The organism is Butyrivibrio sp. AE3006 (assembly GCF_000424165.1).
In the GTDB taxonomy this organism is placed as follows: Bacteria; Bacillota; Clostridia; order Lachnospirales; family Lachnospiraceae; genus Butyrivibrio.
This window is the reverse complement of sequence record NZ_AUJJ01000001.1, coordinates 57,672-173,014: the sequence shown is the minus strand read 5'-3', so window position 1 is coordinate 173,014 and position 115,343 is coordinate 57,672. Positions and strand designations below refer to the sequence as shown.

The following is a 115,343-nucleotide window of genomic DNA, read 5'->3' as shown; positions in this document are numbered from 1 at the left end:
ATGCAAAGAAAGTGTACTTATTTCTTGCCTCTGATTCACCAGCAAAAGCTGCCTGCAGATTCTTCTCTGTCTGCGTGCCCTTAAGGTCTTCTGCTCTGCATCTCCACTTGTTGTTTTCTGCCATTTCACTTCCTCCGTTTTCTAAAAATTTATCCTGCGACATTCCATCGACCATGCGAATATTTTTTGACAACTGACCGATAAAAATATCTCCTACAACAACTATTCTAGCACGCTAAAAGCCGCGTGTTTATTATATTTTTATTAAAATGGGCTCGTGAAATGTTAAAGGCAGAATGTACATTTAAAAATCGGAGTGCTCCGCCATGGCAGTGCACTCCGATCATGGAATTATTTGTGATTTTTAAGCTTATATGCTCTGTTTCTTGAATAGTTGAAGTTCCTTAAGTGCTGATCTTCTTTTTTATAAGTATCATCACCATCTAAGAGATAATATTCTGAAAGAAGTCTCTCATTATCCACATAGGCAGGAACGGCATCAGGAGAAATCTCATACATAAGATAATACTCAACAGTTCCCGAGTACTCCTTTGTATCAACCGCTTTATTCAGATAGTTCATATCATACTTTGCAATGTGATAATCAGGGTTAGCAAAAGCAAAGACAAGATACATCACAGTCACCGTCACCATGCAGGCATTGTAAATGGGGAACCTGTCCGCATACAGATAAAAGATAAGGTATGCAAGACACACCGCAAGCACTGCCAAAAACCAAAGTACAAACACTCTGAGGAAGGTGAGGTGGTACACCTCGATGTACATGAACATTCTGAAAGCACTTGATGCGATCATTATATAAGTACATGCACCGATGATGGTCAGAATCACCTTAAGCACGGTATTGTCTGAAAACAGTCTCTTACAGGTCATCACGATAGCAAAGTTCATAATGCTAACGGCAAGGAGCTGATAAAAGCCTTCGTGGGCGTATTCAGCGTAGGTATAGTTTTCAGGGAGAGTCATATTTCCCATGAAAAGATAAACGATCTGGATCACGCTAAAGAGCAGGTAAACCGCACTAAGAAGTGATGTGAAGGTAATAGCTACAACCGGGTTAATTCCAATATTTCTCGCTTCATGGGTTCCTGTTTTGCCCTTGGACAAGCTCCTAAATACCGTATAGAAAAGCCATAGTGACCACACAAGCATAATGGTAATTCCAAAGTAGTCCTCGAAGTTGTCCGGAAGCTCAATAAGGTCCACTATGTGCTCAAGCATACTTGAGAAAACCAGATCCGCTGATGCAAGGAGAGCTACTACCACAAAGAGTAGCGGAACCGCTATGCAAAGTCCGGCGATAATGGCAGCGAGATTTTTGTTTTTAGGCTTATCTCCATCCTTGCGCTTACTAAGCCAGCTGTGAGTATCATAGAAAGGATCGGCTATACATGATATGGGTCTCATCAGGGTTGCCATAATTCCGATAGCCCAGGAAAAGATATCCCATCCCTTTGTATCAGCATAAAGATGCAGCACAAAGCTGAATATAAGCACAGTTATTGCAAAGCCGTCAATCCACAAAAGTGTGCTGTTTGCTGTCATGAATTTTGATATAGATAAAAGCATTAACGATATTACGTAAAATAGTCCAAGACGCTTATCACCGTTTTTGTCAGCAATAAGAGAAAATCCATCCCGTTTTCTCGCTATACCCATGAGTATCAAAGTAATGAGCATGCTGATTGGATAAGTCACAGCATCTGTATTTCTGTAAAGACAGTAGGTGTGAACAATTGCGTAAATCACAGCCGGCAGCGCATACTTTTTAAAAGAAACATCATCACCCTTCTCTTCTTCGATCAGAACCACCGGTGCAGGATTTATAGCGGGCTCAGAGCCGGAGAAAACAGGAGTAGAACCGTTAATCAGCACCTTTCCATAGGTTCCGTCCGCCAATACCTCCTGCTGTGTATTAACTTCTTCTTTTAATAAAATTTCATCCTGATTCATGTTGTTTTCCATACTTAGAAACCTCCATTTAGAACTACCGCAATATCTCTTAAAGCAGGGTCTCATCCGGTAGTCTTCTCTTTTCAGTAATTCTTTTAATTCTCATCATCCGGGACATATTCAAGGATGTCTCCGGGCTGGCAGTCCAGAGCCTTGCATATCGCTTCAAGAGTCTGAAAACGGACCGCCTTTGCTTTGTTATTTTTCAATATGGACAGATTGGCCAGGGTGATATCTACCTTGCCTGCAAGCTCAGTAAGACCCACCTTTCGCTTTGCCATCATCACATCCAGGTTAACTACTATTGCCATAATTTCCTTCCCGCTTTTCAGCACTATTTCATTAAATTGTCAGGTCATTCTCCTCTTTGTAGCTCACCGCCCTGTCAAAGACTTTGGAGAGCACTTTACTTAAGATTCCGGCAAAACAAAAAACTGCTGCCGTAATAACCGCTCCGGGAGTGAAATAGACAAAACATCTGATAACCTTAACAAGAGTAATGACAAATGCGAATGTCCCCATTCTGCGAAGGCTGTCCACATTGGCCTGAACAAAGCAGTCATCCTCTATAACTGTTTTCATCATTTTCCGAAGCTCGCGGAGAATGAGAAGTGCAAAGGCACCTGCCAGCATTATTGAAATCACTGCAAAAACATAATGATCCCTGATCCTGGCATATTCTGTGGTCTCACCAAGTGCCAGAACTGTCATATCCACAGCTTTTCCCAGTGTGAGGGGTACGGTCACCTCGATGATCAGTCCTATGTAAAAAAATACATCAAGGCAAATCTTGAAAACTCTGTTTAGCTTTTCGCTCATGTTTCCGCTCCTTAACCGCTTTTACAAGCTTTTTAAAATCGATTTTGTAATTTCGTTATATCACGGGCATTTTTGCAAGTCAATAATTTTTTATTGAATATCGATAAATATTTTCTGACAAGAAATAAAAAGAATAGCGTTCAAAACTTTACGCAAAACTTTACGCTCAAAACTTTTCTCTTGCGAAGTCCTTGCAATCGAAAAAAGGAGCTGCCCTCTACGGACAGCTCCCTGAAACCATGCTATTTACTATTTTTTACTTAAACCTTAAATACATTGATCAGATTCTCAATCTCATCTGAAGAATCAGAAACGGCTGTAGCACTGGTGTCTACGCCCTTGGAGTTCTCAGCCACAAGCTCTGCACTGGATGTAAGATGTGTTGCTGTTGCACTTACTTCCTGAGTACTTGCTGACTGCTCCTCCGAGATAGCTGCCATAGAGGTTGCGATCTCATCAACGCTTCCTACCTTGGCTATCATCTCTCCTACGATATCGCTGGTCTCATCAAGACTCTTGAAGATTTCTTCAAATGTAGTTCCGGCAGTATTAACAGCGTCCATATTGTTGTTGATTTCTTCCATGTTATTCTTGGACTTATTGGAAAGCTCCTCAATCTGAACTGTGATTTCCTTGATGATAGTGGAAATCTGCTGAGTGGAATCAGCACTGTTCTGGGCAAGCTGTCCGATTTCCTGAGCAACAACCGCAAAGCCTTTTCCTGCTTCACCGGCTCTTGCAGCCTCGATTGAAGCATTCAGTGACAACAGGTTAGTCTGGCTGGAAATCGAATTGATCATATCAACAATGGAGTTAATCTTCTGTGCAGATTCTCCAACAACTGATACTACATCGTTCATATCTTCCATGGACTTTGCAATGGCGGTCATGCCGCTTTGAACAACTTCCATATCACGCTGTCCATCTTTTGCCTTTGTGACGAGCGAATCCATGGTATCTCTTGTCTGCTGGCTCTTGTCGGTAAGATTTGAAACCTCCTGAGCAAGGGTTGTTGCCTGGTTTGCCAGCTCTGTTACTGCATCTGCCATATCGTCCATAGCACCCTGGATCTGTTGCATTGCCTTCGACTGCTCATCTGCCTGAATGTTCAGATCACTGGATGCGTTCTTGGAATTAGTCGCTTCTCCGGCCAACTTCTGTGTAACATCCTTCATCTTTATAAGAGTGTCACGCATCTGAGCAACATAGTCAGACATATTGTTGTTCATCAGACCGATTTCGTTTTCTTTATTTCCTGAGCCCTTCTGAATCTCAACAGTGAAGTCACCACTGGATATTCTGTTGATGTTATCAGTAAGCTTCTTTACAGGCTTTGCGATCATTGAGTTAATTGCCTGGAACATAATGACTGCCATAACAAGTACCATTACGCATGCAAGAACTGCGCTGATCATAATGAATTTATAAAGAGGTGCAAGAACATCACCCACCTTTACAAAGGATGCCAGATAAAAATTCGTACCGATAACAGGATCAATGGAAACGTAGTAATCTATTCCATCAGTTCCATGTAATGTGAAAATATCATCCCTTCCACCGGATGTGGTTATAGCTGATATCTGCTGAATAAAATCATCATCAGGGTACTCGGAAACATCTTTTCCTATCTGATCTGCAGCAGGTGATGCCACCATTACTGTTCCATCGAACATCATGGTTGAACCTTTGCCAAGAGGCTTATATGCACTTGCTGTTTCAGAGATTCCTGAAAGAACTATATCGGTTGAAAGTACTGCGGTTCTTCCATCAAGAAGATTTATCTGTCTTGAGCCGCAAACAACCATTTTTCCCGTTGTCATATCAACAGAAGGTGCGCCGATTACTATTGACGACTTACCAAGAGCATTTTTATACCATTGTCTTGTTGTTGGATCATAATCAGCATCAGGAACCCATCCGCCACCATCATAGAAGCTTTCTGTTCCAACAGCCAAATAAACATCTATAACAACATCAGGATAAGCAGCCATTCCGGGTTCAAGAGCTCTAAAGTAGGCAGCATCATCTGCGTAAACACTCTTCTCTAAAACATCACCCAAACTGTTATAGTATGATACCATTCCGGACATTTCGCCCGCTATCTCAGCGGCATTTGCCTTTGCTTCCATTGCAAGTCCGTTTGTGGCTTCTTCCACAATAACGTTTTTTGCGTTAATTCCGATGAAAACAGTTACAATCGCGATAGCCACAATTATCATCGGAATGATAACGACAAGAAGCTGCGCACTAATGTGCCTTGAATTGGGTCTACTAATATTCTTATCTGCCATAGATATCTACCTCCATAATGATACTTATAGATAAATTATACTTTTTTCTCTGAAATGTTAAATTACGATAAAATGAATACTTTATTATATTTTTCTAAACGGAAATTCAAAAATACATTAAGCAATATAGGCCACAATGTTCTATGTTGCATTTGAATTTCAATGTTATAATGAAAAGATACAAAAGACAGAAAAATCAGTTTCACATAAAGGTAAGCATTCTATGGAAAAAGAAATTTTCGAAGCCGAACAGGCTCATTTAACCCAAACCTACAACAAGCTCCTTGCCATGAAGGAGGACCTTGAAAGCAGGATCACTGCCCTGAATGAGCAGGCAACAGATGATAAAAATGATATCCGCGACAACATCAGATTCGACTATGCTGACATTGAGACCACCATGGAAACTCTGGCAGAAATAGAGGTCTGGAATCGTTATATCGATACATATAACGTTGAAAGCAATTCTCTTGATAATCGTCTTGAAACAGTAAATAAGCTGCTTGAATCTCCCTATTTCGCAGAGATCAGACTAAAATATGAAGAGGATGAAGAGCCTGAGAACTACTACATCGGACGCGCTGCTGTATCAGAAAACGGCTACGAGCAGATGGTCATTGACTGGCGCTCTCCCATCGCTGAAGTTTACTACAATCAGGAAATCGGCCACACCAGCTACATGGTAGAGGACAGAGAAATCCCTGTAGACCTTCAAATGCGCAGACAGTTTGATATTACAAGGGACAAGCTGAACGCATACTTCGATACTCAGATAGCAATTGAAGATCCCATGCTGCTTCAGTCACTGTCACAGACTCACTCTGACAAGATGCAGGCTATCACTGCGACAATTCAGAAGGAGCAGAATACCGTCATCCGCTATCCTGACGTTCCTGTGCTTTTAGTAAACGGTATTGCAGGCAGTGGCAAGACTTCAGTTCTTTTGCAGCGTATCGCTTATCTTTTTTATCAAAAGAGGGATACTCTTCGTCCTGACCATGTATGTCTCATGACTCTCAATCCTGTTTTCAGGGATTATATCGACAATGTCCTTCCTGACCTTGGAGAGACCAATCCCCTTACCCTTACCTGGCAGGAATTTCTTGAGATGGTGGATGTTCCTTTTTCCGGCGAAGAATATGATTACTCTGAGGCAGACAGTCTCAAAAAGATTCATGACACTATACAGACTCTGTCTCCGGAGCCCGAGGACTTCCTTGATATCAGACAAAAGGACAAGATCGTTATGTCCAAAAACGAAGTCTTTTCCGTAATAAAGAAATTCAAACAGTTCCCCATGGGAGTGCGCCTTATTCAGACAGCCTCCGATGAGCTTGAACACAGAGCAAAGATTGCCCTGCATAACCTGGATGATAACTCCTACAACGAATCCGGAAGCAGCGCAAAATCTGACTCTGCTGAGGATAACCGCATAGAGAATGATTTTGGCGGCGCTCTTAGCTGCATAAGGCACTGCGGCTTTATAAATGTCATGCATGTGGCACAGCGAATTCTTGGCACTACCAATATCACCGCTGCCGAATGGCTCTATACCAAGATGGAACTTACCGGGGAATGCGACAGAAACATGCGCTACGTCATGATCGATGAAGTCCAGGATTACACCATGGCTCAGATGATGGTGTTCAAAAAATATTTCCCAAATGCCAGATTTATGCTCCTTGGAGACGAGTTTCAGGCAATCCGTGAAGGCACTATAACCTTTGCTGAAATAGAGGAAATGACAAGGGCTGAGAAAAAGAACTTCGTGACTTTGCCTCTTATGACAAGCTACCGAAGCTCGCCTGAGATCACAGATATGTTTGCATCAATACTTCCCGATGAAAAGAAAATGATGGTTTCTTCCGTTAAGCGTCCCGGCGAAGAAGTTTTTGTAAAGGCCTGTTCAACGGATAAGGAATACTATAAGGAACTTTCAAAACTCATCGCAGAATATGAGAAAAAAGACGGACTTACAGCTGTCATCTGCAGAAATCACTTTGCGATTGATAAGATTGCAGAAGCCCTTGGTGACAAGGCTCCCATTACTATTGAAGAGGAAGACTCTCTTCCAAAGAGCGGTGCCTTTTTAATAGAATTAAAGCTGGTTAAGGGACTTGAATTTGATAACGTCATTTTGGCAGATGCAGACTCAGAATCATACCCTGACACCGAGCTTGGTAAGCATTGTCTCTACACTGCAATTTCCCGCGCCACAAGAAGCCTTTCGATTTTGGCAAATGGCAACCTTGCAGCCAAAATAGATAGTTAATCCCGAAGGTGTGAGCCAGGCAATCAGCCTTCGTAATGATATAACAACACAACATTTTTACTTAGTAAGGCAGGAGGATTTTACATTGAAAAAAGAAGATTTACAAAAGTTACTTAACGACATGTCACTTGAAGAAAAGATCATGCAGCTGGTTCAGCTCCCCGGTCAGGCTTTCGAGGATGACGCTGCAATTACAGGTATTGCCGAAGCAGAAGTCTCAGCAAAGGTAAAACAGCTGGCAGGAAGCACCCTTGGACTTCACGGCGCTGATAAGCTTAGAAAAATCCAGGAGGAATATGTGAAAAACCATCCCCACCACATTCCTCTTCTTTTCATGCTGGATGTAATCCATGGTCACGACACGGTTTTCCCCTGTCCTCTTGGTCAGGGTGCAACCTTTAATCCCGAGACCTCCAAAAAGGGTGCTCAGATTCAGGCAAAGGAAGCCGCTGCCGACGGTATTCACGTAACCTTCTCTCCCATGGCTGACCTTGTAAGGGATGCCCGCTGGGGCCGCGTTGTCGAGTCAACAGGCGAAGATCCGTATCTTAACGGAGTGATGACTGCCGCAATGGTAGAGGGTTATCAGGGCGATAACATCGCAGACCATGACCACGTGGCTGCCTGCGTAAAGCACTTTGCAGCTTACGGCGGATCAGAAGCAGGAAGAGATTACAACAATGTAGAATTATCAGAATACGCCCTTAAGGATCAGTATCTTAGAGCTTATAAAAAGACCGTTGATGCCGGAGTCAAAATGGCAATGACCTCTTTTAATACTCTTAATGGAATTCCTTCTTCAGGAAACAAGTGGCTTATGCGCGATGTCCTCAGAAAGGAAATGGGTTTTGATGGTGTTCTCATCTCTGACTGGGGTGCAATCGGTGAGATGGTTCCATGGGGTCTTGCGGCTGACCTCAAAGAAGCTGCTCACCTTGCAATCGAAGCAGGTGTTGACATCGATATGTGCACAGAGAGCTATGGTTTTAACCTTGCTACTCTTATCGAGGAAGGCAAAATCGATGAGAAGCTTGTGGATGAAGCAGTGCTTCGCGTACTTAATCTCAAGAACGAGCTTGGCCTCTTCGAAGATCCTTACCACGGAGCATCCGCAGAAAAATATGAAAAGCTCACATTCTCAGAAGAAAGCCGCGAAGTAGCAAGAGCTGCTGTTCGCGAATCACTTGTTCTTCTTGAGAATAAGGAAAATGCTCTTCCCCTTAACTCAAAAAAGATTTCTCTTATAGGTCCCTATGTGGATGAGAAAAATCTTCAGAGTTCATGGGCTATCACCTGCAATGCAGATACAAACGTAACACTTAGACAGGCCTTCACAGAAGCCTTTGAAGGAACTGATACCGAGCTTAGATTTGCTAATGGCTGCACTCTTCTTGATGAGGATGCTGACCTTGGATTTTTCCATTCTCACCTGGATAATTTTGAAGCAGACAATGAGAAGCTCCTTGCAGAAGCTCTTGAAGCAGCAGATTTTGCTGATATTGTCATCATGTGTCTTGGCGAAAGTGCTTTCCAGACAGGAGAATCAACCAGTAAGGCTGAGATAAAGCTTCCTGAGATTCAGCTTGAGCTCTTTAAGAAAATTAAGGCTACAGGCAAAAAGATCATCACTCTTATCTTCAACGGAAGACCTCTTGATCTTGGCAATTTACCGGAAGAATCCGATGCACTTATGATCTGCTTCAGACCGGGAACAGAAGGCGGACACGGAATCGCAGACGTACTTACAGGAAAGTTTTCACCTCAGGGTAAGCTTCCTATGAGCTTCCCTTACTGCGTAGGTCAGGAGCCTCTTTACTACAACAACTTTAACACAGGAAGACCCAAGCCCACAGACCGTTACTCTGCTTTCACAACAAGATATCTTGACTGCCCCAACGAAGCCAGATATCCCTTCGGATATGGTCTTACATACTCCGATTTTGAGATTTCAGAAGTGACACTTGATAAAGCTGAAATGAAGAAAGCAGAAGGAATCTCCTCTGCTTCAGCCACGCCATCACTTTATGCAGATGGCGACAAGATTGTTGCTACAGCTACAGTGACCAACAAGGGCAAAGTTGAAGCCACTCAGACAGTTCAGCTCTATATAAGAGATCTTGTAGGCAGCAGAGTCCGCCCTGTAAAGGAGCTTAAAGGCTTTAAGAAGGTAACTCTTGCTCCCGGCGAAAGTACCGAGGTAAGCTTTGTTATCACTGAAGATATGCTGGCATTCTTTACTCTGCGTAATGTATTTGAGACTGAAGCCGGAAAATTCAAGGTATTTTTGGGATTTGATTCTGCCACAGAAAACGCAGCAGAATTTGAACTGAAATAAATTGATTTATTCGAGGTTTTTGCTTTGAAGTTGAATAAACTGATTTGATCGAGCGGTTTACTTTAGAACTAAGTTAAATCGTTTTATCAGATGGTTTTCTTTGAAGTTGAATCTAGCGATACTGCTGTAAACATGGCGGTATCAGCGTTTTCAAAAAAACACCATGCGAAAAATGCACCCAAAACATGGTGTTTCCATCGTTATCGAAATACACCATGCCATATAGACCTGTATGGCATGGTGTTTTTTGAATTATACGGATACGCCATGCGAATTTAGCCAGAAATGCATGGTGTTTTCTGATTCTTGAAAATACGCCATGCAATCGGCTTCAGCTTTATTTTTCACTGTCTTCCTCAACAAGAACAAACCTGTCATCAGGCTGTTTGCATCTGGGGCAATAATCTATATCTCTGATGCTCTTGCCCTCTTTTTCCTCATCAAAAATGTAACCGCACGCCATACATTTGTAAACTGCCATAAGTACCCCCTCTACCTAAAAACGATTACTGAGACAACTATATTATATGCATTCTTGAATCAGAGATTCAAGAATGCCGCAAATAGGCCATTAAAAGTCGACTTCGTCGAAGGGCCTATTTGCCTTTCGTATCATGATCTCACGAAATCCGCAGCTAGTGCGGATTTCTGTAATTTCATCTAAGAAATCATACTATTTAAATGCCCTTTTAATCCTCTCATATTCCTCATCAGTAATGCTCATAACAGTCCCGTGCTTGAAGCCATAGGGAAATGAGAATTCCGAATCGCTTCTTACGAATCTTCCGGTAGAAATGTCCTCTGCTACAAAAGGAACATAGCCCTGCTTATCCTTATCGCAGCCGTAATAGTCAAGCATTACACACCATCTGCCATCGCTGAGCTTGAAGCAGGTAGGGGCTTCGAACTGGCCCAGCTCCTCCTTCTCTATCTCTTCATCAAAAGCAGGCATTCTCTCGTATTCTCCGATCAGTGAAGTGCTTCTGTGCAGCATGATATGGTTTGGTTCAAAATCACTTTTTATAAATCTATAGTAGTAGCCATCTGCATACACGATGTTTGAATCGATGATTCCCGTATCCTTCTTGGAGCAAAGGATCTGCGGCTCTGAAAAGGTTTTAAAATCTTTAGTTTTGGAATAGTAGATAGCTGTAAAATCAGGGTCATTGACGTTATTAAAGCTGCTCCAATGAACCATGTAATCGCCATTTTCTTCATCGGCTATTATTTCTGGTGCCCACACGCAGCCAAAGCTGTCGTCTACAAGCTTTATCAGTTCCTGCTCTGACCAGTGAACAAGGTCCTCGGATTCCCACTTTGATAAATAGGGACTTCCGTTGTGGTTTACTTCCTTCCAGTCGGAGTGATATCTGGTTGCAAAATTATTGGCAAGGCTAAGATCAGTTGCAAGGATGATAAAGCCGCCTTCCTTTTTCCTGAAAATAACATGATCTCTAACGCCGCATTCGCCGAGGGTACTGGTTAAAATCGGCTTGCCACCATTTACTTCTTCCCAGTTAAAGCCATCCTTTGAAAGTCCAAAATAAACCTGCTCGCCATCAGGAGTGGTCTTTTCTCTAAAATGTACAAATAAATAAGCTCCCATATTTCTCAAAGATTCTCCTCTCCCCATTTCTTTAACTGAAGAAGAATAGGAACGATGCTCTCAGCCTTCTTAGTTAAAGTATATTCAACCCTTACAGGCATCTCCATGTACTGGATGCGCTCCACAAGGCCGTCCTCTTCCATTTCCTTAAGAGATGTTGCAAGCATGGTGTTGGTGATTCCAAAGACTCTGCGCCTGAGTTCGCCGTATCTGATGGTTCCTTCCTTATCCATAACGCACAGGATCATTATCTTCCACTTTCCACCTATAATATCTATTACCTTTTTCAGACCGCAGCCCTTTCCTGCGATGTCCTCACAGAGGGGTTCATGATCCGGTTTCGAATTTTTCTTAGCTGCCATAATCCGCGTCCTTTCACATTACTCAGTTTTTTCTTACCAGGTACATATAATCTGCGTACTTGATATAATTTTTATACCACATATACTAACATTATCAGAACGATTTAACAATGCTTTTCAAGAAAGGTTAGGTAATAAAATGGAATATCAGTTCACAAAAGACAATTTCAATGAAGAAGTTTTAAACAGCGACATCCCTGTACTTGTAGATTTCTACGCAGACTGGTGCGGCCCCTGCCGTATGATGCTCCCCGTTGTGGAAGAGATGGCAAAAAAATTCGACGGCAAGGTTAAGGTTGGCAAGGTCAACACAGACAGAGAGCCCAGCCTCGCTGCAAAATATGGCGTAATGAGCATCCCCAGCTTCGTATTTATTAAAAACGGTAAGGTTGTTGATACAGAAGTGGGCGGAATGCCTGAATCAGTTCTCTCTTCAAAGCTTGATTCTCTTATTTCAGCATAATAGTCGGGAGAAAAAGATGATCAGAAAAAACGCGGTAGTAGATAAAGACATTTGCGTAAGCTGCGGGGCATGTATGGAAGCATGCCCCGTAGGCGCCATAAAAACCATTAACGGATGCTATGCGGATGTGGATGCAGCTAAATGTGTGGGCTGCGGACTCTGCAGCAGGACCTGCCCCACAGGATGCATCACACTGATAGAAAGATTGGACATGAAAAAATGAAAAAGAAACACTGGTACGACTATTTGTGGATATGGCCCATCATTTATTTTTCATTGGGCTTTTTCAATATTTTGTTCGCATGGCTTGGAATGATCGATTTTATTGTTCCAATCATAGTAGCTTCAGTTGGCGGCGGCAAAGCCTTCTGTAACAGATACTGCGGCAGAGGTAAGCTTTTTGCCATAATCCCGAGAGCTCTTAAAATGAAAAACAGGAAGGTTGCTCCTGCCTGGATGTACAGCAAATATTTCAGATACGGGTTCCTTGCATTTTTCATGACAATGTTCGGTAACATGATCTATCAGACTTACCTTGTTTATGGCGGCGCATCTCTTAAGACAGTGGTGAAGCTGTTCTGGACCTTTAAGGTTCCGTGGCAGTGGGCATATACCGTAACAGGTGTCCCTGCATGGATTACTCAGTTCAGCTATGGATTCTACAGTCTCATGCTGACATCAACCCTCATCGGTCTTATTGTAATGGCTCTTTATCGTCCGCGAACATGGTGCGCTTTTTGTCCCATGGGCACCATGACTCAGGGAATTTGCAAGATAAAAAATCATTAACCCGGCGCTCTGAAAATTGAATATATTTTCAACTTTTTTGTGCAGGCCACACCTCGAATGTGATAAACTATCAAAGGATAAATTAATGACATTCGGAGGAAAAAGCCGTGAGTTTTTATGTATTTGCAGACGGATGTGCAAATCTTCCAAAACAGCTTTTAGATGGTATAACTCTTTTACCATGCAGTTACCTTGTTAATGATGAATTAGTTACTTATACAGGAGACATTGAGGACTTTGATGGTCACGCCTACTATGAAGGTCTGAAAAACGGCGATAAGATCAAAACAAGCCTCCTTAATACTGCTCTGTTTCTAGATCACTTTACTCCCATCGCCAAGGATGGCGGTGAGATAATCTACATAGCCATGAGCTCAGGAATCAGCGGAACCTACAATGCCGCTATCGCAGCAGCCGATGAGCTGATGGAGGAATATCCTGACTGTTTCATCCATATCGTTGATTCTCACGGATGTGGTTTTGGTAATGGAATTCTGGCACTTAAAGCAGCAAAGCTAAGTAAAGATGGTGTGGACTGCAGAGAGGCCGCAAAAATACTTGATGAAGCTGTACCTCACGCCTGCCAGTATTTCACAGTTGATGACCTCAACTTCCTTAAAAACACAGGACGCGTAAGTGGCGTTACCGCACAGATCGGTACCATACTTAATATCAAACCTATTCTGTTTGGTGACAGCACAGGGCATATCATCTCCTGTGATAAAGTACGAGGCCGCAAGAATGCCGTAAAGGCTATCCTCCGTAAATACTCTGAAAAGAGAATGGATACCGATGATCAGACTGTATGCATCTCCCACGGCGATTGCCTTGATGATGCCAATCAGCTTGCTGAAATGGTCAAGGAAGTTAACCCTGCTGCCAACATCACGATTTGTCAGCACGAGCCCTTCTCAGGAGCCCACGTTGGCCCCGGAATGCTGGGTCTGTTCTTCTGGGGAAAAGAGCGATAAAAACTATATGAATTATAAAACCGTCGCCAGATTGTATTTAACAATTGGCGACGGTTTTCATTTAGTTTCTTACTTTACAAATGTGGATCTCTGCGGTGTTCTACCTGTAATCTGTCCTATGGGCCAGATTACTTCTTTTCCAGATTTATATCTGACAATAAGATTTGTAACAGGCATTCCTTCAGGAACGGTTACTATGTAGCTCATGGGATTGTTTTTGGAAAATTCCTGCACTGCACTGTTTACATTGTTACTACCCGCTCCCCCCTGCTCTGCATCTTCAAGGCCCACCTTTGCATAGTCAGAAAGTGGAACTACCGTAAGCTCATCCAAAGCGCCTTCCACATAGGTGTCCGGCTCAGGTATCAGTTCCTTTATAAAATCAGGTGCATTGACTATCACAAATGCTCCATCATCTTCAGCAGCTTCCTTTCTAAACTCTCTCCACAAACTGCTCTTGTCATAGCTAAGAAGGAATCTGAAATAGTCAAACATAGGCTTATCCACAAGCTCGTACTCGAATTCTTCAGTAAACTCTTCTTCCTGCTCACCGTTTATAATCCAGCAGTTAGCTTTGACAACATCTCCTTCTCCAAACTCAAGACCGTAAACTTCGCCTTCCTGAACGCTTCCTACAAAGTTGCCCCAAATATCAAATATCTCGTTGTATCTTGAATAGATAAGTGTGGAAAGGTCGTCATCCTTCCAGGTGAGATTTGCTCCAAGAATATCGAAAACAAACTCCCCTCTGTAAATACTGTAGAATGCATAGCAGCTGTAGTGTGGATTCACATGGCACTCAACCATTATGAAATCGCCCACCTTCTGGCACCCGGTTATAGCCGTGGATGCAGGAACAATATCCTGAATCTTGAAGGATGCTGCGCCGTAGTAAAATGTCGTAGAATCAAAGCTGTACTCATGCTCTAAATTAGCCAGCTCGTACATTCCAAAATAGCTTCTGTCCACCTCTTCTATCTTAGATATTTTTCCCTGAGAATCAGTGGTTACATGATAAACGTAGAGAGGTCTGTTTTCGAATCTCTTCTCGTTAAAAAAGTACTCTGTGCCGGCATCGCCATCTATCTCATAGCTTCTTACACTGAGGTCGTCCACCTCTCCAAAATATGCGCCTCTGAAGGCTCTGTCAGTGTATTCTTCAAAGGTATCAAATTCGTAGGGTTCCATCCTCTGAAGCTCTACCTTTTCACCATCCTGACCTCTACCCCAGGCAAAGGCATAAAAATCCTCACCCTTCTCCGGTTCAAAGTCACCTGCTTTATCATTTTCTCTGTAAAAAAGCCAGTCCGAGGACCAGTTATCAAAATCAGAATAATCGCTGGTGTTAAATACACTTATGGAAATCCAGGTATCTCCGTTTCCCAGCTCTGTGAGATATAAATAATCTTTTCCCTCTGCGATACCTATATGGAAAAGTCCGCTGGTGTCTGCACTGTCATCAATACCCTGATCTGATTCTGGAAGAAAATCTCCTATCTTATCTAAATGAATAGTGTATTTATCAGGGTTCTCACCCTCTGCATCGCTCTTTTCAAAAGCAATGTGACCATCGCAGCTTACACCGTCGGAGAGTCTGGTAAAGCTAAGATCTCCATTTTCTTTGAAGGTCAGAGTAGCAAAATCTTCACCGGTATCATTATTCAGCATTGTCCACTCGCCTGCGACAAATGCGTTAATGTCATTAGATGTCTTAAGGCTTACAGTCTCTGTGCCTGATGAATTTGAAGCTTCATTGTCTGTGCCATCTGAATTTGCACTATCAGTTTCCATGCTCTCATCACCTGCATCATCAGTTGTTGCAGATTCTTCGTTCTCCGCAGAACTGTCGCTGGCTGAGTCCTGATCTGCGATAGCATCTCTGTCTTCTGTCACTACGTCTGACTGCGTCCCTTCATTTTGCTCAGACTGCTGCCCACTGTTTTTTGCAGTATTGGTGCAGCCATTAAGCAGATAAATTGCAACAGCCAGTATTCCTATCCTTATCAGCACTGCCTTTTTCTTATTCATAATATTCCCCTCAAAAACTTCATTAAGTAAAAAGCGCCTCTAATTTACACAGAGCCCGGCACTAAACCTATCTCTGTGATTTAATGCCGGCACTCATCTTTTTTATTTTTTAATCGAATACAAATACTCCGTATTGTAAGTTATAACGTATAGCTGATCCTCCTGCGGAACAAAATAGTAAGGCGCAGACTTAACCTTGATCTGCTTCTGAGTCTTACCGTTTTTCTTGTTAAGGATATAAATGTAGTCAGGCTCATCGGTAAAACCGTAGCCGCAGATAATACTGTCACCTTCAAAAACAAAATTGTGGGATCCGCAAACCTGATCTTCACTTCTCCAAAGTGTTTCGCCGGTGGTGGTGTCTATTGCCACAATGTAGGATTTATGCGGATTCGCTGCAGCATAGGTTCTGTGTCCCAACGCAACGTAAAGAATGCCATCTTTTACTTCAGCATAATCAATTCCGGGCTCAGTGAAGTCCGCAAACAAGCCTGTACCCTGATCCGGCGGAGTTATAAATTCATCAAAATAGAAAATCCCGCACAAAGTCTGGTCCACATGGTTGTATACAGTCAAGGAAAGCTCGCCGCCTTCAGCATTATTGATTGCACTGTAGTTGTAGGTATCATCTGTATAGGGCAAAGTATTTGGAAGTCTTATTCCCTTTTCCGCAGCCCATTTGTCTTCATCTATCCAGTCTGTGGTGTAGGATGAAAGTTCCTTCAGCTCAAAAGAAGGAGTTCCGGGATCAGTATCAATGCCCTCGGCGCACCATGCACTCCATCCCGGATTATGCACTGTTGCATGATACCACCAGTCTTCACCGCCGCTTTCCTCAAACAGTATATCCTCTTCACGCTTAAGAACTTTTTTCTCCGTAGGTGCTATAGTGGAAGCATCAATGATTTCCTTATCCTCTTCCTTAAGCTCTCTTGCAATCTCCGCAATAACAGGAATTTCTACGCCTGCATAGTTATTATAGGTATCTGTGAAAAACTCAGGATAATCAGCAAACTTAAGCTTAACCGACTGGGTTCCTATAGCGTAGCTACCCATTGCATAGTCTTCAAAATTCAGCACGATTCCATCATAATCAATGACCCATGCCAGCATTCTCGCATTATTTTTATATCTATCGGGAATTCCGGAGAGAAGATTCTCCTTATCAGTACTCAGCTCGCCAAAATAATCCTTAAGATCATCATTTTGTTTTATAAGCTCATCTACGATAACCTCAGGAAGGCCGTCGGTCTTTTTCACGACATCTTCAAACTGAATGCTCTCACCTGTTACGGGATCAAAATTGTAGCCTGTAAAGCCTGTGACGCCGTGAGCTCCTGCCATGTATGTGTAATCTGACATTAAAAATGAGACTACTTTGCTGTCGGATCTGACGGGATACATATCATGGTCACTTTCAAAGCCCACGCCCCATCCGTTTTCATAAACGTCATTTATATCAGCTATATTATCAGAGAAAAAGCTGCTTACGTCTGCCTTGAGGGCATCGCTTGTATTATCCAGTGCTTCCTGAAGCTTTGGATATTTGTCTTTTACATTTTTTTCAAGGGTAATTGTATAGTAATTGCCACTGGCTATACCGGTATAATCCCTGGAAAGCTCCATGGGAAAATTCTTGTAGGTATAGTCAATGCTTTCCAATTGTTCTGTGGATGAAGCAGAATCGCTCTCAGAATCAGAAGCAGATGCATCTTCAGCAGAAGCTTCACCGGCACTGGAATCTGATTCGTCTGATGCATCTGTGTTATCAGCGCTGTTCGATGCGCCTGCATCTTCATCACTCTTTTTTGTGGGTGCCCCGGTTCCATCGTCTGTGCCTTCAGCACTCTGCTGAGCCCGGTCATCAGTTCCTGCGCCTGACTGCTTAGACTCATTTTTTCCGCAGCCAAAAGTCAGCACAAGTGAACCTGCCATAGCTAATGCCAGAATTCTTTTAAGAAAAAGATTTCTCCCTTTGTACATTTTCCCTCCTCATAAGACACTGATATCGCAGTGTCGTCTGCAAACGTGAATTACCACGATGTGCCTTTTAATACATAACAGCTCACGGCTTCACTGATATCTCATAGATTCCGCCGTAGTCAGATTCCTGCCAGGTGCCCCCTCCATCACCCCAGGGATCAGCGTATTTTCCTGCCTTCTCATCATAGGTGGCATTTTTATAGGTGACACTTAAGGTGCCATCATCATTATTTACAACCTTTGAGTAGTTCACATTAACAAGGCCGTTTTCTCTCTTATAGATGTTATCAACCTGATAACCCTCTGCCTTTATCTCAGATGCCAGATCGGTTCCCACTATCTCAGCCAGCTCATCCTCAGAAATGCTGACAGCTCCGTACTCCTTGTAGTCCTTGCTGCTCTCATCATAGTGGAAGTAGTAAGGCTTCCAGGTATGACCTGTCCACATGTAGGATGACTCGTCGCCCTCTGTAAAATCACAGAAGTTGTCGTAGGCACTAAGCGTCATATTTATCTCAGTAGGGTCTTCTCCCACATAGAAATCACCAATTCCTGAAATAGCGGACTCCACAGGCTTATTCCCATCAACATAGTAGATATGGGAAACAAGCGCAGTTACATAGGCTTCATTAAAAAGTGCAAATCTTCTGCTTCCGCAGTCCATATATCTGAAAACACTTTCGTTATCGTTGTAGTAAAGTGTTCCCTTGAAAACCTCATCGCATTTGTCACTGCTTGCAAAGTAAACGGTCCCTTCACACCAGTTCATGTCATCGGGCTCAGAGCCTGCAAAAACAAAGCCCTCAAAGGTTCCGTCCCCATCAAAATCATCGATGCAGTTGTATCTGATATCGCCTGATGCTGCCCCGGTAGTGGATGCAACATTATCTAAGATGGCATACAAATCATCATCGGTTATGGTGCTTGATGCAAGCTTATCGCCAGAGGAAACATCGCTGGCTGCATCTGATGTCTCAGAAGTGCCATTAGTTTCTGTTGCGTTCTGATCTTCAGTGCCTGCTGTCTCAGCATTTTTCTCACTATCAGCGTCTGTTTCAGATGCCTCAGAAGTTGCGTTCTCTGATTCACTGCTCGCAGCTTCATCAGCATTTTCCTCACTGATGTCCTGCAATTTCTCCTGAATCAGCCCGGATGAATTTTCGTCTGAATTACCTTTAGCACCACACCCTGACATAGCCATCGCTGCTGCCGTCATAACAACCAGTGCACCTGCATATACTCTTCTTTTCATAATACTTCCCCCTACTATTTGCCTATTTAACGCTTTCCAGTTTTTCTACAAAAGTCTGCGCCATTTCGCTTAAGGTAGTTCCCTTTCTTGTGATATATCCAAAGGTCAGGGTCTCCTCTTCCTTAAGCTTTACAGCTTTTAAATCTGCGGAATTTAGACTGTCTCCAAGCATGGCAGCACCTACTGCGTAGCCGTCAAGTCCAAGCATAAGCTCAACGGATGTGGCTCTCTCGTTGGTACTGATAACCTTCTTGTAATCATAGGTTGCAAGGGCCTCCTCTCTGTAATAGAAGGAGGTATTGTCACCCTGATCAAAAACCATGCAGGGATAATCCTGAAGATCCTCCAAGGACAGCTCATCTCTGTCTGCAAGAGGATGATCTTTTCTTAAATAAACATAGGTATTTCTAGTGAATAACTCGTGGAATTCTAATGATGCGTCTGCAAAAACCTTTTTAAAAGTGCTCTTATTAAAGTCGCTGAGGGCGATTACCCCAACTTCACTTTTCAAGGTCTTGATATCTTCTATAACCTCGCCGGTCTGGGTCTCTCTGATGGAAAACTGATACTCCTCAAGGTCATACTCTCTGACGGTCTCGATAAATGCATTAACAGCGATTGTGTAATGCTGCATTGATACGGAAAATGTAGGCTTGTGTCCCTTGCCGCTAAGGTATTTATTCTCGACCTTCTCAAACTGCTCTACCGCACTTCTTGCGTAGGCAATAAAAGAGGCACCTGCTGCGGTAGTCACGACGCCGTTATGTACTCTTTCAAAAATCTGAATGCCCAGCTCACTCTCAAGATCTCTGACTGCACTGGAAAGTCCCGGCTGCGAAACATAGAGTCTGTCAGCAGCTTTTCGCATGGAGCATTCTTCATCTATTGCAATAACATATTTAAGCTGTAATATGGTCATGTTGAGGCTCCCCCAATGATAGTTCGTTTCAAACATGATACCACATTACAGCTTATTGTAGTAGGAAGGATTATTTAGATTTACTCAGTGGCATACTGAGCTTTGGCAAAAACATCTCTTTGGCAGTATGAGATGTCTGTATGTTATCTTGGTAAGTTTGCTTAGTTTGCAAAAAGCGGTGTAGACAGATATCTGTCTCCTGAGTCGGGAAGGAGAACTACTATGTTCTTTCCCTTGTACTCTTCTCTCTCTGAAAGAATTCTTGCTGCCTTAAGGGCTGCACCGGATGAGATGCCAACAAGAATACCTTCGGAGTGTGCGAATCTTCTGCCTTCTTCGAAAGCATCTTCGTTTTCTATAGCGATTACTTCGTCGTATACCTTGGTGTTAAGAACATCCGGTACGAAGCCTGCGCCGATACCCTGAATCTTATGAGCTCCTGAAGTACCCTGTGAAAGAACGGGGCTTGATGCGGGCTCAACTGCGATAACCTTAACAGTAGGATTCTGCTCCTTAAGGTATTCGCCTACACCTGTGATTGTTCCGCCGGTACCAACGCCTGCGATGAACACATCAACCTTACCGTCTGTCTGCTCCCAGATCTCGGGGCCTGTCGTTGCTTTATGTACAGCAGGGTTTGCGGGATTCACAAACTGTCCAAGGATGATTGATCCTTCAATCTCCTTCTCAAGCTCCTCAGCCTTTGCAATTGCTCCCTTCATTCCCTTAGCGCCTTCTGTAAGTACCAGCTCTGCGCCGTATGCCTTAAGAAGATTTCTTCTCTCAACACTCATGGTATCAGGAAGTGTAAGGATTGCCTTGTAGCCCTTAGCTGCTGCTACTGCTGCAAGTCCGATTCCTGTGTTACCTGATGTGGGCTCTATAATTGTTGCGCCGGGCTTAAGCTTTCCGCTCTTTTCTGCTTCTTCGATCATTGCAAGGGCGATTCTGTCCTTAACTGATCCTGCAGGATTTAAGTACTCAAGCTTTGCTAAGATTGTTGCATTTGTAACTCCTGCATTTTTACTATATCCATTTAATTTAAGAAGTGGTGTCTTACCAATAAGTTCAAGTGCGCTTTCTTTAATCTGTGCCATTTTCTTTCTCCTCCAATACTTTTGTTATTTGTAACTCGGCTTCGTTCTTTGTTGTTGATATTATGGTAGCACATGGCAATGTTTTGTAAAAACAAGTAAAACTAATTGCCAGATATAAGTTTTACTTAGACCTCTATCTGGTCAGAAGTCCTGCATCAAGTACAAACTGGCTTCCCGTCAGATATCTTGCTCTGTCACTTGCTATGTACTTTACAGCTTCTACGATGTCCTCTGTCTCCAGCCATGGTGTCTTTAAAAGGTTGCCGGCAGATCTCTCTGCTATCTCAATTGCAGTTGTTCCCTCAAGCTCAGCAAGACCATCATTCATGGGAGTATTAACTCCTGTAGGATGCAGCGATACTACACGCACTCCGTAAGGTGCAAGCTCAATTGCCTGGGATTTTGTAAGGCCCACAAGACCATGCTTTGATGCTGAGTAATGACTCATGCGATTAAAGCCGCGAAGTCCGCCAACAGATGAGTTGTAAATGATTACTCCGCTCTTTTTCTCGATCATGTGAGGAATAACATATTTTGATGCCAAAAATCCGCCCTTAAGATTAACATCTATAAGTGCATCCCACTGCTCCTCAGTCAGCTCCCAAGAATAGCCATAAGCAGCAATTCCGGCATTACTGAAAAGAATATCGACACCGCCAAATTCCTTGACTCCACGGTCTACCGCTTCCTTAAGATCCTCTGCTTTTCTAACATCGCCTGCGTATATAAGTATCTTTCCGCCGGCAGCCTCCACATCACTCTTAAGCTTTTCCAAATCCTCGTTGGATGATCTGTTGTAAGCGGGATATGGAATTCTCTCCCCCAAATCGAAGGCTATGATATTTGCGCCTTCCTCTGCGAAAGCCAAAGCTACTGCTCTTCCCTGACCCTTTGCAGCACCTGTTATAAAAATCGTTTTATTATCAAACTCCTTAGCCATATACTCCTCCTTTGGCTGTCTGCTTCACTCCTCTTTTTCCATAATAAAAGCAGACAAACCTTTTCTTTATTTTCTCTTTGAATAAGGGATAAGCTCCTCATCCAGCTCTATCTGCAACGTCTTGTTAATGATATTGGTGGCGATCATAATTGTTGCAAATGCAGTGATGGATACTATCTGTTCCTCATTCCACTTTTCATGAAGCCTGTCAAAAATCTCCGGCGGTATGCTGTTTGCATCCTTAACAATTGCTCGTCCGTAATCTATCAGAATCTTCTCTTCCTCCGTGAAATCAAAGGTCTCAAAGTCGATTCCCGCATCATCCAGTATCTTTTTGAAAAACACGCTGCAAAGAAGGCAGTCGTTGGTTGTCGATATTGCATAGCAGAAAAAATTAACAGCTCTCTCTCCCAGGAAGCTCTCAATATCTTCCTCTAACGGGAACCATTCCATAAGTGCATGGAAGGCCGGTAATGAGTGGATAAGTGTCTCCTTCATGTTGGTAAGGGGACCATGCTCCTTCACCCATTCATCAATTACTTTCTTTGTCTTCTCCGGTGCGTTTTCGTATTTAAGTTGTGATATGTATGCCATGGTTATTCCTCCGATTTGTTATTTTTCTCCCCCTCATCCGGCACTTCGTGCCACCTTCTCCCCCTTAAGGAGGAGAAGGCTTTAATCAGGCAAAAGCCTTCTCAAATGCCTGCTCAAGATCTGCGATAAGGTCCTCTGCGTCCTCAAGACCGATTGAAAGTCTGATAAGGTTCTTCGGAATATCTGCAAGCTTGTGGTATTCAGGCTCAAGCTCAGTATGTGTATTTTCCGGAGGATTGGTGATTAGTGATCTCACATCTCCGATGTTTACGTGGTAAGAGAAGTTCTTAAGTGACTTTATGAAAATACCTTCCTGCTCTCTTGTGCCCTTAAAGCCAAAGGAAAGAAGTGCGCCGGGGCCCTTAGGGAAGTCTCTGTCAGCAAGCTCTTTGTACTGGCTGCCCTTTGCGTAAGGATATCTCACCCACTCAACCTCATCTCTGCTTTCAAGAAATTCTACGATTTTCCTTGTAGTCTGAAGCTTCTTATCAAGACGAACAGTAAGCGTTGACAATCCCTGGAGTACCAGATAGGACTCGAAGGAACCGAGGGCTCCACCGAAGAACTCTGTAAAGAAAATCTTAAGAGATGCGATAACCGGAGCGCCGGGAATGAACTCAACTGCGCTTCTCTTGTTATCCTGAAGATCTCTCATCTTCCATTCCTTCTCATAGAACTGCGGATATTTCTTCTCATCGAAGGGGAAGTCACCCTTTTCAACTACAAGACCTGCGATCACATTGCCATGTCCGTTTATTTCTTTAGTCGCTGAGTAAACAACAATGTCTGCACCGTGCTCAAAAGGTCTGTACAGATAAGGAGTTGCAACAGTGTTATCAACTACTACCGGAACTCCGTATTTATGTGCAACCTCAGAGATAGCATCTATGTCGTAAAGCTCTGCATTTGGATTGCTGATGGATTCAAGGTAAATTGCCTTGGTGTTCTCATCGATAAGTTCCTCGTATGCTGCAGGGTTATTTCTGTCCTCTACAAACTTGGTTGTAATTCCGTACTTGGGAAGGAACTTTATGAGGTTCAGCATTGCTGCTCCGTAAAGTGATGAACCAGATACGATGTTACCACCACCCTGTCCGAGAAGCAGAAGTGTATATGTGATTGCTGCCATTCCTGAGGAAAGTGCAACTGCTGCTTTTCCACCCTCAAGCTCTGCAATTCTGGCTTCAAGGATTGCTCCTGTGGGATTACCCACTCTTGAGTAAATTCCTCCGGCCTCAGCTCCTGTCCAAAGACGTCTTGTTCTATCGATATCAATAAGATCGAAGGATGCTGTCTGATATATTGGCGGGTTAACTGAATTGAAGTGATCCTTCGGATCATATCCTGCTCTGATTGCTTTTGCGCTAAAACTGTTTTCTCTTGACATACTTTTTTCCTCCACTAAATTAGTTCTTTTGTTGTCGTTTGTTCTTTCCAAAATTCGATAACCTGTAAGTAAAAAAATAGCCCGGTGCTTTTAACTGAAAAGCTCCGGGCTAATGGTTTACTACTCTAGAGAATTGTCTTTTCTTATCCTCTATCAGTACATCTGATGCATAAGTCGACAAGACCGCACACCAGCCATTTCACATGCCCGGAAGTCCGACATTCGACAACACATCATATTTACTTTTACAGATGATAAGTTAAACATTGCACATTTCTCCTTACTTTTGTTAGTTTATTTCCTGCTGCTTTCTATGTGCTAATGTTAACTCATATTTGCCTACCGTGTCAATAGGTTTAGTAATAAGTAATAGTTTTCGTGAGCGATAAACCTAAGGTTATCACTTAACAGGAATAACTGCGCCATTATACTTATCCTCAATGAACTTCTGGGTATCCTCATCAAGAAGCGCTGCCACCAGTGCCTGTATTGCCGGGTTATCCTTATCCTCAGTTCTTACAGCGATGATGTTAGCATATGGGCTGTCTGCACCTTCACTGAAAAGCCTTGCTGAATCAATACCTGCTTCAAGAGCCTTGTTTGTGTTTGTGATAAAGAAATCGTAGTCATCCTTTGTAGGAATGATCTGAGCTGAATCAAGCTCTACAATCTCAAGCTGAACTGTGTACTCTTCAATATCCGAAACGGAAGCGCTAAGTGAATCCTCTACACCGTCAGCAAGCTTGATGAATCCGTTCTGCTCTAAGATTCTAAGGGCACGGTACTCATTTGTAGCATCATTGGGAATAGCTACTACGTCGCCATCCTTGATCTCATCCTTTGATGTGTACTTGTCTGAATAAGCAGTGATAGGCTCAACGTGGATATCTCCGGCATCCACAAGATCATAACCGTTTGCTTCAATCTCTGACTGAAGATAAGGGTCATGCTGGAAGTAGTTAAAGTCTATCTCCCCTGCGTTTAACTTCTCATTGGTTGTTGAATCTGCTGCTGTTGCAACAAGATCGATCTCGATTCCCTGCTCAGCAAGCTTGGGCTTAACATACTCGATGATTTCTGAGTGAGGTACCAGATCTACGATACCCTTAAGTACAACGGTTTCTCCCTCAGATGCATCTGAAGTTGCTACTGCATCATCAGATACTTCCTCTGTGGCATCTGCCACTTCATCGGCTACTGTTGCTGCAGCCTCTGCCTTATCACCTGCGCTTTTTCCGCAGCCTGCAAGAACTGATAAAGCTGTTACTGTTGTGAGAATGATAGATAGTGTCCTTTTTTTCATGTGTTTTTCCTCCTTAAATGTGCTTAGCGTTTAGTGTCTATTCTTATCGCTTAAAAAGCGGAAGAACCTAAAGTAGATTTCTGGTTTTAAGTATTCTGTTTGATACGAGATTTCCAATCCCCTGTGTCAGCTGAACAAGGATTACAAGAATGTATACGCAGGCGAAAAGCCTGTCATGCTGGAATCTCTGGTATCCAAATCTTACGGCTATGTCGCCGATTCCCCCTGCCCCGAACATTCCGGCCAGGGCTGTCATGGAAATGACGGAAATGACCGCCACCGTGAAGCCTCTTATGAGACCGGGCAATGTTTCGGGGATGATCACCTTGGTGATTATCTGAAAATTCGTGCTTCCTATGGATTTGGCTGCCTCAATTTTTCCCTTTCCTATTTCCAAAAGCGAGCTCTCAACAATTCGTGCATACATAGGAATACAGCTGGCTGATATGGCGATGATACATGCGTTGGTGCCGTAGGATTTTCCAAAGATTAGTCTTGCTACAGGTATCATCAGTATTATCATTACCATCTGTGGTAGTGAACGAAGGACGTTAATGATCCATCCTGCGGTCACATAAGGCGCCGTCAGCGGAAGCAGTCCATCAGGGCTTGTAATAGTAAGAAAAATCCCAAGTAGTATTCCAAAGATCAAAACTATAAGCGACGATATGACCGTCATGTAAATTGTCTCTCCGACAGGTGTTACAAGCTCCTTCCAAATATCAGGATTGAAGGAAGCTTTGATAACATCCCATAAAGATGAATCAAGTAAACTCATATTCCGGCTCCCTCCGACAGGCTGATATTCTGGAACTCATTAAATACCTTGGCGAACAGTTCACCTGTCCTGCTCTTGGGATTATTGAAAATTCCTGCAACGGTTCCCTTCTCGATGATCTTCCCTTCCTCTAAAACGGCCATTCTGTTACAGCTGTATCTGATGGCGTCAAGCTCGTGGGTTATCATCAGGATCGTTATGCCTGCCTTTTTATTTATTTCCTTTAAAAGATCAAGAATCTGAATCGTGGTCTGTGGATCCAGGGCCGATGTGGCTTCATCTGAAAGAAGGAGCTCAGGCTTATTAACAAGTGCCCTTGCTATTCCAACTCTCTGCTTTTGTCCGCCGGATAAGCCTCCCGGATATGCATCCAGCTTGTCGGATAGTCCCACAAGCTCTGCGGTTTCAAGAACTCTTTCCTTAATTTTGTTTTTCGGAAAACCACTGACCTCCAAGGGATAGGCGATATTCCTATACACGGTTCTTGAATCGAAAAGATTGAAATTCTGGAAAACCATTCCTATTTTTCTTCTCTCCTCAAGGAGCTGCTTTTTATCAAGGGAGAGGATGTCCACTCCTCCAACCTTTATGGAACCGCCATTTGGTGTTTCAAGCCTGTTGATGCATCTTGCAAGGGTCGATTTACCTGCTCCGCTAAAACCGATGATGCCATAAATCTCTCCCTGCTCGACCTCTAAATCTATTCCCTTTAGAACCTCTAAGTTTTCTCCCCGAACGTTATATGTTTTTTGTAAATTCTCAATTTCGACATAACTCATATCTGTTTTACATGACCGGATTTTCCGGGCATTTCCCCTTTATGTCTTTTTAAAGTAAACAGCAAATACTTTTTGACGTTTGCTATAGTCTTAACCGTGACTGAAGGTCTCAGCCACCTCCTCTGTTCTACCTTTATAAAGCTCTGTGTGAAGGTCTTTTCCAGAACCGGGAATTCCAAGAGCATCTGCTCTGCAATGCTGGCAGTGTCTGAAAACTTCAATGTATCTTCCTGCTCTCTGTCTTACCTCTTCAAGCTCGTGGCAGGTAGGTGCCGGTATATCAGCCATTCCGTTCTGCGGAATAAGAGGAATGATATTAAGTATTGAAGCTCCAAGTTCTGAGACCTTTTTAGCAACCTCTTCTATGTGTGAGCTGTTTATTCCCGGTACCATAACGCTGTTGATCTTAACAACAATTCCCAGTTCTACAGCACGCTTTATTCCTTCAAGCTGATTCTTTATAAGAAGCTCTGCTCCCTCGATACCCTCATGCTTTACGCCGTTTTCATCGATGACAAACTCGTTGATCTGTGCCTCGATCTCAGGATCGATGGCATTGACGGTAACTGTTATGGTCTCGATTCCAATCTCTGCAATTCTGTCCACCTTTTTGGAAAGGCAGAAGCCATTGGTTGAAAGGCAGCTTATAAGCTCGGGATATTCCTTCTTTACCAAAGCAAAGGTTTCAAGGGCTGAATCTGTTGCCAGCGTATCACCTGGGCCAGCGATTCCAACAACCGAAAGCTCAGGGCATAATTCCTTTGCTCTCTTAATTGTTTCCACTGCCTCCTGGGGCTTTAATACCAGTGAGCTGACGCCGGGTCTTATAAGTGACTTATCAAAACGGCGAGTGCAGAATTTACACTGAATGTTGCAGGAAGGACTGACGGGAAGATGGATTCTGCCTGCTGTCATATTTGCCCCTCCGCTCATGCAGGGATGCTTTTTTTGAAGATGCTGGAAGTTCTGATTTTTCCTGGGCTTTACTATCTCTGTATATCTTGAATCAATGAGCTTAACCCTTCCGTGAAGGATATTATCTAAGATCATAACTACAGGTCTGTCCACATCAATGGCCTGAACCTGCTTTCTCTCAAGCACTGTTCTTGCACCGTTTCCGCTGCATTCAGCAAATACTGCATGGCAATCCTCAATTGTCTCTGTCACGGCATCCATTCGCTCGTCATGATGCTTGTGATCAAGACAGGCTCTCTCTACCTGTCTGATCTCAACTCTTTTGTAGTCGTCTGCTTCAGTATTAATTTCATATATGTCAAATCGCTCTGCGGCTCCGAAATGTCTGTCTACACTTACTCCGTCGCTGGTGGCGAATGCCGTTCTGATAATCATTTAAATCACCAACCTTCTGTACCTTTTTATATCGCGTAGCTATCCTTAAGATTCTCCATAAGACCAAACTCGATAAGGATTTCTTCAAGTCTTTCCTGAGTCATGGGCTTTGGAATTACGAACTGCTCGTTTGCTTCGATTGCTTCTGCAAGATGTCTGTACTCCCTTGCCTGAGGATGAGTAGGATTGTGGTCGATAACAGTCTTTCTGTTGATCTCCGCACGCTGAACCTCGTTATCTCTGGGTACAAAATAGATGAGCTGGCTTCCAAGTTCCCTTGCAAATGCATTAAGAAGATCATGCTCTCTGTCTACATTTCTGCTATTGCAAATGATTCCGCCAAGTCTTACGCCGCCCTTAAGAGCATACTTCTGAATACCCTTGCAGATATTGTTAGCCGCATAAAGAGCCATCATCTCACCTGAAGCTACGATATAGATTTCCTTTGCTTTTCCTTCTCTTATGGGCATTGCGAAGCCGCCGCATACAACGTCTCCAAGAACGTCATAGAAAACATAATCAAGATCCTCTGTGTATGCACCAAGATCCTCAAGCATTCCGATTGATGTGATGATTCCTCGGCCTGCACAGCCTACGCCGGGCTCAGGGCCGCCTGACTCAACGCATCTTATTCCGCCAAAGCCTGTTTTCATGATGAGGTCAAGATCATCCACCTCACCCTCCTCGCGAAGGGTATCAAGAACTGTCTTCTGCGCAAGACCGTTAAGAAGAAGTCTTGTTGAATCAGCCTTGGGATCACATCCTACAACCATGACATTTTTACCAAGCTCTGCAAGGCCTGCTGTAAGGTTCTGGGTTGTTGTTGATTTTCCTATTCCACCTTTTCCGTAGATAGCTATTTGTCTCATTTCATACTCTCCTCTTTGACCCTCATCCGGCACTTCGTGCCACCTTCTCCCTGGAAGGGAGAAGGCTTTGAGTTGGGCATCTTCGTTTATTATTTAATTAGCCTTGTTCTTGTGATTTGTTTCTTTTGTTATTCATTATCTGTAGGTTGCAAGAACTCTGTCGTAGATATCCTCTATTGCGCGAAGTCCTCCTGCATAGCCTGTATATCCGCAGTTCATGATCAGTCTGTGCTGCACAGGAACTGAGATGATAAGAAGGTCAGCCTTAATTTTGTCTGCTAGATTCTTATCCCATGAGCTTCCAAGAATAAGAATTCTCTTATCCTCGTATTTTTTAGCATCCTCTTCAAGTCGTTGCTGGTTCTTGCCGGCATCGGGATCAAAGACCACTTCGATATCTCTCTTCCTCTGAAGCTCTGATAAATTCTCAAACTGCTCTCTTACGTAGTCCTGATATTTTTCAGGGATATCATCAACTATGTACTGAGGTCCCGGGATGATTCCCAGTTCATTAAGCAGAAATTTTGAAAAACCTAGTGAGTAAGAGCTGTCTGCAATTGAATAAACTCTTCTGGGAATTCCATATCTGAACTCCAGCATGAAATCTGCCATCTTTTCAATGTGGGAATAATACTTTGCTTCCTCTGACTTTATGTAGCTTTCAACCTTCTCGTTATCAAGTTCAGCGAAGTTTGCAACTGTTCTGAGGAATCTTGAAGTTTCGATTGCTCCGATAGGCAAGTAAGGGAACTGGATGTAAGGCTGTTTGTATTTAACCTTAAGGTGCTTTGCGATTTTGATTCCCACCCAGGGTCCTACTACGATGTTGAACTCTGCATTAGGAATTGTTTTCCACTCCTCAACGCCGCCGGACTCATTACCAAACAGGATGTTTACCTTAAGTCCGATGTCCTCAAGTACTTTCTTTATTCCCTCAAGATTGCCACTCCAATAGGGATCCTGATATGGAATGGAAGCAAATACATTTACAAGGCGCGGAATTTTTTCATCGCTCTCCTTGAATTTATCAACGTACTGATCAATGATGGCGTTTACAAGTCTTTCATGGCTTGCATAGTTGTTACTCTTAAAGCCGCCTTCCTCAACATATACGATTGGCTTGTCATCAAGTTGGAATTTTCCTGTTACTGCAGCCACATCATCACCGGTGATAGCAGCTGTACAACCTGTAACAACTACATATAAATCTCCGTCGATTACCTTGAAGGAATTTTCTATAACGCTGCGGAGCTTCTTTTCTCCGCCAAATACAACATCCGCTTCCTCTGCATTGGTGCAGGGTGCTGTGGATCCGCCTGCATAGCCCTCGCCCTGACCTATAAGTCTTGTGATCTGGCCGCCGCAGCCGGGACCTGAATGAAGTATCGGTACTCCTTTTTTTATAGCCACCACGCTCTGTATGGATCCCAGACCGCAGGTAAATCTTGGCTGTTCTATTGTTCCTGACATTTTTCATATCCTCCCGAAAAACACATTTTTAAGCCGGTATCAAACTACCTTCGCAGCCGGTCTGCATCCGCCGCTGCCTCCACCCTGGAAGTAACCGGGTTCCTGAGTCAGCCACCACTCTGTATATGGATTGGATGCATGCTTGGAAAAATTCTTTATAAACTCTATGGAATCCAGAGTTTCATCAATTCTTCTTGCGTAGTTCAGAGCTCCCTTGTAGCCTATACCGAACTGTTCATCTCCTATAAGAAGAGTGGGAATTCCAAGCTTTGCTCCCCAAAGTGTCATTCCGCCATGTCTTGCCATGATGAAATCAGGCTTACTTCTGATAAGAGCATTTACCAGCTCGCAGCTCTGCTTGTTGCAGACTCTGTAATCCTTTACATCACCGTAGGTTTTTACTGCATGAGCCAGAACATCCATATTTCTGTCGCCGCTGTCATATACGGGATCATGATGGAAAACGCTGGCTCCCACTACGTCAAATCCAAGCTCTCTAAGGAGATGGATAAGAGCCTGACCGTGGGCCGCTCCTGCTGTAACGTAGGCTCTTTTACCTTTGAAGCGTTCCTTAAGCTTGTCTATTTCCGGTACGTATTTTTCATGACCTTCTTTGATCAGCTCTTCCGCTACATCTTCTTTGCCGAGTACTTTTCCTAACGCTCTGAGCCAACCGTCTGTGCCATCTATTCCGTATGCCGGAGGTGCTGTAATCTCAGGAACTCCGTATAACTGTGAGAGGCCAGCGCCCATATATGTCGAAAGGGAGGGACAAATATGAATTGTGGCTGCTGCCTCACTACAGTGTTCAAGCTCTTCTATAGAAGCAAAAGGCATAATGTACTGTGCTTCATATCCGAACCTTTCAAAGATTTCATCAAATACGTGACTTCCCCAGAAGTTAACCACGTTAATCTTCTTTGTCTTTTTGGTGGGAGGCTTTACAATTCCTCTAAGAACTGTGTGATAAGCCGCATCAAAGCCTGTTGTCCATACCTTTGATCTGAAGCCCTCACAGGAACAGGTAACTACCGGAATGCCCAGCTCCTTTGATGCCTTATCTGCAACGGACTCGATATCCTCACCAATTATTCCTGATGCACAGGAGGTTGTAATGAAAATCGCCCTGGGATGAATTCTTTCATAAGCGGTGTGGATCGTTTCCTCAAGCTTTTTGGTTGCTCCGAAAACTGTATCCTTTTCCTGAATATTGGTAGAAAAATATCTACCTATATTTTCAGGTAAGTCTCTCTTTTCCTGTTCTACTCTGTAGGTAAAATTGAAATCTGAGAATTCCCCTGCGCACCCGATAGGTGCATGATTTATTACTACTACATCTTTTATCATTGCCAGCTGACAGAACGCCTGCTGTGCGTTACATCCAAGACACTGTGAAAACTTTCTTTTAGCATCCTTAAGACTGCCGTCTTCTGATCTTTGTACGATTTCTGAAGCAGGTCCCGTAAATGCATTTATAGTTCCAAGTCTTTTTTCACGTATCTGAACACTTGGCTCCAAAATGTTTATTGTAGACATTTTCCCTCTCCTCCTACCTATCTGGTCACTTCAAAAGCGCCTCTCCTGTGCTGCTTATTTGTGCCGTTTGATATTGAAAGTGATTATATCGACCATTTACCTACCTGTATAATATGTGATTGTTATAGAGAGCTATAGGTATTCCCTATAATCTGCAACCTGTTAAAGGTTTTAGCTTGAAATAAGCAGAGATTATAAACAGCGATAACTTTTCCCTTTTGCAGATTCGTTGACAGTTATAGGGCATAGAATGTATAAACTTATTAACTACTAAACCGATAGGTTAAATATGTAAAACATATTTCGCAAAATATTAGTTAACGGAGGAGAAAAATTATGAGCTACAAAATCGAGTCACTTTTAATTCACGGCGGTATTGATGGGGATGAAACTACAGGAGCTGTTAACGTACCGGTTTATCAGACTTCTACATATAAGCAGGACGGCATTGGAGAAAACAGAGGCTGGGAATACTCAAGAACAGGTAATCCCACAAGAGCAGCCCTTGAAAAGCTTGTAGCAGATCTTGAGCATGGTCAGTACGGTCTTGCATTTGCCTCAGGTCTTGCAGCTATAAATACAGTTCTTTCACTGTTTAAATCCGGTGATAAGCTTATTGTTTCAGACAATATCTATGGCGGAACCTTCCGAATACTTGATAATGTATTCAAAAACTTTGGAATCACCTATGAAATCGTAAATACTTCTGATCTTAGTGAGATTGAAAATGCTATATCTCCCGAGGTAAAGGCTATCTACGTTGAGAGCCCTGCAAATCCTCTTCTTACTATTACAGATATCAAAGCAGTTTCTGAGATCGCTAAAAAGAATGACAAGCTTCTTATAGTGGATAACACTTTCCTTACACCCTATCTTCAAAGGCCCATCGACCTTGGTGCTGACATCGTAATCCACAGCGGAACCAAGTACCTTGGCGGCCACAGCGATACAATTTCAGGCTTTGTAGTAGTAAATGACAAGGCACTTTCCGAAAGGCTCTACTATTTGCAAAATGCCATCGGCGGCGTTCTTGCTCCCTGGGACAGCTTCCTTATGATAAGAGGAATCAAAACCCTTGGGGTACGCATGGACAGACACGTTGCAAATGCACAAAAAATCGCTGAGTGGCTTTCAGAAAGCGGCTATGTAGAAAAAGTCTACTATCCGGGTCTTAAGTCAGATCCCGGTTATGAGATTCAGAAAAAACAGGCAGATGGCCCGGGAGCAATGATCTCCTTTGTACTTAATAAAGGCTATGACTACAGAAAATTCGTAAAGGCCCTTAAGCTTGTAACTCTTGCTGAATCCCTTGGGGGCGTGGAGTCTCTGGTATGCCATCCCGCTTCCATGACTCACGCAGCAATACCCTATGAGATCAGAAAGCAGGTAGGTATCGTTGATGAGCTTATCAGATTGTCAGTAGGAATTGAAAACGTAGACGATATCATTGCTGATCTTAAACAGGCAATTGAAGCATCAAAGTAATCGAAGCAGCGGCTTATAAAGTCAGTCAGACAAATATCAGGAGGAGAAGACAATGGATGTATACATGAATGTTCATGAGCTTATAGGTAACACACCGATCATGAAACTCACTCATTTAGGAGTAAAGGAAGGCGTTAATATTTTTGCAAAGTTAGAGCTCTACAACCCTGCAGGCAGCGTAAAGGACAGAGTTGGACAGTATATGATAAGGGACGCTGAAAAGCGCGGAATACTAAAACCTGGCGGAACAATTGTAGATGCCACAGCAGGTAATACGGGAATTGGTATCGCCATCGCAGCACTAAATAAGGGCTACCGTATCATATTTGCAGTACCTGAAAAATTCTCAGCAGAAAAGTTAAAGGTAATGGAGGCTCTTGGCGCTGAGATTGTACACACACCAAGAGAAGAAGGAATGCTTGGCGCAGATAAAAAGGCAGACGAAATTATAAAAAGTATTCCCGGTGCGATCTCACTTAAGCAGTTCCAAAACCCTGCCAACCCTCTTGCTCATTACGAAACAACAGGTCCGGAGATCTATCGTCAGATGGATGGTCAGATTGATTACTTTGTAGCAGGTGCAGGAAGCGGCGGAACCTTCTCAGGAATTACTAAATATCTTAAGGAACAAAATCTCGATATAAAGGGTGTTCTTGCAGATCCTGTGGGTTCCATCATTGGTGGCGGCGAGCATGCTGACTATGATATCGAAGGTATAGGAAATGATTTTATTGCTAATACCATGGACATCACTCTTGTAGATAAGGTTATAAAAATCACTGATAAAGAGGCCTTTGAGACCTCCAGAAGGCTGGCAAAGCAGGAAGGTATCCTTGCAGGTTCATCCTCAGGTGCTGCTCTCACAGCAGCGCTTAAACTTGCGGAAGAAATAGATGAAGGTAACATTGTTACTGTATTCCCTGACAGAGGTGACAGATATTTCAGCAAGGGATTATTTTGATTTTCCAGGTCGTTTACAGCTTAGAACAATTACTCAAAACATTTTGAAAACGAAAGGCTTACAACATTGACACTCAACCAGTTATATTATGCCATTGCAATTTCAAAGGAAAATTCATTGAACGACGCAGCAAAAAAGCTGTTCATATCACAGCCCAGTCTGACAGGAGCCATGCACTCCTTAGAAAGCGAGCTTGGATTTGATATTTTTATTAGATCAAAGACCGGTGTAACTCTCACTGCAAAAGGTGAAGAGTTCATCGGCTATGCAAAATCCGTTGTTGAACAGTACGATATTCTTAATGCCAAGTTCATCTCAAAACAAGGTGTGAAACGGTCTTTTAGTGTCTCAACCCAGCATTACACCTTCGCTACGAATGCCTTTATTGAGCTTGTAAAAGAATATGGCTGCGATGAATATGAATTTGAAATAAAGGAAACAAAAACCTATGACGTAATAAAGAACGTAAAAAATCAGAACAGTGAACTTGGTATTTTATACCTGAATGATTTTAATGAAAAGGTTCTAAGTAAAGTATTTTCCGAAGCAAATGTGGCCTTCACTCCGCTTTTTGACTGCCACATTTATGCATATCTGAGCAAAGGAAATCCCCTGGCAAAAGAAAAGCTAAAGTCAGGTGAAATGATCGAGCTCAGCGAGCTGGATAAGTACCCTTGCCTTTCTTTCAACCAGGGGGAACATAATTCTGCATATTATTCTGAGGAAGTCCTCAGTACAAGGCACTATCACAGATCGATCAGAGCAAATGACAGGGCAACCATGCTTAACCTGATAAAGGGGCTTAACGGTTACACCCTCTGCTCCGGTATCATCTGCGAAGACCTTAACGGTGATGACTACTGCGCCATCAAACTGAACGTAGATGAAAAGATGACCATAGGCTACATATCCAGAAAAAATGCCATCATAAGTGATATTGGAAAAATGTACATTGAAGAAATATCAAAATACAAAAACAATATCTTAGAGTAAGCAGTCTTCTCCAAATCTGACTTTTGCGTAGGCCTTTATGGCTTCCACGCACTTGGCAAAACCAAGCTTACCACTGTCAAGACACAGATCGTAGTTCAGGGCATCAGTCCAGACTTTTCCCGTATGATACTCGTAATAGTCTGCTCTTGCCTTGTCGATCTGGGCAATGTATTTCTCTAAATCTTTTCCTGTAAGGCTCTGAACCTTGCCGGCTTCTCTCATAAGGAAGTCATGATCTGCATGGACAAAAACTCTCAGCGCATTGTTATAATCCTTTAAAACAAAATCTGCGCATCTGCCCACTATAACACAGGGCTCACCCTTTTCAGCAAGATATTTGATGGCCTTTGCCTGATTACTGAAAATATTCTCATCTGATGTTAGATCAGAGTCACCGGGCTTTTTCAGACTACCGTCATATATTGTGGAAACAAGCTTACTCTTCCAGCTTCTTTTAACCTTCTCATCAGCATCCACAAAATAGCTCTCGTTAATTCCACTAAGCTCCGAGGCAACCTTGGAAAGCTCCTTGTCATAATAATGGATACCAAGCTCATCAGCCAGCATCTTACCGACGGTTCTTCCGCCGCTTCCGTACTGTCTCGCTATAGTAATGACTATATTTCTCATTTGGAAATATCCTCCTATACCCTCATCCGTCAGCTTCGCTGACACCTTCCCCTTTTGAGGTGAAAGGGTTTTAGTATTTTAATTATGAATTCTTATTCTCCAAGATATGCTTTCTTAATGGATTCATCATTCAAAAGGTCGCTTGCCTTACCTTCCTTGACAATGCTTCCTGTCTCAAGAACGTAAGCCCTGTCAGCAATGGTAAGTGCCTTTTTGGCGTTCTGCTCAACCAGCAGGACCGTAACTCCATCCTTGTTCACATCCTCGATGATACTGAAAATCTCATTAACAAAAATAGGTGAAAGTCCCATTGAGGGCTCATCCATTAGTATTATATCAGGATGTGACATAAGTGCTCTACCCATTGCAAGCATTTGCTGCTCACCGCCTGAAAGAGTTCCTGAAAGCTGATCCTTTCTCTCTTCCAGTCTTGGGAATCTCTTGTATACCATCTCAAGTGTCTTCTGGAACTCATCCGCATTATCTCTGGTATATGCACCCATCTTAAGATTCTGCAAAACAGTCATATCCGCAAAAACTCTTCTTCCCTCAGGAACCTGAGCCATACCAAGGGATACGATCTTATGTCCCGGCGTGGTAACAAGATTATTTTCTTTATAGGTAATCTCACCCTCTGAGGGCTTTAAAAGTCCTGAAAGTGTGTGTAGTGTTGTGGTCTTGCCGGCTCCGTTTGCACCGATAAGTGCAACGATTTCACCCTTATCCACATGAAAAGATATTCCTTTAAGCGCCTTGATAACGCCGTAGTTTACGCTTAAGTTTTTAACCTCTAATAATGACATAATTTCTCCTCAATTGTTTTTCATAAGGAAGTTCTGCTCTCGCTTCGCTCGCCAGAACACGTTCGAACCAGGCTCGATAATACCTCGCCAAGTTCGCTCAGCCCCCAAGATATGCAGCTATGACCTCAGGATCACTAAGAACCTCTTTTGTCTCGCCCTGTTTAAGGACACGACCAAAGTTAAGAACTGTCAGTTTCTCACAGATACCTGATACTAGCTTCATATCGTGCTCGATAAGAAGGATCGTCATATCGAACTCCTTGCGGACAAGGGCGATGGTATCCATAAGCTCTGCTGTCTCGTTGGGGTTCATGCCCGCTGCGGGCTCATCGAGAAGAAGGAGCTTTGGTGATGTTGCCATTGCTCTTGCTATCTCAAGCTTTCTCTGTTTACCATAGGGGAGATTACTTGCAAGTACATCTCTCTCAGAGTCAAGGTCAAATACCTTGAGAAGCTTCATGGCTTCCTCATCCATAGCTTTTTCCATGGCCTTATATCTGCCAACGTGAAGCACGCCTTCTATTCCGCTGTACTTAAAGCGCTCTGTCAGTCCCACCTTTACATTGTCGATAACAGACATCTGATGGAAAAGACGGATATTCTGGAAGGTTCTGGCAATGCCCGCATGATTGATCTCTATTGTTTTTTTCCTGGTGATGTCTTCACCATCAAGGCGGATGATACCTTCGTTGGGCTTATAAACGCCTGTTAAAAGGTTGAACACCGTGGTCTTGCCGGCACCGTTTGGTCCGATAAGTCCGTACAGCTCTCCCTTTTCAATTTCCAGACTAAAGTCATCTACGGCACGAAGTCCGCCAAATGCAATACTTAAATTATTAACCTGAAGTAATGTCATATTACGCATTCCTCTTAATAAATTTGTGTTTTACCCTGTTTCTCCAATCAACTGCAGCAGGTGCCCAGTTAAAGAGCATCATTACTATAAGAACAATTGAGTAGATAAGCATTCTGTATGTATTAAGGCCTCTGAGCATCTCAGGAAGCAGATATAAAATTGCTGCTGCGATTACAGAGCCTCTGATATTTCCGATTCCGCCAAGTACCACATACACCAAAATCATGATGGATGCGTTGTAACCAAAGTACTGGGATGTAGCCGTAAGTGAAGTAATGTTATGTGAGAAAAGAACTCCGGCTGCACCTGCAATAGCTGCTGAGATTGTGAAGGCCATCATCTTGTAACGGGTTACGTTAATGCCTGCAGACTCAGCTGCGATGCTGTTATCACGAACAGCCATGATTGCACGGCCATCTCTTGAATTCATCAGATTAAGTACCACGAAAAGCGCAAGTAAAAGCACAACTATAGCTATGGTAAAATTAGCATCTCTTGGAGTACCTGTGATACCCATAGCTCCGTTAATTATTACCTGACCATCGGGTTCCATTCCAAGATCCATAACGTTGTTAAGAGAAATGTGTGCTCCCTTTGAATCAACACCAAAATAAATAGCATTGATAACGTTTTTAATGATCTCACCAAAAGCCAGGGTAACGATTGCAAGATAGTCTCCCTTAAGTCTAAGTACAGGGATACCGATCAAAAATCCAAACAGCGCTGCCACAGCGATTCCCACAACAAATGCCATGAAAAATCTAACGGGTGTGGGAAGTGCGTTCTGTGTAAGCTTTGAAAAAATGGAGCTTGCAAAAGCGCCTATACACATAAAGCCGCAATGACCGATACTGAGCTCTCCAAGAATACCTACGCAAAGATTAAGAGCCACAGCGATGATCGCATAATAGGTCATGGGCACCAATAGTCCCTTTAAATGACTGGACAGATTACCAGTCTTCATAAGAATCTCCATGACCAGATACAAACCGATCACGATTCCGTATGTTATTAAATTACTCTTTATTCGCTTTTTTTCTGCACTCATTATTTCCTCCAATGAAGTTCTGCTCTCGCTACGCTCGCCAGAACAAAAGTAAACTCTGGGTTCGAAAGAACCTCACCAAGAGTTATACTTTTTCTTGAATTTTCTTACCTAATAAGCCTGTAGGTTTTACAAGTAATACAACGATCAAAATACCGAACACAATGGCATCTGAAAGCTGTGATGAGATGTAGGTTCTGCTGAGAATTTCTACTATTCCAAGAACAAGTCCGCCGATCATGGCTCCGGGTATTGATCCGATACCACCAAATACGGCTGCGACGAATGCCTTGATACCGGGCATAGCACCAAGATAAGGTGAAAGTGAAGGATATGCAGAACACAAAAGCGCACCTGCTATAGCTGCAAGAGCTGAACCGATTGCGAAGGTCAGGGAAATAGTCTTGTTTACATTGATTCCCATGAGCATAGCAGCGCCCTTATCCTCAGCAACTGCAAGCATTGCCTGTCCTTCCTTTGTTTTGTGAATAAAAAGCTGAAGAACGATAAGAATTACCACGCTTGTAAGAATGGTAACTATGGTTACACCCTGGATTTTCAGATCGCCACCTGCAAAGGAAAGCCCCTGCCATGCAACCACTGATGAAAATGATTTAATATCTGCTCCGAAAATAAGAAGGGCCAGATTTTCAAGGAAATAACTGACACCGATAGCAGTAATAAGAACAGCCAGAGGAGATGCTGCGCCTCGAAGCGGCTTGTATGCTACTTTCTCTGTGGTGACACCAAGCAGTGTACACAAAATCACGGCTGCGATAATTCCAACAAAAGTATTACCGCTGAGCGTAGAACAGATTGTGAATATAACATAACAGCCCACCATGATGAAATCACCGTGTGCGAAATTCAGCATCTTGGCAATTCCGTATACCATAGTGTAGCCAAGGGCAATAATCGCATATATACTGCCCAGACTCAGGCCATTGATGAGGTAAACTAAAAAACTCATATACTCCTCCAACACTAAAGAAATTTCTTAAAAGAACGAGGAATGCCTTTGACAGCATTCCTCGCAACCTTGCGATATTATATTATACCATGATAATTGTCAAAATGACGATAGTCATGGAGCAATTCGTATATCATGGATTACTCCGCTGTTACGTAAGCACCGTCCTTGATAACAACAGCCTTAGGCTCTTTGTTAGGCTCACCGCTTGCATCCCATGTCATTGTGTCTGATGTAAGACCTGAAGCTGTGATTGTAACGATTGTGCTCTTTAAGCTCTCGCAAAGATCGCTAACGCTCATATCAGGTGTAGCACCTGTCTCTTCAAGACACTGCTTGATTACATATACTGCATCGTAAGCATCTGCACCGAACTGGTTGGGTGTCTCGCCGAATTTATCCTGATAGTTCTTTACGTAGTTAACTGTAAGATCATCTGTTGCATCAGCTGCGAAAGGAGTAAGAAGCATAAGACCCTCTGCAAGTGATGTGTCGAAGTTCTCAACTGTAAGGATACCATCCATACCGTCTACACCGAAGAATATAGGAGCATAACCCATTGTGTTAGCCTGTGTAAGGATAAGTGAAGCCTCTGTGTAGTAGATAGGAAGGAATAAAAGCTCAGCGCCTGCATCCTTAGCCTTCTGAAGCTGTACAGAGAAGTCTGTCTTGGAATCTGCTGTAAACGCCTCAGCTGAAACTACTTCAAAGCCCTGGTTGGGAGCTTCCTGTGCGAATGTCTGGTAGATACCTGATGAGTAAACATCAGAGCTGTCATAGATGATACCTACTTTAGAAGCCAGCTTGTGTGCACCGATGTACTGTGCTGATGCAAGTCCCTGGTTAGGATCTGAGAAGCACACACGGAAAACGTTGTCATAAGCTACGCAATCAGCAGCTGATGCTGAAGGTGTAAGCTGGAACATGTTGTCTTCATGTGTGTTCTCACTTACTGCAAGTGAGCATGCACTTGTTGTTGAACCAACAAGGAACTGCATACCCCAGTCCTTAAGTGTGTTGTAAGCATTAACTGATTTCTCTGCATTAAGTTCGTCGTCCTCGCCTCTGCACTCAACCTGATATCCGTTAATACCGCCATTAGCATTGATCTCTGCAACTGCAAGCTCGATGGAATTTGCTACTGCGTTACCGTAAGCAGCTGCGCCACCTGTAAGAGGTCCGATAGAACCAAACTTAAATGTAGCTCCGCTTGCTGCGCCTTCAGTAGCCTCTGTTGCTGTGCTCTCACCTGCTGTAGTAGCAGTGTCCGCACCTGAGTTGCCACAGCCTGCAAGTGTTCCTGCAAGCATAGCTGCTGCAGCCATCATGCTGATAAAACTCTTCATCTTCTTCATAATGTAATCCTCCTCGTCTAAATCGTATTGAATTATACGACTTTTTCAACACTGTATACATAAAATACATGTATACAATAATTGTTATTTGATACTTTAAAGTAGTACAGTGAAAATGTCAAGAAATTATATGTCATTTAAAAAACTTCCCACACTGGAAGGAACGCCCGTGGCCCTTCCAGTGTGGGAAGTTTTGATTATTTTATCATTGATACGGCTTCCTGGACTGAGGAAACGCCGATGAGTTCTATTCCTTTGAAGGACTTTTTGTATTTATCTGCAACGGCCTTGGGGACTATGCAGGTCTTAAAGCCAAGGCGCTGCGCCTCTGATATGCGGACATCAGGCATATTTACGGAACGGACTTCTCCTGATAAACCAACCTCTCCAAAGGCTATGACATCATCAGGGATCGGTCTGTTTCTGAAGCTTGATACTATTGCCATACACATGGAAAGATCTAGGGCAGGTTCTATAAGCTTCATGCCGCCTGCAAGATTTATGTAGCAGTCGTAGGATGATAGCTCAAGGCCTACGCGCTTTTCCATAACGGCCATGAGAAGATTTACCTTATTATAGTCTGTGCCGTTAGCCTGTCTTCTTGGAAAATTAAAATTAGTATGGCTTACAAGAGCCTGAATTTCTATAAGAATAGGTCTTGTGCCCTCTACGGAGCAGGTCACAACTGAGCCGCTGGCATTCTCAGGTTTTCCTTCAAGCATGAACTCGGATGGATTCTCAACCTCAACAAGGCCCTCACTTCGCATCTCGAAAACACCGATTTCATTGGTGGATCCGAATCTGTTTTTCACTGCTCTGAGTATTCTATAGGAAGCGTGTCTGTCACCCTCAAAATACAGCACAGTGTCAACCATATGCTCTAAAACTCTTGGACCAGCAACAGTTCCTTCCTTAGTTACATGACCTACTATAAAGATGGAAATGCCAAGCTGCTTTCCTATTCTCATAAGGACGCCTGTTGACTCTCTGACCTGTGATACGCTTCCGGGAGCCGATGATACATTCTCATTGAACATGGTCTGAATGGAATCAATGATAACAACTTCCGGTGCATGTCTTCTTATGGTCTCTTCTATGGTACCAAGATCTGTCTCGCACAGAAGCTCCATATTATCGGTAAAGTCACCTATTCTGTTGGCACGGAGTTTTATCTGCTGCAGAGATTCCTCACCTGATATGTACAGAACCTTTCTGTTATCCGCAGATAAAAGCCTTGCTGTCTGCAAAAGCAGTGTGGACTTTCCTATTCCGGGATCGCCGCCAACAAGTGTAAGGGAGCCTTTAACCAGACCGCCACCAAGAACTCTGTTCAGCTCTCCTATATGGGTATCGTATCTGTCTTCCTCATTCAAAGTAATCTCGGAGAGCTTCATGGGTTTATTTATGGAATCCCCTGCTCCGACACCGCGAGCAGCACTTACCTTGGAACTCTTACCTGTTACAGAGGGCTTTATCACTTCCTCAACAAAGGTATTCCACTCCTTACATCCGGGACACTGTCCCATCCATTTAGAGGACTCATAGCCGCAGCTTTGACAGTAAAAAACTGATTTTATTTTTGTAGCCATAATTATTCCTTTATTGCTTTGATATAGGATCAATCGCCTATAGCCTTTATAAGCTTCTTCTTTGTGCTTCCCTTCACACCCTTAACTTTTATTGAAGACTTCTTGTTTATCTTCTTGAAAGCACCTTTTCCGATAGTAAGGGATTTGTTTGCTTTTATGGTTACATTCTCCAGGGACTTGCAGCCTTTAAAAGCATTTTTTCCGATTTTTTTGACGCTTGATCCGATCACTACTGATTTGATTTTTTTATTTCCCTGGCAGGCACCGTCTGAAATTGCAGTAACAGGATAAGCCACTCCATTAACCATTGCGTTATCTATTTTTACCTTGCCTGAAGAAGTAATCTTAGTTACTGTAGCGCTTCCATTCTCATCGATACGATAGGTAATATTGTCCTTTGTAACAGTGTCAGGTATCACACTATTTGCTGAAAAAGCTGCCGGTTCCACAACGGATGAAGTCATATCATCATCGTAGAAAGGATAATTTGCATATCTATGGCGGTAAATATGACTATTACCATCAATGCGAAGTGAGGTGTAATACACACCATCATCTGATCTGCCATCACCATTGTCATCTATTATCCATCTGCCGGGAAGCTTAACTTCCACCCTGACATTTTTAGGCGATTTAAACGCACCGTTAGATGTACTTAACTCATCAAGCATGTGTTCCGTACTTGGATTAGCTGATAAATCAAGGCTGCTGAAATCGTATAGGTCAGGATCATTGCTACTTGTATATATAGTGTCATGGAACTCATAAAACATATAGTCCATGTTTGTGACTTTTGCAGTGTTAAAACCTTTTATATTAAATGAGCATATGCTTTCGCACCTGTAAAACATCTTGGACATATTTGTTACGTTTGAGGTATCAAAGTTACTTAAATTCAGTACTTCCAGATCAACACACTGCATAAACATTTCAGACATATCGGTAACCTTAGAGGTATTGAACTTTTTAAATTTGGTAAAGTCCATGTTTTCCAATGCATTACAGATTTGGAACATTCCTCTCATATTTGTAACATTGGAAGTATCAAATGTTTCAAGATTCAAATATGGTATGTCACAACAATATGCGAACATATAGGACATGTCCCTAACCTTAGAGGTATTAAAGCTGCTAAGATCAAGCCATGTAAGATCGCACCCAAAAAACATATAACGCATGTTAATAACACTGTGCGTGTCCAGCTTATGGTAAAAATGTCTTATATATGCCCTGTAAAACATCTCACTCATGTTGGTTACATTCCCGGTTGAAAAGCAGGATAAATCCAAATAATCCAGCCAAAAACAATCAAGGAACATCCTGGACATGTTTGTACATTTAGAGGTATCAACTTTATCACCGAATTCTATTCTCTCTACTTTCTGAATACGGGCAAACATCCCGGAACTATCCGGATTAAAGTATATTTTCACACTAGTGGAGTTTATGTGTACTTCCCTGTTTTTTGCATCATAATATGCATAAACATTATTGCCCACCTGCGTTTTCTGAAGAGAACCCTTTACAATTTCATTCTTTCCATCAAAAACAATCTTTTTGATAGTTTCATCCTCATAATCATAACCAGCGCCGGGAGTGACAAGCTGTTTTATTGCCTTATTAAACTCAGAGCCCTTATACAGCATTCCCTTTGATAGTGACGAATCTGCTGCCCTGACAGTTATTCCTGAAAATGATGCTGATAAAAACAAAACGCTTACAAATAACAATATATTTTTGGCTATTCTTTTCATACGGCTTCTTCCTCGCATATTAGTTCACTGTGGCATTTGTCTGCTTTTTTATTGCTCTGACTAACTTCTTACTTGTCTTACCCTTGGCAGCCTTTACCTTTATATGGCTTCCCTTTGGCAGCTTCTTAAATGCCCCTTTTCCGACCTTCAAAGACTTATTTGCCTTAATTGTTATTTTCTTAAGCTTCTTGCATCCCTTAAAGGCATTCTTTCCAATTTTAGTGATGTTTGATCCAATAGTTATGGATTTAAGCTTATTATTTTTCCTGCAGGCATTATCAGAAATGCCAACAACAGGATAGGTATGGCCATTTGCTTTCACCTTATTTATGGAGAGCTTCCCTGATGTCTTTATCAGGGTTGCAGTGGCATTCCCCGCTTTGTCAATCACATAGGTTACACCATTAACAGTAACTATGAATTCCCCTTCACCCTCAGAATTTCCGTAATCATTTTGGTGTGTATTTTCAAATGACGACTCGGATTCATCCTCTATGCCATCATCCTTCTTAGGCTTTAACGCCTTATAAAAAACATATCTGTGACTTGATGATGAATATAAAAGTTTAGTATATGTTTCAGAAGAATCGGAAAAACCATCCTTGTTATCATCAATATAGTATTCTCCCGGAAGATCGAAATCCTTTGTTATATTCCTTGGCGAAATAAATACCTTAAGACTATTATCACCATAGAGCACAGCTTTACATTCGGTCTTCTTACCCATCTTAAGACCGCTCATGTCCAGTTTTTCAAGGGAAGTACACATATAAAACATCCACGAAATATTATCCAAAGATGATGTATCTAAATCGCCAAGCTCTACTGATTCCAGCCCCTCGCACCATTCAAACATATACTCCATTTCGGTTACTTTAGCTGTCTTAAAATGAGAAATATCCATATGCTTAAGCTTTGTGCATCTGGCAAACATTTCGAACATATATCTGACATATGAGGTATCAAAACCACTTACATCTATTGATGTCAGCTCTGAACAATCAAAAAACATATATCCCATGTTCTCTACTTTCGATGTATCAAAGCCGCTAATGTTAATGGACTTTAAATGCTGACAGTATTGGAACATTCCATTCATATTTTGAACATTTGAGGTATCAAACGTGCTTAAATCCAGTTTTTTTACTTTACATCCATAAAACATGTTGGACATATTGACAACATTCGATGTATTAAACTGTGAAAAGTCCAAAGATCCTGCATAACACCAACTGAACATACTATGCATATCTTTAACTGCAGATGTATCTATCCTGACCTTGCCAAAATCTATCTCTTCCAGTTCATGAAATGCATAGAACATATGTGAACAATCCTCAGGAAAATAGATAACTGAAGAAGTGCTCTTTATATACATGGTGTGCAGGAAATAATCAAAATAAGCAGTAACATCGGTTCCTACTTTCTTTGATCTCACATCCTTACCTTCCGGCACCTTTTCATTTTTGTCAAGAAACTTGATTTTCTCTATTGTCTGATCTACAGGCAAAGATTTCTGATCCGGCAGGATATTATGTGCAAAGCTTTTAAGAGTTCTGTTGAACTCCTCACCGCTCATAAGCGTTCCTGATTTCGCTGTTGCTGCTTTGGTACTTATGGACGACTGTCCGCACAAAAAAAGACACAGCATGACTGTGATGATTAATGCCACGTTCCCCAACGATTTTTTCATTATGAATTCCCCTTCAACTTTATTCACCCTGCAAAATTGCCGTCCCCTCAGCGCTAACTATTATAGCATATATTCCCATGCAATAGTTTTGAATCCAAAAAGTATATAGACATAAAAAGAGCTGTAAAAAATGTTTTCCATTTTTTACAGCCCTAAATTATTTACTTGTGAATATCAACCTTAACAGGTGCCTGACCCAGTGCAACACTGAAGTTCAGTTTACCGCCAACCCCGGTCTTCATAGGTCCAATGTTTTTCCCATCTACAATTACGTGGTACTCTGCGTTTTCCTCAAGGCCTACGGTGATCTGGGCATCTCCCGGACCATCTACCTCAAAAGTGATTCCTTTCTCACTCTCCTTAAATCCTGTAACTGCGGTTCCGGGAACAGATTCGTAAAGGAACATGTCATTTTGCTCAAGCTTGGTAATGTCCTTATAAGTCTTGACCTTCAAAATATTACCATCAAATTTGAAGTCCTCAAGCTTTTTCTTCTCCGGAAGTTCGTAATTACCAAAGCTGATGGTTCCATCTGATTCTGCCCTAAGTAACTGTTCTACGACAGCCATTTTATACCTCCTGTTTATGTAAAAAAAGTGATGGTTAATCTTCTTCTATTATAAGGCATTAGTACCTATATTTTTATTAAATATTTATGAATCATTTCGACTTTTTGGACACTGATTTTCTTGCAGTAGTTTTCTTTGCAGCAGGCTTACGGGTAGTGGTTTTAGCAGCTGTGGTTTTGACTGTCGCACTCTTCCCTGCCGGTGCCTTTTGGGTAAAAGTGACCTTGTTGTCCTTAAGTCCTATAGTTACGTCATGGTCGCGCTTGATATTTCCTCTAAGAAGCTCTTCCGCCATAGCATCCTCGATAACGGACTGGATGGCTCTCTTAAGAGGTCTTGCACCCATCTTGGGATCTGAATACTTCTTTACAAGGAACTGCTTAACAGCAGGCTGCATGGTCAGATTGATTCCAAGTTGCTCCTTACATCTCTTGCTGAGGTTCTTGCTAAGAAGTGTGACGATCTCCATCATCTCCTTCTCATTAAGAGGATGGAATACCATGATCTCATCGATACGGTTAATGAATTCAGGCTTGAAAAGTTTCTTAACCTCTTCCATAACGCCGCTCTTCATGGTCTCATAGTCCTTCTTCTCATCTGATGCAGAATCAAAGCCAAGCTTCTTGGGCTCTACGATCCTCTGAGCACCTACGTTGGAGGTCATGATGAGAATCGTATTCTTGAAGCTGACCTTTCTGCCCTTGGCATCTGTTATATGACCATCGTCAAGTACCTGCAAAAGTACATTGAAAACATCGGGATGAGCTTTCTCTATCTCATCAAAAAGGATTACGGAATAAGGATGTCTTCTGACCTTCTCGCTGAGCTGACCACCCTCATCATATCCAACATATCCCGGAGGTGATCCGATCATCTTGGATACGGAATGACCTTCCATGTACTCTGACATATCTACTCTGATAAGTGCATTCTCATCGCCAAACATAGCCTCGGCAAGAGCCTTGGACAGCTCAGTCTTACCTACACCTGTAGGTCCAAGGAAAAGGAATGAACCGATAGGTCTGTTTGGATCCTGAAGCCCCACACGTCCTCTTCTGATAGCCTTGGATACAGCAACAACCGCATCCTCCTGACCAATTACTCTCTGATGAAGTATGTTCTCCAGCTTAAGCAGTCTGTCTGATTCCTTCTCTGCAATCTTCTTAACAGGAATCTTGGTCCACATTGCAACTACTTCTGCAATGTCATTCTCATTAACCACAAAGTCTGCGTTTTTCTCTCTCTTGGATTCCTTTGCTTTCTTGCGGTTATATTTCTTGATGAGCTCTTCCTGCTCTCTGTGAACTCTGCCTGCTCCGGCAAAGTCTTCCTGAGCAAGAAGCTCCTCAACCTTGGTATCCATTGCACGGATCTCAGCTTCCATCTCGCGAAGTCCGGAAGGCGAGCCTGTAAGTCTAAGGCGCACTGCTGAGCATGCTTCATCAATAAGGTCAATTGCCTTATCGGGAAGGTTTCTGTCGTTTATATATCTGCTGCTGAGGTCAACAGCTGCCTGAACTGCCTCAGGTGTAACCTTTACATGATGATGCTCTTCATACTTGTGAACGATACCGTTCATGATGGCAAGAGTCTCATCCCTGTCGGGTTCCTCGACGTTAACGGGCTGGAAACGTCTCTCAAGAGCCGCATCCTTCTCAACATATTTGCGGTACTCAGTGATGGTGGTGGCACCGATCATCTGAATCTCTCCTCTTGCAAGGGAGGGCTTTAAAATATTGGAAGCATCAATAGCACCTTCTGCGCCGCCCGCTCCGATAAGTGTATGCATCTCATCTACGAAAAGAATAATGTTGCCATCATCAATAACCTCTCTGATGACCTTCTTGATTCTCTCCTCGAACTCACCTCTGTACTTGGAACCTGCGATCATTCCTGACAGATCCAGTGTAAGAAGTCTCTTATTCTGTACTGTAAAAGGGACATCTCCCCTTACTATTCTCTGGGCAAGGCCCTCTACAACCGCAGTTTTACCTACGCCTGGTTCACCGATAAGACATGGATTATTCTTGGTTCTGCGGCTAAGAATCTGAATCACACGTTGAATCTCATTCTCTCTTCCGATAATGGGATCAAGCTTATCTGCTGCGGCAAGAGCCGTAAGATCTCTGCTGTACTGCTCAAGGGTTGATGCCTTCTTTTTGCCATTCTGTTTTCTTCCAAGGTCCTCTTTTACAAGAGCTGCGTCCTCGCCCATGGCAGCAAGAGTCTCAGCATAAACCTTCTGAATGGATACGTTAAGTGTGCCGATAAGACGCACCGCCACATTCTCGCCTTCCTTAATAAGAGCCAGAAGAATGTGCTCTGTTCCTGTCTTCTCAGCATGAAAACGATCTGCCTGTCTGTGAGCTTCCTCAAGGACACTCTCAGCCCTTGGTGAAAAGCCTTCTTTATCGAGAACGGTAAGATTGCCGCCCTCTACGATCAAATCCTTGATGATATCCATCATCTTGTCTTCGTTTATGCCATTATCAATAAGTATTCTTGAAGCCACGCAGTCCTCAGTGCGGATAAGTCCCAGTAAAAGGTGCTCTGTACCCACATAATTGAGCTTCAGGCTTCTGGCTGTTTTCCTGGCCTGTTTTAAAGCATATTCGGCCTTCTCTGTGTATTCCTTATTCAATCTGAATACCCTCCTGTCAAATATTAAATGTCACCGTAATCTGCATATATCTCGTCAATCAGTTCATGTATCTCCTGTCTTGAAACTCCCTTACACGTAGCTCTGGCAAGAACGACACTGAGCATATCATGTGCCTCCCTCAGGGCCTCAAGCTTGTTCAGAGAAGTTGCAATAATGGCACCTCTTCTCCTGTCAATCTTCACAAAGCCTTCCTGCTGCAAAATCGAGTAAGCCTTGTTAACCGTATGCATATTAATTCCAATGGTATCTGCAAGCTGACGTACGCTGGGAAGCTGATCTCCCTCACGGAACTGAGACGTGGCAATGCCCAAAATAATCTGATTGCAGAGCTGAACATAGATAGCTTCATCACTGTTAAAATCAATCTGTATTATCATGATGCCTCCTTCCGTTGCTGTGATATATCAAGTATAACAGACAAGGCTATAAAGTCAATTAAAATAAAATAGGATTTCGCTTGCGAAATCCTTGCGCGTATGATAAAAAACCGACCGGTTAGTGAAAACCGGTCGGCCTATCATATCATGATTTATTTGTCATCATCATCCAGATCAAGGAACTCGAATTCAAAATCGTCATCCTCTAAAAGGAAGTTACGAGGCTTCCTGCCGTTCTGTGCGGGACGGCTCTTTACAGGCTCATCCTCTACAGGTCTTGCTGCAGGCTGCACGGGCTTCCTGTCAGCGGGACGCTCTCTTCTCTCAGGCTTATCACCAAAGTTAAGTGAATCAGCTGTTCCCATGGGAGCGCTCTTTCTCTCGCGGGAAGGAGTAACAGGAGTAGAAGGTCTTCTGCTGTCTGCTACTGTTCTGCCCTTGCTCTCACGCTCAGGAGATACTCTTGATGCACGAGCCTTGTCTTCCTTCTTGGGAAGATCATCATACTGGCTCTTTCTCTTATTGCCGGCACTCTCAACCTGCTCTTCATCATCGTAATACATATAATCACGAAGTCTGAAGATAAGGAGAAGGATTGCAAGAACCATCAGGGCAATGATTACAGCCATAACTACCAATGCAACCTTCAGGCTGTTAGCCTGCTTCTTAAGAGCACCTGTCTGCTGTCCCTCTGTTGCATAATTCAAAAGGTCATTGAGCTTAACCTGTGTGCCCTCTACATTATCATAGAGATACCAAGCATCTGTACCTGTGCCGTCATCCTTATATGCAAGTGAAAACTCACCGTTACCTACTGTATCAATTGAAATGCCGGAATTGTCAGGCTCTTCAGCGGGCTGCTCTGCTGTTTCGCCCTCTGCACCTTCAGTGCCCTCAGCGCCTTCAACAACTTCACCGCCTTCGCCTTCTGCTACCTCGCCGCCTTCACCCTCTGCTGTTTCTTCAGCAGGAGCAGCTGCGCCGATCTGTAAAAGATCAGATCTTACAAAACCTGTTCTTCCGCTATCGCCAAAGCTTATCTGATACCATTTCTTATTATCAGTGCCGTTTGCTTCACCTGTAATTGTTACTGTATCACCGTTTTTCACAGTGCCTACTGTATCATATCCTGTACCTGCACCGCCTCTTACATTTGCGCTTGCAACTGTAACTGTAGCAGGCTGTGACTCTGTAGCTGTAACCTGCGTCTCGGGAAGAGATGCTGTGCTCTTGTTCTCTGAGCTGCTGACTGAACCGGACTTGGAAACAAGATCACTTCTAACGTATCCGTATTCATTGCCATTTACATAAATTCTGTACCAAACATATCCCTGAGAATCAGTAGTCTCTTCTATAATATCTACCTTATCACCTGAATCAAGGCTTGAAACCTGCTCAGATGCTGTGCTTGCCTCCGCACGAACCTTAACATTTGATGATGTTACCGTTCCTGTAGCTGCAAGAGCACTGATCGGTGACGCTGCAAACAAAGTGCATACTGAAAAAATTATGGCCATGGACCTAGCCATATTTCCCATTTTTCTCTTAATCATACCTTCAACCTCCTGCACTAACTTCATTAATCTACAAGGATTATACCATATCTTGGAGTATAATGCCCTGATTCTTCTAAAATTAGTGGTTTTTTATCTTATGCCTCATCAATGGCCTTACCGATATCATGACGCATATATTTATTTTCAAAGCTCACCCACTCTGTAGCTTCGTAAGCTTTTTTTCTGGCTTCAGCCAAAGTGTCACCCTTAGCTGTGATGCCAAGAACTCTTCCCCCGTTTGTAACGATCTTGTCGCCTTCAAACTTAGAGCCTGCATGGAAACAGTAATATCCATCCTTGCCTTTGAAGTTCTCAAGGCCTGTGATTTCTTTACCTTTTTCATATTTTACAGGATATCCCTCAGATGCAAGAACTACGCAAACCGCAGCCTTATCCTCAAATCTGAGATCAATCTCATCAAGCTTACCATCGATTACAGCTTCGCAGACTTCAATCATATCGGTTTCAAGTCTTGGAAGAACAACCTGAGCTTCGGGATCGCCGAATCTCGCATTATACTCAAGAACCTTGGGGCCATCCTCTGTGAGCATAAGACCGAAGAAAATTACGCCCTTAAACTCTCTTCCCTCTGCACGCATAGCATCAACAGTCTTCTGATAGATATGCTCCTTACAAAAAGCATCAACCTCATCTGTATAGAAAGGACTTGGCGAAAAGTTACCCATTCCGCCTGTATTAAGACCTGTATCTCCGTCTCCTGCGCGCTTATGGTCCTGAGCTGAACTCATGAGCTTTATAGTCTTGCCATCAACGAAGGACAAAACAGAAACCTCACGACCTGTCATGAATTCCTCTACGACCATTTTCTTTCCGGCATCGCCGAATTTCTTATCCTGCATAATCTCGCGAACACCTGCTACAGCATCCTCTAAAGTCTCACAGATAAGAACGCCCTTTCCCAGGGCAAGTCCGTCAGCTTTAAGTACAATAGGGAACTTTGCTGTCTGAAGATAATCAAGAGCATCCTCAGGATTATCAAAAGTCTCGTAAGCAGCTGTGGGGATGCCATACTTTTTCATAAGGTCTTTTGAAAAAGCCTTGCTTCCCTCAAGGATTGCAGCATTCTTACGTGGACCGAATACTCTGAGTCCCTCTGCTTCAAAAGCATCTACGATACCGCCAACAAGGGGATCGTCCATTCCGATTATTGTAAGGTCGATCTGCTTCTCCTTGGCAAAATCAACCAGTTTATCAAATTCCATTGGAGTGATTGGAACACACTCTGCATACTCTGCAATACCGGCATTACCGGGTGCGCAGTAAAGCTTATCAAGGTGCTTACTTCTGGAAACAGCTTCTGCTATGGCGTGTTCACGGCCGCCTCCGCCAACAATCAAAACTTTCATCTTCGCTCCTTACCCCTCATCCGCCCTTTAGGCACCTTCTCCCCTAAAAAAGGACGAAGGCATCCGGATGAGAATTATATCAACCAATCAGTATCATATCCTTCAATAATCACTTTATTGTCTTCAACCCTGACCTTATGGTTTGCTATAAGATCAATGGCTCTTGGAAGTATCTTCCACTCAGCCTGTTCCATAATGCGCTGCTGAAGCGTCTTAGCAGTATCATCCGGTCTGATGTAAACAGCCTTCTGAAGGATAATGGGACCTGTATCTGTGCCCTCATCCACGAAGTGAACCGTGGCACCGGAGACTCTGACACCTCTCTCAAGGACCTTCTCGTGAACCTTAAGGCCATAGAAGCCTGTTCCGCAAAATGAAGGTATGAGCGAAGGATGTATATTGATGATCCTGCCCTGGAAAGCTTTAACTATTTTCTCCGGTATTACCACAAGACAGCCGGCAAGTACAATAAGGTCAGGATTCTCTTTTACAAGAAGCTCATAGAAAGCTTCGTTAAATTCATCCCTGCTGTTAAATTCCTTAGGTACAAGTACCTGCGTCTTAATTCCATGCTTTGCTGCTCTTTCAAGGGCAAAAGCATTTCTGTTATTGCTAAACACCATGGAAATCTCGGTGTTTGTAATCGTTCCATTATCAATGGCGTCTATAATCGCCTGGAGGTTAGTACCACCGCCGGAAACAAGTACAGCTATTCTCAGCATAATGTAACTCCCTTATCTCCTGCCTCTACGCTACCTACGATGAATCCCTTCTCGCCTGAAGCCTCGATTGCTGCAAGTGTAGCCTCTGCATCTGCCGGGTCAACAGCAAGTACCATACCAAGACCCATATTATAGGTGTTGTACATCATGTCCTCATCGAGATCGCCCTTTTTCTGCATGAGCTTGAAAAGTGCAGGAACCTCGTAGCTGTCCTTCTTAACAACAGCTCTTACGCCATCGGGAAGCATTCTCGGAATGTTCTCATAGAAACCGCCGCCTGTGATATGGCTGCAGCCCTTAACGGTAATGCCATCCTTTTTGATCTGCTTAAGCATCTTCACGTAGATTCTGGTGGGAGCAAGAAGTGCTTCTCCAAGAGTAGTTCCGAGCTCATCATAATATGTCTCAAGGCTTTCCTTAGTCATATCGAAAACCTTACGAACAAGAGAAAAACCGTTGCTGTGAACTCCGCTGCTGGCAACACCGATAAGTGTATCGCCTGCCTTAATGGTGCTTCCGTCGATCATATCTGCCTTATCAACAACACCTACAGCAAAGCCTGCAAGGTCATATTCATCCTCGGGCATAAGACCGGGATGCTCAGCGGTCTCACCGCCTACAAGTGCGCATTCAGACTGCTTACAGCCCTCTGCCACACCCTTTACGATCTGAGCTATCTTCTCGGGATAGTTCTTACCGCATGCTATGTAATCAAGGAAAAACAGTGGCTCACCACCTGCACAGATAACGTCGTTTACACACATTGCAACAGCGTCAATTCCGATAGTGTCATGCTTATCCAGCAAAAATGCCAGCTTAATCTTGGTTCCTACGCCATCTGTTCCCGATAAAAGAACGGGATCCTTCATGTTCTTAATATTTGAAAGGGAAAAAGCTCCGGAAAATCCACCAAGACCTCCAAGTACTTCCGGTCTCATGGTCTCCTTTACAAATCCTTTGATCATATCCACTGATTTGTAACCAGCTTCGATATCCACCCCTGCATTTTTGTAGTTCAGCTCTGACATGTTTTCCTCCGATTTGGTTCTTCAATATTTAATTAATAGTTCTTATATCCAACTTCCTGAAGGTGGGCGTCCTTTTTAACGACCTGTTCCTTCAATCCGTTTGAATAATCCTTGAGTTTCGCAAGGAGCTCATCATCAGATGTAGCAAGAATCTTGGCAGCAAGAAGTCCTGCATTGGCTCCTCCGTTAATTGCAACAGTTGCAACCGGAATACCGGTAGGCATCTGTACAATACTGTATAAAGAATCCCTTCCACCCAAAGATGTGGTGTGCATAGGAATTCCGATAACTGGCATGGGAAAAATAGCTGCACACATACCGGGAAGATGAGCCGCCATACCGGCTCCCGCGATGATTACTTTAAAGCCCTTGGATTCTGCGCTTTTTGCATACTCAAAAAACTCATCAGGCTCTCTGTGTGCAGAAATGATGTTCATTTCATAAGAAATACCGAGCTCATCCAGAATCTGCGCTGCCTTAGACATAACAGGCATATCTGAATCAGAGCCCATGACTATCCCAACTTTTGCCATAGCTTCTCCTCCGAAAATATTGTTTTTTACCCTAACTTTTATACCACAATATACAGACGACTTTCAACCTTATTCGTCTTCATACATGAAGATAATTCCAAAGGCGCCCTGGCCATGGATTGCAGCACTGGCAGCCGACTCTTTCTGCACAATAACATCATCAAAAACCATCTCATCCCCAACCCATCTGATAATGTCATCCAGCTCATTTGCAGACAAACCCGTGTGGGTTATGAACAATCTTCTCTTATCAATGCTTCTGCCGGTATCAAACTGCATGCCGATATAGCGCCTCTTGGTCTTGCCTGAAGCACCCATAAACATTCTTAGCAGAGTTCCTCTTCCGTCTCTGAAAAGAATGCCCGGTTTAAGCATAAATATGCGGCTCATACCCTTCATCCTTGGATTGATTCTTCCAAGCTTAACGAGGTAATCAATATTGTTTATAAGGAAACTCGTATGTATTCTCTTCTTTATCTTATCCAGCTGACGTACGCATTCTGCAGGACTTATTCCTGTCTGGACAAGGTTCTGAGCTTCAAGCACCAAAAGTCCCATGCCGCAGGAAAGTGACTCAGAATCCACGATGTGAACCCTGTCGAAGGAAGCTGCTGCCTCCATGGCAACATGATAAGCACCTCCGGCTTTTCCGGACATGCTGATATGAATTACATTATCTGCTTCATCAAGTCTTGAAGCAAAGAATTCCTCATATTCCTGAACAGATGGATTTTCTGCAAAAAGATCCTCATTTCCGTTTTCAGAAATATATTCAAGTACACCTTCAGTCTCTGTCTCGACACCATCTATGAAGGAGCCGTTTTTATTCCTGATAGAAAAAGGAATTATTGGCAGTCTCATCTTCTCAACAATCTCAGCAGGAAGGTCGCAGATACTCTCAGTTGTAATAAGGATAGGAAGCTTATCCTTATGCAGACTTCCCTTTTTGCTTACAGCTGCATCCGGGTCTGTAGGCCTTGTTCTTCTGATAAGGTCGGCAGGAAGAATTCTAAGGAGCGTATTCTCAAGCATCTCACCATTGATAGGCTTCAAAAGATAACCGTCAAAGCCTGCCATACGGAATTTGGCCTGATCATCACCGGAAGTAAAGGCAGTAATTACAACTACGGGAGTTTCCCTGTTCATACCACCCATCTGCTGCTTTATCTGTCTAAGGCACTCTGTACCGTCCATCTCAGGCATTACCTGATCCATGAAAATGCATTCGTACTGGATATTGGCACATTTTTCAAGACATTCCTGACCGCTTCCTGCTTCATCAATCTCCATCTTGGTATCGCGAAGGAGCCTTTTTGTGACTACGCGGTTCATCTGATTATCATCTACTATAAGGATTCTCGCACCCGGAGCTTCAAAGCTCTGCTTATACTCAGTTGCCAGCTTCTTATGTCTCAGATCTTCAAGAGTTACCTCGCCTATAGATTCACTCTTAACAACCTCCTGGGGAATGGTAACAACAAAGTTTGATCCCTTCGTATAGATACTGTTCACCTGAATCTCACCATTCATCTGATCAGTAAGCATCTTCACAATGGTAAGTCCAAGTCCCGTACCCATTACATCCTTGGCGCCGTTTTCATTTACTCTCTTAAACTCATCGAATACATGAGCAATGGCATCCTTTTTGATGCCGATACCTGTATCTTCAACGGAAAAGACAAGCATTATCTCGCCGGAGTTTGCAGTCTTGGTACGAAGCGATAAGGTGATACTTCCTTCATTGGTATATTTAATGGCGTTATTTATCAGATTGATAAGAATCTGCTCTATTCTGATATCATCACCGATAAGAACCTTCGGAGTGAGGGGATCTATGTCCACAAAGAATTGAAGCCGCTTTTCATGAGCCTCCTCGTAGGTCATGTTGATGGTCTCAGCCAGCATGTTTACAACATCATATTCATTAGGCACGATTTCCATTTTGCCTGATTCGAGCTTGGCTACATCAATGACATCATTAACAAGATTGAGAAGCAGTCTTCCGGCACTTTTAATATTCAGTGCGTTCTCAGTAATCTCCTCAGAATCGGAGTCACGAATAATAAGCTCATTGAAGCCTACCATGGTATCAATGGGCGTTCTGATCTCGTGGCTCACAGTGGAGAAGAATTTACTCTTGGACTGTGAGAGCTTTTGAATTTCTTCCTTTTGTCTCTCAATAAGCTTATTCTCTGCAATGTAGACTCTGTTTTCAAAAAGGATCATTACTACAAGCAGAATACTTATAATAAGATTACTTATAAGAGAATCCATATGTGCCGCTAAAATCGTGTGACTTGCAACATATTCAGGATACATGTAAGCAAGATAATAGGATGCCGTCATAGCTACTGCGCCTATGGCCATAAGCACATATTTTCTTCTGCCGGCAACAGTCATTCCGATAAAGGCAAAACCAAAGATGAACCAAAGAGGTGATCCGCCATAGATTCCGCCGCCATAAATAAATGAAAGGGGCAGCAGAAAAACGACAAGAACCAGACCGATTATGGTGGCACCTGTCTGTACACGTCTTTTCTTGATAGAGAAAATTATTACACCTAAAAATCCAAAAAAGCATGCAATCAAAGCCAGAGTGTTCAGTATACTGTCACCCATGATCATTCCGATAAAAATCAGCAGGAATACCGATAACATTCCTATAAAGGTAAGTATGACAAACACTCTCTCCTGGAGGCTTTTGTTATGGTCTTCTACGTTGTTAAAAAGCCTTTGTATAATCATGATGCATTACCTCCATATACTCTGGATATGTCTGCATTGACTTCTTCTATTCTTTTCTCAATTGAATCATGGTTTGCGATAATATATGCATCCCACTTCTCAGCGGCAGCCCTCTCAATCTCCTGGGCTTCTCTTGATAATTCCTCAGCTCCGATTATTCTGGCTGACAGCTTAAGACCATTCAGGATGATTCTGTAATTAGTCCAGTCTTTCTTCTCATAACATGCCTGAAGCTCTGCCATAACCTCCTCAGAATCCTGCATGAACTCTTCAAGAACCTCACCAAAGAAGCCCTCGTTGCCTCTGCAGAGTCTGATACCTTCTGAAGCATCAAGGACTGTGAATCTCTCAGCGATACTTGTATCGATATCCGAGAAGGAATATTCATAGTCTTCACTTTGTTCAATTGCCTTGTACTGCCACATGGTAGAGGGCAGAATTTTCTTAAGAACACGCTCCAGTTCAGAACTTTCAATGGGCTTAGCGATGAATTCATCAAAGCCTTCCTTCATGAACATCTCTCTGACACCGCTTACTGCGTTTGCAGTGAAGGCTATTATCATAGTATGGTCATCAGTTCCGTAATGTTTTCTGATGAGCTTCATTGCTTCAACACCATCAACATCCGGCATCATGTGATCCATGAAAATAACATCAAATCTTGTTTTTTCACACTCATGAAGGGCTTCCATTCCGCCGCGTACAAGGGTTACATCCATGCCATAGCCTGCAAGTATACCCTTTGCAACAATAAGGTTCATCTCTTCATCATCGACTACAAGAGCCTTAACGCCCTCGAAGGTAAGCCTCTTGCCGCTGACCTCAGGATCAAACTCCCAAAGGGCCAGCTTTCTGTTTATGGCACTTACAAGAGAGTGACTAAATACAGGCTTTCTGACAAAGGTTGCATTGCTATCTCTTGGAATTCTAAAGTCAGGGGATACAGAAACAACTATATCTATATCTCTGCCAATAAACTCAATATATTTTTTCTGCTCTGAGTATTCTTCCTCCGCCGTGAAAATATGAGTGATATTGCCGGTATCAACTAAGGACTTAAGAGCATCAAGCTCTGTTACAAAGTTAAAGGGCATACCCAGATCGTTAAATGAGGATCTTAGCATTGCAATATAATATTCACGAATTGCAGGGCTTCTGTATTTGGAAGTTTTCAGATAGCATGCCGCTGTAATCTTGGCAGATCTGTCCACTACTACGCTTGGCTTATCATCAATAACCTTCTGAGGAATACTGATGCTGACTTTGGTTCCCTTTTTCTTTTCACTCTTTATATGGACAAAGCCGCCCATTTCCTTGACAAAACCGTAGACGATGGATAGTCCAAGACCGATACCTTCTACTCTTCTGCTTCTTCCGGAATCAGCCTGATAGGCAGCCGCAGTTACCCGTCGCAGTTCCTCCTCCGACATACCGATACCTGTATCAGTTACTTCGATACACAGATTTACACCATAATTCTTTTTCCTTGTGAAAACCCTGAGGAAGATACAGCCGTTTTCATCAGTGAACTTGGCTGCATTGGTTACGACGTGTCTTATGATTCTCTTAATTTTTAGTGCATCTCCTGCCATTCTCGCAGGAATATTGGCACACATATCTACCACCAGCTCAGGGGCAGTCTGTCCATAAGTCTCCCTGTACTCTGTGACTACGTCGTTGATTATGGAAGAAATATGATATTCATCATCAGAAATAGTGATACTGTCCGTATCTATCTCAGTATAGTCAAGAATATCTTCGATTCGTCCAAATAGTCTTCGACCTGCGTTCTGAATGGCATTAAGGTCTGCTTTTTTTCGGTCAACCTTCTCATCCTTTATCAGAATTGATGACAGACCAATAACAACGTTGATGGGGGTTCTCAACTCATGGGACACATTAGCCATGAAGTCCTCGGACTTCTGCTTCATTTCACCAAGCTGTCTCTCCAGATCATCCGACACACCGCGGGATGCACTTAAGATTTCACACACATAACCTGCAACTCTGTTGGATACCATCACAGCCAGCAAATTTAACAGCGTTATGGATGAAAAGAAATTACCACTGTCTTCCCTTTTCAGAATTATAAGGAGAAGATGATATGCAATTAGCAATAAATATGTCATGAAAAGAATTCGAAGTGATGCCTTATCCTCTGTAAGAGAAAAAAGCAACATAGCCAGAACTATTATCAAAGCAGAATGGTACAATGCATCAGAATGCGTACCATAGAAGAAAGTCGCAAGTGAAATAAAACCTGCGTAGATATAAATACGAAACCTGAACTCAAAATGCCCAGTGGAATAAAGGCTCCAGGAGATGGCCACACCCAAAAACATAACGGGGATAGTCCACATCTCCCAGCCTCTTGTAACTGCAGCAATGGCAAGACCAATCGTATACAGCAGGTAGCATAAAAGCAGTAGCAGCTGTATCGATCTTTGGTTTTCCTCATCCTTTTGGCTTCTGTTCATATTTGCACCTCACATAAATGCAAGAAACAGTAACACGCCCATAAAAAGAAGTGAGATAGAATTAAGTATAATACCTAGATGCGGGAAGAATCTGAAAATATCTCGCTCCATTCTGGACATTATTCCCAGTACAAGCCCCACTATTGCATATATTATGCAGATTAGAACAGCCACCGCAGATTTCGCCTGGGCCTGACCTCCGTTTTTAAATGACAGCACCACCGCATAGATGATCGTCACAAGGGAAATCAGACCAAGGGCCGCGGAAAAGACGCCATTTTCCGGATGCTTTTTATCCGTGAAAACATAGCGATCCCTTCGCCTGACCGGCAACTTGATTCTAAACTTTTTCCTTTTCCTTGACTCCTCCATAAACATCATCAGCCAAACTTAACGTCAGCTGCTCCGTACTCCTTATAATACTCATCGATAGCCTTCTTGATATCCTTGGTAAGGATAACCTCTCCGTCTATCGGCTTGTTGTAGAGACACTCAACCACTTCCTGCATGGTAACGATTGCATTTGCCTCAAATCCATAGCGATCGCGGATCTCAGAAAGAGCGCTATTGTCAGAATCCTGTCCCTTCTCCTGACGGTTAAGTGAAACCATAAGGCCTACGATATCAACGTCGGCCTGCTCGCGGATAATCGGAACTGTCTCTTCGATGGACTTACCGGATGTAGTAACATCCTCGATGATAAGAACTCTGTCGCCATCACGCAGCTTGGTTCCAAGCAGGATTCCCTTATCGCCGTGGTCCTTTATTTCTTTTCTGTTAGAACAGTATCTGATCTCTCTTCCGTATAATTCGCTGATAGCCACACAGGTAACTACTGTCAGCGGTATTCCTTTATAAGCGGGTCCAAAAAGGACGTCAAACTCAAGACCATAGGTGTCATGAATTGCTCTTGCATAGTATTCACCCAGTTTTCTAAGCTGTGAGCCTGTAACATAGGCACCTGCATTCATGAAAAACGGGGATTTACGTCCGCTCTTAAGTGTAAATTCTCCAAACTTAAGAACATTGCTGTCCACCATAAAATTGATAAATTCTTCTTTGTAGCTTTCCATTTTTAACAAAACTCCTTTGAAAAATTTCTATATTATAAGCACACAAAATTATAACATAAATCAGCTGTATAAAATATTCGTACATTATCAGCCAAGTGCGCTGTTTATATCTTCCTTCATATCGAGAACCGCAAGTCTAGCTGCTTCGCCAAGAAGCTCCTTAGAAGGATCGCCGTACTTCTCATTTTTCCATGCTGCGATGATTCCTCTTGAGGAATTAACGATTGCACCAAGTCCGTCCTTATCAAAGAAATGAACAAGGTCTGAACCTTTTCCACCCTGTGCTCCGTAGCCGGGAACAAGGATGAAGGCGTGGGGCATAACATCTCTAAGTACCTTACCCATCTCAGGATATGTAGCACCTACAACAGCGCCTACATTACTGTAATCTCCGTCCATGGATTCCTGACCCCATTTTTCAACCAGAGCGCCTACCGTCTCATAGAGAGGCTTGCCGTCACATATCTTATCCTGGAACTCTCCGCTGCTGGGATTGGAAGTCTTAACAAGTACGAATATACCCTTATCGAACTCGTTACATACATTTATAAAAGGCTTTACACCGTCTGAACCAAGATAGGGATTAACCGTTGCAAAATCAGCATCAAAGCCCTTAACCAGAGTATCGCCAACTTTGGATGCTCCAAGATGTGCCAGGGCGTATGACTCAGATGTGGAACCGATATCGCCTCTTTTTACATCGGCAATTACGAGAAGGCCCTTTTCATGGCAATAATCGATGGTCTTCTGATAAGCCACAAGTCCCGGAAGTCCGTACTGCTCATACATCGCTACCTGGGGCTTCACTGCGGGAACAAGGTCATAGATATGATCCACTATTTCCTTATTGAATTCAAAGAAGCTCTCCGCTACAGCTTCCGCTGTGTTTCCATGCTCTGCCAAAGCCTTATCAAGGATCCTTTTCGGAATAAAATCTGTCTTGGGATCAAGGCCCACCACAATAGGTGCCTGCATCCTTTTAATGCCATCTGCAAGTCTTTTTATCATACGTGTTCTCCTCCAATATATTTAGTTAAAGTAAGCTGTACTCACGCATAGGGTCCGAAGAAAAATTCGTCTATTGCGCGAATAAGCTTTGCCTTAGGCATCGTTTTTAATAGATATTTCTCAGGTCTTAGTGATGCAACGGTTATAACACTTTCCTTATCACTCTTGGATGTAAGGAACATAACCGGAATGTCAGCCGTTTCACTGTTGGCCCTTATCTGCTTAAGGACCTCCGGGCCATCCATCTGTGGCATCATATAATCCAAAAGCACCAGATCCACCTTGTTGTTCTGAAGGAAGGTGAGGGCTATTTTGCCTGAGCTTGCCATATAAACCCTATACTTAACTGAGAGCCAGGTTCTTATCATTCTAAGCATGGTGCCGTCGTCGTCCACAACCAGAATCTTCTTTTTCTGATCCTCACCAAGTCTGCAGTTCTCAACCGCCATATCAAGATCGCCTGCAAGCATCTTGACATCAAGGGGTCTTAGGTAAGTCTCTGTAACCTTTATCTTGGACAATACCTTCTCTGCATAGGCAAGCTCATCGGTGTTACCGACTTCATATAAGAAGAAATGCTCCTTGTCTATGGCATCATCCAAAAATCTCAGTACAGAAAGACCATTCATTTCCGGATCAGAATAATCCAGGTCGCCAAGATATAAAACATAGAGCTGTGGCTTATCCTCTATATTATTGATCGCACCTGCTGAAAACTCGCACTGCACAACTTCATAGTCTTCGTTTTGTAAGCCTCTTGCTATGGCATTAACCATAAAGCTTTTAGGTGATCCAATAAGAAGTACTCTTTTATCCATACTCATATCCATACTCACACCTTCTTTTCTTACAAACATCTTTCTTACAATAGCTTTAACAGACCGTCTCTGTCAACAGCAGAGAGAAGTCTTTTGATCTCTTTGTAAGTATCCTTAAAATCATCAGGCATCCGATAGTCGTCCATCATGGAAACCACATCATCTGCACTGTCAAAATAGTTACCTTCGACGAATTCCCTAAGACTCTTTAATGCACCCTTAAGTTCATCAGGTTCGATGAGAGGCTTTTTGAGCTCTTCCTCATTATTGTCATCTGCTGTGTTAAGGGGCTTTAAGTATTCACTGTATGCCCTGTAATGCTCAAGCAGTTCAGGAGTGCGACTTGTTATCTCGTCGATATCTTTTTTATTTCCACACTGTTCAAGGTATGCAGCCAGGTTAGAAAGCTCCGTTGCTCCTATTACCCTTGCACTGCTCTTTAGTCCGTGAACATAGGTGGTGTAATTCTCATAATCCTCAAACTTCCATGCATCCTCGATGGATTTGGATTTAGATTCAATTGAAAGGACAAAGTCCGTAGCCACTTTCTTAAGAGCTGAAGGGCCACCGCAATTGGTGGATCCTGTTTCAAAATCAATCCCCTCAAGCTTGGTCATGATCTCGATAGCTTCCATATCCTCACTGCTGAATCCCTCCTCAACAATGATGTCTTCAAATCCGCCTTCTCCCGGTCTTATGATCAGCTCTTCAGGAAGATTTTTCATTATGGTATCTTCAAGTCTTGCGGAATCTACAGGTTTTGGCAGGTATCCGGCAAAACCTTCCTTTAGATACATCTCTCTGGCACCGCTTATTACGTTGGCGGTCAGAGCATAAACAGGAACATCCTTATTTATGTTCTCTTCCATTTCATTCATGGCATGAAGAGTTTCGATTCCGTCCATCTTGGGCATTCTGTGATCCATGAAAATAATATTGTACTTATTCGCACAGACCTTTTCCAAAGCCTCGTAGCCACTTTCAGCAAGATCCACCTTTACCTGGGTGGACTTAAGCAGTCCCTGGATAACCGTAAGATTGGCAAGGGTATCATCAACAACAAGTATTCTTGCATCAGGTGCATGGAAGCTCTCGTGGTAAGTAGCCTGCCCCATAAGTGTCTCCTCATAGGTGGCTGCAAAATCACCGATGGGATTCCAGTTAAGAACCTTCTGCTTTACACTGAAGGAAAACTCACTTCCCTGGCCATACTGGCTGCTGACAAGAAGTCTTGAATCCATAAGTGCCAGAAGCTTTTTGACGATATTCATTCCAAGGCCGGTACCCTCGATGGTCCTGTTTTTACTCTCCTCGATTCTCTCAAAGGGAGCAAAGAGTCTTTCCATATCCTCTTTTTTTATACCGATTCCTGTGTCCTTAACCCTGATTCTCAGGGATATTGTTTCATCATCAACCTTCCTGTGATCAACAGAAAAAGTGATGCTGCCTTCATTGGTATACTTTATGGCATTGGTCAGAAGATTCATTGCACACTGCTTTATTCTGATCTCATCACCCATAAGTATCAGCGGGAGCTCCGTTGAAATATTAGTTTTCAGCTCAAGATTTTTACCCTTCATCCTTACCTTGGTGGTATTTATAAGGTCATTTATCATGGAACTGAGGTCATACTCAACAGGAATGATCTCTGTCTTACCCGCTTCTATTCTGGAGAAATCCAAAATATCATTAACAAGCCCCAGCAGATGTTTGCCGGAATTATTAACATTTGACGCATACTTGGTGATCTCAGGATCCTTACTCTCCCTTAGAATCATCTCGTTAAAGCCCAGCATGGCGTTGATAGGCGTCCTTATCTCATGGGACATACTGGATAGGAAATTGGTTTTTGCCTCATTGGCCATCTGCTGCGCTCTCAGCTCGTCAGCCAAAGTCCTTTGTGCCTGGATCATTTTTACATACTGGACCATGGTCTCCGCCGTTTTTACGAAGGTCCGGTACATGTACTCAATCTCATCCCCGGTTGTAATGTTCAGATTTTGCAGTCTGTTTAGATTATCATCAAGCTTCGACGCCCCAAATTCATAAAAGGCTCCGACAGCATCCGCCACCCTCTGTATTGGCTGCGAGATTCTGCTTTGAGCAAACTGATTGGCAATTACACTCATGGGAATAATTACTATCAGAATCAGCATGATGAGCTTCGTATCAAAAATCAGCGTCTGCCCGGTAAAAACAAACACTCCGTAATTCAGGTTTCTGACCTTTTCTATATCACTTACGTGCTGCTCCAATATGATGGCATTGCTGACGCTGTTCCAGTCTATATCCTGAATAATAGCTGTGACCTCAGGACTCTCCGCACCATTGGCGGTTCTCTGCATACCGGGTATAAGAGTGTTGGCATAAACTGCAGCGCAGATACCAAGTACTATTGCCTGTATGGAAATGGTCATACTTACCGCACGGCTCAGCTTAGAGTTGCGAATATCCGCGATTTTTTTACTAAAGGGATCCACATCCGATCTATAGAAAACGCCACAGAAGAACAACCCCTTAACCTTATTAGGCGCAATGCCAAAAGTAATATATATGATAGCTACAGCAACGAAGGCTTCCGGAAACTCATTCAGGAAATAAAAAATACTTCTTGATGGCAGAAATTCCATAAATCCCCTGCCTGCCAATATTCCAAGTACGCCGCCCCATACGCTTCCATAGAGAGCCATATAAACAAACATCATAATGAGAGCCTTGCGCTTTTTGGCAAACATCCCTGCCATAGTGCAATAGTAGGTCACTGCTCCACCCACTATATAGATTGCCGTTGTAAAGGCAAGTTCTTGATTTACCATTGTTTTTGAAACGAAAAGAATCAGACATGAAATAATAGAAGGAATAACACCTTCAGTTGCAGACAGCACAATTATAGGTGAAAACTTGAAGAGATACACAGCAAAATACTGAAATGTCGTCATGTCATCGCCGCTATCAATATGGATATTGTTTTTAATCGTGATTACCGTACAGAGCGTCAGCATTATAAATAAAACAAAATGCCTTTTTATGCTCTCTTTTCTTGCCTCTGACATTCTCTTTATTTCCTCTTTGCTTTAACCCTCATCATACTTTTGTGAAAGACCGTTACCATGGCTCTTGGCATTGCAAAGGGCTGCATCTGCCTTTCTGTAAAGATCATGATATCCTCTTCCATGATCGGGATGAATTACATAACCGCAGGACACAGTAAATGGAATCAGATCGTTGTGGAACCTGACTTCAAAAACATTACCGCTGAATCTGTCTATTCGGTTTTTAAGATCACTCTCCTCCACATCTTCCACGAACACAAGGAACTCGTCCTGATCGATATGGCAGACTATTCCATCTCTTCCAAAAATTTCATCAAGCCTTGCGGCTATTCTCCTTAGGACCTCATCTCCCGCAAGATGTCCAAACCTGTCATTGATATCTCTGAATTCATCTACATCCATCATGATCATCGCTGCCTTACCCTTTTGACGTCTGTAGAGTCTGTTTCTGATAAGCGGAACCGCAGTATGCCTGTTATAGAGACCTGTAAGGGTGTCTCTTTCCGCCATCTGCGTTACCAGTTCCTTGGACTTTTTGTATTCATCTATATCGAAGGACAGGAAGTAAGCAACAAGCTTTCCATCTTCCTCCACTATCTCATAGGTGGTATGAGTCCATCTGGGTGCAACCTTTACATTGGCGATTCTGTGAAATTCAATATCATCGCTTGATATTCCGCTGTGATAAGCAAGAACAAGCCTGTCTCTGTTAAAGAATGTAGAGACATCACCTTTCTCTTCCTGGATAACTGTATCTCTTACAATCTCATCGATCATGTCTTCATAGGAATCTTCAGAACGATAGCGCTTATCGAGAATCTTCCTCTGCTTACTAAGATGCAGGTTTAAAAGCTTATCGTTTGTCAGATCAGCCACTATGAAAAATGAATACTTCTGGAACTGAGAATAGGAATTGTATTCCAAAAGCGCGGCAAAGCCTTTGGCTGCAAGCTTTGTGTACATCTCTGAATTGGACATATACAGTTCCTCTGCCAGACTTGCTTTTTGTTCTTCGAGAGTTTCAGTAGTATCTTCTTCCAGCAAAATCGCATTATCATCATTTAGAAGGTCCTGATATCTTGGTTCCGCAGAACTGTCTCCTAATGCCTTTTCGCCGTACTCATCAAGATAATCAACCACCTCTTCTTTACTCATGGGTCTTCCAAAGAAATACCCCTGCGCCTTTTCACATCCAACGCGCTTTAAAAAGTCCCAGGTTTCGAGGGTCTCAACGCCCTCAGCCAGAGTCTGTATGCCGATCTCTTCCGCCATGTTTATTATATTTTCCCAAATCGCAGTCTCTCTGGGTTTTGATGCGAAATCCTGAAGGAATTTCATATCGAATTTAAGGACATCAAATTCGTAGTCCTTAAGCAGATTGAATGAAGAATATCCGCTGCCAAAATCATCCATCCAGACCTGATATCCGCCTTGTCTGAATTTGTCCATGGTACCCTTAAGAATGCCGGATTCATCTTCAAGAGCGCTTTCCGTAATCTCGATATGAATAAGACTTTTGGGAATATCATTACTTGTAACCGCTTCATTAACTACGCGGTACATATCCCTTTGATGGAAATCCGCACGGGAAAAATTGACAGAAACAGGAAATGCTTTATATCCCTGCCCTGTAAACTCTTTAATATCCTCGCAGACCTGCCTTACCACAAAGGCATCAAGCTTGTAGATAAGATGTGCATCCTCCAGAATAGGAATGAACACACTGGGCATAAGAAATCCATGCTCAGGATCTATCCATCTTGCAAGAGCTTCAAAACCGCATATTTTACCGCTTAATACTCTTACGACGGGCTGATAGTACACCTTTATATAGCCTTTGAGTATCGCTTCATTTACGTTATGCATGATGTAGTTAGCGAGGTTTATTCTGTTGCCTATCTCTTTGTCATAGACGCGAACGATGACATCATAGCTGTTTTTAATGCTGGCACAAGCCATCCTTGCCTTGTCGCATGCCATACTTATATCAGAGTCGTCGTATTCAAGCTCGTAGACTCCGGCCTTCATCTGTACGTCTGCATCGGGATTGTAGCCCTTGACTCTTCTGTAGACATCATTAATTCTGGCCTCTATGGAGTTAGCATAGGCCAGTACAACGAAATGATCATCTGAAAATCTTGCAACCAAAAGCTCCTGAAAAATCTTCTTGATGCTTTTTGACATATTCTGTAAAAAGCGATCTCCTGCCTCAAAACCGAATTTGGCATTGTAGGCTTTAAAATTTTCCACATCAAAATAGATGATAACCAGATCCTTCTTCCTAAGCTCCGGATCGTCTATCATTTTCTGCGCTTTTGCCCTGAATGAATACAGATTTGACAGTCCTGTCAATTGATCTATTTCTTCGTTTCTAAGCATATTCCCCTCAATTTGCAGATACTAACGTAGGTGCATAATAAGTGTTGTGATAATTGATTATCACAGGCGCTTCCCTGAATTTCTCATCTCCCACGTAGCACCTGTCCTTCTCTTCGTCTAAGGCAAAAGTTCTGCCTTCTTTATCGTTTTTATTGATATTATCTATAGCCTCTGACAGCGTTTCATTAACGCCACATAAATAAATATTCATCGAAATTCCCCTTATTATCTGTAATTGTATAATACTATAAAAATCGCAGCGCATATAACCCTTGTGAATGATTTAATTGTTTTTTAAGACTCTTTAACTAATACTTTACAATATTTTCAAAATGCTCTAAATTAGTAAGGTCGCATGCAGAAAACAGGTCATATTTTAGCGTTCTGTTTTTGCAATGAATATAGATATGAAAGAAGGTTCAGTATGGCTTTGTTAGATAGATTCACTAAGGATCCTTTATTTAAAAAGAAACTTGCGGTTATGTCGATTGGAGTTTTTCTCATGGGATTTTTCCTCTCATTCCTTATAAAGGTTGATCTTGGAACTGACCCCTGTACATTCATGAACGTAACCCTTTCAAACAGACTTGGCATCGGTCTTGGAACATGGCAGCTTGGACTTAATCTGGTTCTTTTCATTCTTGTAATCCTGTATGCAAGGAACCTTATAGGTCCCGGAACTGTAGCAAACATGGTTTTCATCGGATATATAGCTCAGTTCTTTGGATGGCTTTGGAAACAGATAATACCTGAGTATATTTTTACCACATGGCCCTACAGAGCAATCGTATTTGCACTTGCTCTTTTGTGTTTTGTAATCGCAGCGTCTTTCTACATGAATGCCGATATGGGAGTTGCACCTTATGATGCTCTTCCTGTTATTATCAGTGAAAGATTGCTAAAAAAAATCCCATTCAAATTTGTTCGAATGGGATTTGATGGATCTGTTACATTGATCGCTATTTTATTCGGTGGCAAGATCAGAATCGCCACTGTCCTGATGGTCTTCCTCCTCGGACCCACCATCACTATCGTCGGCAAGTTCCTCGGGAAGCACGTCTTCAAGTTCGGAACTGTCTGAAGCGGATTCTTCGTTTTGTACATCCTCTGCTTCTGAAGCAGATTCTACATCGGCAGCTGTCTCCTCTGGCACTTCAGTCTCTACTGATTCGTTAGTGGTTTCGGCTGCTTCTTTATTTTCTGCAGTCTCCTCAGCAGGTCCTTCATCTTTCTTAGTCTCATCCTCTGTTTTTTCCATAAGGTCCTCAGATTTGATAAGTCTGATGTCGTCTGCTGTAGGTGACTCGATCTCTGCAATTCTTCTGGCCTGATTGGTTACGATCTCCTCGAAGAGATTTCGCACTTCTCTAGCGTTTGCGAAGTTCTCAGTTCTCTCAAGCTTCCTTGCTGTGATCATCTCGCGGATATGCTTAGCTGTATCCTCTTCCACTTCGTACTCGTACTTTTTGCAGTTCATGTTGAAGATAGCTTCAAGCTCATCGATTGAATAATCCGGGAATTCAATGTACTTATTGAATCTGGACTTTAAGCCGGGATTGCTGTTGATGAACTTCTCCATGGGCTCTGTGTAGCCGGCAACGATTACAACGAGATCATCTCTGTGATCCTCCATTGCTTTAAGGATCGTATCAATTGCTTCCTGACCGAAAGCGTCATTCTCCTGAGAAAGTGAATAAGCTTCGTCTATGAAAAGAACGCCGCCGAGAGCTTCGTTGATTTTTTCCTGAGTCTTAAGAGCTGTCTGTCCAACGTAGCCTGCAACAAGTCCTGATCTGTCAACCTCAACAAGCTGTCCCTTGGAAAGAACGCCTATCTGCTTGTAGATTCTGGAAATGATTCTTGCTACTGTGGTCTTACCTGTTCCGGGATTACCTGTAAATACAAGGTGAAGTGAAACAGGAACAGCCTTCATACCTTCGTCTTTACGAAGCTTTTGAACCTTGGCAAAATCTGTAAGTTCCTTAACATCATGTTTGATAGAGGCAAGACCGATAAGAGCATTTAAATCATCCATGGGATCTGTCTCAGGCTCCTGGGGCTTTGGCTCTACGGGAGCTGAAGTTGCCATCTGCATCTGTGGTGCGCCGGACTGAGGAGTCTGGTCGTTCTGGGGTGTTAAAGCTCCTGTGTCATTCCCTTCAGTAATGTTCTTAGCAAAATGCGTTGAGTTAAACAGTGCTCTTGCTTCTCTTAAGGCTTCATCAGCATCCTGATAATGTTTTTTCTCCCCTGAAAGTATATCCGGATTTTTATCCGGTGCTGACTTACCTTCATCACCAAAGGATAATTCCGGTCCGTTAACACCGGAGCTGTCCTTCTCATTTTTAAAGTCCTTCTCTACGCGCTCTTTAATCTCCTTTTCTTTATTTGGATCATCAAATACGGGAGGCTTACCATCTCCGCCTGACCCCGGTCCAAAAAAGTCGTTATAAATGTTCCCCAACAAATCCTGATTCATGTAATTCCCCTTTAACCTTTAATATAGCCTCAGGCACCGATGTACCTGAGGCTTAGATTTTCATATTAACTTTTTCACATACTGTGCTTTTTATGACTTATCTGCTATGCCCGGTTTTATTAGTCGTACCAGTAGGATACGTCGCAGCACTCACGTCCGCCTGTCTTTACACCATAGCCGGGAGCTGATGATGTGTACTGCCAAAGGAGCTTTCCTCCGCCATATGTACAGGTTGAACCATACTGTGCAACCCATACATTATAAGGAAGGCTGCCCATGTCTACGCGGTTATTAAGCCACCATGTGGAACCGTATACACCTGCCTCAAGGCCTCTTCCCTGGAGCTGTGAGCAAGCACCGCCAACTGCTGCAGTTCTTGCACCCTGTGACAATCCATCACTTCGTCCGTTGTGCTCGCCGTTACAATACTCGGTATCGATAAATACAGGGAAGCAGAGATTCATTCCGCCTACTCTGTTAGCGATCCAATCAGCCTCTTCACGTCCCTCAGCTTCTGAAACAGCTGTGGTAAAGAAGTATACTGCGTAAGGAATTCCGTACTGCTGTGCGTTGTAAACATTGCTTGCGAAGCTGCTATCCTGAACGATGCTGCCTGAGCCGTAGCCTCTGTATCCGATACGGATGATTACAGCATCTGCATTCTCTCTGAGCTTCTCCCAATCTGAAACAACGTTATGACTGGAAATATCTACTACCTTACCTGTGTTGTAGGTAGGTCTTCCGCCTGTTGTTCCGCCTTCGCCATCACCACCAAATCCTCTGCTGGGATTCTTGGGATCAATGACTTTTATCTTACAGTTGGCTGATTTTTTATTGGAACCTGCACTGCATGTAATATACGCAAGTCCATAGCCTACAATTTTAACCTTACCATACTCATCAACCTTGGCCACATTGGTATTAGAAGACTTCCAGCAAACCGGAACATCACCGGTCTTCTTGGAGGTGTACTTGATCGTAGCCTTAAGAGTGAAGGTCTTACCTGTCTTCTTGAAATTCTTCTCTGTCTTATTAAGCTTGATGCTCTTAACCTTTACATGCTTAACAACGTTGAGGTGAAGAATGAACTGTTCTTTATCTGATTTGTTGGTGATTGTGATATCACACTTACCTGTCTTAAGAGTGGTTACCTTACCATTCTTATCAACCTTGGCAATCTTCTTATTAGAAGATTTGTACTTGAAGTTCTTGCTGTTCTTTTTTGTGTTAACAAGCTTGCCATATCTGGTTGTGGAAATGACGAACTGCATTCCATTCATAACCTTAATGGTCTCATTCTGTATCTCCGGCTGCTCTACATCTGTAGAAGCTGCGCCTGTTCCATTAGTAGGATCCGCAAATCCTGTCTGAGCTGATGCACCGCTTGATGCTGCTCCAGATGCGTCAGGTGTAGTCGCCGATGATGAAGCATCCGATGTAGGCAGAACTGCATTCTTCTCAAATGTAATGGTCTTAACATAGAGATCTTTATAAGTCAGCTTGGTCGCTGCGCTCGCACTTACTCCCGGTACTGATGTGAAAATAAGTGATGCAGCCATAATGCCAGCTACTATTCTTTTCTTAAAAATCATGAAATTACCCCCGAATCAATAACAAAACTTTAATGCATTTTATATTGTATCACAAAGCGTGCATAAATGGGCTGCTTTTCGTACTTTCTTTCGAAAGATTTTAGAATTTGTCTTGCTTGGAAGGATAAAAAATCCCACACTCCCGTTGTGGAAAGGGATTCCTCATGATCATTTTGTCTACAGAATAGAATATCTACTAAGATGAAAAACCACAATGAGATTCCTTCCTTGCAGCTAAAAAAATCTCGCCGCGGTGATTTGAGATGTTTTCAAGGCATTTTCGCCGTGCGGATTATCGTAATTTAGTTTTGTTTTAAACGATAAACGAGAACCGCGCGGCGATTTCCACTGCTTTCAGGCCTATTTCACCGCGTTAGCCCTCTGTAAACCATCTTCTCGTATGAGATTTGACCGAGATTCAAGTTATCGAAAGCTGCGCTGCGCCTATTTTCAAGCCATGTCGATGTAAACAATATATCCAATTTCATCGAAACACCCATTTTCGAATCATGTCGATGTAATTTGAACCTTCTCGTCGCCTTACATTACATCGCATAGCCTGTCCTGAAGCTCCTCCGATGTAATCATGTTATTAAATTACATCGTATCATCCATCCAACAGCTCCTCCGATGTAATTCAGCCTTTCAAATTTCTTCAATTACATCGCGTAGCCCATAATCAAGCTACTTCGATGTAATCCAAGATTTCAATTACCGCGATGCATCCAAATAATAGCTTCTGCGATGTAATCCCGCCTTTAGCACTCTTAGCAGCGCACTTATTTAAAGGCCTCCACTGTAATTTCGGAGCGGAACCGTTGTCAAGGAAACCGTGAAATACCACAGCGCCTCCGAGCAGTGATGCGCCGCAGAAGTCCTCAGCATTCCTAGCATTCCATGTTCTATTGAACTACTCGCGCGAGGATATGCCGCGAAAGTTCCTTGGCATAAGGTTCTCGGATTATCCTAACCCCCAGGTCAGCAAGCATGCTTGCTGGCCTGCCTTCCGGCGAGGACGGGTGTGGGCAGAGCCCGCGATATGAGTCAAAGAAATAGTCACTTGCCTGTTCTTATGACAATCCCCAATACCCTAAGATGACTCAACCAAACAGAAAAAACCCTCACTCCACCAGGAGTGAGGGCTCTATAACATCCTTCATTAGGAAGTTCCGCTCTCGCTATCGCTCGACGGAACGGTCTCGCTAACTAGCTTCGAGAAAACCTCAGCAAGTTATTTAACAAGGTAGTTCGGCTCTCGCACTTCATGCTCGCCCGAACGACCACACTCACTAAGCTCGACAGAACCTCGCTAAGTGATTTTCACAAGGAAGTTCAACCTCTCTTCGTTCGGTTGAACGGTCTCGCTAACTAGCTTCGAGAAAACCTCAGCAAGTTATCGAGATCAGAACTTACCAGCCTTTGCAGCTTCTTCGATGGAAACGGCTGTAGAAACAGTCATACCTACCATCGGGTTGTTACCAGCGCCGATAAGACCCATCATCTCAACGTGAGCGGGAACTGATGAAGAACCAGCGAACTGAGCGTCTGAGTGCATACGACCCATAGTATCTGTCATACCGTAGGAAGCAGGACCTGCTGCCATGTTATCGGGATGAAGTGTACGTCCGGTACCACCACCTGAAGCAACTGAGAAGTACTTCTTACCAGCCTCAGTACGCTCCTTCTTGTATGTACCTGCAACGGGATGCTGGAATCTTGTAGGATTAGTTGAGTTACCTGTGATAGATACGTCAACGTTCTCCTTCCACATGATAGCAACACCTTCCTGTACATCGTTAGCGCCGTAGCAGTTAACCTTTGCACGAGGTGAATTTGCATCCTTTGAATAGCACTTTCTGAATACTTCCTCTACCTCACCTGTGAAGTAGTTGTACTTGGTCTCTACATAAGTAAAGCCGTTGATACGGGAAATGATCTGTGCTGCGTCTTTTCCAAGACCGTTAAGGATAACGCGAAGAGGCTTTGTACGAACCTTGTTAGCCTTCTCTGCGATACCGATAGCACCCTCAGCTGCTGCGAATGACTCGTGACCAGCAAGGAATGCGAAGCACTCTGTGTCCTCTTCAAGAAGCATCTTACCAAGGTTACCATGGCCGATACCTACCTTACGGCGGTCAGCAACAGAACCGGGGATGCAGAAAGCCTGAAGGCCGATACCGATAGCTGCAGCAGCCTCGGAAGCCTTGCGGCAACCCTTCTTGATTGCGATAGCAGCGCCTACTGTGTAAGCCCACTTAGCATTTTCAAAGCAGATAGGCTGAATGCCTTCGATGAGGCTGTAAACATCAATGCCTGCTGCCATTGTAATATCTTTACATTCTTCGATGGAAGAGATTCCATACTCCTTAAGGCAAGCCAGGATCTGGGGCTCTCTTCTTTCATATGATTCAAATAAAGCCATTATTTTTTCCTCCTTACCTATATCACTGTTTTCTGGGATCGATGAATCTAGCTGCATCAGCAACACGACCATACTGACCCTTAGCCTTTTCCATAGCTGTGTTAGCATCGTCGCCGGCCTTGATGAAGTCCATCATCTTTCCGAAGTTAACATACTTGTATCCGATGATCTCGTCGTTCTCATCAAGAGCAAGGTCTGTGATGTAACCATCTGTAAGCTCAAGATAACGAGGTCCCTTATCAAGTGTTCCATATGTAGTACCAACCATTGAACGTGATCCCTTACCAAGATCCTCAAGACCGGCACCAATCTGAAGTCCATCCTCTGAGAATGCAGACTGTGTTCTACCATATACAATCTGAAGGAACAGCTCTCTCATAGCTGTGTTGATAGCGTCACATACAAGGTCTGTATTGAGCGCTTCAAGAACTGTAAGACCGGGAAGAATTTCAGCTGCCATAGCTGCTGAGTGAGTCATACCGGAACATCCGATAGTCTCTACAAGTGCCTCCTGGATAACACCTTCCTTAACGTTAAGGGAAAGCTTACAGCCACCCTGCTGAGGAGCACACCAGCCAATACCATGTGTATAACCGGAAATGTCCTTAATCTCTTTGGACTGAACCCACTTAGCCTCTTCAGGAATGGGAGCAGCACCATGATGTACCCCTTGTGTTACGGGACACATATTTTTTACCTCTGTTGAGTAAATCATAAGTACCTCCTTATTGTTAGTGTTTACTATAGAATGATAAATTTTTATCCATTACTACGCACTACACAAGGATTTTACTAAAAATTGCTGATATTATCAAGGATTTTGAGGTTGTAGGTTATAAAATATTGATTAATTTTCCCTTTTTTCGAAAAACATGAAAAACGGCAGCCATTTAAGGCTGCCGTGAATCCCTCAATCGAAACATTATGTATGAATCAAAAGAATACATAAAGCATTCCGATCATTCCTACTACCATTAAAAGCAGTACGAAGTTTTCAAGTCTTTCCATTGTCATAATCACTATCCCCCCAGATCTAATTTGACAATCGTTCTCATAAGAAAATCAATTTCTAAAATTATTATAAATTATATTGTCCATCAGATGTCCAACAAGATACTAATTTTATTAATTTTTTTTTAATTTTTTGCTTCTTTCTGTATTACCAAAGGCCAGCAGATCATTGCAAACAGCAGCATTATAAGCCTTGCGATAAAGTTGCCCCAATGTCCGCCAAAGGCAGCTCCAACGGTGGCAGGTCCAAAATACTCTTTCCAGCCAAAGGTTATGGCAACACCGACACAAACCAGCATTGGAAGGTTCTTGGCTCCAACAGGAATCTCGTAGTGAATATAATGTCTGTCCACGTAGCTTCCTATCAGGAATCCGAGAAAAGCTCCTGCTGCCTTGAAGCAGTCATTCATCATCTTGGACGGATCAACTAGAAGCGCTCCCGCTGCATCATAGTCCATGGGGTAAGGTTTTACCTGAATATATATAAGGGCTGCCACAACAAAAACAACACCAAGCAGTGTGAGAATGTCTAAGGTTTTCTCATCGCCTTCAACTCTCTTAGCCACTCTGTACACAATGAAGATTATAAGTATTGATTCAAGGGCTGCTACAATTACATCCTGAGGTGTATGAACCCCAAGGAAATTCCTTGAAAATCCTGTCAGGACGATAAGTACGGCGCTGGTAATTGCAAGCCATTTGCGCTTATCCTTTTGCCATACAAAGACATCGCCATAAAGAGTTGTTGCGGACTTTGTATGTCCACTCGGGAAAGAATAACCTGTTGCCGCAACCTTGGAATCCCCGGCAGGCTCAATCAGATCAGAGCGGATCCAGGGACGATATGCGCACACTGTAAGTTTGATGACGCCATTTATAAGTTCGCTAAACCAGTGTGTGGTCAGGAAAAAATATCCCCATGCTTTATCTACTCCCCAAAAGACCACAAAGGGCAGAAATGGTAAAACATCCACAGCGAATTTTGATATGGCATTAAAAAACTCATCAAAAATACCGCCTGTGGCATTTCTCAAATTCTGTAACAATAGCAGGTACTGAATATCAAATTCCATTTTTACTCCTCGCTTTCTTTATTATCGGATTCTTCCGAATCCTCTTTTACTTCATCCTTACTTTCAGAAGGTATTTCCTCAACTACCTCGTTCTCTTCCTTGTTTTCAGAAAGTGTTTCCTCAACTACTGCCTTATCTTCTGTCTTTTCTTCTGTCTTTCCCTCCTTATTATCTATCTTCTTAAGAAACTTCTCCTTGTATTCCTCCAGTTCTTTTTTAAGCTCATCATCCTGAGAATCGTCATAGAAAATCTGCTCTTTACTCTCAATCTTCTTGGAGACTTTGGTCTTAACTCCGCCGAGGAACTTGGGAAGTTTACCTTTGTTTCTCCAGATTACAATGATGATCAGTATTATAAGAACCACCAAAGCTATGATAATGCCGCCAAGTATTCTGGTAAACCAGATGGAGACCTTATCTATATTGGCTGCTCCCATGGCAAGAACAAATTCATTACCCTTAACCTCATAAAGAGAATAGCCACCCATCTGGCCTTTTTTCTCAAGAAGCGTGCTCTTATCTCCATCAAGAAGATATAGATCAAATTCCTTCAAAGCATCTACAGGTAATAGATCGGCTACCTGTGCATATTCGTGCAGTGGTTTGAATCTGATCTGATGGACATCGGAGCCATCATAGGGAATTTTCACCTTCAGAGTCTCATAGTAATGCTCTTCCTCGGATGAATCTAAGTTTGGATCGTAGGTAACGGTTCTCTCCACAGATAGCTTCTCGTTATCCTTGAACATGCCATCTACCAAAAGCTCTGACTGATAGAAGCCTTCGGTTTCACTATCCTGGGCAATGGTGGTCCTGTAACGGTTGTACTTAGCGGTTATGGTGATATCATTTACAATTCTCTCTACTCCGTCGATATCCCAGGTTACATAGAAGCCTTCCTTTTCATCCACCTTGGGATACTCAGGGAGCGAAATGGATTCGCCATACTTTTTAACAATCTGACCTACCTTCTTGCTGCCATCTTCAAGGTCCTCATCCTCTACAATGAAATTGACATTAAGAGTCTCAAACTCATAGGGAACATCCTTGATTCCCATGGCAGCTTTGTAGTTTACAGGTTCTGCCTTAAGTGAATAGCTTACTCTGTCAATTCCTGCAAGGTCATCACTTACAAAAAAGTTATCCCTGACTTCACCCTTATCATCCACATGACCTGCGATAGCTCCATACCAATTTTTGGCTTCGCCAACAGTTACTATGCTAAGGCACTGCTGCAGATGCATTGCATTTCCTGCGATTCCGCCCACATAGTTGTCTCCGTCCAGCTCGCCTCTTGCATAGGACTTTACTATGTGTGAAAGAGATGATCCCGCAACTCCGCCTACATATTCTCCTGAAGTTGATGCCACCTTTGAAAAGCTTCCGCAATTATAAATGGTACCCATCTCCTGAAGTCCGCAAACACCGCCTGCATTATTCTTAAGAGATGTAATGTCACCGTAATTCTTATTGCCCCTAAGAACACATCTTGTGATATATGAAGCCAGAATCGAATTGTTCTTAAGACCGGTTATTACGCCCTCCTGATCAAAGTCATAATCTATCGCCATGGTTCCTGCGATTCCGGAAACACTTATATCTCCCTTGCATTCTCCGTAATTCAGGCAGGAATCTATTGTGGCATCAGTTGTATCATTTACTGCTTCGTAGGATGTATCAGTATATACTTCCGTGTAATCTTTATCTAAAACTCCGTCTATGGCATCTGTATAAAGCCCCAGAATATTTGTGAACTGATCATTGATATCCTGGAGGTCGTCCACCAGTACACCGGTTGCGTTATTGACTTCACTGTTCAATAATCCGAAGTTGTCGTTCATCCCCTGCATATTATCTGCAAGGCTTGCGGTTCTGGCTTTATATTCCGGAGAAAACTGAGGGAAGCCTATAGAACCTCTTCCAGCTACCTCAGCAAGAATGTCTTTGGTCTGGTCGCTGGCTGATGCAAAAGCATCCGTAGCTTCATCTAAATCATTCATGGCACTTTGGGCATCACTTCTCACATCATCTGTCATCTCAGGCAGATGTTTTTCATAGATGCCAAGAATCGTCGCTGTTGCAGTTGCTATGTCATCAGCATAATTGCCCTTCTCACCGGTTATGGGATTGACATAGTTATCAGTTGCATATCTGATTCCATCAGCGTCTGCCTTGACCTGTGCCATCTTGTGGAGACTGTTGTCATCCTCATTTTTATCCTGAGGGAATGCTCTTCCATCCGAATGCTCCCAGGAACCATTCATGTCAGAATTAAGTCCTGTTCCGATGTCACTTTCACTCCAGGAACCAAAATCTGTTTCTACCGAATCATTGGCATAGCGATATTGAACATCCGCTGCCGTATCAAAAAGGGCTTTGCTGTTTGCAATAGCAAGGTTATAGAAAACCCTTTGGGATCTTTTCCTTAGCTCAGTGTACTGGGCAGTTGCGGATTCAAGGATTGTTTTTGCCTCTGTGTACTGCCTCAGCTCATCCTCATTCTCGATATACATTTCAATATCTACATCATCGCCTACGTCAGCTATATCCATCGAGGATTCGCCTATTTCTTCCATGCCTTCGCTGACCTTATCAAAGGTTCCGTCCTGTCTTGATGTTTCTTCAAGCACATAGTCAACTCTTGAAAAGGCTTCTGTTGCACCTGCGGATACCCCATTTGCAAAATCAACAACACCTGCAGCAATGTATCTGGTATCCTCCACTGCACCTGCAGTGAATTTCTGTATTACGGCAAGTCTTTCGGATATGGTATTTGACTGTGACTTGGCATCCTGCAAAGTAGTGGTGACACAGTCATGGAGCTTTGATACAGACTCCTGAAGCTGAGCTGCAATATCAGAGCTTAAGTCAACTGTTATGTAGGGCTCAGCCTGACCGACGATTCCGCCTATATCTTTTCTTCCTTTTATAAGTCCGTTGTTGGAGCATTTCAAAAGATAGCCCGACTGTCTTCCTGCAATTCCGCCCACGTTATAACCAACATGATCATAGCCTATCTCTCCGTCATTGATGCAGCGGGAGATGATTCCTATGGATTGTCCTGCTATTCCGCCTGTGTCATAGACAGTGACGCTCTCCTTTGCAACATCTCTCTCATGGCCAAAACCGTCTTTGATCAGGTTGATAAAGCTTGTCAGCTTCTCAAAGGAATCGATTGTGATCTCAGTGTCGGTATTGGTGGTATTTACAAAGGCTTTGTTTGTACAGTTCTCGATGTCTCCTTCATTTAATCCCGCTATTCCGCCTGTAAAATGGACGCCGCTTATATAGCCATCGCTGGTGCAGTGATCGATTTTACCTGTAAGCTCATTGATACCTGCAACGCCGCCTATATAGTCATTTCCTTTAACTACTCCGTTAAAGGAACAATTGCTTATATTTCCGCTATTATCTCCCGCTATTCCTCCAATGATCGTTGTATTTCCTTCCGGGATCACAGAGCCGATAAAATTCAGGTTCCTGATGACACCTGTCTTCTGAACATGGACAAAAAGTCCCGCATAGGACAGGCCACTTGTAATCTGCACACCGGTTATGCTGTGTCCCTGCCCGTCAAAAATACCGCCAAAGGTTGGAATGCCGCTAAACTCTTTGCCGCCAAAACTTATATCATCTGTCAGAATAACCTTCTTATTTACAGACCAGGTATCAAGGGCGCATTTTGAAGCAAAATCAAGTAATTCTTCTGCACTTCCAATGCTGATCTCCTCGATGGTCTCAGGTATCAGCGCCTGTATCTCTTCTCTGATATCCTGATCAACATCCTCAGCATTATTCGCGGCATCCTCCTGAGTGCCTGTGGTGTAGAGGCTTTCTGTATTTTCGCTCTGCTCATCACCGACAGCTTCCGCAAATACAGCTATGGGAGAAGCACTCATAATGGTTATGGCAAGAAGGGCTGCTACGATTCTCTTTTTCATGTCACACGCCCTCCTGTCCTGATACTTCGCTGCCTTTGGCACCAGCTATCTCATTTTCATCAAGCATTGTAACCTCGGCATTATCAACGAAGGCGCTGACATTTCCGCGAACCACTGCGTTTACAACACCTGTTACGTTACCGTCAATTTTGCCCCTTACAAAGCCGTCAATTCGCATAATTCCTGAGAGCTGCCTTGTCTGCAAAGGTTTATTCATAACAAAAGCAGTAAGCTCAATGATCTTATCTCCCACAAGAAGTATCTGAGGAAGAACGAACATAGTTACAAAAATAGAGATTATTGTACCTCTTCCAAGACATTTTCCTATGCCGTAAATAGCACAGTCAGATGTCATGTTACCGATGAGCATACCTGCAACTGCAAGCATTGTTCCGGAGGTAATGATCGTAGGGAAGGACACATTCATTGTCTCAATGATGGCTTCTCTCTTACCTCTTGTACCTCTAAGCTCTGTATATCTGCCTGCAATAACAATTGCATAATCGATATTGGCACCCATCTGAATGGAACTTACGATCAGATAGCCAAGGAAAAACAGGTTATCATGCTGCAAAGCAGGAATCGAGAAATTGATCCAGATACATCCCTGAATAACTGCAATAAGAAGAACCGGCATTCCAGCGGATTTAAAGGTAAAAAGAAGGACCACAAGAACTGCAAGTATCGAAATTACACTGGTAACAGTATTGTCTCTTGCAAAGCATTTTTTAAGGTCAAGCTGACTTACAGATTCTCCGACAACATAGATCTTGTCTTCGTCATAATATTTTTCCGTAATATCATGGAGCTCAGATATAAAAGCAAAGGTATCATCGGACTCCTGGGGAAGACTTGAATAAACAAGTATTCTTGAATATTCTTCACCCTGAAGCTGCTTTTTGCCAAAGTTCATCATTCTGTTCGCATCACTTAGCTTGTCCATAAGCTCATCACTTAAGGTCACATAGCCCTCATTTACCTCCTGATATACATACAGGAACATGTCTATAAGGGGCACTCTGTAGTTAACAAGCCCGTTTACAACCTTGGCATAATCAGAATCATTCAGAGCATAGGCAGCATAAACAAGCTCTGCGATTTCATAATCGATATTTAAAAGCTCAGAAAACTGTCTGGGAGTTAATTTGTCCGTAAGAGTGTAACCGCCAAGGGCTTCGGTATTGGCAAGACCTGTAACGGAGGTTACATTTTTATTATTCTCAAGCTCAGAAATAAGCGCCTTTTCCTTATCGTAATCACCAGCAGGGAAAACCAATGCCATCATGTTATCCGCCGTAAAGGTTTCCTTCTGCATGTTTTCAGCTATCTGCACATCGTTGATAATGGGTGGTGTTATCTGGCTGTAGCCATACACATAGGGAGTACCTGACGATATTTTCTGAGCGAAAATGATCAGCACCAGGAATGCAGGCGCAATAAGATACCTTGTAAGATATGCAAATTTACCTACAAAGGGAATTTCAGGAATAAAGTTTTTGTGCTGGGTTTTCTCCATAAGCCCCGCAAAAAGCATAATGATGCCGGGCATTAAAAGGAATACTGACAAAAGGCTAAGTATGATAGCCTTTATTAGAACCATACCAAGATCCTTACCTATTCCAAACTGCATGAACAGCATGGCAATAAGGCCGCCCATTGTGGTAAGCGAGCTGCCAGTGATCTCGGGAATAGCTTTTGATAAAGCCACGATACAGGCTTCACGATTATCACGCTTTGCCTTTTCTTCTTTATATCTGTTTAGGAAAATGACTGCATAGTCAACTGAAAGTGCCAGCTGAAGCACTATTGTGACTGAATTGGATACGAATGAGATAGTACCAAAAAGGAAATTGGTGCCCATCTGCACAAGGGCTGCAGAGCCAAAGGTAAGGAGCAGCACCGGAACCTCAGCATAGGCCTGGGATGTCAGAACAAGTACTACCACAACTATAATGACTACAAGCACGGATATGACATTCATTTCCTTGTCGATAAGCTCAGCCTGAATATCGCCTAAGGTAGTGGATATATATGAATCATATCCGGAAAAATACTCTTTTACCTGATCCAATAAAACAAGGCACTGTTCTTCTTTTTCATCATAATCAAAGGTGATGCTAAACAGCGCAGAACCGTTATTGTAATGGGCACTTTTATCATCAAAATCGCAGGAAAAGACTCCGTCGATAGCTTCGATATCTTTCTGAATCTTAAGCCCCTGCTCATAAGAGATATTCGCCACCATTACTTTTACACTGCCATAGGTGACAAACTGTTCTTCCATGAGATCGAGGCCCCTTCTGGTCTCACTGTCAGAAGGCAGGTAAAATGCAAGATCATTTTCTACGCCTACCCATCCCCTTGCTATCACGGAAAAAATGCACAAAATCGCATAGATAAGGAAAAAAAGATTCCTCTTGTCTACGATGAATGAGCATATCTTAACGCCCAGTCCACCTCCGCCATTCTTCATTTTAGTTCCCCCTCAAAAAACTTCAAATGATTCTACTGACTATATATATTGTTTAAGAGCCCTTTTCCATGAGAAAGGGGCTCTTAAACAATATTATTATACTACCATTTTATAATTAACCAAAGCTATTACTCCTTCCACATTTTGGACAGATAATTATAATTTCTTCTTCAAAGTAAGGATATTTTGCCCATCCTTATGCTCGTAAATCACATCATCCATGACCTTCTTGGTCATGAAAATACCAAGACCTCCGATCTGTCTGTCCGCAACGGGAACAGTGATATCAGGGTCCTCTTTCTCAAGAGGATTATAAGGAACGCCGCTGTCTCTGAATTGAACAGATAACTCACCGGCTTCCTCATCTATATCCAAAATGATAGTAGCATTGCCCTTCCCCGGACTGTATGCATAGTGGGCGATATTTACAAATATCTCTTCCACCGCAAGATTGACCTGCATAGCAGTCTTAGGGGTTGCGCCTGCCTCATCCAGACTTTCTTCTACGAAAGCCATAACATCATTAAGCTGATTAACATCAGCTTCAATCTCTAATTTTTTCATACGCCCTTTTCCTAAAATCATTCGATAGTAAGGATATCTGAAAAACCGGTTACTGACTTCTTCGCTGACATTCTTCACGATCATCTTGCCCTGCTTGTTCATCTTTTTCTGAGCAGACAAAAGAACACGAAGACCTGCGGAAGAAATGTATTCAAGCTTTGCAAAATCAAATGTGAGCTCCTCGATATTCTCAAGAGAGCTGTTGACCTCTTCTTCGAGACTGGGCGCTGTTGTTGTGTCGAGTCTTCCTTCAAGTGCGATAGTTAATGTTTTTCCCTTTACGTCCTTATTTATTGTCATTTTGTTCTCTCCTCTCAACGAAAAATAATTATATACCTAATTTTACCTCACATTGTTTGGTTTTAAAACGTAATTTAGATAATGTTAATATTTACATTGCAATTTTCTATCTCTTCATTTATACGCTTTTTTAGCTGCGTTGAGACTTCTCTAATTTCTTTGTAGGTCATATCAGGTCGAAATTGCAACGATATATCGACATTTTTGTACTTGCCGTTGACTCTGCTCTTTATATCCCCAAAGAGGTCATAGGAATCGTAAAACTCGTTTAATACCTTAATTATCTTAAGCTGGCTCTCTTCATCCAGAGTCAGATCCACAAGCTCCACCACAGCGCTGTTAAGGTGCTTTGCGACAACCACCGCAAAGGGGATTGCCAGTATGATACATACCATAGGTGAGAAATATCTTATCCACAGAGTATCATGGAATAATATGCCAACGATCAGGGTAAAGATTGTGATAAAGTCAAAAACAAATTCCTTTTTGGCACTAAGATATGCAGTATGCAGAATACGACTGTGTTCTTTTTCTGACAACAGCTTTTCTCTATACAAAATAAAAAAGTCAATCAGAAGGCCAAATGCACTGATAATAAGAGCCAGCTTAAGATTACCTTCCTCCTCAGGGCGGATCAATTTATGCACCGCAAAAAACAATACGCATCCAAGACCTGCAAGATCAAAGATTTCACAGGTCTGGGCAGTTATAGCCTCTATTTTGCCTGTACCATAGTTGAACATAAATTTGAGGTTTTTCATAAGCTTCGCAGAAATTACCAGAAGAAGTAATCCCGGAACAACAATGCTTATGTTCTCAATGAACTCCATCCAAACAACCATGGAATTACTGGCTATAGCTGCGAGAAATGATGTAATAACTCCGGGGATGCGCCACAGAACAAGAAGTACTGCCAACTTATGCTGCCTTAAAAATACGTCTTTACTCATCTTCCCCTCCTAGGTGAATTCACAGTGCAAGATCAAAGTCATCATATTTAGCAGCCAGCTCCTTAATATGTGCTACGGTATGCTCGATTCTGATGGCTGTAAGATCCTCTCTTTTTGCAACGCCGGAAGTCACCATTCCAAGGAATCGTATATATGCGAGTAATTTTACCTTCTCCATTATAACAGAAATGTCATTATCATTTTTGTCTTCAAAATAATATCTTATGGTGTGCTCCCAAATGTGATCTGCCATGTCCTGTGTTATACCAAGGAACCGCTCTGTATTTCCGGGTTCATCCTCTGCATAGGCACGGTAGCTTACAAAAAGTGCCTGGAGATCAAAAATAGGCTGACCTGTAGAAAGGGTATCCATATCTATAAGCATAGGTTCATCATCTGATATCATCACATTTTTCATGTGGTAATCCCCGTGAATAACGTGAAGGTCATCAGGCAGTGCTTCAAGCATACCGCGGCACTTATCAGATGTTTCCTTATCAAGATAGCTTTCTATTTTATCCAAATAATGAAGGAAGGTATTTCTTGCAAGAGGAAGGACTCCGGGTTCCATCTCGGTTCCATGAACCATCTTGGCAAGCTCAGCAAGCTTTTTCTCAATCTCTTCAAGCCTCTCCGGCTGTTCAAGAACAATGTCGTTGAAGCTCTTTGATTTTAAGAGCTCAAAAACAGAGCCGTAGCGGCCATCCTCAGATTTTACGATATCAAAAGAAATGGCTGTGGGAATTCCCTTAACAAAAGCCATCTTTGCCATCTTCTTTTCATTTTCAATCATGGGAATTGCATCAGGAGAATCATACATCTTAACGATTGTATCCTGATCTATACGATAGACAGTGCCATAGAAACCGCTTCCGATTTTCTCGCAGCCGTCCAGTGAAATTACTCTTAGTTTTTTCTTGATGTTGAATAACTCAGTAAAGCCTGTGGTCTCGAAAATGCTGTAGACATCAGGTGAAACCTCAATGATCGTCAGCTCATCATCAATTAACTTGCGAATTTTCATAAGAACGCGAAGTCCCGCACTGGATATGTACTCCAGATCTGATGCATCAAAAACAGTCTTCCTGCCTCCACTGTTTTTAAGGAGTGAGATAAGCTTCTCCTCCCACTCGTGAGCATTACCTGAATCAATTCTGCCTTCCAGCTTCAAAACCATTTTGTCAGTAGCCATAAGCTTTACCTCCATTCCCAGCCTGCCTCTTCAACCTGTTTTTTTATGGCAAGAACATGTCTGTCATAGGTCTCATAGCGCTCATCGCCTCTATGATCAGGAAGCAGTTCTTCGCCGTAAAGTCTTCTGAGGTCCTGTCCAAGGTACTTGGTATACTTTGTACTTCCATAATAATTCAAATGGGAGCTTCCGTCAGAAAAATCTGAGCCGCCCTCGTAGTCAATTCCAAAATCCTCCGGATGCTTGAAGGTGTAGTCGTAATAAACATGGCTTACACCATTTGCCTGGAGTTCAAGTACATATTTCTCAAGCCAGTTATATCTGAGATCTTCCTCATTCTCCATAACTTCATTGCCGTCATTTATGGCATAGGGGACACTTGTAATGTAGAGCTGTATGCCCTTTTCTCCCGTGTATTCGATTATCTTATTAAGGTATTCCACAGACTTATCAGATGGGGCCTTTTCTTCATCAAGTCTTAGAACCGGCGTCTGGAAGGACTGGTTGTGGAACCTTGGACTGTAGCCCTTGAAGGCTTCATAGTCAAACTCAAAGGCTTCCTTCACATCCTCTGCCTTGATATCAGCGTATCTGTCATGATATCCAAAATAGGCAGGGAAATATTTATCAATAAGCTCAAGATTACCATCCAAAGCCACGTTCATCATCTGAAGCTTATTCAGTGAAAACTTCATGCCGTAAAGAGTATCATCCATGAAGTAATACTTATCTTCGTAGTCATCCTGATAAATTGCAGGAGTGAAAAAATCAAGGACAATTACCTTGGGGCTCTGATTTTTGCAAAGCTCTTTTATGTAATGATAAGAGCACCAGAGGGGCTGTTCAGCTGATGAATAGTCATAGGCCGTTATGCCGTAGTCATTAAAAAGGCATGCGGTATTGATTCCGCAGTGAACATGACTTGAACCAATCATGGCAACATCGATTGTATTCTTTGGCTGATGATACAGTGCGCTGCCCTGAATGATTCCCGCCTCCGACCGTTCCTTAAGTATAGTATCGGAAACGGATATGGCAGTTATTATAACTATTATACTAAGAATTGTAGCAATAAATGATCTCATTTTTATCCTTGTTTGCTGGTTTATGTGTGTTTATGTGTTGTGGCGGCCAGAGGTCTGCCCTAAAAAGTGTGTATTGTGGGAGCTTGTAGTTGCCACTCATGATCAGAACTGCATATATACGAAGCTTCTTATCTCTTCGCCGGATCCGTATTTCCCAAAAATAAGTATCACGATGATAAATACAGTAAAGAACACTGCTCTTTTTATAAGGCCAAAGTCAAGGCGAATCACCTCAGGGGGAATAGTATCTTTTCTGTAGGCGATCACATCCATGACGATAAGCGCTGCCATGCATATAGCAAGAAGCCACCACTCAAAGCTTCCCATTCCAAGAAGAAGAGATTCTTCAAATTTAAGACCTTCTGTCAGAGCTGCCGGGTTAACAAAGGGAATCATTCCTTTTACAAAGGCAGTAGCATTTTCCATGCTGCTTGCGCGGAAAAATATCCATGCAAAGGATACAAGAAGGAAATTTATAACTCGTCCGCTCATGCCTTTTACAAGGAATGCCGCAGGTGATTTTCTAAGGTAGCCTGCAAGGACGTTGAATACGCCGTGAAGAAGTCCCCATATTATGAAGGTCACTCCCACGCCGTGCCAGATTCCGCTCACAAAAAATACCATCATGATATTGAAGATTTTTCGGATAGAGCCTTTTCTGTTGCCTCCAAGAGGAATATACACATAGTCCTTAAGGAAGTTACTGAGGGAAATGTGCCAGCATCTCCAGAACTCAACGATATTCTCTGTAAGATAAGGAGTCTTGAAGTTCTGTGTAATATCAATGCCAAACATTACAGAAATACCCATCATTATGTTGGTATATCCTGCAAAGTCAGTGTATATCTGCATGGTATAGAGAATTGATGTAAATATAAGCGTTACTGCGCCGTAGCTTGCAGGATCCTCGAAGACGATATCAACAACGCCGCCGATTCTGTCTGCAAGAACCATTTTCATAAAAAGTCCCCAGGTAAGATATGTAAGAGCTTTAAGTGCTCTTTCCTTATCAAACAGCTTTGCCTTTTGGCAATTATCGATCTGCTCATTAAAGGTAAGTTCTCTTTCTATAGGGCCGCTTATCCACTTGGGAAACCATGTCATGTAAAGAGCAAACTTAAATGGATTCTTCTGAGCTTTTCTCTTACCCATAGTGATGTCTGCGAGATAGCTGATAGCCTGGAAGGTATAAAAAGAGAGACCTATAGGCGCTGCATATTTAAAGATGCCTGAGAGCTTTTCTGAGTGGAATAATTCCCCAAGAAAAGGGAAATATTTCCATCCAAAAAGCACCAGAGCAAGAGCAGCAACTCCCATGCCTCCGATGATCTTAAGTGCTTTATTTTTGTCCGCATCCGAAATAAGAAGCCCCATAATCCAGGTAAATGCCGTCATAGCAAGAAGCACGAACAGGCAAAAGCCATGTCCCTGCCAGTAAATGAACAGAACGCTTCCTGCCAGCAGCACATAGCTGCGGAGCTTTTTCGGACAGATATTAAAAATCACAAATAATATGAAGATAAAAGCCAGTGTCGAAAACTGAAAATGCATTTTTCCTCCGGTAATGTTTTAGTCTGCAAGAGGTGCAACCTTTTTGCCGTACACCTTTTTAAAGAATACAGTAGAAAGTCCAAGGGATGCAATCTCTGCGATGGGGAATGCCCACCATACAGCGTTAACATTGCCTGTAAGTGAAAGAAGCCATGCAACGGGAATAAGCACCACCAACTGACGTCCCACTGAGACGATCAATGAATAAATACTTTCTGAAAAAGCCTGGAATACTGAACCAAGGGCGATACAAATGCCGGCAATAGGGAAGCTAAGGCTTATTATCCTAAGGGCCGGAACACCGATTACATCCATCTCTGCTGAAGCATTGAACAGTGCCAGGAGAACCTTTGGAAAAATTTGGAAGCTAAGTGTACCTACTAACATTATTCCAAGGGCAAGAGTGATTGCAAACCTGAGAGCCTCTTCAATTCTCTTTTTGTAGCCTGCGCCATAGTTATAGGCAAGAACAGGAATAAGCCCGTTGTTCAGACCAAATATCGGCATGAAGAAAAAGCTCTGAAGCTTAAAGTACACGCCAAATACAGCTGCTGCCGTTGTAGAGAATCCAATTAGTATCAGGTTCATGGCATAGGTCATGATAGAACCGATGGACATCATAAGAATTGAAGGAACACCTACAAAATATATCTCCTTAACTATGTCCGCCTTGGGTGAGAAAATGAGCTTTGGCTTGATGCTAATATCAGGATTCTTTTTGAGGTTACAGAAAAGTCCCACAGATGCCGCAACGATCTGTCCCATAACTGTGGCAACTGCCGCACCTGCAACTCCCATTCTGGGGAATCCGCAAAGTCCAAAGATCATAATAGGATCGAATATGATGTTAATTACAGCACCTGTCATCTGAGATGCCATACTGAAAACGGTACGTCCCGTTGACTGAAGCATTCTCTCGAAGGTCATCTGGAAGAATATTCCGGCTGAGCAGAGGCAGATGATTCTAAGATACTGCACTGCATACTCGATTATAAGCGGATCATTTGTCTGTGTACGAATAAAGGGCTCTACGAAAAATACACCTATAATAAAGAACACGAGATAGTTCATTAATGTAAGAAGTATAGTTGTGTTTGCCGCTGCGTCAGATCTGTCGAATTTCTTTTCTCCAAGGGATCTTGAAAGCAGTGCATTCATACCTACGCCTGTACCGGAACCAAGAGCAATCATGAAGTTCTGAAGAGGGAACGCCAGTGTTACAGCAGTCAGAGCCGCCTCATCAATTCTTGCAACAAAGATACTGTCTACAACATTGTAAAGGGCCTGCACCAGCATGGATGCCATCATGGGCAGGGACATAGTGATTATAAGTTTCTTAATGGGAAGGACACCCATCTTGTTTTCTGTAGCTGACATTATTACCTCGTCTTTCATGAAATGTATGTTTATAACGAATGGCTTAGCATAAAATGATTGAGCCGAATTAAGATTTTATATTAAATATTGTACCATGTAAACCTTAATATCTGTATGTATGAAAACATGTCCACGTAAAAACGGGGCCGCGCCTGGCAGCCCCGTTTTAATTAGTTCATAGCTAATATGTAAGTTTATTAAGCCTTTTAGTAATTCTCTCTTGTCTCTTCCCCTAAAATACTGCCCTTCATTTCTTCAAATTTCTTATCAAGCTCCTCTAAAAGAGCATAGTCTTCGTCGGAATATTCTTTGTATTCATCAAGATAAAACATCGAGCGACGCTCATCATCCGGAGATGCTTTCTTAAAACAAATTGCATATTCCCATGGCGAATAATCTGTCACAAAATTGTTGCTGTCCCCTCGTTGTTCCAATGAAACGACATCCTTTTCCCTGATAAATTCATCAAAGGCTATGAGCTTATCAACAAGAACGGCATAGGTGGTAACGGTCATAGGCTCCCCCGCAGCCTCACAGTAAAAACTCTGAATAACCCACCTGTCGTCAATTTCCCTGACAGTGTCGTAAGAGCCCCCGCCGATCATGGTGCTGGTTCCTGCCCTGTGATCATAGTATTCAAGCTCTATGTTCTTAAGTCTTTCGTCATTAACCTTTGCTTCATCTTCAGAAGGCTTTTTCAGACCGCAGCCAAAGAGCGATGTTAGAAATACCATTAGTCCCATAGCTAAAGCTATTCCTTTCACATTTCGTTTCATCACGTTTACCCCCGTAAATACCGGTCAACTCTATAAAAAAATGTCGAACATTATAAATATAAAAACAATTATCAATTTACTAAATCACGCAACAATTATAACAGAAAAAAGAACCCCAAAGTAGCATTTCTTAACTACCTTGGGGTAATCTGATTTATTTAGTTTCCGAAGATCATCAATATATCTGATTCAAATATCAATGAACAATTACCGCGGTTCCAACACTTGCCATATCGTAAAGTGCAACTGCTGCATCATGAGGAAGATTCACACATCCGTGGGACCCGTTTGTCTGATAGATATCTCCACCAAAGCTGCTGCGCCATGTGGCATCATGAAGACCTATGCTTCCATTAAAGGGCATCCATCTGTCTACCCATACATGCCATGTGGGACCTGTGAGATATTTTCCCGGAACCTCTGCTGTAATTGCATAATTACCTGCAGGCGTTCCGCGACCAAGGCTTGTATTACCCGTAACGCAAGGCGTAGAAAGAACCACCTGTCCATTTACGAAATAATTGACCATCTGCGCCGCAAGATCTACGTCAATATATGTACTACCGCTCTGGGGCTGAGACTGTGGCTGCTGCAACGGTGTTCCTTGTGAAAACAGTCCCTGACAGCTTGCTATTTCTTCCTGCTGATTCTGGAATCTTCCTTCCTTAATTCCGAAATTCTGATAATGATTGTAGAGAGCTGCGGGATCGCTGCCCAGTGCCTGTACCACATCCGGATATTTCCTTGCATAATAATCAGCATCAAATCCGTCTGCTTTAACAGATGTAAAATAAAAACAGAATACAAATACAAAACATGGAATAAAGATAAAGAATAGTTTCTTCATATCCGGAATCCCCCTTCGTGTACCCACAATTATATCATCAGCTCGTATATGAAAAGACTATTTTACGATATTTTTACAAATGTTTTATTTTTCCATAATGATTGAAAAATTAATATTCTCTAAAATCGATATGGTCATACCTTGCGAAAACAGTGGATATGATATAATCCCATCTTTGACAGTCTAAATGCGAGGAACCGCAGTAATTATGCGGAAACCTCGCATTATTTTTTGGTAAAAGTGTAGCTATATATTATTACTTTTTCTTGGATTCACGGATAACTTTCTTCATGCTCAGGTCAGTCAGAATCTCATAGTCTGTGCGGAATCCAGCGGTCTCATGAAGCGCATCTGTCAGGTCTGTTCTTGTGTATGATGGGATATATCCACGTTTTTCTCCGGGGCGGTACATGTTCATATCCCTGAGGGTGTGGACTATATCTTCGCAGGTATACTGTTCGCTCAGTTTTTTTTCAAGCAGTCTGTATATGAAGAGTGATATAAAGCAGGTCAGGAAATGCGCTTTTATCCTGTCTTCCCGTTGAAGGTAAACGGGTCTTGCCTTGAACTCGGTTTTCATTATCCGGAAGCATTCTTCTATTTCCCAGCGTTTCTTATTGATGTGTATCACTTCAGCAACATTCATGTCATCAAGATTGGTACAAACTGCGTAGAATCCATCATATTTTTCTTCTTCAGCTATGACGTCTGTCTTGAGATATGGAACTTCTTTTGTACATGCCTCGCCATCTTCAGTCATGATTTCCTTTCCGATAAATCTGTGTGGATCATTCTGATTCTTGGGACGCTGTTTATATTTTCCGCTGTTGATAATAGCTGTTGCCCTGTCTATTTGCCCCTGCCTGATCTTACGCTGATAGATTTTGTATTTGGGAGAGTAGGAGACTATAAGGTGCTGCTCTAGAGGCTTTGCTCCCTGCCTTATTTTTCTTCCTGAAAGATCTTCTTTTATCCATCTGTCTTTGTAGAAAATCTTATCGTAGAACTCAGACTCATCAATCTCTTCGATGTTGTAAATAGTAGCGTCTCCAATGATGTGCCAACCGGAAGGGTCAAGAGCAAACTCTTTGAGGTGTTCCGGAAGCTGCTTGACAGACTGTGTTGTAATAAAGCTTCTCAGGCGCTCACCGTTGATGGATTTGTCATTGAATTTTCGATTGCTTTTGGAGGACAGTCCAGCATCTGTGCAAACAATGATCTGATCAAGTCCATAGTCCTTAAGAATCTTCTTTTCAAGAGGCTTTAGAGTAGGTTGCTCATTCTTATTTCCAGGATATATGTCAAATGCAAGAGGAATTCCATCATAATCCATAAACAGTCCCATTCCGACGATTGGCAGTGGCTGATGCTGCTTGGATTTGCCATATTTCCTTAAATCGTCTGCTTCTTCAAGCTCAAAGAAATAGTTTGTGCAGTCGTAATACAGCACGTCACTTCTGCGTTCTAATACTTTCTGGCTGTTCTTGTAGAGCTCAGCCTGTATAAAGTCGTTCTCCTCGGCGAGGATGGAAAGAGCACGGTAAATATCATGAAGTTCAAATGATGGCTGTTCAATGAATGATGCTGCAAGCTTGTTGGATGACAGCTTTGATGACGGGAAGATCACTCTTGTGTATACAAGTTTGGAAAGTATGTCGTTTAGGTCATACTCAAAAAGGTGACGAGAAGATATCTTACTGCAAATCTTATCAAGGCCCAGGCTGTAGTAGATGTCCTGGAGGAAGAGATATCCGCAGTTGAATGTTTTCTGCTCGTTCTTTTTGATGAGTTTGGAAGGTGCATAGCTGAGGATTATTTCCTTCTGTTCTTCATACTCCCTGCGGTTGAGTTCATTTACGTATTCCTGTGCCCAGGCGTAAGGATCCTGCCCTTTGGCTTTTGCCTTTACTTCATCAAGGTTGCCAAGCTTTTCTACGGTAACAGTTGTGACAGAGCCGTTTGACTTTCGGATAGTTTTCTGAACATAGAATGATGCAGAGTTTTTGGATTTACTTACTGTTAGTTTCATACTGATATCCTCCAACCCTTATTATACCATATATAGCTACATATAGCCACATATAAAGTGATAAAATTTGACAAAAAAATAAGACTGAAATATCAGTCTTTATGCGGGATTGAGGGGTATGATGAACTAAGATTTATGAGGCTAGACTGTCAAACTTCCGAGATAAAGAATAGTTTCTTCATATCCGGAATCCCCCTTCGTGTACCCACAATTATATCATCAGCTCGTATATGAAAAGACTATTTTACGATATTTTTACAAATGTTTTATTTTTCCATAATGATTGAAAAATTAATATTCTCTAAAATCGATATGGTCATACCTTGCGAAAACAGTGGATATGATATAATTATTGTGATTAACTGTGAGGAAGGGTTGGAAGTAGCATGTTTACCTACATCAAACCGGAATTCATGATACATACCTTTACGCAGCAGCGGGACAATGTACTGAATGAACGCAGTCTTTGTGTTGCCCGCTTAGGTGACTATGCCATTCAGATGGCAAAAGTCGACGATTCTACCTTTTCTTTAAGCCTTGAGAATGCTTCCGAAGGCGCAACCTACGCAGGAAAAGTCATAAATATAAATAACACAAACGAAGAGTCCATAGCTCTTATCGTCGATGACCTGTTCAGACGTATGCAGGCCATCAATGAAAAAGAGATTTTTGATATGCGCGAAAATATCTGGAAATGGTATGCCCTCAGCTGGCTTGAAGAGCAGGATATATCACTTGAGGATTATCTGGACAGCAGAATGGGACATTCCTATGAGGAGATGCCTCACTGGAAAAGCTTTGAAGAATATATGGCGGAGGACTATCTGAGCATCGCATCCACCATGAACATTATAAACAAGTATGCTCAGACTCCTGAAGAAAGCGAGAAGTATCGCACCTTTGCAGCCAAAGATATAGTCGAGGTGCGCCAGCGCCATTCTCTGGATATCATCCAGAAGGAATTCGCAGCAAAGGCAGATGGCTATGAGAAAAAGAAGACTTACGGTTTTGGTATAGAAATTGTTGCAGATTCCAGAAATGAAGCAAGGGAAAAGCTTGAGGCATTACTTAAAGATACTCCTGTTGGAGAATTTATCATAAGAGGTTAAAAGTACCCTGTTTTAAGCCGAAAAACATTTATATAAGTTTTTCGCAAGTTAAACTTCAAGGGGGATTTAGATATGAACAGACCTTTAGTCAGCATAAATTCGATGATCAAATATGCCATAGCTGCATTCTTTTTATCCATGATCATTTTTTTATTCCCAATTAGCGCAAAGGCTACAACCTTAGAGCCTGTAGATGGAAATGACAATTCAGTTCAGGTCACGGTAGGTACGGACGCAGACGGTAATACCACTGTTTCTTACAACAATCATGTTTTTACAAGAAAATATAATGGTTGGTATGTTCCCGCAGCATATATTTACGATGGAACAGACCTTGCTGTTTATCTTGATGCCAAGGTTGCTTTTACAAGACGAACAAGCACAAGGCATGACGGCTTTTTATTCGTAAAAATGTCAGGGGGCTGGTACCGTCATGAGCTTCATATAAACGACGGCCGTGCTCTTGCAGATGTATTCAACGAGGCGGCAGGTATCACCAGTACTTATAATCCCTACGGTAATCCTGTTCTCTACGATCTGCCTATTCCCAGTGGTCAGCCAGAAGCCACTCCTTAAGATAATGTTTTGAGACTATATAAAAGGCTCCCCTATTCACTATTGAATAAGGGAGTCTTAATTATTTGTTATAGATTTCCAGCTTCTTAAATTCATCCAAGGCAACAGGCATTGCGTAATAATAGCCTTGATAATCATCCACAGGATAATCAAGGATGCGCTCTGCTGTGTCCTCGTTACCGATACCCGTCGCGCACACACTCATATTCATGTTGACCGCAAAACCGGTGATTGCTTCAGCCATGTGTCTGCTAAGAGGGTTCTTGGTAATATTCTCTGTGATCTCCTGCCCCAACTTAATGATATTAAGAGGCAGAGACGTTGCAAGATCCAATGTCGTAAAGTCGCTTACATCAAGAGCTATTCTGATTCCGCAGGACTTAAGGAAAATGACCTGGCTCTTTAAATAGTCAAAGTTAATATCCCTTGTCACATTTGAAAGCTCAATACACAGAGCTGTTCCGGGGAATCTGTTGCTCCTTAGAAGCTCTACTATGGTAGTTCTGAAATCGCTTCGCTCTAGCTGCATATAGGCCAGATTAATGCTGAGATAAAAATCCGGATGATCCTTTAATATCTCAAGTCCGTCCTTCATGGCTCTGTCGAGAACCCATGTGCCAAGAGCATAGAAGGATTCATCCTGCTCAAGCCATGGGATGAATTCACTTGGAGAAACATCGCCGTAGGGCTGCATGTTCCATCTAAGGAGAACCTCAGCTCCCGTAAGCCTTCCATCCTTTTTGGCAATTATAGGCTGATAGTTCAGATAAAAGCCCTTGCAGTGATCAAGAACCGACTCTCTAACAGCTGCCACAAGTTCAATGGTGCTCTTATTGTTATCAAGCTCGTTATTATGGAAAATAATCAGATTTCCATGTTTTCTTCTCTTGGAATAATCAAGGGCGTACTTGGCACTTGTGTAAACCGCGTGTACATCAACTCCCGGTTCATCAGCCACAATAACGCCGCCTCCAAGCTCTGCAGAAACGCTGCTGGTTCCTACCTTGATGCTCTGCCTTACATACTGGCGCATTCTCTGATAGAGAAGCTTTATCTCTTCAAGAGTCATCTTGGTGGTACATACTCCGAGAATAGTACCGTCTCCTCTGTAAACATGCCCCTTTTCTCCAACCTCGGACTGGAGATATTCAGCCATGGATTTCAGCATTCTGTTTCCGAACATGTAGCCGTAAAGCCTGTTAATATCACCAAAATCAATTACATTTACAACAAGCAGAATGTATTTTTCCTGGAGAGTCTCAAGCCTGTGCATGTAGTTCAGCATCTCGTAGTGATTGGACAATCCGCTGATAGGATCTGTGGTATCAACGATACCTTTATTTATAAGAGAGCAGGCATAGAAAGCTGCTTTACCCGAATAATCCTTGATGACAACACCCTTGCAGGAGCAGGCAACATATTCGCCGTTCTTATTGCGGGCACGATATTCGAAGCTTGGATTAACCCTGTTTCCTGAAAAAGCCACCGCCAGATGTTCTCTGTAGGTCTCCCTGTCCTCGGGATGAACGTGCACTTCCCAGACCTGATCTGCCTTGTACACAAACTCTCCCGGCAATCCGAAATACTTTACGGCATTCTCAGACCACCTGGCCATGTTTTTCTCAATATCATACACATAAGAATATCTGCTCTTAGATGTAACCGCAAAAGTGTCATAGATTTTGCTTATAGTATCATAAGGCCCCTGTTTTTCCGCCATAAAGACGCATCCTCCACAAACGATGATAAACGTAAATAATTATGTTATACTGATAAAAATTATAGTTTTTTCTTCAGACTCTATCAACTGTTTTTGCATTTTGATATCCGCATTGCAGATGATGAGCCGAATTAAAAAAACAAAACGGATTTTGGGAGGTTATAATGGCAAAAATTTCTAACGAAGCACAGAATCAGGCTTCTATTCTCGCAAAAGGAGATCTTCAATACAAAGAATACGGAAGGCTTCTGTTTTTCGGAATTCCGTGGCCCTTCAAGCACTATGAGCTTTACAACAATGAGCTGACTATAGTTTCTGGATTCCTTAGCATCACTGAGGATGACTGCTTCATGTACAGAATAAGTGACGTGGAATTAAAAAGATCTTTCCTTCAGAGATTGTTTGGTCTTTCAACCATAACCTGCTTCACTTCTGATGTTACCGACAAGACCATTGTCATGAAAAATATTAAGCACGGCCGCGAGATCAAGGATTTCATCAATCAGGAATCTGAGCGCGCCCGTCTTCGCAGACGCACCGTTAACATGCAGGATATCGGTTTTGCTGCAGAGGACGGATCACTTGATGCAGATGATCTTAACGACTGATGGAACGACAGAACTTAATGTAGTAGCTTAACCATTTTGGTTCTTTACTAAAACTAAAAATCCCGCAGGTACTATGCAGAACACATTGATTTGTGTTACTTAGTATCTGCGGGATATTTTTAATCTTATTTCGCGAACGAAATCTTTTTAATTTTAGGATGCGTGATGCTTTTTCTTTACTTCGTACATTCTTGAATCACTTTCTGACAGGCACCTTTCCACATCGGATTCCTTGGTAAGAACTGACTGATACCAGCCAATTGATACCTCCAGATCGAACTTTACGGATTCATCCTTACTTTTTTCTTCGATATGCTTCTCCAGTTTAGCTGCCATCTTCTTGGGCTTCATCTCAGAGCATGGATAAACAAGAAGGAATTCATCTCCGCCCATTCTGGAACAATGACCATTCTCCGGACAATATTTCTTGATGACATCTGCGATCATGATAATGGCTTCGTCGCCGGTTTCATGACCATAAGCATCATTTATCTTCTTTAGTCCGTCCAAATCAATAGTCATAAATACCAGCTCCTGGCCGGTCTTTATCCACTCATCGATGTTTTTATTCATCCACACATCAAAGCTTCGTCTGTTGCTCATATCAGTCATGAAGTCAGTCATACTCTTCTGCTGTGTCTGGGCAAGGAGACACCTTAGCTCTGATGCAATATAGAGCTTATTGAATGCAAGTGACAGCTTCAATATCCAGTCAAAATAATACTGATCTACTGTATCACTGAGGCTTTCAAATTCCGATACAACAAAACCAAAGCATCTGGTGCTGTCATGGAGCAGTGAAAAATACAGCGTTCTTGGCTTGTCATCATCGAAGGCTTCAAAGGTTAAGAGGTTATTTTTATTAAATACCTTGGTGTTAAAGTTTATTCTCTTTCCGTCTCTGTAGCCAAAGACAGGCTCAACCTCATCTGTGATATCTTCTTCAAATATGCGTCCATTGTTGGCATTCTTATGTCCTGAGAGGCATATAAAAAGGGATTTATGATCTACCACAAGATTGATGTGCTTTTGTATGGTATCAAGAAGCTCCTCAATAGAGTTGCTGCTATCAAGATCTATCTGCAGCATGGTCTGGTTATGAGGCTGTCCCAAAAGGTGACTTACTCTCTCATAGTATTGATTGAGCTGCTGCTGATGGGTTTCAATTACTTCTTCACCATTGCATCCGCAGCTCTCTCTGTACATGATCTTGGCAGGAACAGAATTAGGTGTCTTAACATAGACCTTTCTGATAAGCTTGTCGGCAAGATCAATGGTACACTCTGCCATTCCTTCAATATCAACGCTGACTGTTGTCAGGGTAGGATGATATTCAATAGCCTCAGAAATATCATCAACACCTGTAACCTTCAGGTCTTCGGGTATGCGAAGGCCATGGTCAATAGCAACTGTACAAAGTGCTCTTGCCATGTAATCGTTAGCACATATTACTGCATCGGGAATGTGTTCGGGATCTGAAAAGAAGTACTGGAACGCTTCTTCGCCCTTGAAACGCCACATATCTGCATGGAAAATAGAATTCTCGTAGATGGGAAGTCCCTTTTCCTTCATTGCAAGCTTATATTTTTCAAGTCTCTCATTACTGTCGTAATGGGCAGGGTAACCCGCCATGAACATGATATTTTTGCAATTATGACAATCAGCAAGATGATTGACCACATTTACTATGGCATCATTTGCATTACTTAAGATGCTGAGAAAATCTTTATATTTTTCTCTGAAGCTGATAACGGGGCAGGTGGCTCTGCTTCGTATCTCATCCTCAAGCATCTGTCTGATCTCCGGTCTGTCGAAGGTATCATACGCTATAATCACCGCATCGAGACTCTCGATGGGCGCGAATTTAATAACCTTCTCATTCATCTTATTGAAATCACTCTCATCATCAATGACCTCAAATGCAATGAAAAAGAGAAGATTATAATCCTTTTTTCTCGCCGTATTGGCAAGAGCACGGCAAAATCTCTTCTGAAATCTTACCTCGGAACAGTTAAAAAATACGCCAATGTTCTTTTTCCCATTTAAAAGAATATTGTCCATGGCATTCACCTCTATGATAAATACTGTTCGTAGATTGCGACCTGATCATAGATACATCTCCAGGAGCTCCAGGCATTAGCTGAAACACAGATATAGTGTCCGCCTGAATTGGAGATTGAATAGCTGGCTGCGCAGCAACCTGACTGGTTAACGAAACCGGTCTTGGCGCAGAGCACTTCTCCGTTGGTCTCCTTATCCTCGATTCTTCTAAGGAACCAGTTGGAAATTGTAATTCCTTCCGGATGCTGCTCTGTAGCTGTGGTGGTATATGTGTGCGCAGAGAGTATCTCTCTTGCAAGATCATTCTCAACTGCTGCCTTAAGGATCATAGCCATATCCGTAAGGGTGCAGTAGTGATTCTCGTCATAGATTCCGACGCAGTTGGTAAAATGCGCTGTATCTGCCAGGCCAAGCTCAGCAAGCTTATCGTTCATCATATCAACGAAGGCTTCATGTGAGCCTGCAACATAGGTTGCCAGTGCAATTCCTGCATCAGCTCCTGAAGGAAGAATTGTTCCATACATAAGATCCCTTACGGTAACAACTTCATCCACATCAAAGCCCACGATACTGCAATCATTTGAAAAAGAATAATCAGTGATATCCCTTGTGATAGTAAAGGTATCATCAAGATCTGTCACATGCTCTGCTGCCACAAGAATGGTCATGATCTTTGTCATTGAAGCAGGCGAAATTGTGGCATCCGCTGCCTTTTTGGCAATGACCTCTCCCTTGTCCACATCAATAAGAATTGCATTCTCACTGACAACCTCTTCACTTACGATATTTGAAACAGAACCGCTGGTCGTAACTTCATAGCCCTTGCAGAAGCTTGCAACCTCCGGAGAAAGCTCCGGCTCCTCTTCAGGTTCTTCTTCCTCTGCAACAGGTTCCTCTACAGGCTCCTCCGGAACCAGGTCCACTTCCGGTATCTCTTCCTTGATGGAAACCACCTCAGGACTTTCACTTGTTTTTTTGCTGATAAGCTTGTAGGCCACAACGCCTACCGTAACCACAAACAGAACTGCCAGTATTCCGAAAAGAACAAATAACCCCTTATTTCTCTTTTTGCGCGGCTTTCTCCTTATATAGTAGCTGCTGTCTAAATTTCTATATCCATTCTTACCCAAAATCAAATTACCTTGTCGAAAGGAATATCTCCTCTCTTATCGCATCCGCATCATCCGGATACGCCTTCCTGTATTTTTCCATTAAAGTTTTTGCCTGTGCAAAATTGCCGGCATACTCATAAGCTGTTATCTCATTGAGCATAAGTGACTGATGATATTCACTGTTCCCCAGTGAAAGTCCTGCCTCAAATGAGCTGACAGCATTATCGTAATCCCCCATTTTCACCTGACATAAACCAAGCTGATTGTATATGTCGGGATGATTGGGATCCTCTGCCAGAAAAGTCTTATAAACGCTGATGGCATAGTTATAGTCGCCCTGCTTTTCCCCTGTTTGACCAAGCAGAACCACAATAGGTGCCTTCTGCGCATCTCTCTCATTCCTAGCAAGCTCCAAATAACTCTGAGCATCCGCATTATTCCCAAGATAATACGAAATCTGTCCCTTTTCATAATTGGTCATGTTGGGATCAACATTATTCAGACATGATTCCAGAATCGCGGCGCCTTCATCCTCGTAACCGTTGGCAGAAAGTGCCTTGTAAATCATGATCCTGAGATCGTAATCCTTGGGTGAAATTGTTATTGCTTTATTAAAATCTATCGTTGCACCATCATGATCCTGGCTGTAAAGCTTAGCAACCCCGCGCATGTAATAGGCGTCTTTTTCCTTCTTACGAAGTCCTAAAATTGCGTCATATACCTGTATAGCCTCGGCATATTTCCCCTGCTTGATATAGGTATCCGCAAGATAGTAGTTCGTATCGAAATCCATATCTCTGGCAATTCCATCTGTTGATGCCAGAGATTTAAGAAACTCGGTGACAGCATTATCGTAATCACCGAGGTTCCTGTACAGGATTCCCTTTGCCCTGCTAAGGAGATGTACATCCTCTTCAGCCTTCTCCGCAGCTTCAAGACTCTCCCTGGCCTCATCATATTCAAGGTTCTGAATATGCAAAAGCGCAGAGTCAACATTACCATGCTTAAGTGCCGGACCGCATCCGCAAAGCATGGCTAAACCTGCGGTGAGCATAATGGTCTTTGCCATTTTCCTGTATAACATTTACTTAGTCCTCGCCAAGATATGCTATTACCTCTACTTCACACAATACGTCCTTGGGAAGCTGCTTAACTGCAACACAGCTTCTTGCAGGCTTGCCTGTGAAATATTTCTCATATACTGCATTGAAAGCACCAAAATCTGCCATCTCAGCAAGGAAGCAGCTTGTCTTTACTACGTGCTCGTAGTCTGTACCTGCTGCCTTTAAAATCTCCCCAATATTCTTGCAAACAAGATCAGCCTGAGCTGTAACATCATCTCCTTCAATCTCACCTGTTGCGGGATTGATTGGAATCTGTCCTGAAGCATAAAGGAAATTATCTGCCTTTATAGCCTGTGAATAGGGTCCGATTGCTGCGGGTGCCTTGTCTGTAACGATTTTCTGCATTTTTCATACCTCCGTTAAAAAATTATGTATTCTCTTTTTGTTTTTCAGAATCGAATGCTGCTGTAACATAGAATCCCCTGGCATTCTCCTCCACATTAAGAACCACGCCCTGTCTCATGGACATTCTCTCCCTGAAGGGGAAATTCCCTGACATTGCAAGGGATGGATCAATGGTGTAATACACGTTACTGGGAAGCTCTCCCTCCGTCACCGTGATCTCATCGCCCTCCTTCAAAAGTCCCGGGCGTTCCATCTTAAAAACCATTTCTCTAACCATTTTACTATCTACTCCATAGCCACATTATCTGCAATTACATAAGCATGGTTTTTCAAATAATCATACCATAATGCGTAAGATTTTGCTTTCAAATGTACGTTATCAAATGAAAGATCCTGAGTCAGTGCCCCGTTCTCATCATCAGTGGCTTCATTCATATCAATATAAAAAATGTGCTGATTGTCCGCTAGCTGCGCAATTACCTGGTTGCGCTCATTTATGCGGTCATTCTTAAATACCTTGTCTTTATTACTCTTCGCAGCGGTTACATGCATTATGCCCTGAATATATATCTGCGCATCGGGTTGCAGCTCTCTTATTCTGTTAACTACGTTCCCGTATGCTTCTCCGAAGGATTCAGGAGTTCCGCCGCCAAGCTCGTTAAGACCGAGCATAATATATATTTTACCAAATTTCTTCTGCTCTAGCGCCTGTGCAATTGTAATTTTTTCAGAATTATCTTCAAGTTTTACAAAGGACTTTTTCTCAAAATCATAAATAGTGAGAGAAATCTTGGCATAGAAGGTGGATCTGTCCATGAGCTCCTGACAATACTCCGAAAGTCCAACTGTTCTGGAATCGCCAATAAAGAGCGCATCGCAGAAATAATCATCATCCACGGATGCAATCTGATATACCGGGGGCTCAGGTTCTGCTTCTTCTACAGGCTGTTCTGCAGGTTCTTCAGTAACTGCATCCTCTGCAGGTGCCTCCTGGCTCTCTGCCGGCTGCTCGCCCTCTGCCTGAGTCTCAGTAGCTTCAGGATTCTCACCCTCTGCGGGATTCTGCTGCTCTCCGATGGCTTCCTCTGAAGGCTGTTCCTCTACAGATTGCTCTTCTGTCAGCTGTTCTGCATTCTCAGTCTGCTGCGCATCTGCTTCAGCTACATCAGTCTGCTCAGAACCATCTGATATCTGCTGATCAGATCCATCAGCGGTCACTACATCCTCATTCTGAGCTTCGCTCTCAGGGTTCTGTGACTGCTGCCCATTGCCAGTACCCATCACATTATTTGCAAGAGCCACAAGATAAGGCTGATTGCCGTCAAAGAGACTACGAAGTGTCAGCGACATTACAGGGGCTGCCTGTGGATCATATTCAATTTCTCCGTACTGAGTATCTTTTCCCAATATTGAATCAGCAGTTGTCAGTATGTAAAACAACAACACCAATATAGTAAGCAGATACTTTGAGAGTTTTTTCAAAATACACTACCTCAAAAATTAAAATACAAGAACGGATTGCCCGCCTTAGTAGATGAAATACATGCACACACAACAAAGAGTACAAATACCAATATTTTTATAACAGGGCTTTTCCTGTTCTCCTTAACAAATTCAAAAAACAGCGGAACAAGAAGTACAAGTCCTGCAATCATAAACATGCCATATCTATCCGTGAACTTAGCAAAGTCTCCGGGATTCACTGCAACTCCGACTCCGAAAAAGGGGAAAAGTCGTCCGAAATAGTTGGCGATATCCGTGAATGAATTAAGCGCAAATACCACCCAGGTAAGGGGTATGAGCACAAGCACGTTGATTCTTCCAATTACTGCCATTAGTCCCTTGCTCTTAGATAAAACAAACTTCTCTGCAAGTATCATCAAAAGAAGGGATCCGCTCCAGATAAAGAAGTTCGGTGTGATGCCGTGCCATATTCCGGTTAACAGCCATACAATAAACAGATTTAAAACTGTACGCTTAGTTCCCTTTTTACTTCCACCAAAGGGGATGTACACATAATCCTTGAACCAGGAGCCCAGGGTCATATGCCATCTTCTATAAAAATCACTGACACTTCCTGCAATGTAAGGGTGATTAAAATTCTGTACAAAAGGAAATCCAAGAGCTACGCCGACACCAGCAGCCATAAGGGAATATCCCCAAAAATCAAAATACAGATTCAGGGAATAGCACACTGCTCCAAGCCATGCCAGTGGTGTGGAAATACTCTCATAGCCTATGGTTCCGATTTCATTCCACATCATAGCCATATAATCGGCTATAAGAATTTTCATTCCAAAGCCAAGAGAAAACCAAAACAATCCGCTCTCTATTCTGCAAAGATACATGGGAAGCCTATCCCTAAAAAGTAGAAACATCTCCTTCTTACCGGATATGGCTTCATTTTTCTCATAGTAGTCATAGCGCATGATGGGACCTGAGATAACCTGGGGGAATAACGAAAAATAAGCCAGTGCTGAAAAGAACGCCGGCCTTTTTTTAATTAATCCCTTATAGCAGTCAACCTGATATGAGATCATTTTGAATGTGAAGAAGCTGATACCAAGCGGAAGTGCGCTAACACGGCCAAGTTGCACAAGCAGCTTAAATGCCATTAGAACTCCCGCATCCAGCAGAACTGACAGATATAAGAACTTCTTATTTTTAGAAAGACATTGCAGAGACAACAAATAATTCACAACTATTGCAGCTGCAAATATCCCTAAACTCCTGATATCTCCAATTGCATAAAACACCAGGGAGCCCACCGACAGGACAATACTCCTGAAGCGGTAAGGCACAGCATAATACACAATCAGAAATATCGGTAAAAATCTAAATATAAATGATAAATCCGAAAAATTGATCATATTCGCGTTAATCTGTAGCATTGTTTATCTCAGCCAACTTCGTTTCTGCTGATGATGCGCTTCTGGTATCCTCAAAGTTATTGATTACCTGGTCGTAAATGACCTTAGCATTGTCTGTATCTCCGCTCTCATAATAAGAGTTGCCGAGATTGTACAGCGCATCAACGTTGGTGTTATCGTACTGGAATGCCTTGATCAGTGCAGGAATCGCAGTTTCATAATCACCGTTCCTGTATGCATCATAGCCCACAGCATAGCTTCGCTGTGAAAGATCAGCTCCCACAAATGTCATAAGACCATTGTAGAGGTCCATGAACTGCGTAGATGCTTCATCACCAAGATTGTCGATATCCACATCCTTAAGCTGCTCTTCAATTCCTTCGATATTGGTCTGATCAGCAAGATACAGTGAAGCTGCCTCCATAAGATTATTACCTACTGAAGCAGGTGTATCTGCGCCCTGATATGAGCTTATCTCGTTTTGAAGCTCATCAATCTGGGCCTGAAGTGTACCTATCTGCTGCTCATACTCACCCATTTTGGCTGATTTTGAATCAGACTCTTCACTTATTTCTGAGATCTGAGTCTTGTAATTGGCATTCATTTTCTGTATTCTTGCGGGCAAAATAAGGAAATTAGCTGCTGCTACTCCAAGAACAACTCCCAAAACTATTCCCCATATTGATCCGCTCTTAGTAAAGACATTCTGTCTAACAGGCTGAATGATGGTCTCATTGTCTCTGGTATATCTGACAATATCATTGCCTGACTTCTTATTCTCTTCCTGGGCCTTAAGATCCTGGGGAAGCATCATGCTCTCAGCTTCCTTGAGATAGCGGGCTGCCATTACGTTGCCTGTATCGAGCTTAAGACTCTTCTCCGCCTCTGTTTTGGCCTTGGCATAACTGCCGTTGTTCAGATAAAGAAGCGCTAAAAGAAGATGGGCCCTGATAAAACCGGGGTTCATCGAAAGTACTTTTTTAAGCTGAATAACTGCCATATCCAGGCTGTCCTGGTGGCAATAGTTCAGTGCTATATTGTATTTTTTTATTGTCTGATTGAAAACTTCGAGTCTTGAAGGATCATTACGGACCATGTCCATGTAGTCATCTGCTGAGTTGTCCTCGCTCTTAAGGTTCTTACTGATAACCCATTCACTAAGGGCAGCAACGACTTCACCGGTCTCATAATAGACCAGTCCTAAAAGGTTTCTGGCCTGAATGTTACTCTTATTGAGTTTTAGACTTTGATGCAGGGATTCGATGGCCCCTGACATATTACGCACTTCTGCTCTCTCTAATCCCTCATTATAATAGCGGTTGGAAAGAGCGATTATGCGCTTATATACCTTTACTCCCGCGCCGCAGTTAGGACAATACTCGCGGCTTGTGAGCTCTGCTCCACATTTATAGCATTTCATAATAAGAAGAAAGCCCCTTTTCTATTAAATCATGAACGACTGCGCATCTGACGATTTGTTTCCTCTGCCTTGGCATCCTTCAGAAGGCTGACAATGACATCTGCCATGTCGTCCAAATCCTGGTTATAGATGATCTCCTCAGCATCCTCTATCTCCAGACTGGGCCTGAACTTCTTAAGTTCATTTTCAAAATTGATCATTTTTCAAAGCTCCCTCATACCTTTTACATCTGATAAAACTAATTAATTGCCGGGCAAAATGCCAAGGGTCTCTCTGACCTGCCCAACAAGATATAAAGATCCGGCAGCAAAAACAACATCGCCGGCTCCCCTGTCCGTAAGAATATCCATAAGTGCATCCTTTACACCATCATAATATGAAAAACGAATATTCTTTGCATCCTCAAATCTGGATGTCTCGGACGCAATCGCAGCACGAAGCTGTGATTCTGAGGCTGTTCTGGCAGTATCAAGAACTGCAATATATACTCTGTCGAACAACCTGCTCTCAAGTATTTTCCTGATCATAAGATGGTACTGCTTGTCTGATACGGCACCGAAAAGTAAATATCTGTACCTGTTGCAGGGTACTTCCTTAGCACTTTCAAGGAAAGCATCCATTCCATCTACATTGTGGGCACCATCAACATATATTCCGGGAAGAATAAGCTCCATTCTTCCACCCCATTTGGCCTTTTTCAAGCCAAAACGAATATCATCTTCGGAAATCTTTATTCCAAGATCCCTCAATGCCCGAGTACACATTATCGATATTGCAGCATTTTCTGTCTGAAATTTCGCAATAGTTTGCAGTCTGAGACCGCAATAATTATCATACTGAGATTCATAGGAAAAATCAATGCAAATATTACCTGATTCATCGGGCGTAGGCACAATATCATAGAGAAACTTTGGCTCAACACGATAAACCTTAGCTCCCATTTCCTGTGCTCTTTTTTCTATTACCTCTGTACTGTTCTCTCTTTTATTAAGGAAAACAAGAGGAACTTTATTTCGTATAATTCCTGCCTTTTCAGCGGCAATCTCCGAAATTGTATTTCCAAGATACTGCATGTGGTCCATGCCTATCTCAGTTATCACATCAAGTATAGGCTCATGTATGCTGTTGGTAGCATCCAGCCTTCCGCCAAGTCCTGTCTCGAGCACCAGAAAATCCACAGAGTGCTCGCTATAAAGCTCCATAGCCATAAAGAACAGGAACTCGAAATATGTAGGGAAGTATTCTCCCGTTTTATACCCTTTTATGCTCGTAAGGAGCTTAGCAAATATATCACAGAAAGTATTATCCTCAATGGGCTTTCCGTTAATGCAAAAGCGCTCCGTAAGCTTTACAAGATGCGGTGAAGTAAACATTCCCACGGAAAAGCCTGCCTGCCTCAGAATCTCTGAGAGATAATTGCAAACAGAACCTTTTCCGTTAGTACCTGCCACATGAATGATCTTCATATTCAGGTCAGGGCTTCCCATGTATTCAAGGAATTCCCTGGTCTCTTCTACAGAATGTTTCTCGGTAAATGCAGGTATCAGTTCGATAAACTGCTCGCACTCATAAAAGCGGGGTTTCTCTCCGGCATCTAAAAGACTCATTATGTCTTCGATGCGGTTTGTAAGCTCGTCTTTCATTACCACACCTGTTATTACTTCTTAAGCTGAGCCAGTCTCTCCTGCACCTGTGCATAAGTCTGCTCGTACTTCTGCTGCTTAGCCTTTTCTTCCTCAATCTTCTCAGCGGGAGCCTTGGAAAGGAACTTCTCGTTAGTGAGCATGTTCTGTGATCTCTTAAGCTCACCTTCAAGCTTCTTCATCTCCTTCTCAAGACGCTCGATCTCAGCTGAAATATCAACAAGATCTGAGAAAGGAATGTAAATAGTAGCATCTGCAAGAACTACTGAAACTGCATCTTCAGGAATACCTGTCTTGTCATTCTGACATACTGACTCGGATGCGCTTCCCAGTGTCTCAAAGAAAAGCTTACCTGTACGGAAGATATCAAGAGCTTCCTCATTATCTGAAACTACAAATACCTGTGCTTTTCTTGAAGGAGCAACATTCATCTGTGTGCGGACATTACGGATACCTCTTACGGCCTCTTTAATGGTCTCAATTGCCTTCTCATCGGAAGCATAGTTCCACTCTTCCTTATACTCAGGCCAGTTGGAGATCATGATTGACTCCTCCTCGTCCTGAAGTGTGCAGAAGATTTCTTCTGTAACGAATGGCATATAAGGATGAAGAAGCTTAAGGCTGTTAATAAGCACTGTCTGAAGTGTCCAGAGTGCTGCCTCGTGTGACTTCTTATCGTCAGAATTGTAGAGACGGGGCTTAACCATCTCGATGTACCAGTCGCAGAACTCTTCCCAGATGAAGTCATAAACCTTCTGTACTGCGATACCAAGCTCGAACTTATCCATGTTCTCTGTTACTTCACGGATAGTGTTGTTAAGTCTTGAAAGGATCCAGTGATCTACAGGCTCAAGACCTTCAGGCATGGGCTGGTGAATTGCGCTCTTAGCATCCTCACCCATGTTCATCATGATAAATCTGGATGCGTTCCAAACCTTATTTGCAAAGTTACGGCTGTTCTCTACTCTTTCATTATAGAAACGCATGTCGTTACCGGGTGCATTACCTGTAACGATTGTAAGTCTGAGAGCATCAGCACCGTAATTCTCAATAACTTCAAGCGGATCAATTCCGTTACCGAGAGACTTACTCATCTTTCTACCCTGAGAGTCTCTGATAAGACCGTGGAAAAGAACTGTCTTGAAAGGATATGTTCCCATCTGCTCGTAGCTTGAGAAGATCATTCTGATTACCCAGAAGAAGATAATGTCATAACCTGTTACAAGTACGTCTGTAGGGAAGAAATATTTAAGTTCTTTGGTGTCATGAGGCCATCCAAGAGTCTCAAAAGGCCAAAGAGCTGATGAAAACCATGTATCAAGTGTATCGGGATCCTGAGTGAAATGCTCATGTCCGCACTTAGGGCAAACCTTGGGTGCTTCCTTGGCAACAACTGTCTCACCGCACTTATCGCAGTAGTATGCGGGGATTCTGTGTCCCCACCAGAGCTGTCTTGAAATACACCAGTCACGGATATTGTCAGTCCAGTTGAAGTATGTCTTCTCCATTCTGGAAGGAATAAGCTTGATTGTGCCATCCTTAACAGCATTGGATGCAGGCTTAATTAGCTCGTCCATCTTAACGAACCACTGTGCCTTGATCATAGGCTCAACTGTTGTATGGCAACGGTCATGTGTACCTACATTATGAGAATAGTCCTCGATCTTAACAAGAAGGCCCATCTCGTCAAGTTCCTTAACGATGGCTTCTCTTGCAGCATAGCGATCCATTCCCTCGAACTTGCCACCGTTTGCATTGATGGTAGCGTCATCATTAAGGATGTTGATCTCCTCAAGGTTATGTCTCTTACCAACCTCAAAGTCGTTAGGGTCATGACCGGGAGTGATCTTAACTACACCGGTACCAAATTCCATATCTACATAATTATCTTCAACGATAGGAAGCTCTCTGTTTACTATAGGAAGAAGAACCTTCTTACCCTTGAAGCTCTTATATCTGTCATCATCAGGATTAACAGCAACAGCTGTATCACCAAGCATGGTCTCGGGACGGGTTGTGGCAAACTCAATGAACTCTGTCTTTGAAACAGTACCATCCTCGTCGATAACAGGATACTTGATGTGCCATAAGTGACCTGCCTGCTCCTCATACTCAACTTCGGCATCAGAAATAGAAGTCTTACATACAGGGCACCAGTTTACGATTCTGCTTCCCTTATATATGTAGCCTTTCTCATGCATCTTACAGAAAACTTCTGTAACAGCCTCATTACAGCCCTCATCCATTGTGAAGCGCTCTCTGTCCCAGTCGCAGGAAGATCCAAGCTTCTTAAGCTGTGAAATGATGGTTCCGCCGTATTCCTTTTTCCACTCCCAGGCACGCTCAAGGAATTTCTCTCTTCCAAGATCTCTCTTATCAATACCTTCTTCCTTAAGAGTGTCGATGATCTTAACCTCTGTAGCAATAGAAGCATGATCAGTTCCGGGCATCCAAAGTGCATTGTAGCCCTGCATTCTCTTATAGCGGATAAGGATATCCTGCAATGTGTTATCAAAGGCATGGCCCATGTGAAGCTTGCCGGTGATATTCGGCGGCGGAATGACTATTGTAAAAGGCTTCTTAGTCTCATCCACCTCAGCGTGGAAGTACTTATTATCCTCCCACTTCTTATATAATCTGTCCTCAATCCCTTTGGGGTCGTACGTCTTTGCGAGTTCTTTTCTCATAATTCGATAACCTCTTTAATATGCGTTTAGATATTCTGTTCAATAATATTAAAATAAGAAATCTTTGTCAATGTAACAGCGATTTCCTTAATAAAAATATGCTCTTTTACGAGAACTATTTCATGTGGTGACACGCGTGTCATAGCACAAGATAGGTTTACATAGTTGTATTGACTAAATTAGTACTATCTCACTTTTATGAACTCAATATTCATAATATCGTAAACCAGAGTATTAAGCCATTTTATGGGGCTCTCGGAATATCAGTTTCCATTTAATCCCCAATTTCCACAGAGTTATCCACATGTACACGAGTGTCATTTTTTATGGTCACATACCACCTGTTGTATTAAAAACCGTAAATTTGGATAAATTATATATACAATTGATACAATTCATTGGTTTACATAATTTATATCTCATATATCATTATGTAAACCAACCTATGTTTTTGAGTGTATAAATGGCTGTTTTTTATGATAGTAAACTAGTTTAGATTGTCATCCAGACCGCTCCAGAGCGCATTTACGGTGTTTTTGACCGTACTGGTCGATACGAGCTTTATATCCTTCCACTCTCTGGGGAAAAAATCGGCGTAAGCTCTCTGAACAAACCTTTCATCAAGAAGTGCCACTATTCCAGTGTCATTCTCTGTCCTTATAACTCTGCCTGCCGCCTGAAGTACCTTGTTCATTCCGGGATACCTGTAGGCATAATCAAAGCCATCCTCGCCATCTGATTCAAAAAACTCTTTTATGATCTCTCGTTCGTTGCAAACCTGTGGAATTCCGGTTCCGACTATTATGACTCCGATAAGGCTGTCTTCCTTAAGATCAATGCCCTCACTGAATATGCCGCCCATAACACAAAAGCCAAGGATACTTTTTGACTCCTCCACTTCAACTTCCATATTTATGATACTTCCAAAATCTATGTCATTACCCGGGGTGAATCTGGACAGGAACTCCTCTCTGTCTTCCTCAGTCATCATCTCATTCTGAACAAGGATCTCCTGAGTGTCTTCATCGAAAAATTCCTTCTCATATATGATTCCCACATCATCCATAAAAATCCTGGAAGGAAAGAATATCAGATAATTACCGTTCTTCTCTGTTGTAATATCGTGTATATATTTAGCGATTTTACGATACTCGTATTCACTTCTTCTGGTATATTTACTGGTGACGTCGGTTGCAATGATGCGTCCGCATTTTTCCGGGTCAAAAACCGAATGAGCGTAAATCTCATAGTCTTCCTTTGTGCCCCCAAGAAGCTTTTTGTAATACTGAATCGGAAGAAGTGTTGCCGAAAAGAGTATTGTGGATTTCGCTCTTGCCATGCAAAGCTTCAGGTTCTCTGAAGGGTCAACACACAAAAGCTTTATTTTAAAGCTCTCATCTTCATATTCTGCGTAAATCACATACTTGTCGTCTAACAGTTCATAAATAGTCTCAAAAGTGAGAATATCAAAATAAAAATCAAGAATATCGTCTCTATATTGTCCTTCTGCGTGATCCTCTAGCCATTTGGAAATGATCTTACTCATATTTCCAATCTTCTGCATTAGTGGAGAGATATCCACAAGCACTTCGCAGTAATCGGTAAGAGCCATGATCTTCTGCATCTCGGTCTCGCAGGATTTGATGAGTCCGGCAATCTTTGGATGTGCCTGCTCAATAAGAAGCCTTGTATTATTAAGTGTTTCGAACCACAACTCTGCGCTGTACATGTCTCTGCCTCTGTCCAGCAGATTGTGTGCCTCATCGATAAGGAAGATATTGTCCCCCTTTATCCCATCTGAGAAAAAGCGCTTCAGATATACAAAGGGGTCAAAAGCGTAATTGTAATCGCAGATCACTGCATCCGCAAAAAGGCTCATATCAAGAGACAGTTCGAAGGGGCAGACATTATATTTTGCCGCATATTCCATGATCACATCTCTGTTAAAATCATCCTCGGAAGTCAGAAGATCGTAGATGCAGTCATTTATTCTGTCAAAATGCCCTTCTGCGCAGTGACAGGCCACCGGATTACAATCGCTCTTATCCAGTACACAAATCTTATCCTTTGCAGTCAATGTCACGGTTTTAAATTCAAGTGACTCTTGATTTCTTAGTACATCAAAGGTATTTTCTGCAACTGTCCTTGTAATAGTCTTGGCAGTAAGATAAAAAATCCTCTCTGCCTTATGCTCACCCACAGCCTTAATTGCAGGGAACACAGTGCTTATGGTCTTACCAGTTCCTGTGGGTGCCTCCAAAAACAGCTTCCTGCCGTGATAAATAGTCCTGTAAACACCTGCTGCCAGATCCTTTTGGCCCTCTCTGTACTCAAAAGGAAACTGCATTCGATGGATGGATTCTATTTTCTTATCCTCCCAGGTAGCCATGAAGTCAGCCCACCTGTGATATGCTTCCAAAAGATCATCAAACCAGGCTGTGATCTCCTCTGCAGTAAAGTCATAGGTAAAGCGCTTTATCTCCTCTGTATCAATATTACAGTAGGTAATCTGGACACTTATCTCTTTAAGATCATTATCTCTTAGGTAAATTGCTGCATAGCACTTAGCCTGTGCGATATGAACCTCGTCGGGAGTCTTTATTTTCTTTAAATCTCTGTAGGTACCCTTAATTTCGTCCACAAGAACAGGGCTGTCGGCCTTCCTTAGTATTCCGTCAGCTCTGCCATCGATTTTTAAAATATAATTTTCTCTTGTTATGGAATAGGTCAGAGGAACCTCTGCCTCATAATCTCCACCCTGACTTTTCTGTATCATCCTGTGGATACGCCCGCCTTCCTGCATGGCGGTATCAGGTGCATGATGAATTCTGTTGTCTATATTACCGGTTCTTAGAAGGAACTCCACAAGTCCCCTGACCGAAATCTTAATCTCTTTCATAAAATTGTATAAAAAAACTCCCTGTAGAATATAATACCACAGGGAGATGTCCTAAATCATAATATGATATACGAATTGCTCCGTTTCTTCGAAACTCTCGCAATTCTATATCATTATATATATTAGCAAGCTACTGAATGCTCAGCAAGGTAGTTCTCAAAATCTTCGTTAAAACCACGATAGCTTACCTTAAGGGGCTGTCTGAAATCCAGTCCGAAAACTCCTAAAATTGATTTTGCATCTACAGTGAATCGATTGTAAGAAATGTCCACATCAAAATCGCACTTAGTAGCTGCGCTTACAAAATCCTTAACCTGATTGGGACTAAGCTTGATTAATTTACTCATTGCCGTATTCTCTCCTAACTGTTACGAAAACGATTTAGCTGATTTGCAACTGTTAGAATTATACGTCATATTTTTGAATTAATCTTTGAGAAATTCTTAGGGTTTTCTTAAGAAATTCTTAAGATTAAATGGCAATGATTATTTTTTTAGCTTCTTCCAAACATAGGGCAAAACGCCGGCATTATACCAGTGAAAGCTTATCTCTTACCTCGTTCTCATTGGCCATAACCTTGATCATGTTCATAGCCTTATGAACTGCAGGAATGCTGATAAGAACCAGTGTCATGATACCTTCAGCGCCAATGTATATACCGTTGTATCCAAGTGAATATACAAAGGGATGCATACCTTCAGGAGCATACTGACCAAAGAAGATCACACCGGAAAGAACGCTGAAGACAAGTCTTCCAAAAATACCTGCGATGTATCCAAGAACCATGCCGTGCTTTTTGTTATTGAAAAATCCTGAAACACCAAGGGCACCAAAAGCAA

General features: G+C 42.6%; 93 protein-coding genes (2 of these 93 cut by a window edge). 13 read left to right on the top strand and 80 right to left on the bottom strand.

Annotated elements, in window-relative coordinates; translation table 11 throughout:
- The 5 genes from rbr to G603_RS21155 all read right to left on the bottom strand — a co-directional run.
- Window positions 1–124: the 5' portion of a rubrerythrin gene (rbr, locus tag G603_RS0100690; protein WP_026495011.1), read on the bottom strand. Its footprint begins 443 nt before the window's first position; only the first 124 of its 567 coding nucleotides appear in the window; it begins with the start codon at window positions 122–124; its stop codon lies off the left edge, out of view.
- A 227-nt stretch (window positions 125–351) separates the two neighbouring features.
- Complete coding sequence (locus tag G603_RS0100685) at window positions 352–1,986, bottom strand: DUF4153 domain-containing protein (protein ID WP_026668995.1); 1,635 nt, start codon at window positions 1,984–1,986, stop codon at window positions 352–354.
- An 83-nt stretch (window positions 1,987–2,069) separates the two neighbouring features.
- Window positions 2,070–2,285 (bottom strand): helix-turn-helix domain-containing protein, encoded by a 216-nt coding sequence (locus tag G603_RS0100680; protein ID WP_026525560.1) that lies wholly within the window; start codon window positions 2,283–2,285, stop codon window positions 2,070–2,072.
- Between the two features lie 31 nt (window positions 2,286–2,316).
- Window positions 2,317–2,793, bottom strand: coding sequence for a DUF2975 domain-containing protein (locus tag G603_RS0100675; protein ID WP_026668994.1), 477 nt, complete (start codon window positions 2,791–2,793; stop codon window positions 2,317–2,319).
- A gap of 260 nt (window positions 2,794–3,053) precedes the next feature.
- Window positions 3,054–5,084: a methyl-accepting chemotaxis protein gene (locus G603_RS21155; RefSeq protein ID WP_026668993.1), complete on the bottom strand. Its 2,031-nt coding sequence runs from the start codon at window positions 5,082–5,084 to the stop codon at window positions 3,054–3,056.
- A gap of 223 nt (window positions 5,085–5,307) precedes the next feature.
- On the opposite strand from G603_RS21155, the gene G603_RS18705 reads away from it, so the two are divergent.
- Together G603_RS18705 and bglX are read left to right on the top strand one after the other, a co-directional pair.
- A complete protein-coding gene (locus tag G603_RS18705; protein ID WP_035791587.1) occupies window positions 5,308–7,356 on the top strand; it encodes a HelD family protein in 2,049 nt (682 codons plus the stop codon).
- An 85-nt stretch (window positions 7,357–7,441) separates the two neighbouring features.
- Window positions 7,442–9,691 (top strand): beta-glucosidase BglX, encoded by a 2,250-nt coding sequence (bglX, locus tag G603_RS0100660; RefSeq protein ID WP_026668992.1) that lies wholly within the window; start codon window positions 7,442–7,444, stop codon window positions 9,689–9,691.
- A gap of 337 nt (window positions 9,692–10,028) precedes the next feature.
- Here bglX and G603_RS22180 read toward each other — a convergent pair whose 3' ends face one another.
- The 3 genes from G603_RS22180 to G603_RS0100645 form a co-directional block, all read right to left on the bottom strand.
- A complete protein-coding gene (locus G603_RS22180) occupies window positions 10,029–10,172 on the bottom strand; it encodes a hypothetical protein (protein ID WP_155831052.1) in 144 nt (47 codons plus the stop codon).
- A 192-nt stretch (window positions 10,173–10,364) separates the two neighbouring features.
- Window positions 10,365–11,297, bottom strand: a complete 933-nt coding sequence (locus G603_RS0100650) for a glycoside hydrolase family 43 protein (protein WP_026668991.1) — start codon at window positions 11,295–11,297, stop codon at window positions 10,365–10,367.
- Between the two features lie 5 nt (window positions 11,298–11,302).
- Complete coding sequence (locus tag G603_RS0100645) at window positions 11,303–11,659, bottom strand: winged helix-turn-helix transcriptional regulator (protein ID WP_026525564.1); 357 nt, start codon at window positions 11,657–11,659, stop codon at window positions 11,303–11,305.
- On the opposite strand from G603_RS0100645, the gene trxA reads away from it, so the two are divergent.
- The 4 genes from trxA to G603_RS18700 all read left to right on the top strand — a co-directional run bounded on the left by trxA (window position 11,658) and on the right by G603_RS18700 (window position 13,882).
- Window positions 11,658–12,122 carry a thioredoxin gene (trxA, locus tag G603_RS0100640; RefSeq protein WP_330367494.1) on the top strand — a complete coding sequence of 155 codons (465 nt, stop codon included), beginning with the start codon at window positions 11,658–11,660 and terminating at the stop codon, window positions 12,120–12,122. The genes G603_RS0100645 and trxA overlap by 2 nt on opposite strands.
- Before the next feature lie 16 nt (window positions 12,123–12,138).
- Window positions 12,139–12,345 carry an ATP-binding protein gene (locus G603_RS0100635; protein WP_026525566.1) on the top strand — a complete coding sequence of 69 codons (207 nt, stop codon included), beginning with the start codon at window positions 12,139–12,141 and terminating at the stop codon, window positions 12,343–12,345.
- Entirely contained in the window at window positions 12,342–12,911 is a 570-nt protein-coding gene (locus G603_RS0100630) for a 4Fe-4S binding protein (RefSeq protein ID WP_026668989.1), read from the top strand. The genes G603_RS0100635 and G603_RS0100630 overlap by 4 nt, the downstream gene beginning before the upstream one ends.
- 107 nt (window positions 12,912–13,018) lie before the next feature.
- A complete protein-coding gene (locus G603_RS18700) occupies window positions 13,019–13,882 on the top strand; it encodes a DegV family protein (protein WP_051207299.1) in 864 nt (287 codons plus the stop codon).
- 69 nt (window positions 13,883–13,951) lie between these two features.
- Here the strand turns inward: G603_RS18700 and G603_RS0100620 are convergent, their stop codons facing one another.
- From G603_RS0100620 to G603_RS0100550, 15 genes are all read right to left on the bottom strand, one after another.
- Complete coding sequence (locus tag G603_RS0100620) at window positions 13,952–15,910, bottom strand: hypothetical protein (protein WP_026668988.1); 1,959 nt, start codon at window positions 15,908–15,910, stop codon at window positions 13,952–13,954.
- Between the two features lie 102 nt (window positions 15,911–16,012).
- Window positions 16,013–17,893 (bottom strand): hypothetical protein, encoded by a 1,881-nt coding sequence (locus G603_RS0100615; protein ID WP_026668987.1) that lies wholly within the window; start codon window positions 17,891–17,893, stop codon window positions 16,013–16,015.
- A gap of 82 nt (window positions 17,894–17,975) precedes the next feature.
- Window positions 17,976–19,145 carry a hypothetical protein gene (locus G603_RS0100610; RefSeq protein WP_026668986.1) on the bottom strand — a complete coding sequence of 390 codons (1,170 nt, stop codon included), beginning with the start codon at window positions 19,143–19,145 and terminating at the stop codon, window positions 17,976–17,978.
- Window positions 19,146–19,167: 22 nt separating this feature from the next.
- Window positions 19,168–20,064, bottom strand: coding sequence for a LysR family transcriptional regulator (locus tag G603_RS0100605; protein ID WP_026668985.1), 897 nt, complete (start codon window positions 20,062–20,064; stop codon window positions 19,168–19,170).
- Between the two features lie 161 nt (window positions 20,065–20,225).
- Entirely contained in the window at window positions 20,226–21,161 is a 936-nt protein-coding gene (gene cysK / locus G603_RS0100600) for a cysteine synthase A (RefSeq protein WP_026668984.1), read from the bottom strand.
- A 133-nt stretch (window positions 21,162–21,294) separates the two neighbouring features.
- On the bottom strand, window positions 21,295–22,101 hold the full coding sequence (locus G603_RS0100595; RefSeq protein WP_026668983.1) for a mycofactocin-coupled SDR family oxidoreductase: 807 nt from the start codon (window positions 22,099–22,101) through the stop codon (window positions 21,295–21,297).
- A gap of 66 nt (window positions 22,102–22,167) precedes the next feature.
- Window positions 22,168–22,695, bottom strand: coding sequence for a carboxymuconolactone decarboxylase family protein (locus tag G603_RS0100590; protein WP_026668982.1), 528 nt, complete (start codon window positions 22,693–22,695; stop codon window positions 22,168–22,170).
- Window positions 22,696–22,780: 85 nt separating this feature from the next.
- Window positions 22,781–24,082 carry an O-acetylhomoserine aminocarboxypropyltransferase/cysteine synthase family protein gene (locus tag G603_RS0100585; protein WP_026668981.1) on the bottom strand — a complete coding sequence of 434 codons (1,302 nt, stop codon included), beginning with the start codon at window positions 24,080–24,082 and terminating at the stop codon, window positions 22,781–22,783.
- Between the two features lie 400 nt (window positions 24,083–24,482).
- On the bottom strand, window positions 24,483–25,385 hold the full coding sequence (locus G603_RS0100580) for a MetQ/NlpA family ABC transporter substrate-binding protein (protein WP_026668980.1): 903 nt from the start codon (window positions 25,383–25,385) through the stop codon (window positions 24,483–24,485).
- Between the two features lie 67 nt (window positions 25,386–25,452).
- Window positions 25,453–26,163 (bottom strand): methionine ABC transporter permease, encoded by a 711-nt coding sequence (locus G603_RS0100575; RefSeq protein WP_026668979.1) that lies wholly within the window; start codon window positions 26,161–26,163, stop codon window positions 25,453–25,455.
- On the bottom strand, window positions 26,160–26,942 hold the full coding sequence (locus G603_RS0100570; protein ID WP_026668978.1) for a methionine ABC transporter ATP-binding protein: 783 nt from the start codon (window positions 26,940–26,942) through the stop codon (window positions 26,160–26,162). The genes G603_RS0100575 and G603_RS0100570 overlap by 4 nt, the downstream gene beginning before the upstream one ends.
- Before the next feature lie 90 nt (window positions 26,943–27,032).
- The gene (locus G603_RS0100565) at window positions 27,033–28,292 is read right to left on the bottom strand and encodes a radical SAM protein (protein WP_081669769.1); all 1,260 of its coding nucleotides are present in this window, start codon (window positions 28,290–28,292) and stop codon (window positions 27,033–27,035) included.
- A gap of 26 nt (window positions 28,293–28,318) precedes the next feature.
- The gene (gene nifH, locus G603_RS0100560; protein WP_026525577.1) at window positions 28,319–29,161 is read right to left on the bottom strand and encodes a nitrogenase iron protein; all 843 of its coding nucleotides are present in this window, start codon (window positions 29,159–29,161) and stop codon (window positions 28,319–28,321) included.
- A 135-nt stretch (window positions 29,162–29,296) separates the two neighbouring features.
- A complete protein-coding gene (locus tag G603_RS0100555) occupies window positions 29,297–30,631 on the bottom strand; it encodes a nitrogenase component 1 (RefSeq protein ID WP_026668976.1) in 1,335 nt (444 codons plus the stop codon).
- 39 nt (window positions 30,632–30,670) lie between these two features.
- Window positions 30,671–32,167 carry a nitrogenase component 1 gene (locus tag G603_RS0100550; RefSeq protein ID WP_026668975.1) on the bottom strand — a complete coding sequence of 499 codons (1,497 nt, stop codon included), beginning with the start codon at window positions 32,165–32,167 and terminating at the stop codon, window positions 30,671–30,673.
- A gap of 336 nt (window positions 32,168–32,503) precedes the next feature.
- Here G603_RS0100550 and G603_RS0100545 point away from each other — a divergent pair, with 336 nt between their 5' ends.
- The 3 genes from G603_RS0100545 (at window position 32,504) to G603_RS0100535 (ending at window position 35,606) form a co-directional block, all read left to right on the top strand.
- On the top strand, window positions 32,504–33,652 hold the full coding sequence (locus tag G603_RS0100545; protein ID WP_026668974.1) for a trans-sulfuration enzyme family protein: 1,149 nt from the start codon (window positions 32,504–32,506) through the stop codon (window positions 33,650–33,652).
- A 52-nt stretch (window positions 33,653–33,704) separates the two neighbouring features.
- Entirely contained in the window at window positions 33,705–34,613 is a 909-nt protein-coding gene (locus tag G603_RS0100540; protein ID WP_026668973.1) for a PLP-dependent cysteine synthase family protein, read from the top strand.
- 66 nt (window positions 34,614–34,679) lie between these two features.
- Complete coding sequence (locus G603_RS0100535) at window positions 34,680–35,606, top strand: LysR family transcriptional regulator (protein ID WP_026668972.1); 927 nt, start codon at window positions 34,680–34,682, stop codon at window positions 35,604–35,606.
- Here G603_RS0100535 and G603_RS0100530 read toward each other — a convergent pair.
- From G603_RS0100530 to G603_RS0100405, 26 genes are all read right to left on the bottom strand, one after another.
- Entirely contained in the window at window positions 35,598–36,236 is a 639-nt protein-coding gene (locus G603_RS0100530) for an AAA family ATPase (protein ID WP_026525583.1), read from the bottom strand. The genes G603_RS0100535 and G603_RS0100530 overlap by 9 nt on opposite strands.
- Before the next feature lie 92 nt (window positions 36,237–36,328).
- Window positions 36,329–37,039, bottom strand: a complete 711-nt coding sequence (locus G603_RS0100525; RefSeq protein WP_026668971.1) for an ABC transporter ATP-binding protein — start codon at window positions 37,037–37,039, stop codon at window positions 36,329–36,331.
- Between the two features lie 97 nt (window positions 37,040–37,136).
- A complete protein-coding gene (locus G603_RS0100520) occupies window positions 37,137–37,895 on the bottom strand; it encodes an ABC transporter ATP-binding protein (protein WP_026668970.1) in 759 nt (252 codons plus the stop codon).
- Between the two features lies 1 nt (window position 37,896).
- A complete protein-coding gene (locus G603_RS0100515) occupies window positions 37,897–38,943 on the bottom strand; it encodes a branched-chain amino acid ABC transporter permease (RefSeq protein WP_026668969.1) in 1,047 nt (348 codons plus the stop codon).
- 82 nt (window positions 38,944–39,025) lie between these two features.
- Entirely contained in the window at window positions 39,026–39,910 is an 885-nt protein-coding gene (locus tag G603_RS0100510; protein WP_026525587.1) for a branched-chain amino acid ABC transporter permease, read from the bottom strand.
- 140 nt (window positions 39,911–40,050) lie between these two features.
- A complete protein-coding gene (locus G603_RS0100505) occupies window positions 40,051–41,265 on the bottom strand; it encodes an ABC transporter substrate-binding protein (protein ID WP_026668968.1) in 1,215 nt (404 codons plus the stop codon).
- Window positions 41,266–41,462: 197 nt separating this feature from the next.
- On the bottom strand, window positions 41,463–42,854 hold the full coding sequence (gene radA, locus G603_RS0100500) for a DNA repair protein RadA (RefSeq protein ID WP_026668967.1): 1,392 nt from the start codon (window positions 42,852–42,854) through the stop codon (window positions 41,463–41,465).
- A 29-nt stretch (window positions 42,855–42,883) separates the two neighbouring features.
- Complete coding sequence (locus tag G603_RS18695) at window positions 42,884–44,608, bottom strand: BspA family leucine-rich repeat surface protein (protein ID WP_035791509.1); 1,725 nt, start codon at window positions 44,606–44,608, stop codon at window positions 42,884–42,886.
- A 19-nt stretch (window positions 44,609–44,627) separates the two neighbouring features.
- Window positions 44,628–46,301, bottom strand: coding sequence for a BspA family leucine-rich repeat surface protein (locus tag G603_RS21150; RefSeq protein WP_026668966.1), 1,674 nt, complete (start codon window positions 46,299–46,301; stop codon window positions 44,628–44,630).
- A 161-nt stretch (window positions 46,302–46,462) separates the two neighbouring features.
- Complete coding sequence (locus tag G603_RS0100485; protein WP_026495072.1) at window positions 46,463–46,870, bottom strand: hypothetical protein; 408 nt, start codon at window positions 46,868–46,870, stop codon at window positions 46,463–46,465.
- A gap of 91 nt (window positions 46,871–46,961) precedes the next feature.
- On the bottom strand, window positions 46,962–49,511 hold the full coding sequence (locus tag G603_RS0100480) for an ATP-dependent Clp protease ATP-binding subunit (RefSeq protein ID WP_026668965.1): 2,550 nt from the start codon (window positions 49,509–49,511) through the stop codon (window positions 46,962–46,964).
- Window positions 49,512–49,534: 23 nt separating this feature from the next.
- Window positions 49,535–49,909, bottom strand: a complete 375-nt coding sequence (locus G603_RS0100475; protein ID WP_026495074.1) for a GntR family transcriptional regulator — start codon at window positions 49,907–49,909, stop codon at window positions 49,535–49,537.
- A gap of 152 nt (window positions 49,910–50,061) precedes the next feature.
- Window positions 50,062–51,462: an SH3 domain-containing protein gene (locus G603_RS0100470; protein WP_026668964.1), complete on the bottom strand. Its 1,401-nt coding sequence runs from the start codon at window positions 51,460–51,462 to the stop codon at window positions 50,062–50,064.
- A 98-nt stretch (window positions 51,463–51,560) separates the two neighbouring features.
- A complete protein-coding gene (purD, locus tag G603_RS0100465) occupies window positions 51,561–52,832 on the bottom strand; it encodes a phosphoribosylamine--glycine ligase (RefSeq protein WP_026668963.1) in 1,272 nt (423 codons plus the stop codon).
- 74 nt (window positions 52,833–52,906) lie between these two features.
- Window positions 52,907–53,554, bottom strand: a complete 648-nt coding sequence (gene purN, locus G603_RS0100460) for a phosphoribosylglycinamide formyltransferase (protein ID WP_026668962.1) — start codon at window positions 53,552–53,554, stop codon at window positions 52,907–52,909.
- Window positions 53,548–54,573: a phosphoribosylformylglycinamidine cyclo-ligase gene (gene purM, locus G603_RS0100455; RefSeq protein ID WP_026525594.1), complete on the bottom strand. Its 1,026-nt coding sequence runs from the start codon at window positions 54,571–54,573 to the stop codon at window positions 53,548–53,550. The genes purN and purM overlap by 7 nt, the downstream gene beginning before the upstream one ends.
- Before the next feature lie 41 nt (window positions 54,574–54,614).
- Window positions 54,615–55,115, bottom strand: coding sequence for a 5-(carboxyamino)imidazole ribonucleotide mutase (purE, locus tag G603_RS0100450; RefSeq protein ID WP_026525595.1), 501 nt, complete (start codon window positions 55,113–55,115; stop codon window positions 54,615–54,617).
- Window positions 55,116–55,184: 69 nt separating this feature from the next.
- Complete coding sequence (locus G603_RS18685; protein WP_051207297.1) at window positions 55,185–57,860, bottom strand: DegV family protein; 2,676 nt, start codon at window positions 57,858–57,860, stop codon at window positions 55,185–55,187.
- A complete protein-coding gene (locus G603_RS0100440) occupies window positions 57,857–60,337 on the bottom strand; it encodes a hybrid sensor histidine kinase/response regulator (protein WP_026668961.1) in 2,481 nt (826 codons plus the stop codon). The genes G603_RS18685 and G603_RS0100440 overlap by 4 nt, the downstream gene beginning before the upstream one ends.
- Window positions 60,338–60,346: 9 nt before the next feature.
- Window positions 60,347–60,709 carry a DUF6142 family protein gene (locus tag G603_RS0100435; protein WP_026668960.1) on the bottom strand — a complete coding sequence of 121 codons (363 nt, stop codon included), beginning with the start codon at window positions 60,707–60,709 and terminating at the stop codon, window positions 60,347–60,349.
- 8 nt (window positions 60,710–60,717) lie between these two features.
- Window positions 60,718–61,410 carry an orotate phosphoribosyltransferase gene (gene pyrE / locus G603_RS0100430; RefSeq protein WP_026668959.1) on the bottom strand — a complete coding sequence of 231 codons (693 nt, stop codon included), beginning with the start codon at window positions 61,408–61,410 and terminating at the stop codon, window positions 60,718–60,720.
- 87 nt (window positions 61,411–61,497) lie between these two features.
- Window positions 61,498–62,418, bottom strand: a complete 921-nt coding sequence (gene pyrF / locus G603_RS0100425; protein ID WP_026668958.1) for an orotidine-5'-phosphate decarboxylase — start codon at window positions 62,416–62,418, stop codon at window positions 61,498–61,500.
- A gap of 41 nt (window positions 62,419–62,459) precedes the next feature.
- On the bottom strand, window positions 62,460–63,248 hold the full coding sequence (locus G603_RS0100420; protein WP_242829669.1) for a response regulator: 789 nt from the start codon (window positions 63,246–63,248) through the stop codon (window positions 62,460–62,462).
- A gap of 32 nt (window positions 63,249–63,280) precedes the next feature.
- Entirely contained in the window at window positions 63,281–66,289 is a 3,009-nt protein-coding gene (locus G603_RS21145) for an ATP-binding protein (protein ID WP_051207296.1), read from the bottom strand.
- 21 nt (window positions 66,290–66,310) lie between these two features.
- The gene (locus tag G603_RS21140; RefSeq protein ID WP_051207294.1) at window positions 66,311–68,668 is read right to left on the bottom strand and encodes a sensor domain-containing diguanylate cyclase; all 2,358 of its coding nucleotides are present in this window, start codon (window positions 68,666–68,668) and stop codon (window positions 66,311–66,313) included.
- A 7-nt stretch (window positions 68,669–68,675) separates the two neighbouring features.
- The gene (locus G603_RS0100405; protein ID WP_026525601.1) at window positions 68,676–68,879 is read right to left on the bottom strand and encodes a hypothetical protein; all 204 of its coding nucleotides are present in this window, start codon (window positions 68,877–68,879) and stop codon (window positions 68,676–68,678) included.
- 213 nt (window positions 68,880–69,092) lie between these two features.
- On the opposite strand from G603_RS0100405, the gene G603_RS22175 reads away from it, so the two are divergent.
- A complete protein-coding gene (locus G603_RS22175; RefSeq protein ID WP_026525602.1) occupies window positions 69,093–69,749 on the top strand; it encodes a YczE/YyaS/YitT family protein in 657 nt (218 codons plus the stop codon).
- Here G603_RS22175 and G603_RS21135 read toward each other — a convergent pair.
- The 16 genes from G603_RS21135 to G603_RS0100310 all read right to left on the bottom strand — a co-directional run bounded on the left by G603_RS21135 (window position 69,633) and on the right by G603_RS0100310 (window position 94,330).
- A complete protein-coding gene (locus G603_RS21135; RefSeq protein WP_081669765.1) occupies window positions 69,633–71,147 on the bottom strand; it encodes an AAA family ATPase in 1,515 nt (504 codons plus the stop codon). The two genes, G603_RS22175 and G603_RS21135, sit on opposite strands and share 117 nt — an antisense overlap.
- A 119-nt stretch (window positions 71,148–71,266) precedes the next feature.
- Complete coding sequence (locus tag G603_RS0100395) at window positions 71,267–72,739, bottom strand: GH25 family lysozyme (protein ID WP_026668957.1); 1,473 nt, start codon at window positions 72,737–72,739, stop codon at window positions 71,267–71,269.
- A 1,402-nt stretch (window positions 72,740–74,141) separates the two neighbouring features.
- A complete protein-coding gene (locus tag G603_RS0100380) occupies window positions 74,142–75,161 on the bottom strand; it encodes a GGGtGRT protein (protein WP_026495090.1) in 1,020 nt (339 codons plus the stop codon).
- Between the two features lie 22 nt (window positions 75,162–75,183).
- Complete coding sequence (locus G603_RS0100375; protein WP_026668955.1) at window positions 75,184–75,876, bottom strand: iron-sulfur cluster assembly scaffold protein; 693 nt, start codon at window positions 75,874–75,876, stop codon at window positions 75,184–75,186.
- A gap of 421 nt (window positions 75,877–76,297) precedes the next feature.
- Window positions 76,298–77,245 (bottom strand): phosphatase PAP2 family protein, encoded by a 948-nt coding sequence (locus G603_RS0100365; RefSeq protein WP_026668954.1) that lies wholly within the window; start codon window positions 77,243–77,245, stop codon window positions 76,298–76,300.
- Window positions 77,246–77,247: 2 nt separating this feature from the next.
- Complete coding sequence (locus G603_RS0100360; protein ID WP_026668953.1) at window positions 77,248–81,186, bottom strand: hypothetical protein; 3,939 nt, start codon at window positions 81,184–81,186, stop codon at window positions 77,248–77,250.
- A gap of 1 nt (window position 81,187) precedes the next feature.
- Window positions 81,188–83,659 carry an MMPL family transporter gene (locus G603_RS18665; RefSeq protein ID WP_051207292.1) on the bottom strand — a complete coding sequence of 824 codons (2,472 nt, stop codon included), beginning with the start codon at window positions 83,657–83,659 and terminating at the stop codon, window positions 81,188–81,190.
- A 156-nt stretch (window positions 83,660–83,815) separates the two neighbouring features.
- Window positions 83,816–84,523 carry an ATP-binding protein gene (locus G603_RS23280; RefSeq protein WP_330367486.1) on the bottom strand — a complete coding sequence of 236 codons (708 nt, stop codon included), beginning with the start codon at window positions 84,521–84,523 and terminating at the stop codon, window positions 83,816–83,818.
- 74 nt (window positions 84,524–84,597) lie between these two features.
- Window positions 84,598–85,473, bottom strand: a complete 876-nt coding sequence (locus G603_RS0100345; protein WP_026668951.1) for a cation transporter — start codon at window positions 85,471–85,473, stop codon at window positions 84,598–84,600.
- Between the two features lie 19 nt (window positions 85,474–85,492).
- Window positions 85,493–86,665, bottom strand: coding sequence for an anti-sigma factor antagonist (locus G603_RS18660; RefSeq protein ID WP_196808024.1), 1,173 nt, complete (start codon window positions 86,663–86,665; stop codon window positions 85,493–85,495).
- 5 nt (window positions 86,666–86,670) lie between these two features.
- Window positions 86,671–87,750, bottom strand: coding sequence for a hypothetical protein (locus tag G603_RS0100335; protein WP_026668950.1), 1,080 nt, complete (start codon window positions 87,748–87,750; stop codon window positions 86,671–86,673).
- Window positions 87,751–87,852: 102 nt separating this feature from the next.
- The gene (locus G603_RS0100330) at window positions 87,853–89,301 is read right to left on the bottom strand and encodes an MBOAT family O-acyltransferase (RefSeq protein WP_026668949.1); all 1,449 of its coding nucleotides are present in this window, start codon (window positions 89,299–89,301) and stop codon (window positions 87,853–87,855) included.
- 18 nt (window positions 89,302–89,319) lie between these two features.
- Window positions 89,320–90,678, bottom strand: a complete 1,359-nt coding sequence (locus G603_RS0100325; protein ID WP_242834815.1) for an MATE family efflux transporter — start codon at window positions 90,676–90,678, stop codon at window positions 89,320–89,322.
- A gap of 206 nt (window positions 90,679–90,884) precedes the next feature.
- Window positions 90,885–91,454: a hypothetical protein gene (locus G603_RS0100320; protein WP_026668947.1), complete on the bottom strand. Its 570-nt coding sequence runs from the start codon at window positions 91,452–91,454 to the stop codon at window positions 90,885–90,887.
- A gap of 196 nt (window positions 91,455–91,650) precedes the next feature.
- Window positions 91,651–92,301, bottom strand: coding sequence for a L,D-transpeptidase (locus tag G603_RS0100315; RefSeq protein ID WP_026668946.1), 651 nt, complete (start codon window positions 92,299–92,301; stop codon window positions 91,651–91,653).
- A 256-nt stretch (window positions 92,302–92,557) separates the two neighbouring features.
- A complete protein-coding gene (locus tag G603_RS0100310) occupies window positions 92,558–94,330 on the bottom strand; it encodes an IS1634 family transposase (RefSeq protein WP_026668945.1) in 1,773 nt (590 codons plus the stop codon).
- A gap of 386 nt (window positions 94,331–94,716) precedes the next feature.
- On the opposite strand from G603_RS0100310, the gene G603_RS0100305 reads away from it, so the two are divergent.
- Both G603_RS0100305 and G603_RS0100300 read left to right on the top strand, forming a co-directional pair.
- A complete protein-coding gene (locus tag G603_RS0100305; RefSeq protein ID WP_026668944.1) occupies window positions 94,717–95,439 on the top strand; it encodes a hypothetical protein in 723 nt (240 codons plus the stop codon).
- A 72-nt stretch (window positions 95,440–95,511) separates the two neighbouring features.
- A complete protein-coding gene (locus tag G603_RS0100300) occupies window positions 95,512–96,015 on the top strand; it encodes a hypothetical protein (protein ID WP_026525618.1) in 504 nt (167 codons plus the stop codon).
- Between the two features lie 61 nt (window positions 96,016–96,076).
- On the opposite strand, the gene G603_RS0100295 is transcribed toward G603_RS0100300, so the two are convergent.
- Window positions 96,077–97,735, bottom strand: coding sequence for a sensor domain-containing phosphodiesterase (locus G603_RS0100295; protein ID WP_026525619.1), 1,659 nt, complete (start codon window positions 97,733–97,735; stop codon window positions 96,077–96,079).
- A 164-nt stretch (window positions 97,736–97,899) separates the two neighbouring features.
- Between G603_RS0100295 and G603_RS18655 the strand changes: the two genes are divergently transcribed.
- Window positions 97,900–98,343 carry a PH domain-containing protein gene (locus G603_RS18655; protein ID WP_035791506.1) on the top strand — a complete coding sequence of 148 codons (444 nt, stop codon included), beginning with the start codon at window positions 97,900–97,902 and terminating at the stop codon, window positions 98,341–98,343.
- Between the two features lie 153 nt (window positions 98,344–98,496).
- Here G603_RS18655 and G603_RS0100285 read toward each other — a convergent pair whose 3' ends face one another.
- The 14 genes from G603_RS0100285 to thiT form a co-directional block, all read right to left on the bottom strand.
- Window positions 98,497–100,404: a substrate-binding and GGDEF domain-containing protein gene (locus tag G603_RS0100285; RefSeq protein ID WP_026668943.1), complete on the bottom strand. Its 1,908-nt coding sequence runs from the start codon at window positions 100,402–100,404 to the stop codon at window positions 98,497–98,499.
- An 11-nt stretch (window positions 100,405–100,415) separates the two neighbouring features.
- Window positions 100,416–101,534: a D-alanyl-D-alanine carboxypeptidase family protein gene (locus G603_RS0100280; protein WP_051207290.1), complete on the bottom strand. Its 1,119-nt coding sequence runs from the start codon at window positions 101,532–101,534 to the stop codon at window positions 100,416–100,418.
- Window positions 101,535–101,541: 7 nt separating this feature from the next.
- Window positions 101,542–102,600: a tetratricopeptide repeat protein gene (locus tag G603_RS0100275; protein WP_026668941.1), complete on the bottom strand. Its 1,059-nt coding sequence runs from the start codon at window positions 102,598–102,600 to the stop codon at window positions 101,542–101,544.
- Window positions 102,601–102,604: 4 nt separating this feature from the next.
- Window positions 102,605–102,985, bottom strand: a complete 381-nt coding sequence (locus G603_RS0100270; protein ID WP_026668940.1) for a RidA family protein — start codon at window positions 102,983–102,985, stop codon at window positions 102,605–102,607.
- 22 nt (window positions 102,986–103,007) lie between these two features.
- On the bottom strand, window positions 103,008–103,262 hold the full coding sequence (locus G603_RS0100265; RefSeq protein ID WP_026525624.1) for a hypothetical protein: 255 nt from the start codon (window positions 103,260–103,262) through the stop codon (window positions 103,008–103,010).
- Window positions 103,263–103,270: 8 nt separating this feature from the next.
- The gene (locus G603_RS21130) at window positions 103,271–104,467 is read right to left on the bottom strand and encodes a GDSL-type esterase/lipase family protein (protein ID WP_051207289.1); all 1,197 of its coding nucleotides are present in this window, start codon (window positions 104,465–104,467) and stop codon (window positions 103,271–103,273) included.
- A gap of 11 nt (window positions 104,468–104,478) precedes the next feature.
- Window positions 104,479–105,600 (bottom strand): MBOAT family O-acyltransferase, encoded by a 1,122-nt coding sequence (locus G603_RS0100255; protein ID WP_051207288.1) that lies wholly within the window; start codon window positions 105,598–105,600, stop codon window positions 104,479–104,481.
- A 262-nt stretch (window positions 105,601–105,862) separates the two neighbouring features.
- Window positions 105,863–107,275, bottom strand: a complete 1,413-nt coding sequence (locus G603_RS0100250; protein WP_026668938.1) for a tetratricopeptide repeat protein — start codon at window positions 107,273–107,275, stop codon at window positions 105,863–105,865.
- A 29-nt stretch (window positions 107,276–107,304) separates the two neighbouring features.
- Window positions 107,305–107,475 (bottom strand): hypothetical protein, encoded by a 171-nt coding sequence (locus G603_RS22550; protein WP_035791503.1) that lies wholly within the window; start codon window positions 107,473–107,475, stop codon window positions 107,305–107,307.
- Between the two features lie 42 nt (window positions 107,476–107,517).
- Window positions 107,518–108,918 carry a bifunctional folylpolyglutamate synthase/dihydrofolate synthase gene (locus G603_RS0100240; RefSeq protein ID WP_051207286.1) on the bottom strand — a complete coding sequence of 467 codons (1,401 nt, stop codon included), beginning with the start codon at window positions 108,916–108,918 and terminating at the stop codon, window positions 107,518–107,520.
- 14 nt (window positions 108,919–108,932) lie between these two features.
- Window positions 108,933–111,605: a valine--tRNA ligase gene (locus tag G603_RS0100235; protein ID WP_026525628.1), complete on the bottom strand. Its 2,673-nt coding sequence runs from the start codon at window positions 111,603–111,605 to the stop codon at window positions 108,933–108,935.
- A 487-nt stretch (window positions 111,606–112,092) separates the two neighbouring features.
- A complete protein-coding gene (locus tag G603_RS0100230; protein ID WP_026668936.1) occupies window positions 112,093–114,504 on the bottom strand; it encodes an ATP-dependent DNA helicase in 2,412 nt (803 codons plus the stop codon).
- 122 nt (window positions 114,505–114,626) lie between these two features.
- A complete protein-coding gene (locus tag G603_RS0100225) occupies window positions 114,627–114,851 on the bottom strand; it encodes an HPr family phosphocarrier protein (protein WP_026668935.1) in 225 nt (74 codons plus the stop codon).
- Window positions 114,852–115,032: 181 nt separating this feature from the next.
- Window positions 115,033–115,343 carry the end of an energy-coupled thiamine transporter ThiT gene (gene thiT / locus G603_RS0100220; protein WP_026668934.1) on the bottom strand. 379 nt of this gene lie beyond the right edge of the window, so the window shows 311 of its 690 coding nt (coding positions 380–690); the start codon falls outside the window, past its right edge — the gene reads right to left on this strand; it ends in the stop codon at window positions 115,033–115,035.

Bases quoted from the DNA above. Each gene is read 5' to 3' on its own strand.
- G603_RS0100285 (WP_026668943.1), bottom strand. From the start codon at position 100,404: ATGGACAATATTCTTTTAAATGGGAAAAAGAACATTGGCGTATTTTTT.
- G603_RS0100615 (WP_026668987.1), bottom strand. From the start codon at position 17,893: ATGTACAAAGGGAGAAATCTTTTTCTTAAAAGAATTCTGGCATTAGCT.
- pyrE (WP_026668959.1), bottom strand. From the start codon at position 61,410: ATGGAAAGCTACAAAGAAGAATTTATCAATTTTATGGTGGACAGCAAT.
- purN (WP_026668962.1), bottom strand. From the start codon at position 53,554: ATGCTGAGAATAGCTGTACTTGTTTCCGGCGGTGGTACTAACCTCCAG.
- G603_RS0100605 (WP_026668985.1), bottom strand. From the start codon at position 20,064: ATGACCATATTACAGCTTAAATATGTTATTGCAATAGATGAAGAATGC.
- cysK (WP_026668984.1), bottom strand. From the start codon at position 21,161: ATGGCACAGATTAAAGAAAGCGCACTTGAACTTATTGGTAAGACACCA.
- G603_RS0100360 (WP_026668953.1), bottom strand. From the start codon at position 81,186: ATGAAAAAGAGAATCGTAGCAGCCCTTCTTGCCATAACCATTATGAGT.
- G603_RS0100485 (WP_026495072.1), bottom strand. From the start codon at position 46,870: ATGGCTGTCGTAGAACAGTTACTTAGGGCAGAATCAGATGGAACCATC.
- G603_RS0100310 (WP_026668945.1), bottom strand. From the start codon at position 94,330: ATGAAACTAACAGTAAGTAAATCCAAAAACTCTGCATCATTCTATGTT.
- G603_RS0100230 (WP_026668936.1), bottom strand. From the start codon at position 114,504: ATGAAAGAGATTAAGATTTCGGTCAGGGGACTTGTGGAGTTCCTTCTA.
- G603_RS18660 (WP_196808024.1), bottom strand. From the start codon at position 86,665: ATGGCTACTGACAAAATGGTTTTGAAGCTGGAAGGCAGAATTGATTCA.
- G603_RS0100295 (WP_026525619.1), bottom strand. From the start codon at position 97,735: ATGGCGGAAAAACAGGGGCCTTATGATACTATAAGCAAAATCTATGAC.
- G603_RS0100315 (WP_026668946.1), bottom strand. From the start codon at position 92,301: ATGAAGAAACTATTCTTTATCTTTATTCCATGTTTTGTATTTGTATTC.
- G603_RS0100240 (WP_051207286.1), bottom strand. From the start codon at position 108,918: ATGAAAGACGAGCTTACAAACCGCATCGAAGACATAATGAGTCTTTTA.
- G603_RS0100380 (WP_026495090.1), bottom strand. From the start codon at position 75,161: ATGGCTTTATTTGAATCATATGAAAGAAGAGAGCCCCAGATCCTGGCT.
- G603_RS0100650 (WP_026668991.1), bottom strand. From the start codon at position 11,297: ATGGGAGCTTATTTATTTGTACATTTTAGAGAAAAGACCACTCCTGAT.
- G603_RS0100630 (WP_026668989.1), top strand. From the start codon at position 12,342: ATGAAAAAGAAACACTGGTACGACTATTTGTGGATATGGCCCATCATT.
- G603_RS0100235 (WP_026525628.1), bottom strand. From the start codon at position 111,605: ATGAGAAAAGAACTCGCAAAGACGTACGACCCCAAAGGGATTGAGGAC.
- nifH (WP_026525577.1), bottom strand. From the start codon at position 29,161: ATGAGACAAATAGCTATCTACGGAAAAGGTGGAATAGGAAAATCAACA.
- G603_RS0100610 (WP_026668986.1), bottom strand. From the start codon at position 19,145: ATGAAAAGAAGAGTATATGCAGGTGCACTGGTTGTTATGACGGCAGCA.
- G603_RS0100225 (WP_026668935.1), bottom strand. From the start codon at position 114,851: ATGAGTAAATTAATCAAGCTTAGTCCCAATCAGGTTAAGGATTTTGTA.
- G603_RS0100300 (WP_026525618.1), top strand. From the start codon at position 95,512: ATGAACAGACCTTTAGTCAGCATAAATTCGATGATCAAATATGCCATA.
- G603_RS0100470 (WP_026668964.1), bottom strand. From the start codon at position 51,462: ATGATTAAGAGAAAAATGGGAAATATGGCTAGGTCCATGGCCATAATT.
- G603_RS0100580 (WP_026668980.1), bottom strand. From the start codon at position 25,385: ATGAAAAAAAGGACACTATCTATCATTCTCACAACAGTAACAGCTTTA.
- G603_RS0100620 (WP_026668988.1), bottom strand. From the start codon at position 15,910: ATGAATAAGAAAAAGGCAGTGCTGATAAGGATAGGAATACTGGCTGTT.
- G603_RS22180 (WP_155831052.1), bottom strand. From the start codon at position 10,172: ATGGCAGTTTACAAATGTATGGCGTGCGGTTACATTTTTGATGAGGAA.
- G603_RS0100570 (WP_026668978.1), bottom strand. From the start codon at position 26,942: ATGAGTTATGTCGAAATTGAGAATTTACAAAAAACATATAACGTTCGG.
- G603_RS21150 (WP_026668966.1), bottom strand. From the start codon at position 46,301: ATGAAAAAATCGTTGGGGAACGTGGCATTAATCATCACAGTCATGCTG.
- G603_RS0100520 (WP_026668970.1), bottom strand. From the start codon at position 37,895: ATGACATTACTTCAGGTTAATAATTTAAGTATTGCATTTGGCGGACTT.
- G603_RS0100365 (WP_026668954.1), bottom strand. From the start codon at position 77,245: ATGGAATTTGATATTCAGTACCTGCTATTGTTACAGAATTTGAGAAAT.
- G603_RS0100335 (WP_026668950.1), bottom strand. From the start codon at position 87,750: ATGAGATCATTTATTGCTACAATTCTTAGTATAATAGTTATAATAACT.
- G603_RS18695 (WP_035791509.1), bottom strand. From the start codon at position 44,608: ATGAAAAGAATAGCCAAAAATATATTGTTATTTGTAAGCGTTTTGTTT.
- G603_RS22550 (WP_035791503.1), bottom strand. From the start codon at position 107,475: ATGATCAATTTTGAAAATGAACTTAAGAAGTTCAGGCCCAGTCTGGAG.
- G603_RS0100585 (WP_026668981.1), bottom strand. From the start codon at position 24,082: ATGTCAAGAGAAAACAGTTTTAGCGCAAAAGCAATCAGAGCAGGATAT.
- G603_RS21145 (WP_051207296.1), bottom strand. From the start codon at position 66,289: ATGTCAGAGGCAAGAAAAGAGAGCATAAAAAGGCATTTTGTTTTATTT.
- purE (WP_026525595.1), bottom strand. From the start codon at position 55,115: ATGGCAAAAGTTGGGATAGTCATGGGCTCTGATTCAGATATGCCTGTT.
- G603_RS0100325 (WP_242834815.1), bottom strand. From the start codon at position 90,678: ATGTCAGCTACAGAAAACAAGATGGGTGTCCTTCCCATTAAGAAACTT.
- G603_RS22175 (WP_026525602.1), top strand. From the start codon at position 69,093: ATGGCTTTGTTAGATAGATTCACTAAGGATCCTTTATTTAAAAAGAAA.
- G603_RS0100440 (WP_026668961.1), bottom strand. From the start codon at position 60,337: ATGAACAGAAGCCAAAAGGATGAGGAAAACCAAAGATCGATACAGCTG.
- G603_RS18655 (WP_035791506.1), top strand. From the start codon at position 97,900: ATGGCAAAAATTTCTAACGAAGCACAGAATCAGGCTTCTATTCTCGCA.
- G603_RS0100635 (WP_026525566.1), top strand. From the start codon at position 12,139: ATGATCAGAAAAAACGCGGTAGTAGATAAAGACATTTGCGTAAGCTGC.
- pyrF (WP_026668958.1), bottom strand. From the start codon at position 62,418: ATGATAAAAAGACTTGCAGATGGCATTAAAAGGATGCAGGCACCTATT.
- G603_RS0100685 (WP_026668995.1), bottom strand. From the start codon at position 1,986: ATGGAAAACAACATGAATCAGGATGAAATTTTATTAAAAGAAGAAGTT.
- G603_RS0100525 (WP_026668971.1), bottom strand. From the start codon at position 37,039: ATGTCATTATTAGAGGTTAAAAACTTAAGCGTAAACTACGGCGTTATC.
- G603_RS0100565 (WP_081669769.1), bottom strand. From the start codon at position 28,292: ATGATTATCAGAACGGCATTCGCCACCAGCGACGGAGTAAGTGTAGAC.
- G603_RS0100270 (WP_026668940.1), bottom strand. From the start codon at position 102,985: ATGCAGAAAATCGTTACAGACAAGGCACCCGCAGCAATCGGACCCTAT.
- G603_RS21135 (WP_081669765.1), bottom strand. From the start codon at position 71,147: ATGAATCAGGATTTGTTGGGGAACATTTATAACGACTTTTTTGGACCG.
- G603_RS0100320 (WP_026668947.1), bottom strand. From the start codon at position 91,454: ATGAAACGAAATGTGAAAGGAATAGCTTTAGCTATGGGACTAATGGTA.
- G603_RS0100645 (WP_026525564.1), bottom strand. From the start codon at position 11,659: ATGGCAGCTAAGAAAAATTCGAAACCGGATCATGAACCCCTCTGTGAG.
- G603_RS0100505 (WP_026668968.1), bottom strand. From the start codon at position 41,265: ATGAAGAAGATGAAGAGTTTTATCAGCATGATGGCTGCAGCAGCTATG.
- G603_RS0100555 (WP_026668976.1), bottom strand. From the start codon at position 30,631: ATGTCAGGAACAATAGAACAGCCAAGATTTACCTGCGGTCTGGGATCC.
- G603_RS0100545 (WP_026668974.1), top strand. From the start codon at position 32,504: ATGAGCTACAAAATCGAGTCACTTTTAATTCACGGCGGTATTGATGGG.
- G603_RS0100250 (WP_026668938.1), bottom strand. From the start codon at position 107,275: ATGAAATGCTATAAATGTGGAGCAGAGCTCACAAGCCGCGAGTATTGT.
- G603_RS0100475 (WP_026495074.1), bottom strand. From the start codon at position 49,909: ATGATAATACAGATTGATTTTAACAGTGATGAAGCTATCTATGTTCAG.
- G603_RS0100265 (WP_026525624.1), bottom strand. From the start codon at position 103,262: ATGGTTAGAGAAATGGTTTTTAAGATGGAACGCCCGGGACTTTTGAAG.
- G603_RS0100515 (WP_026668969.1), bottom strand. From the start codon at position 38,943: ATGAGTGCAGAAAAAAAGCGAATAAAGAGTAATTTAATAACATACGGA.
- G603_RS0100595 (WP_026668983.1), bottom strand. From the start codon at position 22,101: ATGGCTAAGGAGTTTGATAATAAAACGATTTTTATAACAGGTGCTGCA.
- purD (WP_026668963.1), bottom strand. From the start codon at position 52,832: ATGAAAGTTTTGATTGTTGGCGGAGGCGGCCGTGAACACGCCATAGCA.
- G603_RS0100675 (WP_026668994.1), bottom strand. From the start codon at position 2,793: ATGAGCGAAAAGCTAAACAGAGTTTTCAAGATTTGCCTTGATGTATTT.
- G603_RS18685 (WP_051207297.1), bottom strand. From the start codon at position 57,860: ATGATTATACAAAGGCTTTTTAACAACGTAGAAGACCATAACAAAAGC.
- G603_RS0100255 (WP_051207288.1), bottom strand. From the start codon at position 105,600: ATGGCATTTAAGCTGCTTGTGCAACTTGGCCGTGTTAGCGCACTTCCG.
- G603_RS0100680 (WP_026525560.1), bottom strand. From the start codon at position 2,285: ATGGCAATAGTAGTTAACCTGGATGTGATGATGGCAAAGCGAAAGGTG.
- G603_RS21140 (WP_051207294.1), bottom strand. From the start codon at position 68,668: ATGCTTAGAAACGAAGAAATAGATCAATTGACAGGACTGTCAAATCTG.
- G603_RS0100575 (WP_026668979.1), bottom strand. From the start codon at position 26,163: ATGAGTTTACTTGATTCATCTTTATGGGATGTTATCAAAGCTTCCTTC.
- G603_RS0100395 (WP_026668957.1), bottom strand. From the start codon at position 72,739: ATGATTTTTAAGAAAAGAATAGTAGCTGGCATTATGGCTGCATCACTT.
- G603_RS0100345 (WP_026668951.1), bottom strand. From the start codon at position 85,473: ATGAGTAAAGACGTATTTTTAAGGCAGCATAAGTTGGCAGTACTTCTT.
- G603_RS23280 (WP_330367486.1), bottom strand. From the start codon at position 84,523: ATGACAATAAATAAGGACGTAAAGGGAAAAACATTAACTATCGCACTT.
- G603_RS0100405 (WP_026525601.1), bottom strand. From the start codon at position 68,879: ATGAATATTTATTTATGTGGCGTTAATGAAACGCTGTCAGAGGCTATA.
- G603_RS21155 (WP_026668993.1), bottom strand. From the start codon at position 5,084: ATGGCAGATAAGAATATTAGTAGACCCAATTCAAGGCACATTAGTGCG.
- G603_RS18665 (WP_051207292.1), bottom strand. From the start codon at position 83,659: ATGAAGAATGGCGGAGGTGGACTGGGCGTTAAGATATGCTCATTCATC.
- G603_RS0100590 (WP_026668982.1), bottom strand. From the start codon at position 22,695: ATGGCATACATATCACAACTTAAATACGAAAACGCACCGGAGAAGACA.
- G603_RS0100305 (WP_026668944.1), top strand. From the start codon at position 94,717: ATGTTTACCTACATCAAACCGGAATTCATGATACATACCTTTACGCAG.
- radA (WP_026668967.1), bottom strand. From the start codon at position 42,854: ATGGCTACAAAAATAAAATCAGTTTTTTACTGTCAAAGCTGCGGCTAT.
- G603_RS0100275 (WP_026668941.1), bottom strand. From the start codon at position 102,600: ATGTTATACAGGAAAATGGCAAAGACCATTATGCTCACCGCAGGTTTA.
- G603_RS0100540 (WP_026668973.1), top strand. From the start codon at position 33,705: ATGGATGTATACATGAATGTTCATGAGCTTATAGGTAACACACCGATC.
- G603_RS0100530 (WP_026525583.1), bottom strand. From the start codon at position 36,236: ATGAGAAATATAGTCATTACTATAGCGAGACAGTACGGAAGCGGCGGA.
- G603_RS18705 (WP_035791587.1), top strand. From the start codon at position 5,308: ATGGAAAAAGAAATTTTCGAAGCCGAACAGGCTCATTTAACCCAAACC.
- G603_RS0100435 (WP_026668960.1), bottom strand. From the start codon at position 60,709: ATGGAGGAGTCAAGGAAAAGGAAAAAGTTTAGAATCAAGTTGCCGGTC.
- G603_RS0100330 (WP_026668949.1), bottom strand. From the start codon at position 89,301: ATGCATTTTCAGTTTTCGACACTGGCTTTTATCTTCATATTATTTGTG.
- G603_RS0100550 (WP_026668975.1), bottom strand. From the start codon at position 32,167: ATGTCTACAATAAACATTTTGGAGCCAAGTGTTCAGATACGTGAAAAA.
- G603_RS0100375 (WP_026668955.1), bottom strand. From the start codon at position 75,876: ATGATTTACTCAACAGAGGTAAAAAATATGTGTCCCGTAACACAAGGG.
- G603_RS0100420 (WP_242829669.1), bottom strand. From the start codon at position 63,248: ATGGATATGAGTATGGATAAAAGAGTACTTCTTATTGGATCACCTAAA.
- G603_RS0100510 (WP_026525587.1), bottom strand. From the start codon at position 39,910: ATGAGTTTTTTAGTTTACCTCATCAATGGCCTGAGTCTGGGCAGTATA.